This is a genomic window from Pseudoponticoccus marisrubri (assembly GCF_001482405.1).
GTDB lineage: Bacteria > Pseudomonadota > Alphaproteobacteria > Rhodobacterales > Rhodobacteraceae > Pseudoponticoccus > Pseudoponticoccus marisrubri.
Genome location: NZ_LPXO01000008.1, coordinates 1 through 110,912 on the forward strand (window position 1 = coordinate 1; position 110,912 = coordinate 110,912).

Annotated in this window: 106 protein-coding genes (1 of these 106 running past the window's edge); 47 read left to right on the forward strand and 59 right to left on the reverse strand. The window is 68.4% G+C overall.

Going from position 1 to position 110,912, the window contains the following annotated elements; translation table 11 throughout:
- Together AVJ23_RS22280 and AVJ23_RS13555 are read right to left on the reverse strand one after the other, a co-directional pair.
- Positions 1–160, reverse strand: a 160-nt coding sequence (locus tag AVJ23_RS22280) for a GTP-binding protein (protein WP_240484654.1), incomplete at its 3' end; no start/stop codon positions are given.
- A 108-nt stretch (positions 161–268) separates the two neighbouring features.
- Positions 269–874 (reverse strand): hypothetical protein, encoded by a 606-nt coding sequence (locus AVJ23_RS13555; RefSeq protein WP_058862890.1) that lies wholly within the window; start codon positions 872–874, stop codon positions 269–271.
- Between the two features lie 123 nt (positions 875–997).
- On the opposite strand from AVJ23_RS13555, the gene AVJ23_RS13560 reads away from it, so the two are divergent.
- Positions 998–2,359, forward strand: coding sequence for a cytochrome P450 (locus AVJ23_RS13560; RefSeq protein ID WP_058862746.1), 1,362 nt, complete (start codon positions 998–1,000; stop codon positions 2,357–2,359).
- Between the two features lie 181 nt (positions 2,360–2,540).
- Here the strand turns inward: AVJ23_RS13560 and AVJ23_RS13565 are convergent, their stop codons facing one another.
- The 4 genes from AVJ23_RS13565 to AVJ23_RS13580 form a co-directional block, all read right to left on the reverse strand.
- Positions 2,541–3,116: a cob(I)yrinic acid a,c-diamide adenosyltransferase gene (locus AVJ23_RS13565; protein WP_058862747.1), complete on the reverse strand. Its 576-nt coding sequence runs from the start codon at positions 3,114–3,116 to the stop codon at positions 2,541–2,543.
- A 2-nt stretch (positions 3,117–3,118) separates the two neighbouring features.
- Positions 3,119–3,322: a twin transmembrane helix small protein gene (locus AVJ23_RS13570; RefSeq protein ID WP_058862748.1), complete on the reverse strand. Its 204-nt coding sequence runs from the start codon at positions 3,320–3,322 to the stop codon at positions 3,119–3,121.
- 74 nt (positions 3,323–3,396) lie between these two features.
- Complete coding sequence (locus tag AVJ23_RS13575) at positions 3,397–4,233, reverse strand: SDR family NAD(P)-dependent oxidoreductase (protein WP_084794580.1); 837 nt, start codon at positions 4,231–4,233, stop codon at positions 3,397–3,399.
- A 94-nt stretch (positions 4,234–4,327) separates the two neighbouring features.
- Complete coding sequence (locus tag AVJ23_RS13580) at positions 4,328–4,879, reverse strand: SH3 domain-containing protein (protein WP_058862750.1); 552 nt, start codon at positions 4,877–4,879, stop codon at positions 4,328–4,330.
- Positions 4,880–5,044: 165 nt separating this feature from the next.
- Between AVJ23_RS13580 and AVJ23_RS13585 the strand changes: the two genes are divergently transcribed.
- The 5 genes from AVJ23_RS13585 to AVJ23_RS13605 all read left to right on the forward strand — a co-directional run bounded on the left by AVJ23_RS13585 (position 5,045) and on the right by AVJ23_RS13605 (position 11,785).
- Positions 5,045–7,462 carry a DNA topoisomerase IV subunit A gene (locus tag AVJ23_RS13585; protein ID WP_058862751.1) on the forward strand — a complete coding sequence of 806 codons (2,418 nt, stop codon included), beginning with the start codon at positions 5,045–5,047 and terminating at the stop codon, positions 7,460–7,462.
- A 178-nt stretch (positions 7,463–7,640) separates the two neighbouring features.
- Positions 7,641–8,831: a DUF898 family protein gene (locus AVJ23_RS13590; protein ID WP_058862752.1), complete on the forward strand. Its 1,191-nt coding sequence runs from the start codon at positions 7,641–7,643 to the stop codon at positions 8,829–8,831.
- Positions 8,831–9,949, forward strand: coding sequence for a M48 family metallopeptidase (locus AVJ23_RS13595; protein ID WP_058862753.1), 1,119 nt, complete (start codon positions 8,831–8,833; stop codon positions 9,947–9,949). The genes AVJ23_RS13590 and AVJ23_RS13595 overlap by 1 nt, the downstream gene beginning before the upstream one ends.
- Positions 9,950–10,100: 151 nt before the next feature.
- The gene (locus AVJ23_RS13600; RefSeq protein WP_058862754.1) at positions 10,101–10,859 is read left to right on the forward strand and encodes an electron transfer flavoprotein subunit beta/FixA family protein; all 759 of its coding nucleotides are present in this window, start codon (positions 10,101–10,103) and stop codon (positions 10,857–10,859) included.
- The gene (locus AVJ23_RS13605) at positions 10,859–11,785 is read left to right on the forward strand and encodes an electron transfer flavoprotein subunit alpha/FixB family protein (RefSeq protein WP_058862755.1); all 927 of its coding nucleotides are present in this window, start codon (positions 10,859–10,861) and stop codon (positions 11,783–11,785) included. Before AVJ23_RS13600 ends, AVJ23_RS13605 begins: the two co-directional genes overlap by 1 nt.
- A 48-nt stretch (positions 11,786–11,833) precedes the next feature.
- On the opposite strand, the gene AVJ23_RS13610 is transcribed toward AVJ23_RS13605, so the two are convergent.
- On the reverse strand, positions 11,834–12,676 hold the full coding sequence (locus AVJ23_RS13610; RefSeq protein ID WP_058862756.1) for a DUF6473 family protein: 843 nt from the start codon (positions 12,674–12,676) through the stop codon (positions 11,834–11,836).
- 183 nt (positions 12,677–12,859) lie between these two features.
- On the opposite strand from AVJ23_RS13610, the gene AVJ23_RS13615 reads away from it, so the two are divergent.
- On the forward strand, positions 12,860–13,735 hold the full coding sequence (locus AVJ23_RS13615) for a 3-hydroxybutyryl-CoA dehydrogenase (RefSeq protein WP_058862757.1): 876 nt from the start codon (positions 12,860–12,862) through the stop codon (positions 13,733–13,735).
- 7 nt (positions 13,736–13,742) lie between these two features.
- Here the strand turns inward: AVJ23_RS13615 and AVJ23_RS13620 are convergent, their stop codons facing one another.
- The 7 genes from AVJ23_RS13620 to AVJ23_RS13650 are packed head-to-tail and all read right to left on the reverse strand — an operon-like array spanning position 13,743 to position 19,169.
- Positions 13,743–14,621 (reverse strand): lysophospholipid acyltransferase family protein, encoded by an 879-nt coding sequence (locus AVJ23_RS13620; RefSeq protein ID WP_058862758.1) that lies wholly within the window; start codon positions 14,619–14,621, stop codon positions 13,743–13,745.
- A 43-nt stretch (positions 14,622–14,664) separates the two neighbouring features.
- The gene (locus tag AVJ23_RS13625) at positions 14,665–14,946 is read right to left on the reverse strand and encodes an HPr family phosphocarrier protein (RefSeq protein ID WP_058862759.1); all 282 of its coding nucleotides are present in this window, start codon (positions 14,944–14,946) and stop codon (positions 14,665–14,667) included.
- A 33-nt stretch (positions 14,947–14,979) separates the two neighbouring features.
- On the reverse strand, positions 14,980–15,378 hold the full coding sequence (locus AVJ23_RS13630; RefSeq protein ID WP_058862760.1) for a PTS sugar transporter subunit IIA: 399 nt from the start codon (positions 15,376–15,378) through the stop codon (positions 14,980–14,982).
- A complete protein-coding gene (gene rapZ / locus AVJ23_RS13635; RefSeq protein WP_058862761.1) occupies positions 15,375–16,304 on the reverse strand; it encodes an RNase adapter RapZ in 930 nt (309 codons plus the stop codon). Before rapZ ends, AVJ23_RS13630 begins: the two co-directional genes overlap by 4 nt.
- Complete coding sequence (locus tag AVJ23_RS13640) at positions 16,288–16,734, reverse strand: HPr kinase/phosphorylase (protein WP_058862762.1); 447 nt, start codon at positions 16,732–16,734, stop codon at positions 16,288–16,290. Before AVJ23_RS13640 ends, rapZ begins: the two co-directional genes overlap by 17 nt.
- A 5-nt stretch (positions 16,735–16,739) precedes the next feature.
- Positions 16,740–18,464 carry a sensor histidine kinase gene (locus AVJ23_RS13645; RefSeq protein WP_058862763.1) on the reverse strand — a complete coding sequence of 575 codons (1,725 nt, stop codon included), beginning with the start codon at positions 18,462–18,464 and terminating at the stop codon, positions 16,740–16,742.
- 3 nt (positions 18,465–18,467) lie between these two features.
- Positions 18,468–19,169 carry a response regulator transcription factor gene (locus AVJ23_RS13650; protein ID WP_058862764.1) on the reverse strand — a complete coding sequence of 234 codons (702 nt, stop codon included), beginning with the start codon at positions 19,167–19,169 and terminating at the stop codon, positions 18,468–18,470.
- 340 nt (positions 19,170–19,509) lie between these two features.
- Here AVJ23_RS13650 and AVJ23_RS13655 point away from each other — a divergent pair, with 340 nt between their 5' ends.
- Entirely contained in the window at positions 19,510–21,108 is a 1,599-nt protein-coding gene (locus AVJ23_RS13655) for a phosphoenolpyruvate carboxykinase (protein ID WP_058862765.1), read from the forward strand.
- Positions 21,109–21,259: 151 nt separating this feature from the next.
- Positions 21,260–21,793, forward strand: coding sequence for a DUF3859 domain-containing protein (locus AVJ23_RS13660; RefSeq protein WP_058862766.1), 534 nt, complete (start codon positions 21,260–21,262; stop codon positions 21,791–21,793).
- 42 nt (positions 21,794–21,835) lie between these two features.
- On the opposite strand, the gene AVJ23_RS13665 is transcribed toward AVJ23_RS13660, so the two are convergent.
- From AVJ23_RS13665 to pobA, 5 genes are all read right to left on the reverse strand, one after another.
- Complete coding sequence (locus AVJ23_RS13665) at positions 21,836–22,666, reverse strand: 3-oxoadipate:acetyl-CoA acetyltransferase (RefSeq protein ID WP_058862767.1); 831 nt, start codon at positions 22,664–22,666, stop codon at positions 21,836–21,838.
- Between the two features lie 86 nt (positions 22,667–22,752).
- Positions 22,753–23,373 carry a protocatechuate 3,4-dioxygenase subunit alpha gene (gene pcaG, locus AVJ23_RS13670; RefSeq protein WP_058862768.1) on the reverse strand — a complete coding sequence of 207 codons (621 nt, stop codon included), beginning with the start codon at positions 23,371–23,373 and terminating at the stop codon, positions 22,753–22,755.
- A 3-nt stretch (positions 23,374–23,376) separates the two neighbouring features.
- Complete coding sequence (gene pcaH, locus AVJ23_RS13675; RefSeq protein ID WP_058862769.1) at positions 23,377–24,105, reverse strand: protocatechuate 3,4-dioxygenase subunit beta; 729 nt, start codon at positions 24,103–24,105, stop codon at positions 23,377–23,379.
- A 31-nt stretch (positions 24,106–24,136) separates the two neighbouring features.
- On the reverse strand, positions 24,137–24,514 hold the full coding sequence (gene pcaC / locus AVJ23_RS13680; RefSeq protein WP_058862770.1) for a 4-carboxymuconolactone decarboxylase: 378 nt from the start codon (positions 24,512–24,514) through the stop codon (positions 24,137–24,139).
- Positions 24,515–24,537: 23 nt separating this feature from the next.
- A complete protein-coding gene (gene pobA / locus AVJ23_RS13685) occupies positions 24,538–25,716 on the reverse strand; it encodes a 4-hydroxybenzoate 3-monooxygenase (protein WP_058862771.1) in 1,179 nt (392 codons plus the stop codon).
- A gap of 79 nt (positions 25,717–25,795) precedes the next feature.
- On the opposite strand from pobA, the gene pcaQ reads away from it, so the two are divergent.
- From pcaQ to AVJ23_RS13705, 4 genes are all read left to right on the forward strand, one after another.
- On the forward strand, positions 25,796–26,731 hold the full coding sequence (gene pcaQ, locus AVJ23_RS13690) for a pca operon transcription factor PcaQ (protein WP_058862772.1): 936 nt from the start codon (positions 25,796–25,798) through the stop codon (positions 26,729–26,731).
- A gap of 188 nt (positions 26,732–26,919) precedes the next feature.
- The gene (locus AVJ23_RS13695; RefSeq protein ID WP_058862773.1) at positions 26,920–27,420 is read left to right on the forward strand and encodes a type III secretion system chaperone family protein; all 501 of its coding nucleotides are present in this window, start codon (positions 26,920–26,922) and stop codon (positions 27,418–27,420) included.
- Between the two features lie 144 nt (positions 27,421–27,564).
- Positions 27,565–28,380 carry a pyrroline-5-carboxylate reductase gene (gene proC / locus AVJ23_RS13700; RefSeq protein ID WP_058862774.1) on the forward strand — a complete coding sequence of 272 codons (816 nt, stop codon included), beginning with the start codon at positions 27,565–27,567 and terminating at the stop codon, positions 28,378–28,380.
- Complete coding sequence (locus tag AVJ23_RS13705) at positions 28,373–28,711, forward strand: tRNA-binding protein (protein WP_058862775.1); 339 nt, start codon at positions 28,373–28,375, stop codon at positions 28,709–28,711. The genes proC and AVJ23_RS13705 overlap by 8 nt, the downstream gene beginning before the upstream one ends.
- Positions 28,712–28,714: 3 nt before the next feature.
- Here AVJ23_RS13705 and AVJ23_RS13710 read toward each other — a convergent pair whose 3' ends face one another.
- Entirely contained in the window at positions 28,715–28,957 is a 243-nt protein-coding gene (locus tag AVJ23_RS13710) for a hypothetical protein (protein WP_058862776.1), read from the reverse strand.
- 100 nt (positions 28,958–29,057) lie between these two features.
- On the opposite strand from AVJ23_RS13710, the gene AVJ23_RS13715 reads away from it, so the two are divergent.
- Complete coding sequence (locus AVJ23_RS13715) at positions 29,058–30,176, forward strand: beta-ketoacyl-ACP synthase III (RefSeq protein ID WP_058862777.1); 1,119 nt, start codon at positions 29,058–29,060, stop codon at positions 30,174–30,176.
- A 91-nt stretch (positions 30,177–30,267) separates the two neighbouring features.
- On the opposite strand, the gene AVJ23_RS13720 is transcribed toward AVJ23_RS13715, so the two are convergent.
- Together AVJ23_RS13720 and AVJ23_RS13725 are read right to left on the reverse strand one after the other, a co-directional pair.
- Positions 30,268–31,488: a lytic murein transglycosylase gene (locus tag AVJ23_RS13720; protein WP_058862891.1), complete on the reverse strand. Its 1,221-nt coding sequence runs from the start codon at positions 31,486–31,488 to the stop codon at positions 30,268–30,270.
- Positions 31,489–31,587: 99 nt separating this feature from the next.
- Complete coding sequence (locus AVJ23_RS13725; protein WP_058862778.1) at positions 31,588–32,016, reverse strand: NUDIX domain-containing protein; 429 nt, start codon at positions 32,014–32,016, stop codon at positions 31,588–31,590.
- Between the two features lie 34 nt (positions 32,017–32,050).
- Here AVJ23_RS13725 and AVJ23_RS13730 point away from each other — a divergent pair, with 34 nt between their 5' ends.
- On the forward strand, positions 32,051–33,304 hold the full coding sequence (locus AVJ23_RS13730) for a DNA polymerase IV (protein WP_058862779.1): 1,254 nt from the start codon (positions 32,051–32,053) through the stop codon (positions 33,302–33,304).
- 6 nt (positions 33,305–33,310) lie between these two features.
- Here AVJ23_RS13730 and AVJ23_RS13735 read toward each other — a convergent pair whose 3' ends face one another.
- The 5 genes from AVJ23_RS13735 to AVJ23_RS13755 all read right to left on the reverse strand — a co-directional run bounded on the left by AVJ23_RS13735 (position 33,311) and on the right by AVJ23_RS13755 (position 37,110).
- Positions 33,311–33,640 carry a DUF3775 domain-containing protein gene (locus AVJ23_RS13735; protein ID WP_058862780.1) on the reverse strand — a complete coding sequence of 110 codons (330 nt, stop codon included), beginning with the start codon at positions 33,638–33,640 and terminating at the stop codon, positions 33,311–33,313.
- Positions 33,641–33,729: 89 nt separating this feature from the next.
- Positions 33,730–34,461 (reverse strand): SDR family NAD(P)-dependent oxidoreductase, encoded by a 732-nt coding sequence (locus AVJ23_RS13740; protein WP_058862781.1) that lies wholly within the window; start codon positions 34,459–34,461, stop codon positions 33,730–33,732.
- Positions 34,458–35,024: a DUF3833 family protein gene (locus AVJ23_RS13745; RefSeq protein WP_058862782.1), complete on the reverse strand. Its 567-nt coding sequence runs from the start codon at positions 35,022–35,024 to the stop codon at positions 34,458–34,460. Before AVJ23_RS13745 ends, AVJ23_RS13740 begins: the two co-directional genes overlap by 4 nt.
- The gene (locus tag AVJ23_RS13750; protein ID WP_058862783.1) at positions 35,024–35,818 is read right to left on the reverse strand and encodes a DUF1365 domain-containing protein; all 795 of its coding nucleotides are present in this window, start codon (positions 35,816–35,818) and stop codon (positions 35,024–35,026) included. Before AVJ23_RS13750 ends, AVJ23_RS13745 begins: the two co-directional genes overlap by 1 nt.
- Positions 35,815–37,110 (reverse strand): NAD(P)/FAD-dependent oxidoreductase, encoded by a 1,296-nt coding sequence (locus AVJ23_RS13755; RefSeq protein WP_058862784.1) that lies wholly within the window; start codon positions 37,108–37,110, stop codon positions 35,815–35,817. Before AVJ23_RS13755 ends, AVJ23_RS13750 begins: the two co-directional genes overlap by 4 nt.
- 235 nt (positions 37,111–37,345) lie before the next feature.
- Between AVJ23_RS13755 and AVJ23_RS13760 the strand changes: the two genes are divergently transcribed.
- Together AVJ23_RS13760 and AVJ23_RS13765 are read left to right on the forward strand one after the other, a co-directional pair.
- Entirely contained in the window at positions 37,346–37,882 is a 537-nt protein-coding gene (locus AVJ23_RS13760; protein ID WP_058862785.1) for a sigma-70 family RNA polymerase sigma factor, read from the forward strand.
- 5 nt (positions 37,883–37,887) lie between these two features.
- Positions 37,888–38,541: a ChrR family anti-sigma-E factor gene (locus tag AVJ23_RS13765; protein ID WP_058862786.1), complete on the forward strand. Its 654-nt coding sequence runs from the start codon at positions 37,888–37,890 to the stop codon at positions 38,539–38,541.
- Between the two features lie 171 nt (positions 38,542–38,712).
- Here the strand turns inward: AVJ23_RS13765 and lpdA are convergent, their stop codons facing one another.
- The 5 genes from lpdA to mutL all read right to left on the reverse strand — a co-directional run bounded on the left by lpdA (position 38,713) and on the right by mutL (position 47,691).
- Complete coding sequence (gene lpdA, locus AVJ23_RS13770) at positions 38,713–40,506, reverse strand: dihydrolipoyl dehydrogenase (protein ID WP_205626860.1); 1,794 nt, start codon at positions 40,504–40,506, stop codon at positions 38,713–38,715.
- Between the two features lie 10 nt (positions 40,507–40,516).
- Entirely contained in the window at positions 40,517–41,878 is a 1,362-nt protein-coding gene (gene aceF, locus AVJ23_RS13775; RefSeq protein WP_084794600.1) for a dihydrolipoyllysine-residue acetyltransferase, read from the reverse strand.
- Positions 41,814–44,471 (reverse strand): pyruvate dehydrogenase (acetyl-transferring), homodimeric type, encoded by a 2,658-nt coding sequence (aceE, locus tag AVJ23_RS13780; protein ID WP_058862789.1) that lies wholly within the window; start codon positions 44,469–44,471, stop codon positions 41,814–41,816. The genes aceF and aceE overlap by 65 nt, the downstream gene beginning before the upstream one ends.
- A gap of 215 nt (positions 44,472–44,686) precedes the next feature.
- Entirely contained in the window at positions 44,687–45,874 is a 1,188-nt protein-coding gene (locus AVJ23_RS13785) for a DNA recombination protein RmuC (RefSeq protein WP_058862790.1), read from the reverse strand.
- Positions 45,871–47,691: a DNA mismatch repair endonuclease MutL gene (gene mutL / locus AVJ23_RS13790; RefSeq protein WP_240484651.1), complete on the reverse strand. Its 1,821-nt coding sequence runs from the start codon at positions 47,689–47,691 to the stop codon at positions 45,871–45,873. Before mutL ends, AVJ23_RS13785 begins: the two co-directional genes overlap by 4 nt.
- A 541-nt stretch (positions 47,692–48,232) precedes the next feature.
- Between mutL and AVJ23_RS13795 the strand changes: the two genes are divergently transcribed.
- The 3 genes from AVJ23_RS13795 to AVJ23_RS13805 are packed head-to-tail and all read left to right on the forward strand — an operon-like array spanning position 48,233 to position 50,290.
- Positions 48,233–49,129 (forward strand): MBL fold metallo-hydrolase, encoded by an 897-nt coding sequence (locus AVJ23_RS13795; RefSeq protein ID WP_058862792.1) that lies wholly within the window; start codon positions 48,233–48,235, stop codon positions 49,127–49,129.
- Between the two features lie 10 nt (positions 49,130–49,139).
- Positions 49,140–49,514, forward strand: a complete 375-nt coding sequence (locus AVJ23_RS13800) for a rhodanese-like domain-containing protein (RefSeq protein ID WP_058862793.1) — start codon at positions 49,140–49,142, stop codon at positions 49,512–49,514.
- Positions 49,515–49,567: 53 nt separating this feature from the next.
- Positions 49,568–50,290, forward strand: a complete 723-nt coding sequence (locus AVJ23_RS13805) for a SpoIIAA family protein (protein ID WP_058862794.1) — start codon at positions 49,568–49,570, stop codon at positions 50,288–50,290.
- A 42-nt stretch (positions 50,291–50,332) separates the two neighbouring features.
- On the opposite strand, the gene AVJ23_RS13810 is transcribed toward AVJ23_RS13805, so the two are convergent.
- The gene (locus tag AVJ23_RS13810; protein WP_058862795.1) at positions 50,333–51,724 is read right to left on the reverse strand and encodes an aspartate aminotransferase family protein; all 1,392 of its coding nucleotides are present in this window, start codon (positions 51,722–51,724) and stop codon (positions 50,333–50,335) included.
- 138 nt (positions 51,725–51,862) lie between these two features.
- Complete coding sequence (locus AVJ23_RS13815) at positions 51,863–52,519, reverse strand: GntR family transcriptional regulator (protein WP_058862796.1); 657 nt, start codon at positions 52,517–52,519, stop codon at positions 51,863–51,865.
- Positions 52,520–52,669: 150 nt separating this feature from the next.
- Between AVJ23_RS13815 and AVJ23_RS13820 the strand changes: the two genes are divergently transcribed.
- The 5 genes from AVJ23_RS13820 (at position 52,670) to AVJ23_RS13840 (ending at position 58,260) form a co-directional block, all read left to right on the forward strand.
- On the forward strand, positions 52,670–53,755 hold the full coding sequence (locus tag AVJ23_RS13820; protein WP_058862892.1) for a polyamine ABC transporter substrate-binding protein: 1,086 nt from the start codon (positions 52,670–52,672) through the stop codon (positions 53,753–53,755).
- Between the two features lie 84 nt (positions 53,756–53,839).
- A complete protein-coding gene (locus AVJ23_RS13825; RefSeq protein WP_058862797.1) occupies positions 53,840–55,219 on the forward strand; it encodes an ABC transporter ATP-binding protein in 1,380 nt (459 codons plus the stop codon).
- Positions 55,220–55,241: 22 nt separating this feature from the next.
- Positions 55,242–56,132, forward strand: coding sequence for an ABC transporter permease subunit (locus AVJ23_RS13830; protein ID WP_058862798.1), 891 nt, complete (start codon positions 55,242–55,244; stop codon positions 56,130–56,132).
- Positions 56,129–56,947: an ABC transporter permease subunit gene (locus AVJ23_RS13835; protein WP_058862799.1), complete on the forward strand. Its 819-nt coding sequence runs from the start codon at positions 56,129–56,131 to the stop codon at positions 56,945–56,947. The genes AVJ23_RS13830 and AVJ23_RS13835 overlap by 4 nt, the downstream gene beginning before the upstream one ends.
- Positions 56,944–58,260, forward strand: a complete 1,317-nt coding sequence (locus AVJ23_RS13840; protein ID WP_058862800.1) for an NAD(P)/FAD-dependent oxidoreductase — start codon at positions 56,944–56,946, stop codon at positions 58,258–58,260. Before AVJ23_RS13835 ends, AVJ23_RS13840 begins: the two co-directional genes overlap by 4 nt.
- Here the strand turns inward: AVJ23_RS13840 and AVJ23_RS13845 are convergent.
- The 6 genes from AVJ23_RS13845 to mbfA form a co-directional block, all read right to left on the reverse strand.
- Complete coding sequence (locus tag AVJ23_RS13845) at positions 58,257–59,171, reverse strand: DMT family transporter (protein ID WP_058862801.1); 915 nt, start codon at positions 59,169–59,171, stop codon at positions 58,257–58,259. The two genes, AVJ23_RS13840 and AVJ23_RS13845, sit on opposite strands and share 4 nt — an antisense overlap.
- Positions 59,172–59,258: 87 nt before the next feature.
- A complete protein-coding gene (locus AVJ23_RS13850; RefSeq protein ID WP_058862802.1) occupies positions 59,259–59,636 on the reverse strand; it encodes a hypothetical protein in 378 nt (125 codons plus the stop codon).
- Positions 59,637–59,664: 28 nt separating this feature from the next.
- Positions 59,665–60,438, reverse strand: a complete 774-nt coding sequence (locus AVJ23_RS13855; RefSeq protein ID WP_058862803.1) for a DUF6478 family protein — start codon at positions 60,436–60,438, stop codon at positions 59,665–59,667.
- Between the two features lie 58 nt (positions 60,439–60,496).
- Positions 60,497–61,156 carry a dihydroxy-acid dehydratase gene (locus AVJ23_RS13860; RefSeq protein WP_099045517.1) on the reverse strand — a complete coding sequence of 220 codons (660 nt, stop codon included), beginning with the start codon at positions 61,154–61,156 and terminating at the stop codon, positions 60,497–60,499.
- A gap of 4 nt (positions 61,157–61,160) precedes the next feature.
- On the reverse strand, positions 61,161–62,894 hold the full coding sequence (gene ilvD / locus AVJ23_RS13865) for a dihydroxy-acid dehydratase (protein ID WP_058862804.1): 1,734 nt from the start codon (positions 62,892–62,894) through the stop codon (positions 61,161–61,163).
- Positions 62,895–63,184: 290 nt separating this feature from the next.
- Positions 63,185–64,159: an iron exporter MbfA gene (mbfA, locus tag AVJ23_RS13870; protein ID WP_058862805.1), complete on the reverse strand. Its 975-nt coding sequence runs from the start codon at positions 64,157–64,159 to the stop codon at positions 63,185–63,187.
- Between the two features lie 247 nt (positions 64,160–64,406).
- Between mbfA and AVJ23_RS13875 the strand changes: the two genes are divergently transcribed.
- Genes AVJ23_RS13875 through AVJ23_RS13900 form a run of 6 tightly spaced genes read left to right on the forward strand, consistent with a single transcriptional unit; the run spans position 64,407 to position 68,839 of the window.
- Positions 64,407–65,021, forward strand: coding sequence for a TetR/AcrR family transcriptional regulator (locus AVJ23_RS13875; protein WP_058862806.1), 615 nt, complete (start codon positions 64,407–64,409; stop codon positions 65,019–65,021).
- Between the two features lie 43 nt (positions 65,022–65,064).
- Entirely contained in the window at positions 65,065–65,895 is an 831-nt protein-coding gene (fghA, locus tag AVJ23_RS13880; RefSeq protein ID WP_058862807.1) for an S-formylglutathione hydrolase, read from the forward strand.
- Between the two features lie 43 nt (positions 65,896–65,938).
- A complete protein-coding gene (locus AVJ23_RS13885) occupies positions 65,939–66,397 on the forward strand; it encodes a YaiI/YqxD family protein (protein WP_058862893.1) in 459 nt (152 codons plus the stop codon).
- Positions 66,394–67,014, forward strand: coding sequence for an HAD family hydrolase (locus tag AVJ23_RS13890; protein ID WP_058862808.1), 621 nt, complete (start codon positions 66,394–66,396; stop codon positions 67,012–67,014). The genes AVJ23_RS13885 and AVJ23_RS13890 overlap by 4 nt, the downstream gene beginning before the upstream one ends.
- A complete protein-coding gene (locus AVJ23_RS13895) occupies positions 67,011–67,919 on the forward strand; it encodes an ornithine cyclodeaminase family protein (RefSeq protein ID WP_058862809.1) in 909 nt (302 codons plus the stop codon). Before AVJ23_RS13890 ends, AVJ23_RS13895 begins: the two co-directional genes overlap by 4 nt.
- Positions 67,916–68,839 carry an alpha/beta fold hydrolase gene (locus AVJ23_RS13900; protein WP_084794582.1) on the forward strand — a complete coding sequence of 308 codons (924 nt, stop codon included), beginning with the start codon at positions 67,916–67,918 and terminating at the stop codon, positions 68,837–68,839. The genes AVJ23_RS13895 and AVJ23_RS13900 overlap by 4 nt, the downstream gene beginning before the upstream one ends.
- A 15-nt stretch (positions 68,840–68,854) precedes the next feature.
- On the opposite strand, the gene AVJ23_RS13905 is transcribed toward AVJ23_RS13900, so the two are convergent.
- A complete protein-coding gene (locus AVJ23_RS13905) occupies positions 68,855–70,099 on the reverse strand; it encodes an MFS transporter (RefSeq protein WP_058862810.1) in 1,245 nt (414 codons plus the stop codon).
- A 156-nt stretch (positions 70,100–70,255) separates the two neighbouring features.
- On the opposite strand from AVJ23_RS13905, the gene zapE reads away from it, so the two are divergent.
- The gene (zapE, locus tag AVJ23_RS13910) at positions 70,256–71,311 is read left to right on the forward strand and encodes a cell division protein ZapE (RefSeq protein WP_058862811.1); all 1,056 of its coding nucleotides are present in this window, start codon (positions 70,256–70,258) and stop codon (positions 71,309–71,311) included.
- A gap of 116 nt (positions 71,312–71,427) precedes the next feature.
- On the opposite strand, the gene AVJ23_RS13915 is transcribed toward zapE, so the two are convergent.
- From AVJ23_RS13915 to AVJ23_RS13940, 6 genes are all read right to left on the reverse strand, one after another.
- Positions 71,428–72,348, reverse strand: a complete 921-nt coding sequence (locus AVJ23_RS13915) for a LysM peptidoglycan-binding domain-containing protein (protein ID WP_058862812.1) — start codon at positions 72,346–72,348, stop codon at positions 71,428–71,430.
- Positions 72,349–72,376: 28 nt separating this feature from the next.
- Positions 72,377–73,006, reverse strand: a complete 630-nt coding sequence (locus AVJ23_RS13920; protein ID WP_058862813.1) for a rhodanese-like domain-containing protein — start codon at positions 73,004–73,006, stop codon at positions 72,377–72,379.
- 197 nt (positions 73,007–73,203) lie between these two features.
- The gene (locus tag AVJ23_RS13925) at positions 73,204–74,478 is read right to left on the reverse strand and encodes a bifunctional folylpolyglutamate synthase/dihydrofolate synthase (RefSeq protein WP_058862814.1); all 1,275 of its coding nucleotides are present in this window, start codon (positions 74,476–74,478) and stop codon (positions 73,204–73,206) included.
- Complete coding sequence (gene accD / locus AVJ23_RS13930) at positions 74,475–75,413, reverse strand: acetyl-CoA carboxylase, carboxyltransferase subunit beta (RefSeq protein ID WP_058862815.1); 939 nt, start codon at positions 75,411–75,413, stop codon at positions 74,475–74,477. The genes AVJ23_RS13925 and accD overlap by 4 nt, the downstream gene beginning before the upstream one ends.
- A 73-nt stretch (positions 75,414–75,486) precedes the next feature.
- Complete coding sequence (locus tag AVJ23_RS13935; protein ID WP_058862816.1) at positions 75,487–76,377, reverse strand: CPBP family intramembrane glutamic endopeptidase; 891 nt, start codon at positions 76,375–76,377, stop codon at positions 75,487–75,489.
- On the reverse strand, positions 76,374–77,312 hold the full coding sequence (locus AVJ23_RS13940) for a fatty acid desaturase family protein (RefSeq protein ID WP_058862817.1): 939 nt from the start codon (positions 77,310–77,312) through the stop codon (positions 76,374–76,376). Before AVJ23_RS13940 ends, AVJ23_RS13935 begins: the two co-directional genes overlap by 4 nt.
- Before the next feature lie 112 nt (positions 77,313–77,424).
- On the opposite strand from AVJ23_RS13940, the gene AVJ23_RS13945 reads away from it, so the two are divergent.
- From AVJ23_RS13945 to AVJ23_RS13955, 3 genes are all read left to right on the forward strand, one after another.
- Positions 77,425–78,354 carry a restriction endonuclease gene (locus AVJ23_RS13945; protein WP_058862818.1) on the forward strand — a complete coding sequence of 310 codons (930 nt, stop codon included), beginning with the start codon at positions 77,425–77,427 and terminating at the stop codon, positions 78,352–78,354.
- A 50-nt stretch (positions 78,355–78,404) separates the two neighbouring features.
- The gene (locus tag AVJ23_RS13950) at positions 78,405–79,334 is read left to right on the forward strand and encodes an AEC family transporter (RefSeq protein ID WP_058862819.1); all 930 of its coding nucleotides are present in this window, start codon (positions 78,405–78,407) and stop codon (positions 79,332–79,334) included.
- Positions 79,335–79,505: 171 nt separating this feature from the next.
- Entirely contained in the window at positions 79,506–80,162 is a 657-nt protein-coding gene (locus tag AVJ23_RS13955) for a GntR family transcriptional regulator (RefSeq protein ID WP_058862820.1), read from the forward strand.
- A gap of 30 nt (positions 80,163–80,192) precedes the next feature.
- Here the strand turns inward: AVJ23_RS13955 and AVJ23_RS13960 are convergent, their stop codons facing one another.
- The 7 genes from AVJ23_RS13960 to AVJ23_RS13990 all read right to left on the reverse strand — a co-directional run bounded on the left by AVJ23_RS13960 (position 80,193) and on the right by AVJ23_RS13990 (position 89,071).
- The gene (locus tag AVJ23_RS13960) at positions 80,193–81,182 is read right to left on the reverse strand and encodes an ABC transporter ATP-binding protein (RefSeq protein ID WP_058862821.1); all 990 of its coding nucleotides are present in this window, start codon (positions 81,180–81,182) and stop codon (positions 80,193–80,195) included.
- The gene (locus AVJ23_RS13965; RefSeq protein ID WP_084794584.1) at positions 81,175–82,245 is read right to left on the reverse strand and encodes an ABC transporter ATP-binding protein; all 1,071 of its coding nucleotides are present in this window, start codon (positions 82,243–82,245) and stop codon (positions 81,175–81,177) included. The genes AVJ23_RS13960 and AVJ23_RS13965 overlap by 8 nt, the downstream gene beginning before the upstream one ends.
- The gene (locus AVJ23_RS13970) at positions 82,235–83,380 is read right to left on the reverse strand and encodes an ABC transporter permease (protein WP_058862822.1); all 1,146 of its coding nucleotides are present in this window, start codon (positions 83,378–83,380) and stop codon (positions 82,235–82,237) included. Before AVJ23_RS13970 ends, AVJ23_RS13965 begins: the two co-directional genes overlap by 11 nt.
- Complete coding sequence (locus AVJ23_RS13975; protein WP_058862823.1) at positions 83,377–84,360, reverse strand: ABC transporter permease; 984 nt, start codon at positions 84,358–84,360, stop codon at positions 83,377–83,379. The genes AVJ23_RS13970 and AVJ23_RS13975 overlap by 4 nt, the downstream gene beginning before the upstream one ends.
- 71 nt (positions 84,361–84,431) lie before the next feature.
- Complete coding sequence (locus AVJ23_RS13980; RefSeq protein WP_157772678.1) at positions 84,432–86,351, reverse strand: ABC transporter substrate-binding protein; 1,920 nt, start codon at positions 86,349–86,351, stop codon at positions 84,432–84,434.
- A gap of 31 nt (positions 86,352–86,382) precedes the next feature.
- The gene (locus AVJ23_RS13985) at positions 86,383–87,537 is read right to left on the reverse strand and encodes a mandelate racemase/muconate lactonizing enzyme family protein (RefSeq protein ID WP_058862825.1); all 1,155 of its coding nucleotides are present in this window, start codon (positions 87,535–87,537) and stop codon (positions 86,383–86,385) included.
- Between the two features lie 13 nt (positions 87,538–87,550).
- Complete coding sequence (locus tag AVJ23_RS13990; RefSeq protein ID WP_058862826.1) at positions 87,551–89,071, reverse strand: sulfatase family protein; 1,521 nt, start codon at positions 89,069–89,071, stop codon at positions 87,551–87,553.
- 188 nt (positions 89,072–89,259) lie between these two features.
- Here AVJ23_RS13990 and AVJ23_RS13995 point away from each other — a divergent pair, with 188 nt between their 5' ends.
- Positions 89,260–90,432 carry a mandelate racemase/muconate lactonizing enzyme family protein gene (locus AVJ23_RS13995; RefSeq protein WP_058862827.1) on the forward strand — a complete coding sequence of 391 codons (1,173 nt, stop codon included), beginning with the start codon at positions 89,260–89,262 and terminating at the stop codon, positions 90,430–90,432.
- On the opposite strand, the gene AVJ23_RS14000 is transcribed toward AVJ23_RS13995, so the two are convergent.
- Both AVJ23_RS14000 and xsc read right to left on the reverse strand, forming a co-directional pair.
- The gene (locus AVJ23_RS14000; protein WP_084794603.1) at positions 90,429–91,400 is read right to left on the reverse strand and encodes a YeiH family protein; all 972 of its coding nucleotides are present in this window, start codon (positions 91,398–91,400) and stop codon (positions 90,429–90,431) included. The genes AVJ23_RS13995 and AVJ23_RS14000 overlap by 4 nt on opposite strands.
- Positions 91,401–91,454: 54 nt before the next feature.
- Positions 91,455–93,230, reverse strand: a complete 1,776-nt coding sequence (gene xsc, locus AVJ23_RS14005) for a sulfoacetaldehyde acetyltransferase (protein ID WP_058862829.1) — start codon at positions 93,228–93,230, stop codon at positions 91,455–91,457.
- 195 nt (positions 93,231–93,425) lie between these two features.
- On the opposite strand from xsc, the gene AVJ23_RS14010 reads away from it, so the two are divergent.
- The gene (locus tag AVJ23_RS14010; RefSeq protein WP_058862830.1) at positions 93,426–95,321 is read left to right on the forward strand and encodes an alpha-amylase family protein; all 1,896 of its coding nucleotides are present in this window, start codon (positions 93,426–93,428) and stop codon (positions 95,319–95,321) included.
- Positions 95,322–95,324: 3 nt separating this feature from the next.
- Here the strand turns inward: AVJ23_RS14010 and AVJ23_RS14015 are convergent, their stop codons facing one another.
- The gene (locus AVJ23_RS14015) at positions 95,325–96,488 is read right to left on the reverse strand and encodes a glycosyltransferase family 4 protein (protein WP_058862831.1); all 1,164 of its coding nucleotides are present in this window, start codon (positions 96,486–96,488) and stop codon (positions 95,325–95,327) included.
- 260 nt (positions 96,489–96,748) lie between these two features.
- Between AVJ23_RS14015 and AVJ23_RS14020 the strand changes: the two genes are divergently transcribed.
- Together AVJ23_RS14020 and AVJ23_RS14025 are read left to right on the forward strand one after the other, a co-directional pair.
- Positions 96,749–98,152 carry a hypothetical protein gene (locus tag AVJ23_RS14020; protein ID WP_058862832.1) on the forward strand — a complete coding sequence of 468 codons (1,404 nt, stop codon included), beginning with the start codon at positions 96,749–96,751 and terminating at the stop codon, positions 98,150–98,152.
- Positions 98,134–99,420 carry a glycosyltransferase family 4 protein gene (locus tag AVJ23_RS14025; protein WP_058862833.1) on the forward strand — a complete coding sequence of 429 codons (1,287 nt, stop codon included), beginning with the start codon at positions 98,134–98,136 and terminating at the stop codon, positions 99,418–99,420. Before AVJ23_RS14020 ends, AVJ23_RS14025 begins: the two co-directional genes overlap by 19 nt.
- A gap of 13 nt (positions 99,421–99,433) precedes the next feature.
- Here AVJ23_RS14025 and AVJ23_RS14030 read toward each other — a convergent pair whose 3' ends face one another.
- Entirely contained in the window at positions 99,434–99,931 is a 498-nt protein-coding gene (locus AVJ23_RS14030) for a serine O-acetyltransferase (RefSeq protein ID WP_058862834.1), read from the reverse strand.
- A gap of 127 nt (positions 99,932–100,058) precedes the next feature.
- Between AVJ23_RS14030 and AVJ23_RS14035 the strand changes: the two genes are divergently transcribed.
- Genes AVJ23_RS14035 through AVJ23_RS14045 form a run of 3 tightly spaced genes read left to right on the forward strand, consistent with a single transcriptional unit; the run spans position 100,059 to position 104,442 of the window.
- Positions 100,059–102,110, forward strand: coding sequence for an acyltransferase family protein (locus tag AVJ23_RS14035; protein ID WP_058862835.1), 2,052 nt, complete (start codon positions 100,059–100,061; stop codon positions 102,108–102,110).
- On the forward strand, positions 102,107–103,672 hold the full coding sequence (locus AVJ23_RS14040) for a GMC oxidoreductase (RefSeq protein ID WP_058862836.1): 1,566 nt from the start codon (positions 102,107–102,109) through the stop codon (positions 103,670–103,672). Before AVJ23_RS14035 ends, AVJ23_RS14040 begins: the two co-directional genes overlap by 4 nt.
- Positions 103,669–104,442, forward strand: coding sequence for an SDR family oxidoreductase (locus tag AVJ23_RS14045; protein ID WP_058862837.1), 774 nt, complete (start codon positions 103,669–103,671; stop codon positions 104,440–104,442). Before AVJ23_RS14040 ends, AVJ23_RS14045 begins: the two co-directional genes overlap by 4 nt.
- Positions 104,443–104,603: 161 nt before the next feature.
- Here AVJ23_RS14045 and AVJ23_RS14050 read toward each other — a convergent pair whose 3' ends face one another.
- Positions 104,604–105,368: a WecB/TagA/CpsF family glycosyltransferase gene (locus tag AVJ23_RS14050; protein WP_058862838.1), complete on the reverse strand. Its 765-nt coding sequence runs from the start codon at positions 105,366–105,368 to the stop codon at positions 104,604–104,606.
- A 193-nt stretch (positions 105,369–105,561) separates the two neighbouring features.
- Here AVJ23_RS14050 and AVJ23_RS14055 point away from each other — a divergent pair, with 193 nt between their 5' ends.
- The 5 genes in view from AVJ23_RS14055 to AVJ23_RS14075 are tightly spaced (at most 7 nt apart) and all read left to right on the forward strand, a layout consistent with a single transcriptional unit that may run on beyond the window.
- Positions 105,562–106,719: a Gfo/Idh/MocA family protein gene (locus AVJ23_RS14055; RefSeq protein WP_276203214.1), complete on the forward strand. Its 1,158-nt coding sequence runs from the start codon at positions 105,562–105,564 to the stop codon at positions 106,717–106,719.
- Positions 106,707–107,705 carry an NAD-dependent epimerase/dehydratase family protein gene (locus AVJ23_RS14060; RefSeq protein ID WP_169795943.1) on the forward strand — a complete coding sequence of 333 codons (999 nt, stop codon included), beginning with the start codon at positions 106,707–106,709 and terminating at the stop codon, positions 107,703–107,705. Before AVJ23_RS14055 ends, AVJ23_RS14060 begins: the two co-directional genes overlap by 13 nt.
- Positions 107,702–108,919 (forward strand): glycosyltransferase, encoded by a 1,218-nt coding sequence (locus AVJ23_RS14065; protein WP_058862839.1) that lies wholly within the window; start codon positions 107,702–107,704, stop codon positions 108,917–108,919. Before AVJ23_RS14060 ends, AVJ23_RS14065 begins: the two co-directional genes overlap by 4 nt.
- Complete coding sequence (locus AVJ23_RS14070; protein ID WP_058862840.1) at positions 108,916–109,875, forward strand: glycosyltransferase family 2 protein; 960 nt, start codon at positions 108,916–108,918, stop codon at positions 109,873–109,875. The genes AVJ23_RS14065 and AVJ23_RS14070 overlap by 4 nt, the downstream gene beginning before the upstream one ends.
- 7 nt (positions 109,876–109,882) lie before the next feature.
- Positions 109,883–110,912, forward strand: the beginning of a protein-coding gene (locus AVJ23_RS14075) for an NAD-dependent epimerase/dehydratase family protein (protein ID WP_058862841.1). It continues 1,070 nt past the right edge of the window; the window shows 1,030 of its 2,100 coding nt (coding positions 1–1,030); it begins with the start codon at positions 109,883–109,885; its stop codon lies beyond the right edge, outside the window.

The window sequence follows — 110,912 nt, forward strand, 5'->3', positions numbered from 1 at the left end:
GGGCCTTCTCCTCGGGCGCGCCGTCGATCTGGTCATAGGCCCGGAAGTCGCCGAAATACTTCGTGATCGCCGCCGTCAGCGTCGTCTTGCCGTGGTCCACGTGACCGATCGTGCCGATGTTGCAATGCGGCTTGCCGCGCTCAAACTTTTCCTTTGCCATCTTCCAGACGCCTTACGGTTCGGGGGCCGTTGCCGGCCCGAGTTTGCATCGCGCGCCGTTTATTGGTTCGGGACGGCAAAATCAAGCGCTTGATGCCGCGCGACCGGCCTACTCTGCTGCCAGCTCGTCCGGCGCGATGGCGGGCTCTTCGGCCTCGGGGGCCGCGCTCTCGCTGACTTCAGGCGTCTCTGGTCCCGCATCGGGGCCGCCGAACCAGCCCTGCTCGGCCTGCTGCTCGCGCAGCCATTGCTCGATCTGCTGCGCCGCGGTCTCGGCAAGGCGGGTCATCTGCTCTTCCTTGCTCAGGCCCAGCCGCGATTCGAAGACCTGGATCACGTTGATCACGTGAGTCTCCTCGTTGAGCTTGGCCTCGGCCGCGTCGTCCCAGACGGTGACGCGCATGGCCACGGCGGACTTGCCGGGCACGACCGGGGGCGGCAGCGAGTAGGCCTCGACGCTGACGCCGAGATGATAGAACTTGCCCCCCTCAAAGCGACGGAACCGCTGTTCGAGCGCCGCGTCGGTGACCGCGATCCACTCCTCGGCGGTGGCCTCACGCGAGACCAGAAGCTGTTGCACGTTCGGCGCCACGACCGCCGCGTGGCCGAGCTTGAAGTCGCCCAGCGGCGCGACCGGGTCGGCCAGGTCGCGCGTGGCGTCGGTGCAGGCCGAAAGGCCCGTCGCGAGGGCCAGAACGGCCAGCAGTCGGTACATCGCAATCCCCCCGGAGAACATGTCCGGGCGCACATACATGAGCGCGCGCGCCCGCGCAATCGCGGCGCCTCTTTGCCGCGGCGCGGGACGGGCCTATCTGTGATCCATGCCGAGGATCGCGCCATGACCGCCCCGCTGACCCGCCCCGGTGCCCTGCCGGTGCAGGTACCGCTGGTCACCCGCCCGCTGGGGATCTGGGACAGCGTGCGGGCCTCGCGCCGCAACGTGCTGTCGATCATCCCCGAGATCGCCACGCATCAGCCCATCGTCTCGGGGCGCACCGGCAAGCGCTGGCACATGGTGACGGACCCCGGCGCGATCCGGCGCATCCTGCTGGAAAACATCGACAATTACCCGAAATCCGTGGTCACCAAAAACCTGCTGCGCCCGGCCATCGGCGAATCGCTGTTCATTGCCGAGGGCGCGCATTGGCGCTGGCAGCGGCGCACCGCGGCGCCGGCCTTCTCCCATCGCAACGTGATGAACCTGGCCCCGGTGATGTCGCGCGCCGCCGAACGCTCTGTCGCGCGGGTGGCCAGGGCCGGGCCGCGTGCGGTGGATTTCCTGCAGGAGATGATCACCGTGACCTTCGACGTGATCTCGGACGTGACCTTTTCGGGCGATGCGGCTTTCGACCGCGACGCGGTGCACGGGGCGATTGACGCCTATATTTCGGAGGCCGGCAAGATCTCGGTGCTGGATGTGCTGGGCCTGCCGGACTGGGTGCCGCGGCCGGGCCGCACCTTCCTGACCGGCGGCGTCGACGACATGAAGGCCATGGCCGACCGCGCGGTCGAGGCGCGCGCGGGTCGCGACGCAGCCGGCGTTCCGGACCTGCTGGACTTGCTCCTGGCCGGGGAAGATCCTGACACGAAACGGAAAATGAACACGGCAGAGCTGCGCGACAACCTCCTGACCTTCATCGTGGCCGGGCACGAGACAACGGCGCTGACACTGGCCTGGTCGCTCTACCTGATGGCGTTTGACCAGCAGGCGCAGGAGCGCGCCCGGGCCGAAGCGCAATCGGTGGTGACAGGTGTGGCGACCGGTGCGGACGTGGCCCGGCTGCCCTTTGTGCGGCAGGTTGTGGACGAGGCGCTGCGGCTCTACCCGCCCGCGGGCATGGTGTCGCGCACCGCGCAGACCGAGAACCATCTCTGCGGGCGCCGGATCCTGCCCGGCGACACGGTGATCGTGCCGATCTACGCGCTGCACCGGCACCACGCGCTGTGGGAAGCGCCGCATGCCTTCCGCCCCGAACGCTGGGAGGCGGGGCGCCCGGACCGCTACGCCTACCTGCCCTTCGGCGACGGGCCGCGGATCTGCATCGGGGCGAGCTTTGCACTACAAGAGGCGGCGATCGTTCTGGCGACGCTGCTGGCGCGGTTCCGCTTCACGCCGGTGCCGGGACGCGATCCCGACCCGGTGATGATTCTGACCCTGCGCCCCGAGGGCGGCGTCTGGCTGGAGGCCGAGGCGGTCTGAGACCTGCCCATTTCGTACGTTTCGGGCGGTGTTTTCGTCATTTCGGACAGGGTTGGCGGCCGCGCGGGTGCGCTACCGCGTGGCCGCCTGGCTTCCGGGCGCCGGGCCGTCCACTGGACGCCCCGCCGCTCGTCGCGGTTCGCCCTTCCGGTCGCGGAAACGTCCAATGGACGCCCCGCCGCTAGTCGCGATTCGCGCCCGGAATCCACAAGACGTCGGCGCGGCCCTGGTCATTGGCGTGGCGGGCGGCGACGAAGAACCAGTCGGAGAGGCGGTTGAGGTAGCGGACCGCCTCGGGGTTGATGGTCTCGAGCGTGGCGAGTTCGACCGACAGCCGCTCGGCCCGGCGCGAGACGGTGCGGCAATGGTGCAGATGCGCGGCAAGCGGGGTGCCGCCGGGCAGGATGAAGCTGCGCAGGGGTTCCAGCCCGGCATTCATCGCGTCGATCTCGGATTCGAGACGCGTGACCTGGGATGAGGCCATGCGCAGGGGCGGATACTCGGCCTCGGCATCCTTCTCCATCTCGGGACGGCAAAGATCGGCGCCCAGATCGAACAGGTCGTTCTGGATCCGCGCCAGCTGCGCGTCCAGGTCACCGTCGGCCTGCAGCCGGGCCAGCCCCACGACCGAGTTCAATTCGTCCACGGTGCCGTAAGCCTCGACCCGGTTGGCGAATTTCGCCACGCGGGTGCCGTTGCCCAGCGCCGTGTCCCCGGCATCGCCGGTGCGTGTGTAGATCTTGTTGATAACGACCATGGTCAGCCTCCGCGCCGCAGGTAGACAAAGAGCAGGATCAGCAGGACGGCGACGAACTGCGCCCCGATCCGCCAGCGCATCGCCTTGTTGGCGTATTTCTTGTTGAACGCGCCCCCTTTGGCGAAGGAGCCGATGCCGAACAGCAGGACACCGACCACGCCAAGCATGACGAGGGCGATCAGGATGAAGAGCGGGTCTTGGGTCATGGGGCCTCCCGGGCCGGTCCGTCGTGAGTGTGGTAGCACTTAGCGGCGGCCGCGACAAAGGCGACCCCGCCACATCAGCGATCCTGCGCGATCAGAGCCTCCAGCCAGCGGGTCGGCAGGCCACGGCGCAGCGCGTGCATCAGCACGGTGGCGCCGGTCACGTGATAGCGCGGCGCGGGGGTCGGCGCCTCGAGCGCGTGCAGCAGCTTCTCGGTCACAGCGACCGGGGGCAGCTGGAACGGATCGGCCTTGCCGGAGCTGTCATAGAGCCGCGGGATCAGCCGCTTGCGGTACTGCTCGGCCCGAGGCGAGGCCTTCCAGTCGACCCAGCGTTCGAAATGCGGGATCGAATTGGCCCGGATCCGCGTCGGGATCGGCCCGGTGTTCAGCGTGATGACGTGGATGGGCGTGTCGCGCATCTCGATCCGCAGGGTGGATGTCAGCGCCTCGATGGCGAACTTGGTGGCGTTGTAGGGCCCGCGCCACGGCGCCACGACCAGCCCCAGCACCGAGGAATGGTTGACGATGCGCCCATGGCCCTGGGCGCGCATCACCGGGATCACCCGGCGCGTCAGCTCGTGCCAGCCGAAGACCCCGGCCTCGAACACCTCGCGCAGGGCCTGGGTGGGAATGTCCTCGGTCGCGCCCGGCAGGGCATAGGCGCCGTTGTTGAACAGCGCGTCCAGCGTGCCGCCGGTGGCCTCCAGCACTTCGGAGAGGCCGGTGGCGATGCTGCCCGCGTCGGCATAGTCGATGCGCGGGGACGCAAAGCCCATCTCGCGCAGGCGGATGCAGTCGGCTTCCTGTCGGCAGGCGGCGAAAACGGTCCAGCCCTGCGCGCGCAGGGCGGTCGCCGCGGCGAAGCCGATGCCCGAGGAACAGCCGGTGATGAGGATGGTTCTGGCGCTCATAGGGCGCATCTACGCCACGGGCGCGGGTCTTGGAAACCCCGTTCCGCGTGGCGGGGCCACGGGGCGCGCGCGCAGGGCGCCCCGCCGGGCCCGCTCAGTTGGCGGCTTCGAGGAAGGCGTCCGACATCCAGCCGACATTGTCGCCATCCAGCGCGCGCAGCTTGACCCAGCCATCGCCGGTATCGTCCAGCACCTCGACCTCTTCGCCGCGCAAGAGCTGCGTGACGACGCCGTAACCGGTGCTGGGCCCGCCGCGCAGGTTCACGCGCGAGCCGGTAACAACGCGGTAGTCGATCGACACCGCCTCGGTCACCACGGGCTCGGGCGCGGCGTCGGTGCGCAGCGAGGCGTTCTGCAGCATGGCGACCTGCTCATTGCCCGGCTCGGCCCCCGGGCGGAAGGGCGGGCGCTGCGACGCGGTGTCGAGCAGCGGCATGCCGAGTGCGGCCACGTTGCTGAGCGAGACCGGGTTGGTCGCGGTGGTGCGCGCGACGCGTTCGGTAGGCTGCTGCGGCGCGGCCGGCTGCGTCTGTTCGGTCTCGACCTGTGCCAGCACCTGCACGCCGTTCTGGCCGGGCTCGAAATCCGTCCCGCCGGAGAGTTCGAACCATGCCCAGCCCAGAACGCCGAACGTCACGAGAATCATGCTTTTCATCACGAAGTACCCCCAGTATGTCCACGGACCCGGCGTGGACAGCCCCGACCCCAAAAGGTTAATACGCGATTCCCCTTGCTGTCCTAAGGGAAAAACCGGGATATTTTCCCAGCCTGTCGCTTTACGGTCTTGAGCGGCGCCAGTAACAGAGCTGTCATGGACGACGACGCAGACGACCCGAACCTCGATCCGACCCACATGGCCGAGCCGCTGCGCCGGGCCATCGGCGAGCGCTACCTGACCTATGCGCTGTCGACGATCATGCATCGCGCGCTGCCCGACGCCCGTGACGGGCTCAAACCCGTGCACCGTCGTATCCTTTATGCAATGCGCAGGCTGCGCCTGAGTTCCAATGGCGGCTTCCTGAAATCGGCCAAGATCAGCGGCGACACGATGGGGGATTTCCACCCGCATGGCGACGCGGCGATCTATGACGCCATGGCGCGGCTGGCACAGGATTTCACCATCCGCTACCCGCTGGTCGACGGGCAGGGCAATTTCGGCAATATCGACGGCGACAACCCGGCCGCCTCGCGCTACACCGAGGCGCGCATGACCGTCATGTCCGAGGCCCTGCTGGAGGGGCTGGACGAGAACGCGGTCGATTACCGCCCCAATTATGACGGACGGCTGATGGAGCCGGCGGTGCTGCCGGCCTCCTACCCCAACCTGCTGGCCAACGGATCGAGCGGGATCGCGGTGGGCATGGCGACCAACATCCCGCCGCACAATATCGGCGAGCTGATCAATGCCTGCCTGCACCTGATCAAGTCGCCGGGCGCGGTGGATGACACGCTGATGCAATACGTGCCGGGGCCGGATTTCCCGACCGGCGGCGTCATCGTCGAGCCGCCCGAGAACATCGCCGAGGCCTATCGCACCGGACGCGGGCAGATCCGCCTGCGCGCGCGCTGGCACCGCGAGGATCTGGGCCGCGGGCAGTGGCAGATCGTGGTCACAGAGATCCCCTACCAGGTGCAGAAATCCAAGCTGGTCGAGCGCATCGCCGAGCTGATCCAGACCAAGAAGGTGCCGATCCTCGCCGATATCCGCGACGAGAGCGCCGACGACATCCGCATGGTGCTGGAGCCGCGCACGCGCACGGTGGATCCCGACACGCTGATGAACCTGCTGTTCCGCAACTCGGACCTGGAACTGCGCTTCTCGCTGAACATGAACGTGCTGATCGACGGGGTGACGCCGCGGGTCTGCTCGCTCAAGGAGGTGCTGCGCGCCTTCCTCGACTTCCGCCGCGACGTGCTGATCCGCCGCTCGCGCCACCGGATGGCCAAGATCGACAACCGGCTGGAGGTGCTGGAAGGGCTGATGATCGCCTTCCTCAACCTCGACCGGGTGATCGACATCATCCGCTATGACGATGCGCCCAAACCCGCGCTGATGTACGAGGACTGGTCGCGCCCGCATCAGGACACGATCGTGCGCGCCACCGACGAGAGCGACTATGTCTCGCCGCTGCAGGGGGTCGAGCTGTCGTCGCTGGAGCTGCGCCCCGATGCCGAGGCCACGGTGCCCGACTGGCTGTCGGAGGAGGAGCAGAAGATCCCCCACCGCTATGCCGGCCGCGAAGAGGGGCTGTCGGACGTGCAGGCCGAGGCGATCCTCAACATGCGGCTGCGCAGCCTGCGCCGCCTCGAAGAGCTGGAGCTGCGCGGCGAGCGCGACCGGCTGATGGAGGAGCGCGCCGGGCTGGCCGACCTGCTGGACAGCGAGGATCTTCAATGGTCGCGCATCGCCGAGCAGCTGCGCGAGGTGCGCAAGGCCTTCGGCAAGGATTTCGCCCGCGGCCAGCGCCTGACCGGCTTTGCCGAGGCCGGCCCGGCCGAGGACGTGCCGCTGGAGGCGATGATCGACCGCGAACCGATCACCGTGGTCTGCAGCCAGATGGGCTGGATCCGCGCCATGACCGGCCATATCGCGCTGGACCGCGAGCTGAAGTTCAAGGATGGCGACGGGCCGCGCTTCATCTTCCACGCCGAGACGACCGACAAGCTGCTGGTCTTCGGCTCGAACGGGCGGTTCTACACGGTGCAGGCCGGCACGCTGCCCGGCGGGCGTGGCATGGGCGAGCCGCTGCGCCTGATGGCGGACCTGCCGAACGAGGCCGAGATCATCGACCTGTTCATCCACCGCCCCGGCGCCAAGCTGCTGGTGGCCTCCTCGGCGGGCGACGGCTTTGTCGTGCCCGAGGACGAGGTGGTGGCCCAGACCCGCACCGGGCGCCAGGTGCTGAACGTGCGCGCACCGGCGCGGGCCAAGGTGTGCCACCGGATCGCGGGCGATCACGTGGCGGTGGTGGGCGAGAACCGCAAGGTGCTGGTCTTCCCGATCGAGGAACTGCCCGAGATGACCCGCGGCAAGGGCGTGCGGCTGCAGAAATACAAGGATGGCGGGCTGTCCGACGCGCGCAGCTTCACCCTGGCCGACGGGCTGAGCTGGCACGACCCGGCCGGGCGCACCCGCACCCAGACCGAGCTTGACGAATGGATCGGCAAGCGCGCCGGCACCGGCCGCATGGCGCCGCGCGGCTTCCCCCGCGACAACCGCTTTACCTGAGCGCACGGCTGCGGCGGATCGGCGCCCCGGGGGTTGATTGCCCCCGGCGCCACCCGAGATCCTGCGCAGGGTCATCGCGACCGCGCCACCAAAGGGCCGTAATACCCGACTTTACAGGATGCAGAGCCGCGCCCAGTCTGGGGGCACATTCGCGCATTCACGGCAAAAGGTATTCGAGATGCACACAGATCAGGATCCCATGGGGATCAGCTATAACGGGGTACGGTCCGAGCTGTTCGGCCTAGCCTTTCGCACCGGGCTTCTGACCGTGGTCACGCTGGGCATCTACCGCTTCTGGCAGAAGACCCGCATCCGCAAGTATATCTGGTCCTCGGTCAATGCCGGTGGCGACACGTTCGAATATACCGGCACCGGGCTGGAGAAGCTGCTGGGCTTCCTTGTCGCCGTGGTCTTCCTGGCCGTCTACCTGGGCATCATCCAGATCGCGCTGTTCTATTTCGGGCTCAACATCATGGTCGATCCCGAAGAGGCCAGCCAGGCGCAGATCATCGGCCAGGTGGCGGCGATCTACATCTCGTTCTTCGCGGTGCTGCCCTTCCTGCTTTTCGCCGTCTACCGCGCGCGGCGCTACAAGATGGCCCGCACGCGCTTTCGCGGCATCCGCTGCGGCATGGAGAAGGGCGCCTGGGGCTACGTGCTGCGCGCGCTGGGCTACATGGCGTTGCAGGTGGTCACGCTGGGCGTGCTGACCCCGCTGCAGACCTTCCGGCTGGAGAAATACCAGGCCGATCGCAGCTTCTACGGCTCGCAGCGCATGGTGCAGACCGGAAAGTGGACCGATCTCTACCGCTACATGAAGCACATCTTCATCGGGCTGGGGCTGCTGGTGCTGGCCGCCGTCTCGGCCGTGATGGAGCTTTACGTGCTGGCCGGCGTCGCCGGTGCGGTGGGCTATGTCTGGGTCATCGTGGGCGCGGTGCATTACGGGGTGCAGAGCTTTGGCTACCTGATGCGCCACAAGACGCTGGGCGAGGTCGGCTTTACCGCCGAGCCCGCGACCGGGCAGGTCATCAAGACCTACATCCTGGGCGGGCTGCTGCTGGGCGTGCTGGCCTCGGTGATCTTCGGCATGGTGGGCGCGGTGGTCGCCGCCTTCGCGCCGATGCTGGTCGAGGGAGAGCTGCCCATCGCCTTCTTCGCGCTGCTGGGCGTCGCCTATATCGTGGCGCTGGTGATGATCCAGGCGCTGAGCCTGGTGCTGATCACGCAGCCGATCCTGGCGCATTACATCAGCACGATCCGCGTCACCAACCCGCAGGCGCTGAACCGCATCGCCCAGCGCGAGGCCGAGACCGGCGTCGATGCCGAGGGCTTTGCCGATGCGCTGGATATCGGGGGCGCCATCTGATGCAGGAGGCCGGGGCGCATTTCTACGATGGGCTCACCGCGGGGCGGCACGAGGTGCGTGTCGCCCTGTCCGGCGACCGGCAGGCGCTGCAGATCACCGGCGAGACCCTGCCCGAACCGCTGCGCTGGCCGCTGCAGGACCTGCGCGCCCTGACCGACACCTCGGATTCGGGCCGCCTGACCCTGACCCGGCTGGCCGAGACCGAGGACGAATCGCCCCGCGACCCGGCCCGGCTGGTGGTGCTCGACCCCGCGCTGATCGCCTGGCTCCGCCGCACCCGCCCGGCGCTGTTCCGCACCGACCTGCGCAAGGGCACGTTCCGGACCGTCGCCAAATATGCCGGCGGCGCGGTGGGCGCGGCGGCGCTGATGCTGTTCGTGATCCTGCCCGCGCTGGCCAACACCATGGCCGCGATCATCCCGGTCGAGCGCGAGGTCGCCTTCGGCAAGACCGTCACCGCGCAGATGGAACGCTTCCTCGGCGGCTCGCGGCTGGGTTCGCTGCGCTGCGACAACCCCGCCGGAGAGGCCGCGCTGGACGCCATGCTGCGGCGGCTGACCGCGGGGCGCGAGATGACCTACGAGGTCGAGCTGCAGGTCTTCGATCACCCGATGATCAATGCCTTCGCCGCGCCCGGCGGGCAGGTGGTCATCATCCGTGGGCTGCTGGACGCGGCCGAAGGGCCCGACCAGGTGGCCGGCGTTCTGGCGCACGAGATCGCCCATGTGGAATCGCGCGACGCCACGCGCCACGCGCTGCGCGCCGCGGGCTCGGCCGGGATCCTGACCATGCTGATCGGCGATTTCACCGGCGCCGCCGCCGTGGCGGTGATGGGCGAACAGGTCCTGTCTTCGGCCTATTCGCGCAAGGCCGAGGCCGCGGCCGATGTCTTTGCGCTGGAGATGCTGGCCGAGGCGCGGGTCAGCGCCGAGGGCTTTGCCGCCTTCTTCGACCATATCGACGATCTCGAACGGGTCGAGATCCCCGAATACCTGGCCAGCCACCCGGTCACCGCCGAGCGCGCCGCGGCCGCGCGCGACTTCGCCGCCGGGCAGGAGGCCACCCGCCCGGTGCTGAACGCGGCCGAGTGGCAGGCCCTGCAGCGGATCTGCGACTGACCGGGGCGGCGCCGGTTTTTCCCGGAACGCGGCGTAGGTTGGCGCTAACGCGACGATTTTGCCCTGTTTCCCTTGCGGCCAGCGCGCTAAACCGCTGGTGTGAAAGACCGTGCAGGGGGGCGCCCTGCCCTGACCAAGGAGAGACACGCCGATGAAGGTGCTCGTACCCGTCAAGCGCGTGATCGACTACAACGTGAAGGTCCGCGTGAAGGCGGATGGCAGCGGTGTCGATCTGGCGAACGTCAAGATGTCGATGAACCCGTTCGACGAGATCGCCGTGGAAGAGGCGATCCGCCTGAAGGAGGCCGGCAAGGCCGACGAGGTGATCGCCGTGTCGATCGGCGTCAAGCAGAGCCAGGAAACCCTGCGCACCGCGCTGGCCATGGGCGCCGACCGCGCGATCCTGGTCGTGGCTGCCGATGACGTGCACACCGATATCGAACCGCTCTCGGTCGCCAAGATCCTCGCCGCCATCGTCAAGGAAGAGGAGCCGGGCCTGGTGCTTTGCGGCAAGCAGGCGATCGACAACGACCTGGGCGCCACCGGCCAGATGCTGAGCGCGCTGCTGGGCTGGAGCCAGGCCATGTATGCCAACAAGGTCGATGTCGAGGGCGACCACGCGGTCGTCACCCGCGAGGTCGATGGCGGGCTGCAGACCGTCAAGGTCAAGATGCCCACGATCGTCTCGACCGACCTGCGGCTGAACGAGCCGCGCTATGCGAGCCTGCCCAACATCATGAAGGCCAAGAAGAAGCCGCTGGATGAGAAGACGCCCGCCGATTACGGCGTCGATGTCAGCCCGCGGCTGGAAATCGTGAAGACCGGCGAGCCGCCCGTGCGCGCCGCCGGCGAGATGGTCGGCTCGGTCGACGAGCTGGTGTCCAAGCTGAAAGAAAAGGGGATCGTGTGATGGCCGTGCTTCTGGTTGCCGAGATTACCGATGGCGCCCTGTCGATGGACGCCACCTCCAAGACCGTCACCGCGGCCAAGGCGCTGGGGGACGTGACCGTGCTGGCCTGCGGCGCCTCGGCCAAGGCCGCCGCCGAAGAGGCCGCCACGATCGAAGGCGTCTCCAAGGTGCTGCTGGCCGAGGATGAGCTCTACGGCCACCGCCTGGCCGAGCCGGTGGCGACGCTGATCGCCTCGCTCGCGGGGGAGTACAGCCACATTGTCGCCCCGGCCACCACGGATGCCAAGAACATCCTGCCGCGCGTCGCCGCGCTCTTGGACGTGATGGTGCTGACCGATGTGACCGAGGTCGTGGATGCCGACACCTTCGTGCGCCCGATCTATGCCGGCAACGCGATGCAGACGGTGAAATCCTCCGATGCGAAGAAGGTCATCACCTTCCGCACCTCGACCTTCGACGCCGCCGGCACGGGCGGGTCGGCCGCGGTCGAGGAGATTGCCGCCGCAGACAATCCCGGCCTGTCGGAATGGGTCGAGGACAAGGTGGCCGAGAGCGACCGCCCCGAGCTGACCTCGGCCGGGATCGTCGTGTCGGGCGGCCGCGGCGTCGGCTCGGAAGAGGATTTCGCGCTGATCGAGAAGCTGGCCGACAAGCTGGGCGCCGCCGTCGGCGCGTCGCGTGCGGCAGTCGATTCCGGCTTCGCGCCGAATGACTGGCAGGTCGGCCAGACCGGCAAGGTCGTGGCGCCGGATCTCTACCTGGCCGTCGGCATCTCGGGCGCGATCCAGCACCTGGCCGGCATGAAGGACAGCAAGGTCATCGTGGCCATCAACAAGGACGAAGAGGCCCCGATCTTCCAGGTCGCCGATTACGGCCTGGTCGCGGACCTGTTCACCGCCGTGCCCGAGCTGACCGAGAAGCTCTGAGCCCGACATGCGCGGGATGGGGGCCACCCCATCCCGTCATCCCCCCGCTCAGGCGCAGCGGGACCGGCCGGTCAGCCGCGTCAGGCTGTCGGCCAGCGCCTCGGCCGCCTCTTCATGGGCCAGCGGGCCCATCAGTTCCGCCGCCGCACACGCCTCGAAATCGCTGAACACCATGCCCGTCGTGCCCAGCGCCAGCGCGTGACGCGAGGCCGCGACCTCGACCAGGTCGGCCACCCGCGGGCGCAGCGCCTCGACCATCGCGCGGGTCACGAAGAGCGGGTCATGTGCCCGGTCGTCGCCACTGGTCTCCGGCACCGGGTGATCGGCGAACCACAGCAGCACCACCTGCCCGCGCAGCTGGGTCAGCAGGTGCTTCATCCGCGCCAGCCAGGCCATCTGCAACTCTTCCAGCACCGTGGCATAGCGCTCGGCCGAGACGGCGCGCAGCCGGCCCAGCATGTGACGCACGAAGTGGAACTCGGTGAAATCGACCTCGGGGTAGAGCGATTCCAGCCGTTCCGAGGCGCGCAGGAAACGGTCGTTGCGGCGCGGATGCACCGCGTAGAAGCGGTTCGACATGTTCTGCGCGCCCATGACCTGGACCACCTTGGCCTCGGCTTGGACGGCGAGGTCCAGCACCGACGGGTCGTGCAGGTACAGGTCGACGCCTGCATTCACCACGCCGAAATTCGCGCAGGCCAGCCCCAGCCGCCGCTCCAGCAATTCCGGGAACGGCGCCTCGATGAACCGGCCATAGGTCTCGGTCCCGCCAAGAAAGGCCAGGTACGGCCCGTCCAACGGGCGACGCGGCCCACGGAACAGCACGCGCGACCGGCCGTACCGGCACGGATAATACTCCAGGGCGCCCTGCGCCCCGCCATGAATCGACATGATCCCACCTCGAATGTCTCACCCGGACGGCAGTGTGCCGCCAACCCTTTGCCAAATCGCTAAACTTTCAATTCACGGCAGATTGCGTGCATTCCGCGCACCGCGCCCGGCAGGGCCTGAAAACCGGTTCCAACCGCCCCGAAAGCGAATTAGGGTTGCGCGGCAGCAGGAATGAGGGACGGCATGGAGATCAAGACGGTGGGCGTCGTGGGCGCCGGGCAGATGGGCAACGGAATCGCCCATGTCATGGCACTGGCGGGCTACGAGGTGCGCCTGAACGACATCAGCCAGGACGCGCTGGACGACGCCGTGGCGCGCATCACGCAGAATCTCGACCGGCAGGTCAGCCGCGAGCGCATCAGCGCCGAGACGCGCGATGCCGCGCTGGCCCGCATCCGCACGACCGGCCAGCTGAAGGAGATCGCCGGCACCGACCTGGTGATCGAGGCCGCGACCGAGCGCGAGGACATCAAGCACAAGATCTTCGAGACGCTGCTGCCCGATCTCGGCCCCGACACGATCCTGACCTCGAACACCTCGTCGATCTCGATCACCCGGCTGGCCAGCCGCACCGACCGGCCCGAGCGCTTCATGGGGTTCCACTTCATGAACCCGGTCCCGGTGATGCAGCTGGTCGAGCTGATCCGCGGCATCGCCACCAGCCAGGAGACCTACGAGGCCTGCCTGAAAGTGGTCGAGAACCTTGGCAAGACCGCCGCCAGCGCCGAGGATTTCCCCGCCTTCATCGTGAACCGCATCCTGATGCCGATGATCAACGAGGCGGTCTACACGCTGTATGAGGGTGTGGGCAACGTGAACTCGATCGACCAGTCGATGAAGCTGGGCGCGAACCACCCGATGGGGCCGCTGGAACTGGCCGATTTCATCGGGCTGGACACCTGCCTTGCTATCATGAACGTGCTGCACGAGGGGCTGGCCGATACCAAGTACCGCCCCTGCCCGCTGCTGACGAAATATGTCGAAGCCGGCTGGCTGGGCCGCAAGACGCAGCGCGGCTTCTACGACTATCGCGGCGAGACGCCGGTGCCGACACGCTGAGCCGCGCTCAGTCCTCGCGCAGGCTCAGCACCCGGTCGCGCAGCATCGAGACGAACTCGCGCTGCGTGCCGGTATAGGCCTTGACCTCTTCGGGGCTGAGCGGCTGTCCGACCACGGGTTTCTGCGGCCGGTTGCAGGCATGCACGACCTCGTGGATCAGCAGGCCCTGCCGCACCGTGGGCGACAGCTTGTTCGCGATCTGGTAGGCGCGGCTGTTCTGGCCGGGAAAGAAGATCGGCACCACCGTCGCGCCCGAGCGCTGGATCATCTTGGCGGTGAACGGGTTCCAGCCCGCCTCGATCGCCGGGCCGAACCAGGTCTCGGACGAGGCGACCACGCCCGAGGGGAACAGCACGATCACGCCGCCGGCCTTGAGATGGTCCATGGCGCGGGCGCGCATCTCGAGGCTCTGCTCGCGGGCATCGGCCTCGTGCGGGAAGGGCACCGGGATCATGAAGGGCTCGACCTCCCGCACGCCGGTCAGCAGCGAGCGGGTCAGGATCTTGTAGTCCGTGCGCACGCGCCCGATCAGGTCGGCCAGCACCATCCCGTCGACCAGCCCGTGCGGGTGGTTGGCGACGATGATGACCGGCCCCTCCTTGGGGATGCGCGCCACCTGGTCTGGCGGGGTGCGCAGGTCGATGCCCATGATGTCCAGCGCCTGGCGCCAGAAATCCTGCCCCTCGGCCGGGCCCATGCGTTCGAAGCGCCGCACCATGCGCAGCAGCGGGATCTTGCCCGTGAGCCATTCCAGCGTGCGGATCGTGTTGGCTTTCCACGGGTTGGTGAAGGTGTTGGCGTAGCTGACCTTGCGCTTGTCATAGGGCGCCTGCGCGGGCGCGGGGCGTGCGCGCTTCAGGGATGTCGACTGCGTACTCTCGACCATGCGCCTAGTATGTCCCGTTCCTGTCGCCGGCCCGCATGCGGGCCTAGCACGCCTCTCCGAACCGGTCCGCCACCAGCGCGGCCACCGCATCCGCCAGCGCCTCGGCATCCGGACCCGAGGTCTGGACCTCAATAGTGGTTCCTTTGGCGGCTGCCAACATCAAAAGCCCCATGATGCTGTCGCCGCTCGCGGACATGCCGTCGCGGGTGACCTCGGCGGTGGCGTCGAACCCCTCGACCACCTCGACGAACTTGGCCGAGGCACGCGCGTGCAGCCCCTTCTCGTTGACGATCTTCAACGCGCGGTGGGTAGGCGTATCACTCATGAGACAAGTCTTTCTTCGCAGCCCGAAGCCCGGTCAGGAGCTTTCCGGCGGTATGTTCTGGCTGTCAATGTATTTCCGCCCCGCCTCCATGGCCGAGCGGACCGCATCGGGCACCGCCAGCTGGCGGCTCTTGGCCAGCTTGATCAGCATCGGCAGGTTGGCGCCGTAGAGGATGCGCCGCCCCTCGGGCCGGCAGGCATCCAGCGACAGGTTCGAGGGCGAGCCGCCGAACATGTCGGTGACCACCACCACGCCCTGCCCGGTATCCACCGCATCCGCCGCGGCGGCGATCTCGGCCTTCTTGCGGCCGCGGTCGCAATCCGCCTCGATCGAGATCGCGGTCATGCCGGGCTGCACGCCCACGACATGTTCCACGGCCGCGAGGTATTCCCGTGCCAGGCCGCCATGCGCCACAATCACGATTCCGATCACGCAACTGTCCTTCCAGAGGCGGAGGTCGCGACGGGGCCCGTCGGGCCGCCGATCCGCTCCAGTTCCCGATGCCTAATTGACACCCGCCACCCCTCCTGTGCAAGGGCACCGGCGATGATTTGCGCAAGGGCAACCGAGCGGTGCTTGCCCCCCGTACAGCCGAAGCCGATCGAGAAATGCGCCTTGCCCTCCTCGATGCAGCCGGGCAGCACGAAGAGGATCAGCTCCTGCACCCGCTCCTTGAAGCCGGGATAGCGCGGATCCTCCGAGATGTGCCGCGCCACGCGCGGGTCCAGCCCGGTGAGCGGGCGCAGCTCGGGCTGCCAATGCGGGTTGCGCAGGAAGCGGCAGTCGAAGGCCATGTCCAGACCCTGCGGCAGGCCGCGCTTGTAGGAAAAGGAGTGTATCGAGATCGCCATGCCCTGCCCGGTCGAGGAGGCGAACCAGCCCTCGACCTCGGCACGCAGCTCGTGCACCGTCAGCGCGCTGGTGTCGATCAGGATGTCGGCGCTGTGGCGCACGTCCTCGAGCAGGGCAAGCTCGCGCGCGATCCCGTCGGCCGGGGTCTCGTCGGGCGCCAGCGGGTGGCGCCGGCGGGTTTCCGAGTAGCGCCGCGCCAGCACGTCCGGATCGCAATCGAGATAGAGCAGGTCCACGCTGAGCGAGCCCCGCTCGATCAGCATGGCGCGCAGTTCCAGAAGCCCCTCGGCGCTGAAATCGCGGTTGCGCACGTCGATCCCCAGCGCCAGCGGCCGGCCGGGCCGGTCGCCGCCCTCGGCCAGGCGCGGGATCAGCGTCAGCGGGATGTTGTCGATTGCCTCGTAGCCCAGGTCTTCCAGCGTGTTGATCGCAGTGGAGCGCCCGGCCCCCGAAGGGCCGGTGACAAGCACGACACGTTGGCTGGACCGCTCAGGCTGGGTCGTCATCTCCGTCTCTCCGGTCGTATGTCAGATAATGGACGAGGCTTGCGGGAAAATAGGGAGACGCGGAGTTGTGAAGCAAGGGGAAGTCCAGCCCCAGCACCCGATCGCTGCGCCGCCGTGGCAGCCGTGCCGCCTCCTCCCGGTCGAGGTCGAGGATCGCAACCAGCCGGGCCGGGCTGGCCACCGGCGCGTGCAGCAGGCCGAGGCCGCGCGCCTCGATGAGCCCGCGGATCGCCGGCGGCACGTCCAGCCAGACGGTGTTGGCCTTGCGGGTCAGAATTGTCCGGTCATCGGCCACCAGCGACGCGCCGCGGCACATCATCTCCAGCGCCAGCCCTGATTTTCCGCGCCCCGAGGCGCCGCGGATCAGCAGCGCGCGGCCGCCAACGGCGACCGAGGTCGCGTGCACGATCAGCGGCCCGGACGGCGGCACCGGGTTCAGATCGGCAGGCCGACGACGAAGCGGGCGCCCAGCGGCTCGGAGGTGACATCGGCCTCGGTCGGGCGGATGTTCTCGGCCCAGATCACGCCGCCATGCGCCTCGACGATCTGCTTGGAGATGGCCAGCCCCAGCCCGGAATTGTTGCCGAAATCCGATTGCGGGCGCGAGGTGTAGAAGCGCTTGAAGATCTTGGTCAGCGCCTCTTCGGGGATGCCGGGGCCGGTATCCTCGACCACGACCAGCACGCGGTTCTCGCGCCGGCGCGCCCAGACCCGGATCGCGTCGCCATCCTCGCAGAACGAGATCGCGTTCGAGATCAGGTTGACGAAGACCTGCGCCAGCCGCGGCTCCAGCCCGTGAATGGTGATCGGGCGCTTGGGCAGGTCGGTGATGAACTCGATCCCCTTCTGCCGCGCGTCCTGGCCCAGAAACTCGCCAAGGTTCCCGATCATCTCGAGCAGATCGAATTCCTGCTCCTCTTCCTTGACCAGCTCGGAATCCAGCCGCGAGGCGTTCGAGATGTCGCTGACCAGCCGGTCCAGCCGGCGCACGTCATGGTCGATCACGTCCAAGAGCTTCTGCCGGTGCTCGTCCTTCTTGACCATGCGCAGGCTGCCCACGGCCGAGCGCAGGCTGGCCAGCGGGTTCTTGATCTCGTGCGCGACATCGGCGGCGAACTGTTCGTTGGAATCGATCCGGTCATAGAGCGCGCCCACCATGCCGCGCAGCGCGCCGGACAATCGGCCGATCTCGTCGGGGCGCGCGGTCAGGTCGGGGATGCGGATCCGGCCCGGCGTGCGGGTGCGACGGTTGCGGTCGCGCCCGATCTCGGCCGCGTCGGCCAGGTCCGAGATCGGGTTGGAAATGGTCGAGGCCAGCACGAGGCTGAGCCCTATCGAGACCAGCGTGGCGATGACGAACATCTGCAGCACGCGCTCACGCTCGGCGGCGACGGCGGCGTCGATCTCGGTCGCGGTCGAGACCAGCGCCACGGTGCCGAGGATCAGCTCGCCCTGACGGATCGGCGAGAGCGCGTGAAACAGCGTCTCGCCCGCGGGGCCGGTGCCCGCCTCGACGCGGGTCACGGCCGGGTCGCCCGCCTCGATCATGCGGCGCAGGCGATCCTCGAGCAGCAGCTCGGGCGTGTCGTCGAAATAGGTGAACAGCCCCGCGACCCCGCGCCAGACCGTGTTCAGGAAATCCGAGATCAGCGTGGGCTGGCCGTCCTGCGGCTCCACCGGGATGGCGGGGGGCACGCGGCCCGCGGCCTCGCCCACGAGAAAGCCGCCATTGTCGTAGATCAGCAGCTGGCTGCCGCTGCGCAGCTCGAGCCCGGCCAATGTGCCGGGCAGGTCCAGCCCGTCCGAGGTCCCGAGGCTGACCGGCGCGCCCTGCGGCAGCTGCGCCTCGAACACGTCGGCGATCAGCTCGACCTCGGCCTGCATGGCGTTGACGCGCTGGATGGCCAGCGTGTCGCGCGACGAGTTCAACCAGAGAATGCCCGCCACGAGCACGTTGAGCGCGATCAGGTTGAAGGTGATGATCTTGCGGGTCAGCGGCGAACGGTTCAGCGAGAACAGACCACGCCGGGCGCGGCTGTCGCGCAGCTCCTTCTCCACGGTGCTGTCCGGGGCGACCCAGTCGTCGCCCAGGACCACGTCCGCGTCACGGCGATCACCGTCGCCGCCCTGCTGCGTGCCAATCCGTTCGGCCAAGGCCATCGATCACTCTTCGTTGTAGCGGTACCCGATGCCATACAGCGTCTCGATCGCCGAGAACTCGGGATCGACGCCGCGCATCTTCTTGCGCAGCCGCTTGATGTGGCTGTCGATGGTGCGGTCGTCGACATAGACCTGGTCGTCATAGGCCACGTCCATCAGCTGGTCGCGCGACTTGACGAAGCCGGGGCGCTGCGCCAGCGCCTGCAGCAGCAGGAATTCCGTCACGGTCAGGGACACATCGCGGCCCTTCCAGCTGACGGCATGGCGCAGCGGGTCCATCGTCAGGCTGCCGCGGGTCATCAGCTTGGTCTCTTCGGTATCGCCCACGATGTCACCGGCCACCGCCTCCTGCCGGCGCAGCAGCGCGCGGATGCGTTCGACCAGCAGGCGCTGGCTGAAGGGCTTCTTGACGTAATCGTCGGCGCCCATGCGCAGGCCCAGCACCTCGTCGATCTCGTCATCCTTGGAGGTCAGGAAGATCACCGGCATCTTGGATTTCTGGCGCACGCGCTGCAGCAGGTCCATGCCGTCCATGCGGGGCATCTTGATGTCGAACACGGCCATGTCCGGCATCTTCTTGTTGAAGGCGTCGAGGGCGGATTGCCCGTCATTATACGTCTCGACCTCGAACCCCTCTGCCTCAAGGGTCATCGACACGGATGTCAGGATATTCCTGTCATCGTCCACAAGGGCGATTTTCGACATGGGTGGATTCCTTGTTCTGCTCTGGTTGCCTGTTTTTTTCCACAGTATGGAAGATTTTACCCTTTACAACAATGCCAAACTGCGAATCAGGCCACCATCCGGGGCTCATCACAGGCGAATTTGGCAAAGGAATGGCTAAAAAGCCGCAGTCCGGTCGAATGATTTACATTTCGCATCGGCGGGGCTCTGCCTTGGTATCGCTAACCGGAACTTTGTAGCGCTAACTGTGCCGATGCGTCCTGTTCACTCCGGAAAGCCGCGTGTTAAACAAACTTTCATCGGCGGCGCGTTCGCCGCACGATACTTACACGACCAGGCGCGAGCGACAGGAGCACGGCAGATGGCATTCGGACGGGTGAACCCGCAATTCCGGCTTGAAGATCAGGGGATCGAAGGGCTGGGCAATGTCTATTACAACCTCATGGAGCCGGCCCTGATCGAGGCCGCCCTGAAACGGGGCGAGGGCACGCTGGGCAAGGGTGGATCCTTCCTCGTGACCACCGGCACCTATACGGGCCGGTCGCCCAAGGACAAGTTCGTGGTGCGCACCCCCTCGGTCGAGGAGTCGATCTGGTGGGAGAACAACCAGCCGATGGAGCCCGACGCCTTCGACCGGCTGCATGCCGACATGCTGGAGCACATGAAGGGCGGCGACTACTACGTGCAGGACCTTGTCGGCGGCGCCGACCCGGCCAACGCGATCGACGTGCGCGTGATCTCGGAACTGGCCTGGCACAACCTGTTCATCCGCCACATGCTGCGCCGTCCCGATCGCGAGGACCTGGACAGCTTCACCGCCGATTACACGATCATCAACTGCCCGACCTTCAAGGCCGACCCGGCGCGCCACGGCTGCCGGACCGAGACGGTGATCGCGCTGAATTTCGACAAGAAGCTGATCCTGATCGGCAACACGGAATACGCGGGCGAGAACAAGAAATCGGTCTTCACCCTGCTGAACTACATCCTGCCCGGCAAGGGCATCATGGCGATGCATTGCTCGGCCAATCACGCGCCGGGCAACCCGGTGGACACGGCCGTCTTCTTCGGCCTGTCGGGCACCGGCAAGACCACGCTCTCGGCCGATCCCGAGCGCGTGCTGATCGGCGATGACGAACATGGCTGGTCGGATCGCGGCACCTTCAACTTCGAGGGCGGCTGCTATGCCAAGACCATCAAGCTGTCCCCCGAGGCCGAGCCCGAGATCTATGCCACGACCGAGAAGTTCGGCACGGTGATCGAGAACATGGTCTACGACCCCGAGACCTTCGATCTGGATTTCGAGGATGACAGCCTGACCGCCAACATGCGCTGCGCCTACCCGCTGCATTATATCTCGAACGCGTCGCGCACGGCGCTGGGCGGGCATCCCAAGAACATCATCATGCTGACCTGCGACGCCTTCGGCGTGCTGCCCCCGATCGCGCGGCTGACGCCGGCGCAGGCCATGTACCACTTCCTGTCGGGCTTCACCGCCAAGGTCGCCGGGACCGAGCGCGGCGTGACCGAGCCCGAGCCCACCTTCTCGACCTGTTTCGGCGCCCCCTTCATGCCGCGCCGCCCCGAGGTCTACGGCAACCTGCTGCGCGACAAGATCGCCAAGCACGGCGCGACCTGCTGGCTGGTCAATACCGGCTGGACCGGCGGCGCCTACGGCACCGGCTCGCGCATGCCGATCAAGGCGACCCGGGCGCTGCTGCATGCAGCACTCGACGGTGCGCTGGCCGATGCCGAGTTCCGCAAGGATCCGAATTTCGGCTTCGAGGTTCCGGTCCGGGTCGAGGGCGTGCCCGACATGCTGCTGGACCCGCGCAAGACATGGGACGACAAGGCAGCCTATGACGCGCAGGCCGACAAGCTGGTGCAGATGTTCGCCGACAATTTCGCGCAATACGTCCCCTATATCGACGAGGACGTGAAGGCCGCCGCCATCGGCTGAGCCTTCCTCGCGTGACGGCATCGCCCCGTCGCCCCCTTGTCGGGGCGGCGGGGTCTTGCTGTCGGGGCCCCGGGGTAGGGGAAACCGGGCTCAAACCGGCGCGTCGGCTGTGCTAGGGCTGGGGCCGTCCCAGATTGCAGGAGACCTGTCGATGATCCGTTGCAGCCTTGCCGCCCTCTGCCTTGCCGGCACCGCCCAGGCCGAAGGCGCATCCTTTGCCGAGCCGCCGATGATCCTGCTGGATCACGGCGTGATCTGCGAGATCGAACTGGACGGCCATCGCGAGGCGCCGGGCACCGAATCCGGCCGGCTGAACATCGTGGACCAGGACCAGGCGCTGGACCTGACCACCGCCGCGGTGCCCGCGCAGATCGGGCTGAGCTTCGGCATCCGCGCCACGCTGGAAGACGGGGTCGACCCGGGCGATGTCGAGGTGGTGGTCACCCACCCGCCCATGGGTCCGCGCAACATCACCGAAGAACGCTGGGATGCCGAGATGACGCCCGGCGACATCGCGCTGAACCTGTTCACCTTCGAATACGATTACGAGCTGGTGCAGGGCCCGTGGAGCTTCCAGCTGCGCCGGGATGACCGGACGCTGCTGCGGCAGGACTTCGTGGTGGGCCCGCGCGACAGCGTGCCGGTGGTGCAGGACACGTGCTTTACCGCGCTGATCATGTCCTGAACGGGACGCACCGGGGCCCATGCCCCGGCGCGACCCGAAGGCTCACGCGGCGCGCAGGCCCAGGATCTGGCGCGCCTGTTCGGGTGTGGCGACGGGGCGGTCATATTTCTCGCAGAGCGTCACCGCCCGCGCGACCAGCGCGGCATTCGAGGGCGCCAGCGTGTCGCGATCCAGCCGGACATTGTCCTCGAGCCCCGTGCGCGTGTGCCCGCCCTCGGCGATGCACCACTCGTTGACCTCGACCTGGTGGCGCCCGATGCCGGCGGCGCACCATTCCGCGTCCGGCGCCAGCCGCTGCACCGTCTTGATGTAATAGTCGAACACGTCGCGGTCACAGGGCATGGCGTTCTTCACGCCCATCACGAACTGCACGTAGAGCTGGCCGGGAATGCGCCCGTCGCGGTTCATCTCGGCCGCCTTGAAGATATGGCTGAGATCGAAGGCCTCGATCTCGGGCTTGACCTGGTAGGTGCGCATCTCGCTGGCCAGCCAGTCGACGAGGTCGGGCGGGTTCTCGTAGACGCGGGTGGGAAAGTTGTTCGACCCGACCGAGAGCGAGGCCATGTCGGGCGCCAGCGACAGCATCCCGCCGCGCGCCTGCCCCGCGCCCGATCGCCCGCCGGTGGAGAGCTGGATGATCATGCCCGGGCAGTGCTTTTCCAACCCTTCCTTCAGCCGCGCGAAGCGCTCGGGATCCGAGGTCGGCGTCTCGTCATCGTTGCGCACGTGGCAATGCGCGATGGACGCGCCGGCCTCGAAGGCGGCCTGGGTGCTTTCCACCTGTTCCTCGATGCTGATCGGCACGGCCGGGTTGTCGGCCTTTCGCGGGACCGACCCGGTGATGGCCACGCAGATGATGCAGGGTTTCGTCATTCCCGTTCTCCTTTTCTTGCGCGCGAAACTGGCGCGACGGGGCGGCGGGCGCAAGTCCCCGCGGCCGCCCGCCCCCGGCACGCACATTACACGTCGAAGAACACCGTCTCGTCATCGCCCTGCAGGCGGATGTCGAAGCGATAGACCCCTTGGCCGTCGCGTTCGCTGCGCCGCGCCAGCAGCGTGGCGCGCCGACGCTCCCATTCGATGAGGTTGAGCACCGGGTCGGCCGCGTTGGCCGCGCTCTCGTCCTCGAAATAGAGCCGCGTGTTCAGCCCGATATTGATGCCGCGCGACACGATCCACAGGCTGATATGCGGCGCCTGCGGGCCGATATTGCGCCCTGGGGTGGGCCCCGGCTTGACCGTGTCGAAGCCCCATTCGCCGGTCTCGAAATCGCAGATCACCCGGCCCCAGCCGCGGAACCCTTCCTCGACCGGGCCGCCGCCCTCGGGATGGGCGTAGTACCCGTCTGCATTGGCCTGCCAGGCCTCGATCAGCACGTCCTTGACCGGGCTGCCGGTGCCGTCGATCACCACGCCCTCGATGCGGATCCGCTCGCCCCGCGCGTTCGGACCGGCAATGTCGTGGCCGAGCTCCTGCGCGTAGATGCTGAACCCCGCCGCGCCGGGGGCCAGGCCGATATGCACGTAAGGCCCCGCCGTCTGCGACGGGGTTTCCCTGAGATAGTCGAGTTTCTGCGCCATGGCTCAGTTCCCCTCCAGGCGGTTCTCGAACAGGGTCGAGCGGCGGCCGCGCAGCACGATGTCGAACCTGTAGGCGATGGTGTCGAGCGGGATCGTCGCGTTCATGTCCAGCACGGCGACAAGGCTGTCGATCGCGTCCGGGTCGGGGATCGTCTGCACGATCGGGCATCTGGCGATCAGCGGATCCCCCTCGAAATAGCATTGCGTGATCAGCCGCTGCGCAAAGCCGGTGCCGAAGATCGACAGGTGGATATGCGCCGGGCGCCAGTTGTTCACCGTGTTGCGCCACGGGTAGGCGCCGGGCTTCACCGTGCGGAAAAAGTAGTACCCGTGCTCATCGGTCAGCGTGCGGCCGCAACCGCCGAAATTCGGGTCGATCGGCGCAAGGTAGGTGTCCTTCTTGTGGCGATAGCGCCCGCCCGCATTGGCCTGCCACGCCTCGACCAGCGTGTGGGGCACCGGGCGGGCATTCTCGTCCAGCACCCGGCCGTGCAGGATGATCCGCTCGCCGATGGCGCTCTCGCCCGGCCGGGCGTAGTTGTAGATCATGTCGCGATCCAGCGGATCCACATCACCATGCCCGAAGACCGGGCCGGTGATCTCCGAGACCGAGCTCTGCAGGCTGATCAGCGGGTAGCGCGGCGAACGCGCGACGGATGTCTTGTAATCGGGCGTCAGGGCCGGCGGGTGCCGCCCCCGGTCGCGCTGGTAGAATTCGCCGTCCTTGGGCATGGCTGTCTCCCTCGTCTTGCCCCGCAAGGGGTCACGTCTCGTCCATCTCGGCATAGGTGGCCTTGGCCAGCTTCAGCGCGTGGTTGGCGCGCGGCACGCCGGCATAGATCGCCACATGCTGGAACGCCTCCAGCACGTCGGTCTTCGAGGCCCCGGTGCGCGCCGTGGCGCGAATATGCATGGGGATCTCGTCGAAATTGCCCAGCGCGGCCAGCAGCGCCAGCGTGATCATCGAGCGTTCGCGGTCGGTGATCCCGTCCGAGGCCCAGACCGTGCCCCAGGCCCCCTCGGTGATCAGCCTCTGGAAGGCGTCGTCGAAGGGGCTGCGCGCGGCCTCGGCGCGGTCCACATGGGCATCGCCCAGCACGTGGCGCCGCACCTGCATGCCGGTCTCGTACTTGTCTGTCATCCGATCTCCTCCGGCCGGTCCGCTCAGTAGGGCAGGCCCACGTAATTGGTCGCCAGCATGGCCTGCGCAGAGTCGATGCTGGCCAGGTGTTCGATCTCGGCGCGCTGGATGCGCAGCTCGTAATCGTCGGTATCGGGGAACCGGTGCAGCAGCTTGGTCATCCACCAGCTGAAACGCTGGGTCTTCCACACCCGCCGCAGCGCGGTTTCCGAATAGGTTGCCATCGCCGCGGGATCGCGGTCGAGATAGCAGGCCTTGAGCGCCTCATAGAGGTAATGCACGTCCGAGGCGGCGGTGTTCAGCCCCTTGGCCCCGGTCGGCGGCACGATATGTGCCGCGTCGCCCACCAGGAACAGCCGGCCATACTGCATCGGCTCGCAGACGAAGGAGCGCAGCGGCGCCATGCTCTTCTCGATCGAGGGGCCGGTGACCAGCGTCTCGGCAAAGCGTTCTGGGATGCGGCGCTTGAGCTCGGCCCAGAAGGCCGCGTCCGACCAGTCCTGCGGATCGTCGGCCATCGGGGCCTGCACGTAGTAGCGGCTGAGCGTCTCGTTGCGCATCGAACACAGCGCGAAGCCGCGCGTGGAATTGGCGTAGATCAGCTCGTGATGCACGGGCGGCGTCTCGGACAGGATGCCCAGCCAGCCGAACGGGTAGAGCTTTTCGAACTCGTGGCGCTTGTCGGCCGGGATCGCCTGCCGCGACGGGCCGTGAAAGCCGTCGCAGCCCGCCACGTAGTCACAGCGGATTTCCTTGCGCTGGCCCTCATGGGTGACGCTGACGGTGCAGCCGCCCGCCTCGTCCAGCCCGGCATTGACGATCTCGACATCCGCGACCTCGTGCAGCGTGGGGGCGCCGACCTTCTCGCGCGCCTCGTAGAGATCGCGCGTCACCTCGGTCTGGCCATAGACCATGACCGAGCTGCCGGTATGCTGGCGGAAATCGATGCGCGTCTCGAAATTCTCGAAGCTGATCAGCGTGCCGTCATGCGGGTAGCCCAGCCGGTCCATCCGCGTCTCGACACCGGCCTCGTCGAGCAGCCGCAGGAAACCCTGCTCCAGCACACCGGCACGGATCCGGCCCAGCACGTGGTCGCGCGTGCGCCGCTCCAGCACGACCGCGTCGATGCCAGCCTTGTGGCACAGCTGGCCCAGCAGAAGGCCTGACGGGCCGCCGCCGATGATGCAAACCTGTGTTTTCATGCTGTCTCTCCCTTTGGCCACGTTATAGTGAACCAAACAGACGCGTAAATTGACATCTCGTGCGATTTGGTTGACCAGAATGGAAAGCAATCGGCAGCTCGCCCGGATCAAGACCCGGCACCTGGAGGGCTTCGCGGCCATCGCGCGGCATGGCAGCCTCAAGGCGGCCTGCGCCTCGCTGCATCTCAGCCCGCCGGCCCTGTCCAAGACCCTGAAAGAGCTCGAGGAGATCCTCGGCGTCACGCTGATGTCGCGCGACCGCGGCGGTGTGCGGCTGACCCCGGAGGGCGAGGTCTTTCTCGAATTCGCCGGTCAGAGCCTTGCCGCGCTGCGCCGCGGGGTCGAGGGGGTGGCCAGCCTGCGCCGCGGCGGGGCCGAGCTGTTACGCGTGGGCACCTTGCCCAGCGTCGCCGCGCGGCTGATGCCGCCCGCCGTGGCCCGCTTTGCCGAGCTGTCACCCACGACGCGGGTGGTTCTGCGTGACGGGGCCCATGGCGCGCTGACCGACGAGCTGCGCGCCGGGGCGCTGGACATGGTGATCGGCCGGATGGCCGGGCCCGAGGCGATGCAGGGGTTGTCCTTCACGCAGCTCTACCTTGAACGGGTGGTCTGCGTGGCCCGTCCCGGCCATCCCCTTGTCAGCGCCGCGGGGCTGAACCCGGCCGACCTGTCGGGCTGGCCGGTGATCTACCCGCCCGAACGCGCGGCGATCCGTCCGCTGGTCGACCGCTGGTGCCTCGCCGAGGGGGTGACCGGGCTGGTGCGGGTGGTGGACTCGGTCTCGGGCGCGTTCGGGCGCAGCTTTCTGCGCGAGTGCGATGCTCTGTGGTTCATCTCGGAAGGGGTGGTCGCGCGCGACGTGGCCGATGGCCGGTTGACCGTGCTGCCGCTGGAGATGGGCCTGACGGCGGGGCCGGTGGGGCTGATGACGCGCCCCGACAGCCTTGCCTCGCGCAGCCGCGACCTGTTCGCGCGCGCCCTGCGCGACGTGGCGGCCCGGATAGGCGATTCCTGACCGAAACGTGGCAGTGATCCACAGGTTTGTCGAGTTGTCACCAATTATTTGCTTTACACCCGACTCACCCGTCAGGCACCATATCTTGTAAGGGCGCGGGCAAAGCCCCGCAGACCCTAGAGCAGGCAGCTAGCGCTGGGGGCGACACGGTCTCCCATCCAGACGGCTATAACAAACGAGGTGGCGGCATGGCCCTGTCCGAGCAATTCCTGAGCGAAGAACTGCACCCCATCGACATCGTCGAGCATATCGCCGAGCACAATGACTGGGATTTCGACCGCGTGGGCGACGACCAGATCGCCATGGCGGTGCAGGGCCAGTGGCGCACCTATTCCATCACCTTGGCCTGGTCGGGAATGGACGAGACGCTGCGCATGATCTGCACCTTCGAGATGGAGCCGCCCGACGACAAGTTGCCGGTGCTCTACGAGGGGCTGAACGCGGTGAACGACCAATGCTGGGCCGGTGCCTTCAGCTACTGGGGCGAGCACCAGCTGATGGTCTACAAATACGGGCTGGCGCTGGCCGGGGGCAATATCGCCTCGGCGGCGCAGATCGACACGATGATCAGCGCCGCGGTGCTGTCCTCGGAACGCTACTACCCGGCCTTCCAGTTGATGGTCTGGACCGACAAGACCGCGCGCGAAGCGCTGCAGATCGCCATCGCCGAGGCCTATGGCCGCGCCTGAGTGATGCGGGGCGCGCCACGGGCCCGCCCGGCGCGCGGTTGGGCAGCAGGGGATGTGAGTATTTGAAAAGAGAAGAAGACAGGGGCGTCGGGATTGCGGCGCCCCTTTGCTTTGCGTAGCCCTGTCACGGAAAGGGAGAGTGCGATGCAGGATAGCGAGATCGCCCGTCGCGGGCTGGTGCTGCTGGGATGCGGCAAGATGGGATCGGCCATGCTGGAGGGCTGGCTGGCGCGCGGCCTGCCCGCGGCCTCGGTCTGGGTGAAGGATCCCGACCCCTCGGACTGGCTGGCCGCACAGGGCGTGCACCTGAATGCCGACCTGCCGCAGGATCCGGCGGTGGTGCTGGTCGCGGTCAAGCCGCAGGTCATGGCGCAGGCCCTGCCGGTGCTGGCGCCCTTGGGCGGGGGGCGGACGCTGTTCCTGTCGGTGGCCGCGGGCATCCCGATCTCGGCCTTCGAGACGCAGCTGGGCAGCGACACGCCGGTGATCCGCGCCATGCCCAACACGCCCGCCGCCATCGGGCGCGGCATCACCGCGATCATCGGCAATGACAGCACGCGCGAGGTGCAGCTGCAGATGGCCGAGGCGCTGCTGTCGGCCGTGGGCGAGGTCGTGCGGCTGGAGGAGGAGGGCCAGATGGACGCGGTGACGGGGGTCAGCGGCTCGGGCCCGGCCTATGTCTTCCACATGATCGAGTGCCTGGCCGCGGCGGGCGCGGTCGAGGGGCTGGACCCCGTGCTGGCTCTGCGGCTGGCCCGCGCGACCGTGGCCGGGGCCGGGGCACTGGCGCAGGAGACCGGAACGGAGCCGGCGCAGCTGCGCCGCAACGTGACCTCGCCCAATGGCACGACGCAGGCCGGGCTGGACGTGCTGATGAACGCGGAGCGCGGCCTGCCGCCCTTGATGCGCGCCACGGTGGCGGCGGCGGCAGCGCGGTCGCGGGAGCTGGCCGATGGCTGAGATCGGCTTCGAGGACTTCCTGAAGGTGGATATCCGGGTGGGCACGGTCACGCGGGCCGAGCCCTTTCCCGAGGCGCGCAAACCGGCCATCAAGCTCTGGATCGATTTCGGGGAAGAGCTGGGCGAGAAGAAGAGCTCGGCCCAGATCACGGCGCATTACGCGCCCGAGGCGCTGGTCGGGCGGCAGGTCATGGCGGTGGTGAATTTCCCGCCGCGCCAGATCGGGCCGATGCGGTCCGAGGTGCTGGTGCTGGGGCTGAGCGACCCTGACGGGTCCATCGTGCTGATCGGCCCCGACCGGGCGGTGCCGGACGGGGCGCGGATGCATTGAGTGTCACACTTCGGGCGCCTTGGGATCGGGCACCCAGCCCGGATCGCGGTCGGGGAAGGACGGGTCCTGTTTCTTGATGCGGCGCGAGATCAGCCGTGCCACGGGCCAGGCGGCCAGAAAGCCGATGCCGGCGGCCCAGGCGATGGCCTGCCAGGCGTACCAGCCGCTGGCGAAGAAGATGATCGTCAGGGCCCCGGTGATGACGCTGCCGGTCATCAGGGTGAGAAAGAGCGATAGGCGGTCCATGAGTTCCTCCTTTCGTGGGGGAACGCAAACCTGGGCGCCGGGGTTCCAAGCTTGACGCCAAGGGCGTCTCTTGTATCGCTGAGCGCAGAAGGAGACGCGCATGACCCAGCCCTGCATCAGCGGCCACGGGGTGTTCACCCCGGCCCAGTCCATCACGAATGACGAGCTCGTGACCGCGTTCAACGCCTATGCCGAGCGCTGGAACGCGTCCCATGCCGGGGAGATCGCCGCCGGCACGGTGGCGGCGATGGCGCCCTCGAGCGCCGGGTTCATCCATTCCGCCTCGGGGATCGAGCGGCGTTTCGTGCTGGACAAGGACGGCGTGCTGGATCCCGACCGAATGTATCCGAAACTGCGCGCGCGGGCCGATGACGAGCCCGGCGCCATGGCCGAGATGGCGCTGGCGGCCTGCCGCACGGCGCTGGAGCGCGCCGAGCGGCGCGGCGAGGAGATCGACCTGGTGATCTGCGCCGCCTCGAACCACGAGCGCGCCTACCCGGCCGTGGCGATCGAGATCCAGCAACTGCTGGACGCGGGCGGCTTTGCCTTCGACATGAACGTGGCCTGTTCCTCGGCCACTTTCGGCATCCAGGCGGCGGCGGACATGATCCGCGCCGGCTCGGCCCGCCGCGCGCTGGTGGTCAATCCCGAGATCTGCTCGGCGCATCTGGAATGGCGCGACCGCGACTGCCATTTCATCTTCGGCGATGTCTGCACCGCCGTGGTGGTCGAGCCGGCCGCGGAGGCGCGGGGGGCGCGGTTCGACATCGTCTCGACACGCTGCGCGACGCAATTCTCGAACAATATCCGCAACAATGACGGCTTCCTGCGGCGCACACGGGACCAGATGGAGGACCGGCGCGACATGCAGTTCATGCAGAACGGCCGCAAGGTGTTCAAGGAGGTGCTGCCGCTGGTCTCGTCGCATATCCTGGGCCACCTGGAGGCGGAAGGCTGGGAGGCGGACGCGCTGCGCCGGCTCTGGCTGCACCAGGCCAACAAGTCGATGAACGATTTCATCGGCCGCAAGGTGCTGGGCCGGGTGCCCGACGCGCATGAGCAGCCCAACATCCTGCAGGATTACGCCAATACCTCCTCGGCCGGGTCGATCATCGCCTTCTCGCAGCATTCCGACGACCTTGTCCCCGGCGACCGGGGGGTGATCTGTTCCTTCGGGGCGGGCTACTCGGTGGGCTCGGTTCTGGTCACGCGGGCCTGATCTCGACGCGGCTGACGCCGCGCCGACCCGCCGGGGGCTGCGCCCCCGGACCCCCCGCGAGTATTTGTGGAAAGATGAAAGGGGCGGGCTGCTATCGCAGGGTCGCTTTCATGGCGGCGCGCGGGAAGCAGGTGGCGCGCTGGCCGGTCGCTTCCTGCCAGCGGCCGATGGAGCGGCGCGTCTTGAAGCCGGGCAGCCCGTCGGCGCCGCCCACGTCATGGCCCATGCCTTCCAGCGCGCGCTGCATGGCGGCCACGTCGGAGCGGTAGAGCCCGCCCACATCGCCCCAGGGCACGCTGAAATCGCCCATGCCGTACTGGATGCGGTCTCCCACATGGCCCACGAAGAGGGCGTAGAGATCGGACATGTTGTAGTCCTTCAGCACGTAGAAATTGGGCGTGACGATGAAGGCGGGCCCGTGGCGGCCGGCGGGCATCAGCAGGAAGCCCTGCCCGCGCGCCTCGTGCTCGGGGAAGGGGCGGCCCGAGACACGGGTGATGCCCATGGCGGCCCAGTCGCGGATCGGGCGGCCTTGGTCGGGGCCCTCGAGCGTGCAGGAGACGCTGTCGGGCACGGACACCTCGAAGCCCCAGTCGCGCCCGGCCTGCCAGCCATGGCGGTCGAGGTAATTGGCGATGGAGGCGATCGTATCGGCCTCGGAGCGCCAGATATCGGCGCGCCCGTCGCCATCGCCATCGGCGGCATGGTCGAGAAAGCTGCTGGGCATGAATTGCGGCTGGCCGAGCGCACCGGCCCAGCTGGAAGTCATCGCCTTGCCGGGGGCGTGGCCGGCCTGCGCGATCTGCAGCGCGGCGACGAGCTCATCGGTGAAATAGGCGGCGCGGGTGGACATGAACCCCTTGGTGCCCAGCACGCGGAACACGTCGTGGCGGATCGGCACGCGGCCATAGCCCGATTCGCGGCCCCAGATGCCCAGCACGATGCGGCCCGGCACGCCGGTGGCGCGCTCCACCGCGGCCAGCGTGGCGGCATGGGTGCGGGCCATCTCGCGCCCGGTGCGGGTGGCGGCGACCACGTTGCCGGGTTTGAAATACCGTGCGGGCTGGCCGAACTCGGCCTGGCGCTGGCGTTTGGGGGTCCGCGCCCGCGTGCCCGGCGGCACGAGATCGGGCAGGTCCCAGTCGAGCGTGACGCCCTCGAAGGCGGAGCGGAAGGTCTCGCGCGAGACGCCCTTGCGCCGGGCCTGCGGCCAGACCGTGTCGGAGAGCCAGCTTCGGAACTGCGCCTCGATCGCGGCGCGGTCCTGCGCGGCGGCCGGGCCGCCCAACACCCCCGCCAGTAGCACCACCATGCACAGGCGCCATGCGGCGCCGCCCCGGAACTCTTTCATCTCTCTGCCCCTTGCCTGCTCGGGATTTGCGGGCAGCCTAGCATGGCCGCTGCACCCGCGTCAGCCACCGGAGGCGGACAGGGCTAGGTAGCTGCGCAGGATGTCGCGGAAATGCGGGATCGCGTCGTCGCGCGCCACGTAATCGCCCGGGGCCATGACTTGCCAGCCCGAGCCCTCGTCGCCCATGCGGATCTCGGAGAGGCGCGCGGCGGGCAGGTGCGCGGCAAAGAAATGATGCGCGCCGGCATCGGTGTCGCGGATATGGGCCAGGCGCAGGTCATCCGCCTGCAGCCGGATGCCCAGCTCTTCCTCGGTCTCGCGCAGGGCGCAGGCCTCGGGGCTCTCGCCCGGCTCGCGCCCGCCGCCGGGGAAGTCGAGATAGCCGGGCCAGACAATGCCGGGGATGCGGTCGCGGCGCAGCACCACCAGCGCCCCGCCGAGGAACAGCATCACCTTGGCGCCTTTCACGTGGTCGTGCGGATCGCTCATGGTGTCCCCCTGCGCATGCCGGTATGATGACGTCATGCCAGCCCTGTGTCGCGATTGCATGACGGTCTTCGAAGACGGCAGCCGTTGTCCGGGCTGCGGTCGCCCGCGGATTGTGCGCCATGCCGAACTTTTTGACCTGTCCATAGCGCATATGGATTGCGACGCCTTCTATGCAAGCGTCGAGAAGCGCGACACTCCCGAGCTGGCCGACAAGCCCGTCATCATCGGCGGCGGGCGGCGCGGCGTGGTGTCGACCGCCTGTTACGTGGCGCGCATCCGCGGCGTGCGCTCGGCCATGCCGATGTTCAAGGCGCTGCAGCTCTGCCCCGACGCGGTGGTCGTCAAGCCGCGCATGGAGGTCTACGTGCAGGTCAGCCGCGCCATTCGCGCCATGATGGAGGAGCTGACCCCCGCGATCGAGCCGCTCTCGCTGGACGAGGCCTTCATCGACCTGACCGGCACGGCGCGGCTGCACGGAGCGCCGCCGGCGGTGATGCTGGCGCGGCTGACCCGGCGCATGCAGGACGAGCTGGGCGTGACCGGCTCCATCGGGCTGTCGCACAACAAGTTCCTGGCCAAGATCGCCTCGGATCTCGACAAGCCGCGCGGCTTTGCCGTGATCGGCAAGGGCGAGACCGAGGCGTTCCTGCGGCCGAAACCGGTGCGGCTGATCTGGGGCGTGGGCGCCGCCGGACAGGAGGCGCTGGAGCGTGCCGGCATCCGTACCTTTGACGACCTGCGCCGCTGGGAGAGGCGCGACCTCGCCCACCGGTTCGGCAGCATGGGCGACCGGCTCTGGCACCTGGCCCGGGGCGAGGATCACCGGCGGGTGACGCGCAACGCGCCGGTCAAGTCGATCTCGAACGAGACCACGTTTCACGAGGATACCGGCGATGCCGACATCCTTGACGGACACCTCTGGCGGCTGGCCGAGAAGGTCGCGGACCGCGCCAAGGCCAAAGGCAAGGCGGGCCGGATCGTCACGTTGAAACTGCGGCGCGCGGATTTCCGCATCGTGACGCGCCGCGCCACGCTGCCCGATGCCACGCAGATCGCCGACCGGATCTATCGCAGCGCGCGGGCGCTGTTCGACCAGCTGGGCGCGCCCGGGCCCTTCCGGCTGATCGGGGTGGGTATATCCGAACTGGTGCCGGCCGAGCAGGCCGACCGCGCCGGCGACCTGCTGGACCCCGGGGCCGAGGCGCGCGCCCGGGCCGAGCGCGCGACGGATGCGATCCGCGCGCGCTTTGGCGAGAACGCGATCCTGAAGGGCCGCGCCTTGCGCTGACGGCGCTCAGGCGCCGCGGGTCAGCAGCGCGTCTTCCTCTTCGGAGCTGTCATAGCCCAGCGCCTCGAGCCCGTTCTCGAGGTTGTCGGACAGGTGCGGCGTCCCGATCAGGTAATCGGCCGTGGGGGTCGAGGCCTCGGCCACCGCGGTTGCATAAGCCTCGTCCCATTCCTCGGGCTCGAAGGCGCCGCGGCCGATCCACATCAAGGCCACCAGCGCGGCCTGTTCCTCTTCGTTCATCCGGTCGATGAAGCCCCGCAATTCGCCCTCGGCACGGGCGAGTTCGCGCGCCATCACGATGACGGCGGCGACCTTGCGGACACTGATCTGTTCCATGGCGCGTCTCCCTTTCTGTCGGACCGGCACAGCATGTCGCCGGGCCGCCTGCCGAGTTGTCCCGCAAACGGCCCGGGGACGCCTTGATCTTACGCAAAGATCGGGTAGTAGAGCCAGTCCGGCAGGAATTGCGAGCCACGGAAGACAAGGCTGAAGCCCCGCGGGAAGGACCGCTTGAAGGCATCGCCGCTCATGTGTTCGTAGATGTGGCGCGCGCCTTCCTCGGGCTCCATGATGAAAGGCATCTTGAAATCGTTCTTGTCGGTCAGCCGGGTCTTGACGAAGCCCGGGTTGACCAGCTGCACCTGCACGCCCGTCTTGCGCAGATCGGCATGCAGCGATTCCGCCAGCGTCATCACGCCCGCCTTGGAGGACACGTAAGGCGCCGCACCGGGCAGGCCGCGGAAGCCCGAGAGCGAGCCGGTCAGCACGATATGCCCGCGGTCCCGCTCGACGAAGCGGGGCACCACGGCCCCCATCAGGTTCATCGCGCCGACAAAGTTGACCGTGGCCATGGTCGTGGCCTGCTCGGCGTTCCAGTCCTTGGCACCGAAGGGCCAGTAGACACCGGCCAGTTGCACCACGCCGTCGATCTCGCCGATCTTGGCCATGGCCTCGTCAAGGTTCTGCGGGTCGGTCACGTCGACCGGCAGCGCCTCGGCGCGGCCGGGCAGATCCTCGGCGAGGTCCCGCAGCTTGTCCTCGGATCGCGCCGACAGCACGAGCGAGACACCCGCCTTGCTCAGCTGGCGGGCCAGTGCCTCGCCCAGCCCTTCGCTTGCTCCGACGATCCAGTACCGTTTTCCGTTCCAGTCTTTCACACAATCTCCTTCCGGCGCATCACCGCCACCAGTTCGGCTACCTTGAAACCAAACTTCCGAAACTGGCTTCGGTTCACGATCGTGCCGTTCGGGGCTAGATACATCCAGTCGGTGGTGTCCAGAACATGGCCGCCGGCATCCTCGGGCAGGCGCAGCTTGTAGCGCAGGCAGACGGTCGGGCCGGACTGGTCGCCGTTGCCCTCGCCCTCGACATCCGCCGCCAGCGCGCGGATGCGGCCGTCATTGCCCAGGCTCAGCTGCCACTCGCGGGTCTGCTCGGCGCCGCTGTCATAGGTGAAATGCTCGGCCAGCCGGCCGGAATTGCCCTGCCACTCACCCCGGAAATTGCCGACGAAACGCGAGGCGACGCGCCCGGTGGGTCCGTAGATCACCCCCTCGCAGACGATGTCGCCGTTCAGGTGGTGGCGCAGGTCGAAGCGCGGCCCGCCAGCATCGGAATAGTCGGGGGACCGCTGCGCGAGAAAGCCCAGCTTGCGGGAGCGCAGCCATGCCAGGCCGAGCATCAGCGCGGCGCCCAGCACCACGTAGAGAAACGCCTCCATCACGTAACCTCCTTGAGCATGTGGCCGTCCTCGCCCCCCTGCGAGGCCGTGACGGCACGGGCCGGTGGCGCGGGACGGTCGCGGTAGCGCGCGCCCTTCCACCAGAGTTTCAGAGCCTGCCAGTGGATCAGCGCCAGCACCCGGCGCGCCCCGAAGGGCCGGCGCAAGGCCGAGCGGATCACCCCGGCATTGGTCAACGGGCGCCGCGGGCCCACAAGCGTGGCGATCAACCCGCCTTCGGCGCGGTCATAGTCGATCCAGATGCCGACCCGGTCGGGGCGGATGTCGAAGCGGAAGGTATAGCCCCCCTCCTGCGGCTGAAAGGGCGAGACATGCAGAATCTTCCTCGCCACGATGCGGTCCTCGGGCGTGATCGGCGCCCCATCCTCGCGCCGGCAGAGATAGGAATGGCGGTCACCGAACGTGTTGGTCACCTCGGCGATCACCGCGCGCAGCGCGCCCTGACCGTCCCATGCCAGCCAGAACGAGACCGGGTTGAAGACATGGCCCAGCAGCCGCGGCTGGGCCAGCAGCTCCAATCGTGCTGCGTCGACGTCCGCGCCCTCCAGTACCTCGCGCGCCCAGGCGGCGCCACGGCCCTGCCCGGGCGGGCCGCCATGGTCGCGGTCGCGCAGGCAGGCGAGGTTCGCGCGGTTGCGCGAGAACAGCGCCGGGCCCGCCGGTGTCGCCTCGGGCTCCAGCATCACGAAATCCACCGAGTAGCGGAACGCGTTCCCGACCGCGCCCTTGCGGCCGTGGAAGGTATGCGCCGCGACCAGCTCGACCCCTGTCATGCCGCCGCCACCTCTGCCGTGCGGGCGCGGATCGCCTCGGCCACGTCGGCGGCGCTGGCCAGCCCGTCCTCGTGGAAGCCGTTCTTCATCCACGCGCCACAGAACCAGGTGCGATGCGCCCCGTTGCCCAGCGCCAGCGCCTTCTGCGCGGCCAGCGCGTCAAGGTCGAAGACCGGGTGATGCATCTCGACCGTGTCGTAGATCAGCGCCTCGTCGATGGGCCGCGTGCTGTTCAGCGTCACGAAAAGCGGATCCTCTTCCGGGATCGGCTGCAGGCAGTTCATCCAGTAGGTCAGGTCGATGCGGTTCATCGTCTTCTGCGGCGCCTCGGTATAGTTCCACGAGGCCCAGCAGGCGCGGCGCTTCGGCATCAGCGAGGTATCGGCATGCAGCACGACGGTGTTGGGCTGGTAGCGCACCGCCGCCAGCCCGGCCTGTTCCTCGGGGCGCGGATCGGCCAGCAGGCGCAGCGTCACGTCGGAATGGGTGGCAAAGATCACCTCGTCGAACCGCTCCCACGTGTCGCCGTGGGACGTGATCTCGACCCCGGTCGCATCGCGGCGCACCGCCTGCACGGGCGTGCCGATGCGCAGGTCCGCACCCTGCCGGCGCAGCGCGGCCTCCAGCCGGCGGACATATTCGATCGAGCCGCCGCGCACCGTGTACCACTGGTGCTGGCCGGTGTGGCTGAGCAAAGCGTGGTTCTCGAAGAAACGCACCAGCGCCTGCGCCGGGAAGTCGAGGATCTGCTCGGTCGGGGTGGACCAGATCGCGCCCGAGAGCGGCAGCAGGTAGTAGTCGCGGAACCATGCGCCCATGCCCATGCGGTCGAGGAACGTGCCCAGCGGCAGGTCGGGATCGTTCGCCTCGTCCAGTGCACGTGCGTTGAAGCGCAGGATGTCCCGAATCATGCCGATGAAGCGCGGGTCCAGCAGGTTGGTCGGCTGGGCGGCCACGGCGCGCAGGTTCTTCAGCCCGTATTCCATCGCGCCGCCACGCAGGCTGGCCGAGAAGGACATGTCCGAGCGCGCCACCGGCACGTCCAGCCGGTCGAACAGCTCGGTCAGCATCGGGTAATTGGCGTAGTTGAACACGATGAAGCCGGTATCCACCGCGCGGTCGCCATTGCGCCCGGCCAGCTTGGTGCGGGCATGGCCGCCCAGCCGCGGCTCGGCCTCGAACAGGGTGACATGGTGGACATCCCCCAACATGTGCGCGGCCCCCATGCCTGAGATGCCGCCGCCGATAACGGCGATGCGGCGGGCGGGGCTGGGGCGGGCTTCGAAGGGCATGGGCAGATGTGTCCTGTGATGTAGTGTCGGAAGGTTTACGGCCCGGGCCGCGAACCGGATGACAATCGGGGGCAAAAATAATTCTGATCCAAACCGCCCTGCCCCGCGTAACCTCTCCATGTTCGAAAGCACAGCGCCCCTCGAGACCCGCGACTCTACGTCCATTGCGACGCCCCTGTCGGCGCGCCATGTCTTGCAGGACAGGCCGAATGATCAGAGTGCCCAGAACAGCGACATGAACGAGACTTGGATCGGATGCATGATCCGCATCCGCGACGAACAGGACGAACAGGCCTTTGCCGAGGTGTTCCAGTATTTCGCACCGCGGGTGAAGGCCTTCCTGATGCGCTCCGGAACGGATGCCGCACTGGCCGAGGAATGCGTGCAGGAAGTGATGACCACGGTCTGGCAGAAGTCGGCCATGTTCGATCCTGCCCGCGCCTCGGTTGCGACGTGGATCTTCACGATCGCGCGGAACCGCAAGATCGACATCCTGCGGCGCCAGAAGCGCCCGGAACCGGAAGACATATATTGGGGCCCCGAAGAAGAGCCCGATCAGGCCGAGAGCATCGGCCTGCAACAGGAGAGCGAGAAACTGGGCGCCGCGATTGCGGAGCTCCCCGACAAACAGAGGGAATTGATCGAGAAGGCCTATTTCGGCGACCTCACCCATCGAGAGATCGCCGACATGACCGGGCTGCCGCTCGGAACGATCAAATCCCGCATACGCCTGGCGCTGGACCGCCTGCGCCATGCGATGGACCGGAAGTGAAGAGAATGACGCCGAACATCAAACATCACCTGACCGAAGAGCTGCTGCTGGGCTATTCCACCGGCAGCCTGCCCGAAGCCGTGAACATCGCCGTGGCGACGCATATCTCGATGTGCGACGAATGCCGCGCGGCCGCCGAGGCCTATGACAGCGTCGGTGGCGCCGTGCTGGACCAGGCCGAGACGGTCTCGGTCTCCGAAAGCTGCTTTGCCTCGGTGATGGAGTCGATCCGCACCGCCCCCGCGACCGATCGCAGGCTGGCGCGGCGCCCGGCCGATCCGGTCCTGCCGGCCCCGCTGCGGGACTACGTGGGCGGGTCGCTCGACAAGGTGAACTGGCGTCCCGCCGGGATGGGCGTGCGGCAGGCGATCCTGCCCACCTCGGGCGAGGCGACGGCGCGACTGCTCTACATCCCCGCCGGCACGGCCGTGCCCGATCACAGCCATGGCGGCATGGAGCTGACGCTGGTGCTGCAGGGTGCGTTCCGGGACGAGGATGGCCATTTCGGTCGCGGCGATATCGAGGTGGCCGACAGCGAGGTCGAGCACACGCCCATCGCCGATATCGGCGAGGACTGTATCTGCCTTGCGGTCACCGACGCGCCGCTGCGGTTCAAGGGCCTGCTTCCGCGTCTGGCACAGCCCTTCCTGCGGATCTGACCACCGGCCACATAGTTTCCCCATGCAAGCCGCGCCCCGACCGGGCGCGGCTTTGTCATGTCTGGCGGGATCGGCGCCCGAAACGTCCGAAACGTACAAAACCGGCACGCATGAAAAAGGCGCGCGGGACGATCCTGCCCCGCGCGCCCCATGCCTGACCCGGATCCGGGCCTAGTGCTTTTTCTTCTTCTTCGGCGGCATCAGGTCGGTGATCGTGCCCTCGAACATCTCGGCCGCGAAGTTCACCGTCTCCGACAGGGTCGGGTGCGGGTGGATCGTGTGGCCCAGGTCCACCGCATCCGCGCCCATCTCGATGGCCAGCGCGGCTTCCGAGATCAGGTCGCCGGCATTGGTGCCCACGATGCAGGCGCCGATCACGCGGTCATCCTCGGGGTCGAAGAGCAGTTTGGTCATGCCCTCGCTGCGCCCGTTGGACAGCGACCGCCCCGACGCCGCCCAGGGGAAGACGCCCTTCTCGTACTTGACGCCCTGCGCCTTGGCCTCGGTCTCGGTCAGGCCGCACCACGCCACCTCGGGGTCGGTATAGGCGACCGAGGGGATCAGCTTGGCGTCGAAGAAGCGCTTCTCGCCCGCGCAGACCTCGGCCGCGACCTTGCCCTCGTGCACCGCCTTGTGCGCCAGCATGGGCTGGCCCACCACGTCGCCGATGGCGAAGATATGCGGCACGCCGGTGCGCTGCTGGTTGTCCACGGCGATGAAGCCGCGTTCATCCACCGCGACCCCGGCCTTCTCGGCATCGATCAGCTTGCCGTTGGGCTTGCGCCCGACCGCCACCAGCACCTTGTCGAACGTGTCGGTGAAGCTTTCGCCCTTGTCATCCTCGAAGGTGACCTTGAGCCCCTTCTTCAGCGCCTCGACCGAGGTGACCTTGGTCTTGAGGAAGATGTTCTCGTACCGGCCCTTGATGCGGGTCATCAGCGGCTTGACGAGATCCTTGTCGGCGCCCGGGATGATCTGGTCCATCAGCTCGACCACGGTGATCTTGGAGCCGAGCGCATCGTAGACGCAGGCCATCTCCAGCCCGATGATCCCGCCGCCCAGCACCAGCATCCGCTTGGGGATGTCCTTGAGCTCGAGCGCGCCGGTGCTGTCGATCACCCGCTCGTCCTCATGCGGGATGAAGGGCAGCTCCACCGGCTCCGAGCCGGCGGCGATGATGCACTGATCGAAGCTGACGGTGGTCTTGCCGTCGTCACCCTCGACCTCGATCATGTTCGGCCCGGCAAACTTGCCGTAGCCGCGCACGACCTGCACCTTGCGCCCCTTGGACAGCCCGTCCAGACCGCCGGTCAGCTGGCCGACCACGTCGTTCTTGAACTTGCGCAGCTCGTCGAGGTCGATCTTGGGCTTGGAGAAGCTGATCCCGTGGGACCCCATCTCCTCGGCCTCGGTGATGACCTTGGCCACGTGCAAGAGCGCCTTGGACGGGATGCAGCCCACGTTCAGGCAAACCCCGCCCAGCGAGGGGTAGCGCTCGATCAGGACGGTCTTCTTGCCCAGGTCCGCGGCGCGGAAGGCCGCGGTATAGCCGCCCGGGCCCGAGCCCAGCACGACCACCTCGGCATGCACGTCGCCCTTGCCCGTGGCCGAGCCCGTGGCCTCGACCGCCTTGGGCGCGTCATCGGCGGGGGGCGATCCGCGGCCACCATAGCCGCCTTTGACTTCACCACCCTGGCCGACCGCGTCCTTGGCCTTGGCCGCGCCGTCACCGGCATCGGCGCCTTCCAGCACGATGATGACCGATCCCTCGGACACGCGGTCGCCTTCGGACACCTTGATCTCGGTGATCTTGCCGGACGCGGGCGAGGGCACTTCCATCGTCGCCTTGTCGGATTCCAGCTCGATCAGCGGGTCTTCCTCGCTGACCGTGTCACCCACGCTGACGAGTATGGCGACCACCGGAACATCCGTGAAATCGCCGATATCGGGTACTTTGACATCCATTCTGGTCACCTCACCACATCAGCTTGCGCATGTCGCCCAGCAGCGTCTTCAGCGTGACGCAGAAACGCGCGGCCAGGGCGCCGTCGACGGCGCGATGGTCATAGGACAGCGACAGCGGCTGGATCAGGCGCGGCACGAATTCCTCGCCATTCCAGACCGGCTGCATCTTGGACCGGGTCAGGCCCAGGATCGCCACCTCGGGCGCGTTGACGATGGGCGTGAAGGACGTGCCCCCGATGCCGCCCAGCGACGAGATGGTGAAGGTCGCGCCCTGCATGTCGGGGCCCTTCAGCTCGCCCTTGCGGGCCTTGGAGGACAGCTCCATCAGGTCCTTGGAGATCTCGACCAGCCCCTTGCGGTCGGCATCCTTGATCACGGGAACCACCAGCCCGTTGGGCGTGTCAGCGGCAAAGCCGATATTGTAGAAGTTCTTCTTGATCAGCTTGTCGCCATCGGGATGCAGCGAGCTGTTGAACTCCCAATGCTGTTTCAGCGCCGAGACGCTGGCCTTGATGACGAAAGAGAGCAACGTGACGCGATAGCCCTCTTCCTTGGCCATCGTGTCCATCTCCTTGCGGTACTTGTCCAGCTCGGTGATGTCGGCCTCGTCGTTATGGGTGACATGCGGGATGTTCAGCCACGACCGGTGCAGCGCGGGGCCCGAGATCTTCTTGATCCGGGACATCTCGACATCCTCGACAGGGCCGAATTTCGAGAAATCCACGGCCGGGATTGGCGGGATGCCCATGCCGCCCTGCGCGCCGCCAGAAGCCGCCGCCGCCGGGGCGACCTGCGTCTTGAGCGCCTTCTCCACATCCTCGCGCAGGATGCGGCCCTTGCGGCCCGATCCGTTGACCTTGGTCAGGTCGACCTCGACCCGGCGGGCATAGGCGCGCACCGACGGCGAGGCATGGACCTTGGAGAAACCCGCATCGGTCACCGGGGCGGGCGCGGGCGCCGCGGCCGGGGCGGAGGCCGGGGCCTCGGCCTTGGGTGCCTCGGATTTGGGCGCCTCGGATTTGGGTTCTTCCGCCGGGGCGGCACCGGCGCCGTCACCCTCGACGATCAGCACCACGCTGCCCTCCGAGACCGTGTCGCCCTCGGAGACCTTGATCTCCTTCACCGTGCCGGCGGCGGAGGACGGGACCTCCATCGTCGCCTTGTCCGATTCAAGCTCGATGATCGGATCTTCCTCGGCGATCGTGTCGCCCACGCTCACCAGGATCGTGACGACGGGCACATCGGTGAAATCGCCGATATCCGGCACTTTGACTTCGGTTGTCATGTCTTCTGTCCTCCAGTCCCGCTCAGGCCAGGCGCGGGTTCGGCTTGCCGCCGTCGATGTCGTATTTCTTGAGCGCCGCTTCGAGATCCTTGTTCGAAACGGCCCCCTCGCGCCACAGGTCCACCATCGCCGCGGCGGCGATGTGGTTGGCATCCACCTCGAAGAAGCGCCGCAGGTTCACCCGGCTGTCCGAGCGCCCGAACCCGTCGGTGCCCAGCACCGTGAAGCGGTTCGGGACCGCGCCGCGGATCTGCTCGGCAAAGTTCTTCATGTAGTCGGTGGCCACCACGATCGGCCCCTGCGCGCTGGCAAGGGTCTGGGTCGCGTAGGGCACCCGCTCCTCGGCGAAGGGGTTGAGGCGGTTGTGCCGCATGCAGTCCTGGTAGTCGCGCGCCAACTCGTTGAACGAGGTAGCCGACCAGATGTCCGAGGTGACGCCGAAATCCTCTTCCAGCATCTCGGCCGCCTTGATCGCCTGCACCAGGATCGTGCCCGACCCCATCAGGTTGACATGCTTCTTGGCGGGCTTGGCCGTCTTCTTCATCCGGTAGAGGCCCTTGATGATCCCCTCTTCCGAGCCCATCGGCATGTCCGGGTGGCTGTAGTTCTCGTTCATCAGCGTCAGGTAGAAGAACACGTCTTCCTGATCGACGAACATGCGCTGAAGCCCGTGCTGCACGATCACCGCGACCTCGTAGCTGAAGGTCGGGTCATAGCTGATGCAGTTGGGGATGGTCGACGCCAGGATGTGGCTGTGCCCGTCCTCGTGCTGCAGCCCTTCGCCGTTCAGCGTGGTCCGTCCGGCCGTGCCGCCCAGCATGAAGCCGCGCGCGCGGCTGTCGCCGGCCGCCCAGGCCAGGTCGCCGATCCGCTGGAACCCGAACATCGAGTAGTAGATGTAGAACGGGATCATCGGGACGCCGTGGTTGGAATAGGCGGTCGCCGCGGCGATCCAGTCGGCCATGGCGCCGGCCTCGTTGATGCCCTCCTGCAGCACCTGACCGTCGGCGCTTTCCTTGTAGTACATCATCTGGTCGCGGTCTTCGGGCGTGTAGGTCTGGCCCTTGGGATTGTAGATCCCGACCGAGCGGAACAGCCCCTCCATCCCGAAGGTGCGGGATTCGTCCGGCACGATCGGCACGACCTGCTTGCCCACCTGCTTGTCGCGCAGCAGCGTGGTCAGGATGCGCACGAAGGCCATGGTGGTCGAGATCTCGCGGTCGCCCGTGGATTCGAGCTGCCCCTTGAACTTCTCCAGCCCGGGAATTTCCAGCTTGGGCGCCTCGGTGTTGCGCTTGGGGAAGGCCCCGCCCAGCTCCTTGCGGCGCTCGGCCATGTAGGCCTTCTGCGCGTTGTTGAGCGACACGAAGGGGATGTCCTTCTCCAGCTCTTCATCCGTGACCGGGATCTTGAAGCGGTCGCGCATGGCCTTGAGCTGGTCCAGCTGCATCTTCTTCTGCTGGTGGGTGGTGTTCTGCCCCTCGCCCGCGGTGCCCATGCCGTAGCCCTTGACCGTCTTGACGAGGATCACGGTGGGCTGGCTCTCGGCCTCGGTGGCGCGCTTGAAGGCGTTGTAGACCTTCTTGGGATCATGCCCGCCGCGGCGCAGCGCCCAGATCTGGTCGTCGGTCCAGTCCTTCACCAGCTCGGCCGTCTCGGGGTACTTGCCGAAGAAGTGCTCGCGGATATAGGCGCCGTCCTTGGACTTGAAGGTCTGGTAGTCGCCGTCGATCGTCTCGTCCATCAGCTGGCGCAGCTTGCCGCTGGTGTCCTGTTCCAGCAGCTCGTCCCAGCCGCGGCCCCAAAGCAGCTTGATCACGTCCCAGCCGGAACCGCGGAACTCGCCCTCGAGCTCCTGCACGATCTTGGAGTTGCCGCGCACCGGGCCGTCCAGCCGCTGAAGGTTGCAGTTGACCACGAAGATCAGGTTGTCGAGCCCCTCGCGCGCAGCCAGGTGGATGGCGCCCAGGCTCTCGGGCTCGTCCATCTCGCCATCGCCGAGGAAGGCCCAGACCTTGCGGTCCTGCCTCTCGATCAACCCGCGGTTCTCGAGGTATTTCATGAAGCGCGCCTGGTAGATCGCCATCAGCGGGCCAAGGCCCATGCTGACCGTCGGGAACTGCCAGTACTCGGGCATCAGCCACGGGTGCGGGTAGGAGGACAGCCCCTCGCCCGCGACCTCGGAGCGGAAGTTCTTCAGCTGCTCCTCGCTGATGCGGCCTTCCATGAAGCTGCGCGCGTAGATGCCGGGGATCACGTGACCCTGGAAGAACACCAGGTCGCCGCCATGGATCGCCGATTTCGAGCGCCAGAAATGGTTCAGGCCAATGTCGTAGAGCGCGGCGGACGAGGCGAAGGAGGCGATGTGACCGCCATATTCGCTGCTTTCCTTGTTGCGCTTGACCACCGTCGCCATCGCGTTCCAGCGATTGATGGTGCGGATGCGCCATTCCATGTCCATGTCGCCGGGGATGTCGACCTCGTCATCCGGCGAAATGGTGTTCTGGTAGGGGGTCGTCGCCGAAAAGGGCAGCCTGGCGCCCGCGGCGCGGGCGCTCTGCACCGCCTTGTCCAGCAGGAAATGGGCGCGATCGGCGCCATCGCGTTCGATGACGTCCTCGATCGCCTCCTGCCATTCCTGGGATTCGACTGGGTCGATATCTTGGGGGGTATCTTTCATGAGCCCTCTTCCCTAACGCGCGCCGGATCGGCGCAATTTGGTTTAGTGCTAAACCACTTCTCTCCCTGGCCCGGACGCTGCCGCGGCATGGGATCAGCCTAGCATTGCCGTGCCGTCTGGCAACAGCCCCTACCAATTCGGGGGGTTATGGGGGAGATATGCGGGTGCATACCGTCCTTGCGGCCAATGCATGGGTATAGTTCAGGCTTAAACAATCACGAGGGCGATTCGTTTCGCCGTCTCAGGACCAATGGTCGCGGCGCCGGATCGGGGGCCTCCGGCATCTCCTCGAAGTCGAAATTGTCCAGCCGACGCGCGCGTTTGCCCGCCTTGTCGGCGCTGATCTTGATGTCCTCGATATCCTTGGCGGCCTGCCCGAAATGCCGGTCGAGATTGCCGACCCGCGCGCCCAGCCGCTCCACGTCGGCATGCAGCAGCGCCAGTTCGCGGCGGATCGCCCCGGCCTGTTCGCGCATCCGGGCATCCTTGAGAATGGCGCGCATCGTGTTCAGCGTTGCCATGCAGGTGGTCGGCGAGACGATCCAGACCCGCGCCGCGAACCCCTCGCGCACCACTTCGGGGAAATTGGCGTGCAGCTCGGCATAGACCGCTTCGGAGGGCAGGAACATCAGCGCGCCGTCGGCGGTCTCGCCTTCGAGGATGTAGCGCTCGGCGATGTCGCGGATATGCTTGCGCAGCGACAGGCGCAGCGCCTGCGCAGCGCGGGTCCGCTCGATCTGGGTGTCGGCGCGGCGCAGCGCCTCGTAGCCCTCCAGCGGGAACTTGGCGTCGATGGCGATGGGGCCGGGCGGCTGCGGCAGGTGGATCAGGCAATCGGCGCGCCGGCCGTTCGACAGGGTCGCCTGCAGCGTGAAACTGTCCGAGGGCAGCGCCTTGGACACGATGTCGGTCAACTGGATCTCGCCGAAGGCGCCGCGCGTCTGCTTGTTGGCCAGAATGTCCTGCAGGCTGAGCACGTCGCCCGACAGCTTTGTGATGTTCTCCTGCGCGCTGTCGATCACCTTCAGCCGCTCCTGCAACTCGCCCAGCGAGCGTGCGGTGCGCCGGGCCGAGCCGTGCAGGTTCTCGTTCATCTTCTCCTGCACCTCGGCCAGGCGCTGCTCCATCAGCTGCAACATGGCGCTTTGCGACTGGCTCTGCGCCTCGGAGACATGGCTCAGCCCGCCGGCCAGCCGCTCCTGCCCGTCGGACAGACCCTGCACCCGCTGGCCCAGGTGCTGCATCTGCACGGCCAGCGGCGCCACCGCCCGCGCCGACCGGCCCGCCGCGCGCGCCGCCGAGATCAGCAGCAACAGCACGACCAGCAGCAGCCCGGCCCCGGCCAGCGCGGCAAGGGTTGCGGGATCGTCCAGCGCGTAGGTGGTCTCGCCGATCCGGATCATGCCCGCCCGAACAGGCGCTCGATATCGGAGAGTTTCAGCTCCACATAGGTGGGGCGGCCATGGTTGCACTGGCCCGAATGCGGCGTCGCCTCCATCTCGCGCAGCAGCGCGTTCATCTCCTCGGCGCGCATCACCCGGCCCGAACGGATCGAGCCGTGGCAGGCCACGCGGCTGAGGATCGCGTCCAGCCGCTCCTGCACAAGGTGGCTTTCGCCCATGTCCGACAGCTCGTCCAGCAGGTCGTGGACCAACGCCTTGGCGTTCACCTCGCCCAGCAGGGCCGGGGTTTCGCGTACGGCAATGGCGCCCGGCCCGAAGGGCTCGATCGCGAGCCCCATGCGGAACAGATCATCGGCCACGCCGAGCAGGCGCGCGGCGTCATCGGCGGACAGCTCGACAATCTCGGGGATCAGCAACGCCTGCGCCGCGACCCCGTTTTCGGCCATCTGCCGCTTGAGCTTCTCGTAGACCAGCCGCTCATGCGCGGCGTGCTGGTCGACGATCACCACACCGTCATCGGTCTGGGCGATGATGTAATTCTCGTGCACCTGCCCGCGCGCGGCGCCCAAGGGCAGCGCGGCGGTCTCCGGCTCGGGCTGCGGAGCAGATTCGGCCGGCGCGGGTGTCTCGACGGTGCGGCCCGACCACGCGTCCGCCATCTCGGAGAAGCCCGGGCTCTGCGCCTGATAGGCGGCCTGCCGGGCCGCGGCCGACGGGCGGTCCATCTGGTAGATGCGCGGCGTGTCAGGCTGGGGTCGCATGGCGCCCAGCGTCTCGCCCGCGATGGTGCTCGAGGCGCGGTGCCCGGCCTCGGCCAGCGCGTGGCGCAGCGCCGAGACGATCAGCCCGCGCACCAGCCCGGGATCGCGGAAGCGCACCTCGGACTTGGCGGGATGCACGTTCACGTCGACCTTGTGCGGGTCGCAATCGATGAACAGCGCCACCGCCGGGTGCCGGTCGCGCGACAGGAAATCCTGGTAGGCGCCGCGCAGCGCGCCGATCAGCATCCGGTCGCGCACGGGACGGCCATTGACGAACAGGTACTGCGCCACGGCCGAGCCGCGCGAATAGGTGGGCAGCGCGGCATAGCCGGTCAGGCGAAAGCCCTCGCGCGTGGCGTCGATGGGCAGCGCGTTCTCGACGAACTCGGCCCCCATGATCCGCGACAGCCGCCCGCGCAGCGCGTCGAACAGGTCGCCCGCCTCGGGATCGGTGCGGAAGGTCACGCGGTCCTGCCCGCCCGACACGTCGCGCAGCGTCACGCCGACCGAGGGCTCGGCCATGGCCAGACGGCGCACCACGTCGGTGATCGCCTGCGTCTCGGCCCGGTCGCTGCGCAGGAATTTTAGCCGCGCCGGCGTGGCATAGAACAGGTCGCGCAGCGTGACGACCGTGCCGCCGTTCAGCGCGCAGGGCTTGCAGGGCCCGGCCACCCCGCCCGAAACCGACAGTTCGGCCGCGGCATGGCCGGGCGCGCGGCTCTGCACGGTCAGCCGCGCCACGGCGCCGAGGCTGGGCAGCGCCTCGCCGCGAAAGCCGAAGGAGTGGATCGCCAGCAGATCGCTGCCGTCGATCTTGGAGGTCGCGTGCCGGGCCAGCGCCAGCGGCAGCTCGTCCTCGGTCATGCCGCAGCCGTCATCGGTGACACGGATCAGCGTTTTTCCGCCATCCGCAATCTCGATCCCGATACGCCGCGCCCCGGCATCCACGGCGTTCTCAACCAGTTCCTTGACCGCCGAGGCCGGGCGCTCGACCACTTCGCCGGCCGCGATTCGATTGATCGCGGCCTCGTCCAACTGGCGAATATGGGGGCGCATCTGGGGGGCATGGGTGTTCATACCACTAGACCTAGCAGAGCCGCACCGGCCCTGCAAAGACGGAAATCACCCCGTCCTCCCGTGCGTGACCGGCGCGCATCGGGGTTGGAAACAAAAAGTAGCAAGATTTGAACAAAACTGGCATGTTACGCGTATCTTTGTTGCACTATGCTTTCTGAAACAGCAGCAGACAAAAAGGACACCGACATGCTTGTGCCCCTGATCACCTTCGAGACGATCTCGGCGGTTTACGGCGAGTGCTTCGCCCGGACCTTCTTCCGGCCGTTCTCGCCCATCCGCAAGACGCAGTAAGCCCATACGCCGCCGCGACCCGACACGGGATCGCGGCGCGTCTGATACCGGGCCGCGCCCCGGTATGCCCTTACCCTCCCCCGAAAACCTACCGATTGCCCGTGCCGCAACGCCGTCGCCCGTCCGGCAGGTGCTGCGAAATTTCTTCCCGTGTCCTGCGGTTTTCGTGGAACCCTTGTTCTCCTGAAACATTCCATTACCTGAATGCAAGGAAGCAAGGGGAGCAGAGATGTTCACACGCACAAGCCCGTCCAGCGGCGCCACCTCGCCCGAAGTGACCGGGTTCTACGACAAGGACACCGGATCGATCATGTATGTGGCCGTCGACCCGGCCACGAAGAAGGCCGCGCTGATCGACGTGGTGCTCGATTTCGATCCGCAGGCCGCCCGCACCCGCACGGACAGCGCGCAGGAGGTGCTGGATTTCGTCCGCGCCGAGGGTCTGGAGGTGGAATGGGTGCTGGACACCCATCCCCATGCCGACCACCTGATGGCCTCGGCCTGGCTGAAGGAGCAGACCGGCGCGCCCAACGCAATCGGCGAGAAGGTGCGCGAGATCGCGGGGCTCTGGCGCGACATCTACAACCTGCCCGACGCCTTCGACCCAGCGGCGGATTTCGACCGGCTCTTTGCCGATGGCGACACATTCAAGCTAGGCGAGCTGGAGGTGCGCGTGATGCTGTCACCCGGGCACACGCTGGGCTCGATCACCTATGTCATGGGCGATGCCGCCTTCGTGCACGACACCTTCATGCACGTGGATTCCGGGACGACCCGCGCCGATTTCCCCGGCGGCTCTTCGGCCGAGCTCTATGCCTCGTTGATGGCGATCCTGGACCTGCCCGGGGACACGCGGCTCTTTGTCGGGCATGACTACCCGCCGGTGGGCGAGCGTACCGAGCCTGCATGGGAGGCGACGGTGGCCGAGCACAAGGCCCACAACAAGCATCTCGGCGGTGGTGTTTCGGAGGCGGCGTACCGCAAGATCCGCGACGAGCGCGACGCCACGCTGGGCCTGCCCGACCGGATGCTGCACGCGCTGCAGGTCAATCTGCGCGGCGGACGGCTTGCGCCGGCCGAAAGTGACGGCCACCATTACTTCAAGATTCCCGCCAACAAGTTCTGAGGAGACGGCGATGAAGACCGAGGAAGTGGGCCAGGCGATCTTCGAGACATGGACGGTCGACGAGGTCGAAGAGGCGTTCAAGGCCGGAAAGATCGTGCTGATCGACGTGCGCACGCCGCAGGAGTACATGTTCGAGCATATCGAGGGCGCGCTGCTGATGCCGCTGGCCTTCTTCAAGGCCGACGCGCTGCCGGGCCAGAGCGACAAGCAGATCGTCTTCCATTGCGGCTCGGGCGCGCGCTCCGAGAAGGTCTCGCGCGCCGCGATCGAGGCCGGCATGGCGCATGTGGCGCATATGGAAGGCGGGTTCGGCGCGTGGAAGGGCGCCAAGAAGCCCTATATCGGCACCAACATGGCCAACGGCGCGCCGCACCGCGTCAACTGAGCGTTTCCCATGGCGCCCGGCCTTGCCCGGGCGCGCAAGGACGGAGGTCGACCATGATCGAGATTTCCCCGATGCCCGCGCCAAGCAGCTACGAGGTGCGCCTGTCCGGCCGGATCCGCGAGGATGACTACGAGGATGTGCTGATCCCGGCGCTGGACCGCGCCATCGAAGAGCACGAGCATATCCGCGTGCTGGTTATCCTGGCTGACGACGCCGAGTTCAGCGTCGGCGCGATGCTCGACGATGCCGAGTTCGGGCTGCGGCACTGGCGCGGCTTCGACCGGGCCGCGGTGGTGGGCCGGAACGGCTGGATGATGCGGCTGGTGCGCGGCTTTGCGCCGCTGATGCCCTGCCCCGTACAGACCTTCGGCCCCGATCAGGCCGACGAGGCGCGGCGCTGGCTGGGCCAGTCGCTGGGCACGATCCACCAGACCGACCTTGGCGGCGGCGTGCTGCACGTGCAGCTGCGCGGCAAGCTGGACCCTGCACGCATGGAAGAGGAAGAGCGCGACCTCGACGCCTTCATCCGCCGCAACGACCGCTTTCGCCTGCTGCTGGACCTGCGCGAGTTCGACGGCTGGCAGGGGCTGGCGGCCATCGGCCAGCACCTGCGCATGGTGCGCGCCCATTACGACCGGCTCGACCGGGCCGCCATCGTGGGCGATGCTGGCTGGCAGCGCATGGGCCAGCGGTTGCTGGACACGTTCAGCGCCGCCGAGACCCGCTATTTCGAGGCAGACCGGTTCGACGCCGCCAAGAGCTGGATCGCCGCCTGATACCTGCCCGTTTCGGACGAAACGGGCAGGATTTTCGTCATGTCACGCAGTCAGCAGGCCCTGGGCCGCCAGCTCGGCCTGCGCCTCGTCGAGGCTTTGCCATGCGCGCTCGATCAGCGTGTCGATCTCGCCCTGCGAGATCACCAGCGGCGGCGAGACGATCATGCGGTCGCCCACGTGGCGCATCACCAGGTTGTTGGCAAAGCAGCGCTCGCGCGTGATCAGCCCGGCAGTGCCGGCCTCGGCGGCGAAGGGCGCGCGGCGCGCCTTGTCCGGGGTCAGCGCGATGGAGCCCATCATGCCCACGATCCGGGCCTCGCCCACCAGCGGATGCGCGGTCAGGCTTTCGAAGCGCTCCTTGAGATAGGGGGCGGTGCGGGTGCGCACGGTCTCGACGATCTGTTCCTCCTCGAGGATGCGCAGGTTCTCCAGCGCCACGGCCGAGGCGACGGGATGGCCGGAATAGGTATAGCCGTGGTTGAACTCGGTGCCGTTGATCACCGCGGCGATCTCGTCCGAGACGATCGAGCCGCCAATCGGCTGGTAGCCCGAGGACAGCCCCTTGGCGATGGTCATGATGTCGGGACGGATGTCCATGGTCTGGCTGCCGAACCAGTTGCCCGTCCGCCCGAAGCCGCAGATCACCTCGTCCGCGATCAGCAGGATGCCGTATTCGTCCACGATGCGGCGGATCTCGGGCCAATAGGTTTCGGGCGGCACGATCACACCGCCGGCGCCCTGCACCGGCTCGGCGATGAAGGCGGCCGCCTTCTCGGGGCCGATCTCGCGGATCTTCTCCTCCAGCTGGCGGGCCCGGGCGCGGCCGAATTCCTCGGGCGTCATCTCGCCGCCCTCGCCCCACCAGTCGGGCTGATCGATATGGGCGATGCCGGGGATCGGCAGGCCGCCCTGCGCATGCATGCCCTTCATGCCACCCAGGCTGCCCGAGCCCACGGAGGAGCCGTGATAGCCGTTCCAGCGCGAGATGATGACCTGCCGCTCGGGCTGGCCCTTCTCGGCCCAATAGGTGCGCACGAGCCGCAGGTTGGTGTCATTGGCCTCGGAGCCGGAGGAGGCGAAAAAGACATGGTTCAGATCGCCCGGCGCCAGCTCGGCCAGCTTGGCAGCCAGGTTCAGCGCCGGCACATGGGTGGTCTGGAAGAAGGTGTTGTAGAAGGGCAGTTCCATCATCTGGCGCGCCGCCACGTCGGCCAGTTCGCGCCGGCCATAGCCCAGGTTGACGCACCACAGCCCGGCCATGGCGTCGAGGATGCGGTTGCCCTCGCTGTCGGTCAGCCAGACGCCCTCGGCCCGGGTGATGACGCGCGCGCCCTTGTCGCGCAGCCCCTGGCCATGGGTGAACGGGTGCATGTGATGCGCGGCGTCCAGCGCCTGCAGCTCGGCGGTGGGCGAATTCGGGGTAAGCAGGGTCAAAGCGGCGCCTCCTGAAGGGTTGGCCGCGAGAATATGATCAAATTCCGCCATGTCAATCGAATCGCCCCGCTGCGTGCCTTGCGCCCGCGGGACGGTGGGCGGGGCGAGCTGCGCAGCAGGAGCGCCGTCCCGTCCCGCTCAGAGCGCCGCGGCGATCATCTCCATCCCCTGCGCCACGTCGCGCGCCATGGCCGCCGCGGCGGCCTCGGGATCATGCGCCTCGAGCGCGTCCAGCAGCGCCTTGTGCTGGTCGGGCAGGTTGCGCGTGCCGACCTGTCCGCAGACGATGCGCAGCGAGGGGCCGAAGCGCAGCCAGAGCCCCTGTGTGATCGCGCTCAGGATCGGCGCGCGGGCCATCGCGTTCAGCGCCATGTGAAAGGCGTGGTTCTCGCGCAGGTAGCCTGGCACGTCGCCCCGCGCGATGGCCCGGTCCAGCCGGGCGTCGATGGCGCGCAGCTCGGCGATGCGGTCAGGCGTGGCGCCCAGCGCGGCGCGCGCCGCCAGCCGCGGCTCCAGCGCCTGTCGCGCCTCGGTCAGCTCGGCCACGGCGGGCGCATCCAGCACCGGCACCACGATGCGCCGGTTGCCCTGCGCCAGCAGCGCGCCCTCGGCGGTCAGCCGGCGCAGCCCCTCGCGCACCGGTGTCATGCCCGCGCCCAGCCGCTCGGTCAGGCCCTGGATGGTCACCGTCTCGCCGGGTGCCAGCGCGCCGAACAGCACGAGGTCGCGCAATTGCCGATAGACATGCTCATGCGCCGGAAGCCCCGCGCCGCCCGGCTCTGCCGCATTGTTCATCGCCGCCTCCCGCGTGCCCCCTCCGGCCACGCCGCGCGCCCTTGCACCGCTCGCGTGGCCGTGGAAACATCGCGCAAGTTGCCGGGCTTGGCAACTTATGATCAAATCCGGGCACGGGGCGGAAGACCCCGCGACCAACGGGAGCACATGATGACCAAACGACTTGCGAGTTTCACCGCAACCTTGGCGCTGGCCGGCGGACTGGCCCAGGCGCAGGAGGTCCGCGTCTACAACTGGTCCGACTATATCGACGAGAGCCTGCTGGAGCAGTTCGAGCAGGAGACCGGGCTGGAGCTGGTCTACGACGTGTTCGACAGCAACGAGCTGCTCGAGACCAAGATGCTGGCCGGCGGCTCGGGCTATGACGTGGTGGTGCCCACCGGCACCTTCCTGCAGCGCCAGATCAGCGCCGGCGCCTTCCAGGAGCTGGACAAGGACAAGCTGCCCAATCTCGACAACATGTGGGACGTGATCTCGGACCGGACCGAGAAATACGACCCCGGCAACGCCTACGCGATCAACTACATGTGGGGCACCACCGGGCTGGGCGTGAACCTGCCCAAGGTGCGCGAACTGCTGGGCGAGGACGCCCCGGTGGACAGCTGGGACCTGATCTTCGATCCCGCCAACATGGAAAAGCTGGCCGAGTGCGGCGTGCACGTGCTGGACGCCCCGGCCGAGATGATCCCCGCGGCGCTGAACTATATCGGCGAGGATCCCGACAGCAAGGATCCCGACGTGATCGCCAAGGTCGAAGAGGTCTTCGCCCCGGTCCGCCCCTACATCCAGAAGTTCCACAGCTCGGAATACATCAACGCGCTGGCGAATGGCGACATCTGCGTGGCCGTGGGCTGGTCGGGCGACGTGCTGCAGGCGCGTGACCGTGCCGCCGAGGCCGATAACGGCGTCGAGATCGGCTATTTCGCCCCCAAGGAGGGCGCTCAGATGTGGTTCGACATGATGGCCATCCCGGTCGACGCGCCGAACCCCGAGGGCGCGCATGCCTTCCTGAATTTCATCATGGATGCCGAGAACATGGCCAAGGCGTCGAACTACGTCTACTACGCCAACGGCAACCTCGCCTCGCAGGAGTTCCTGAACGAGGACGTGATCGGCGACCCGGCGATCTACCCCGATGCCGATGCGCTGGACAACACCTACACGACCACGCCCTACGATCCGCGCGTGCAGCGGGTGGTCACCCGGCTCTGGACCAAGATCAAGTCCGGCACCTGAGCCCTTTCGCCCCGGCCCGGCCCCGCGCCGGCCGGGGGTTTCACGGGGCGGCCGCCCCCGGCCCCCCGACAGCACGGCAGGACCATGGTCAACGAAAAGAGCTTTGCCCCCTGGGACGATCCCGATGCCCGCCCGCTGATCCGCTTCGAGCGCGTGACCAAGCGGTTCGGCGACTTCACCGCCATCGACGACCTGACGCTGGACATCTACGAGCGTGAATTCTTCGCGCTGCTGGGCCCGTCGGGCTGCGGCAAGACGACGATGATGCGCATGCTCGCCGGGTTCGAGGAGCCGAGCGAGGGGCAGATCCTGCTCTCGGGGCGCGACATCGCCCATGTGCCGCCGAACAAGCGCGCGGTGAACATGATGTTCCAGAGCTACGCGCTGTTCCCGCACCTGTCGGTTTGGGACAACATCGCCTTCGGGCTGCGCCGCGAGGGCAAGCCGAAGGAGCAGATCGAGGCCCGGGTGCAGGAGATGCTGCGCCTGACCCGGCTGGAGAAATTCGCCCGCCGCAAGCCGCACCAGATCTCGGGCGGGCAGCGGCAGCGCGTGGCGCTGGCCCGCAGCCTGGCCAAGGCGCCCAAGCTTCTGCTGCTGGACGAGCCGCTGGGCGCGCTCGACCGCAAGCTGCGCGAAGAGACGCAGTTCGAGCTGATGGACATCCAGGAGAAGACCGGCACCACCTTCGTGATCGTCACCCATGACCAGGAAGAGGCGATGACCGTCGCCAGCCGCGTCGCGGTGATGGACGAGGGGCGCATCGTGCAGGTCGCCACGCCGGACGTGATCTACGAGGCGCCCACCTCGGTCTACGTGGCCGATTTCATCGGCGACGTGAACCTGATCCGCGGCACGGCCCGTGCGCGCGACGCAGGACCCGCGCCCGAGCCCGACGCTGCCGCGCCCGAGGCGGTCGACCCGGTGCCCGGCGCCGCAGCCCCCCTGCCGCAGCCCGAGGGGCGCCGCCCGCAGCCCAACGCCATGGGCAAGTGGCTGCATGACCGCGTGCTCTACCGCATCCTCGGCCGCCGCCCCGACGAGCCCAGACAGCTGCCCCCGCCCGAGCCCGCCCGCGCCCCCGCGCAGCCCGCCCCTGCTCCGGCAGCGACCCCCGAGATCCCGCCCGGCGGGATCGAGATCCGCTGGTCCGAGGACACGCCGCCCCTGATCGCCGCCAATGGCGACCCGGCGCTGGACGGCAAGCCGGTCGTGCTGGCGCTGCGCCCCGAGAAGCTGGGCATCGCGCGCGAGCGGCCCGCCGCGGCCAACCTGCTGCAGGGCAAGGTCATCGATATCGGCTATCTCGGCAACATCTCGACCTACCATGTCGAGCTGCCCGACGGCACCATGGTCAAGGCGCAGATCACCAACACGCGCCGCGTGTCCCGCCGCGACATCACCTGGGAGGACGAGGTCTGGCTCAGCTTCTCGCCCACCGCCGGCGTGGTGCTGGAAGAATGATCGCCCCTGCGGAGCACATGGCATGAGACGCGCGGTCCTGATCGTCATCCCCTACCTGTGGCTGCTGGCGCTGTTCCTCATCCCCTTCGTGATCGTGCTCAAGATCTCGTTGTCGGACGTGGCGCTGGCGCGCCCGCCCTACATGCCGCAGCTGGACCTGTCCGAGGGCTGGGCCGGGATCCGCGACTTCTTTGCCGCGCTGGATTTCGAGAATTTCGTCTTCCTGACCACCGATGACCTCTATTTCAAGGCCTATCTCAGTTCGCTCCGGATCGCGGTGACGGCCACGCTGATCACGTTGGTGGTGGGCTATCCCATCGCCTACGGCATGGCGCGCGCGGCGCCGGAATGGCGCCCGACCCTGCTGATGCTGGTGATCCTGCCCTTCTGGACCTCGTTCCTGATCCGGGTCTATTCGTGGATGGGCATCCTGTCGAACGAAGGCGTGCTGAACCAGTTCCTGATCGGGCTGGGCGTCATCGGCGAGCCGCTGCAGATCCTCAACACCAACACCGCCGTCTATATCGGAATCGTCTACACCTACCTGCCCTTCATGATCCTGCCGATCTACGCAGCGCTCGAGAAGATGGATGAAAGCCTGCTGGAGGCGGCCGAGGACCTGGGCGCCTCGCGGCTCTCGGCCTTCTGGCTGGTCACCGTGCCCCTGTCGCGCAGCGGCATCGTGGCGGGCTGCTTCCTGGTGCTGATCCCGTCCATCGGCGAATTCGTGATCCCCTCGCTTCTGGGCGGGTCGGACACGCTGATGATCGGCAAGGTCCTGTGGGAGGAGTTCTTCTCGAACCGCGACTGGCCGGTGGCCAGCGCCGTGGCGGTGATCCTGCTGCTGATCCTGATCATCCCCATCGTGCTGTTCCAGCGCAGCGAGGACAAGGCGCGGGAGGCCGGCAAATGACGCGGTTCTCATGGTTCAACGTCACCTCGCTGACGCTCGGCTTTGCCTTCCTCTACCTGCCGATGGTGATCCTCGTCATCTACAGCTTCAACGCCAGCCAGCTGGTCACGGTCTGGGCCGGCTTCTCGACGCGCTGGTATGGCGAGCTGTTCCGCAACGAGGAATTCCTCGACGCGGCCTGGGTGACGGTGCAGGTGGCCTTCTATTCCTCGACCATCGCCACGGTGCTGGGCACCATGGCAGCGCATGTCATGGTGCGCGGCGGGCGCTTTCGCGGGCGCACGCTGTTTTCCGGCATGATCTACGCGCCGCTTGTGATGCCCGAGGTGATCACCGGCCTGTCGCTGCTGCTGCTGTTCATCGGCATCGGCATGGATCGCGGCGTGGTCACCGTGGTGCTGGCGCATACGACCTTTTCCATGTGCTATGTCTCGGTCGTGGTGTCCTCGCGGCTGGTGGCCTTCGACCGCTCGCTGGAAGAGGCGGCGCTGGACCTTGGCGCCTCGCCCTTCGACGCGTTCCGCCTGGTCACCCTGCCGATCATCGCCCCGGCGGTGATCTCGGGCTGGCTGCTGGCCTTCACCCTGTCGCTGGACGACCTCGTGATTGCCAGCTTCACCACCGGGCCGGGCGCCACCACGTTGCCGATCAAGATCTTCTCGGCCGTGCGGCTGGGCGTCAGCCCCGAGATCAACGCGCTGTCGACCCTGCTGATCGGCATCGTGACGGTGGGGGTGGTGACGACCTCGCTGGTCACCAAGCGCGCCGCCGTGCAGCGCGCGCGCGAGGAACAGGCCGCCCAGCGCGCCACATGAGACGCCTCTACGAGCCGGCCGCCTATGCCCCGCAGGCGGCCTGTTTCTGGGCCGATACGGTCGCGCCCGAAGACTGGCCCGCGCTGGAGCGGGACGGGGTCGCGGATGTCGTCATCATCGGCGGAGGTTTCACCGGGCTGAACGCGGCGCTGGCGCTGGCCCGGGCGGGGCGCGACGTGGCGGTGCTGGAGGCCGGGACGCCGGGTTTCGGCGCGTCGGGACGAAATGGCGGGTTCTGCTGCCTTGGCGGGGCCAAGGCGCCCGACGCGCTGCTGCGCCGGCAGTTCGGGGACGAAGCCCCGCAGCACTGGGCCGAGGCCGAGCGCGCGGCGGTGGCGTTCGTGGACAGGCTGAGCGCGGGGTGGGAGATCGACCGGCATTCGCAGGGCGAGACCCTGCTGGCCCATACCGCGCGCCACTGGCAGGCGCTGCAACGCGAGGCGGCCGGGCTGGAGACGCGCTACGGCGTGGCGCCCGAGCTGATGGCGCCGGACGCGCTGCGGCAGGCCGGGTTGGGCGGGCCGTGGCATGGCGGGATGACCCTGCCGCTGGGCTTTGCGCTGAACCCGCGGAAATACCATGCCGGGCTGGCCGGGGCGGCGCGGGAGGCGGGCGCAAGGCTCTTTGCCCACACACAAGCACGCGGCCTGCGGCGCGACGGCGATGGCTGGCAGGTGGACACCGGCCACGCCCGCCTGCGCGCGCGTCAGGTGCTGATCGCCACCAATGGCTATTCCTCCGAGGACCTGCCCGGCTGGCTGGCGGCGCGCACCCTGCCGGCGCTGTCCAGCGTCATCGTCACCCGGCCCCTGACGGCGGAAGAACAGGCCGCGGCGGGCTGGTGGTCGGCACAGATGGCCTATGACACGCGCCTCCTGCTGCATTACTTCCGGCTGTTGCCGGACGGGCGCTTCCTGTTCGGGATGCGCGGGGGGCTGTCCGCCGCGCCGCGCGCGCAGGCCGCGATCTCGCGCCGGATTCGCAGTGATTTCGCGCGGCTCTTCCCGGCGTGGCAGGGTGTGGAGATCACGCATGAATGGTCCGGGCTCGTCTGCCTGCTGCGCGCGCTGGTGCCCTTTGCAGGGTCGGTCCCGGGGCATCCGGGCCTGTTCGCCGCGCTGGGCTATCACGGCAACGGCGTGGCCATGGGCAGCTATGCCGGCGCGCAGATCGCCACGCAGATGGCGGGCACCGACCGCCCGGGCCCCTTTCCCGACTGGCTGGCAACGCCACCGCGGCGCTTTCCGCTGGGCCGGTTCCGGCGGTCCCTGCTGCGCCCCGCCTACCTGCTGGGCGAGGCCTTCGACCTCTAGCCGTAGGGCGTCATCTTGCTGCGCGCGCGACCGCGTTGCAGGCCGAGCTGCCGTTCGCGCCAGACGATCAGGATGCCCGCCACCATCACGACGCCCGAGCCCACCAGCACCATCGGCGTCGGCGCCTCGTCGAAAAAGGCGATGCCGAACAGGATGGCGAAGAGAATCGAGGCATAGTCGAAGGGCGCCAGCATCGCGGCGCCCGCGAACTTGTAGGCCGAGGTCAGCAGGATCTGCGCCACGCCGCCGATCAGCCCGGCGCTGACCAGCATGGCCAGCCCCGTCCAGCCGGGCCATGTCCAGCCGAAGGGCGCCGTCAGCAGGGCAAAGCAGGTGGCGGTGAGCGAGAAGTAGAACACGATGGCCGAGGTCTCCTCGACCGCGACCATGCGGCGGATCTGGATCTGGGCCAGCGCACGGAACAGCGCCGAGGTCAGGATCAGCGCGACCCCCAGTGTCGCCCCGTCGGCCAGGTCGTCGATGGTCAGGCGCGGCCAGAGCACGATGGTCACCCCCACCAGCCCCAGCGCCACGGCGGACATGCGGAACAGGCGCAACCGCTCGCCCAGCAGCAGCGCGGCCAGCAGCACGGTCATCAGGGGCGCGGCATAGCCCAGCGCCGTCACCTCGGGCAGGGGCAGCAAGCCCAGCGCGGCAAAGCCGCAGCCCATGGCCGTGACCCCGATCACGCCCCGCCCGACATGCGCCCAGGGGTTCGAGATCTTCAGCCCGGTCGACAAGTCGCCGCGCATGGCCAGCCAGGCGACGATCACCGGCATGGCAAAGAAGGAGCGGAAGAAGACGGCCTCGCCCGTGGGGACCAGCGCGGTGCTGGCCTTGATCAGCGACGCCATGATGGTGAACAGGAAAACAGAGATCAATTTCAGCGCAATGCCGCGCAACGGGGACATGTGGTGTCCTTCACTGTGGGAATGCGCGCAGATTGGACCCGCCGGCGGGGAAGGTCAATCGGCCATGGGGCGGAATGTCGCGGCCCGTCAGGTCGTCTCGAGGCAGTGGCGACGGAAGGCGCGCTTGAGCATGTCGAGCTCGGCGCGCAGCAGGTCGACCTCGGCGCGCAGATCCTCGCCCTGCACCTCGCCCGCGATCAGGGTGAAACTGTCCAGCACCACGTCCGCCTGTGCGTCCGAGATCAGGAAGGTCTGCACCCCGTCGCCCACCGCCTCGGGCGGGACGGGCACCTCGAGCAGGTAGATCCCGGTCTTCTGCGTCTCGGTCACGGTGACGCCGCGCACCGGGCGGTCGCGCAGCGTGACGGCGATCTGCGGCGCGGGCGCATCCTGCTGGCGGGTGCTCAGCAGCCCCTCCCAGATACCTTCGCGGAACCGGGTCTTGGTCAGGGTATAGGCGCTCATCGTGACATCCCTCGTATCTGCGCCGCGCCTAGAGCTCGGCCCGCTTGCGGCGGCTGAAGGTCAGGTCGCGCAGCGTCACCTGGTTCATCTGCGGCCCCTCGAAGATCAGGTCGAGCCACATCTTCTCGACCCGCTTCTCGTTCATCTTGGTATAGGCCAGATCGAACTCGATCATGATCTCGGGCGCGTCCAGCGGCAGCTCGCGCACGATCTGCTCGGTATTGGGGCCATGCTTGATGTTGAGCCGGGCAAAGATCTCCAGCGGCTTTTCCATCTCGACGATGGTCTCGACCCGGATCAGGTGCTTGCGGCGCAGGTTGCGGCTGGCCGCCTCGGGCAGGTCGATGGCCAGCGACAGGTAGGAGCCGTCAAAGCGGAACACGTCCAGCCGCAGCCCATAGGCGGCCAGGTCGGCCTCGCGCATGTTGCGCAGCTGGCGCAGCGTCAGCTCGGACTGGGCGCAGTCGTGGAACAGCGTCACCTCGCCGCCCAGCATCGACTTGGACGGCACCGAGGACAGCCCGGCCACCGGCAGCGGACCGCACCACAGGTCGGGCCGCCACGCCCAGTCGGAATCGGGCGGGCGCGGAAAGGCCTGGTTGCCGATCATCGGCAGGGCCAGCCGTTCCTCGGCCACGTGGATCACCCGGTCGACATGGGCCTTGAGCTTGCGGGCGCGGGCGCGCTGGCGGCGCAGCTCGGGCAGCTCGGTCCGCGGGGCCATGGCGGCCCGGCGTGCCCAGCGGCGCAGGCTGGCGGCCTCGAGTGTCCGGTCGAGCCATCCGCGCGTCTCGCTTGCCATGCCTGCCTGGTCCCTCTTGTCCTGCCCGTCCGGCCGATTGTTTCGGTTCTGGGAACTATTATGGCAAATCCTGAGGATTGAATAAACGCCCGAATAGCCCGGGGCGGCGCGGTGCGGCCTCGGCCACCTCGCCCGGCGCGGCGGGTTCGGGGCTGAGCGCCCTGATCCGGTCGCGCACCCGCGCCAGAAGGGCGCCGCCGTCCCGGTCGGCCAGCGCGCTGTCCTCGGGCGCGTAGAGCCCCAGCACCACGATATGCGTGCCCTGGAAGAAGGCGGCGCGCCAGTGCCGGGCATCGCCCCCCTCCAGCAGCGTGTCGCCGCCGCTGCCCAGATGGGCGGTGACAAAGCCTTCGCGGCGCTCGCCGCCGATCAGCTGCGCACCGGCCTCCTCGGCCAGGGTTTGCGGGCTGGGCAGCGCGTCGCCGCCTTGGTTGGGCCCGACCGCGACCGAGACCAGCAGCGGGTCCACCGGGGTGCCGCGTTTGCCCCCCGACAGGATGTGGCACGAAGCGATCATGGCAAAGCCGCGCTGCGCCCGCGATTCCAGCGTCTTGCGGTCGATGCAGTAGCCCGGCGGCCCGGCGACGACCACGTCGCCACCGACCAACCGGACCTGTTCCGGCGGGGGGCCGCTGCCGATGCCGCGGCCGAGCGTCGCGCAACCCGCCAGCAGCGTCAGCCCGGCCAGTCCCGTCAGCGCGGCGACACGGCCCCGCATGACCTCAGAGATCCGCGTAGGAGTGCTTTTCCTTGGCGCCGCCCGGATGGGTCACCGCCCCCTTGTAGGTCTCGCCCACCAGCTGGGAGTATTTCCACAGCGCACCCGAGGCATAGATCGTCTCGCGCGGGCCGGCCCAGGCCGCCTTGCGCTCGGCCAGCGTCGCCTCGTCCAGCGCGACCGACAGCTCGCCCTTGACCGCATCGATGGTGATGACGTCGCCATCCTGCACCAGCGCGATGGGCCCGCAGGCCGCCGCCTCGGGGCCGACATGTCCCACGCAGAAGCCGCGCGTCGCGCCCGAGAAGCGGCCATCGGTGATCAGCGCCACCTTCTTGCCCATGCCCTGGCCGGACAGTGCTGCGGTGGTGGCCAGCATCTCGCGCATGCCGGGGCCGCCGGCGGGGCCCTCGTTGCGGATCACCAGCACCTCGCCCTCCTTGTAGGAGCGCGCCTTGACCGCCTCGAAGGCATCTTCCTCGCATTCGAAGACCCGCGCCGGGCCCGAGAAGACCTGCTCCTCGGCGCTCATGCCAGCGACCTTCACGATGGCGCCCTCGGGGGCGAGATTGCCCTTCAACCCGACCACGCCGCCGGTCTTGGTGATCGGCGTCTCGATCGGGTAGATCACCTTGCCATCGGCCTCGCGGTCGATCCGGTCGAGCTCCTCGCCGATGGACCGGCCGCTGGCGGTCATGCAATCCTCGTGGATCAGGCCCGCCTTGCGCAGCTCCTTCATCACCACGGGCAGGCCGCCCACCTCGTAGAGATCCTTGGCGACGTATTGCCCACCGGGCTTGAGATCGACGAAATAGGGCGTGTCCTTGAAGATCTCGCAGACATCGTCGAGGTAGAATTCCAGCCCCGCCTCATGCGCGATGGCCGGCAGGTGCAGCCCCGCATTGGTCGAGCCGCCGGTGCAGGCGACGACGCGCGCGGCATTCTCCAGCGATTTCAGCGTGACCACGTCACGCGCGCGGATGTTTTTCTCCAGCAGCTCCATCACCGCAAGCCCCGAGGCCGTGGCGTACTGGTCGCGGCTCTCGTAGGGCGCCGGCGCACCGGCCGAGTTCATCAGCGCCAGCCCGATCGCCTCCGAGACGCAGGCCATGGTGTTGGCGGTGAACTGCCCGCCGCAGGCGCCGGCCGAGGGGCAGGCGACCTTCTCCAGCGCGGTCAGCTCCTCGTCGGAATTCTGCCCGGCCTGGTGGCGGCCGACCGCCTCGAACACGTCCTGCACGGTCACGTCACGGCCCTTGTAGCGCCCCGGCATGATCGAGCCGCCATAGATGAAGACCGAGGGCACGTTCAGCCGCACCATGGCCATCATCATGCCCGGCAGCGACTTGTCGCAGCCCGCCAGCCCGACGATCGCGTCATAGCAATGCCCGCGCATGGTCAGCTCGACCGTGTCGGCGATCGCCTCGCGCGAGGCGAGGCTCGAGCGCATGCCCTCGTGGCCCATGGCGATGCCGTCGGTCACGGTGATCGTGGTGAACTCGCGCGGCGTCCCCGAGCCCTCCTTGACGCCCAGCTTGACCGCCTGCGCCTGCCGGTTCAGCGCGATATTGCACGGCGCCGCCTCGTTCCAGCAGGTGGCGACCCCGATCAGCGGCTGGTGGATCTCGTCCTCGGACATGCCCATCGCGTAATAGTAGGAGCGATGCGGCGCACGGGCCGGGCCCTCGGTGACATGGCGGCTGGGCAGTCTGGATTTGTCGAACGGACGCTTGAGCATCGCTTACCTCCCGGATGGTGTTGATTTCGGGATAGCGAAGCGCTGCCGGAGGGGCAAGATGCAAGCGCCCGCTTCCCTGCCCGGCGGGTCCACGCGCGGCCCCGTCGGAATGAGTATTTTCGGAAAGATGAAAGTGGGGCGCGCGCCTGGCTTTCACCTTTCCGGCAAATACTCGATCGCGACAGGCGCCGCCCCGCGCAAGACTTCGGCGCGAGGCGCCTTGCGGGACGGTGGGCGGGGCGATGTGCGCATGCACGAGCGTCCGGCCGAAGGCCGGCCCGCCCGCCGGATCAGCCCGAGCCGATCAGGGCGCCGGCGGCGAAGACAAGCGCGCCGCCCAAGACGACCTGGAAGGTGGCGCGCAGGAAGGGCGTGTCCATGAATCGGTTCTGGATCCAGACGATGGCCCAGAGTTCGATGAACACCACCACCAGCGCCACGGTGGTCGCGGTCCAGAAATGCGGGATCAGGTAGGGCAGCGCATGGCCCAGCCCGCCCAGCGTCGTCATCACGCCCGCGGCGATGCCGCGCTTGACCGGCGAGCCGCGCCCCGAGAGCTCGCCGTCATCGGACGCGGCCTCGGTGAAGCCCATCGAGATGCCCGCGCCCACCGAGGCGGCCAGCCCGACCAGGAAGGTCGTCCAGGTGTCCTGCGTGGCGAAGGCGGTGGCGAAGATCGGCGCCAGCGTCGAGACCGAGCCGTCCATCAGCCCGGCCAGGCCCGGCTGCACCCAGGTCAGCACAAACTTGCGGCGCGCGGTCTCGTCCTCGCCGGCGCGGGCATCCCCGCCCAGCGCCTCGGTTTCCAGCCGCTGCGCCGAATGCTGGTGCCCGGCCTCGGCGGCGGCGAGATCGCCCAGCAGCTTGCGCGTGGCGGCATCCTGCGCGCGCTGCGCAGCCTTGAGGTAGAAGCGCTCGGCCTCCTGTTCCATGGCGGTGGCCTCGGCGCGGATCCGGTCGAGCGACAGCGTCTCGATCAGCCAGACCGGGCGGCGGGCATAGTAGCCCGCCACGTGTTCGCGCCGGATCAGCGGGATCACCTCGCCGAAGCGGCTCCGGTGCAAGTCGATCAGCCGCTGGCGGTGGCTGTCTTCCTCTTGCGCCATGCCGTCGAAGATGCGGGCGGTGTCGGGATAGTCGTCGCGCAGGCGCTCGGCATAGCTGCGGTAGATGCGCGCGTCATCCTCCTCGGAGGAGATGGCGAGCGCCAGGATCTCCTGTTCGCTGAGGTCATCGAAGCGGCGGCGTTGGGGCAGGAAGCGCATCGGGGCAGGCTCCAGTTTGGAATGATTCTAAAATACGCATGGCCACGGCGGCCGCAAGGGCGCCTGTGTCGCACCCTGTCGCGAGGTCAGGCCGCTTGCCCCGATTGCGCGCCGCACCCCGGCACAATATGTACCGAACGGTTCAGTCCATTGCCGGCCCCTAGGGGCCGGCAGGCGCCAGGATGCCTTTTCTTGCCGGGGCCGGACGGGACCGTATATGATCCACCAGGGACGCGAAGGGGCCGCAATGACCGCAGAGACGCTCGTCCGCAAGGGGCGCAAATTCGACCAGGTGCTGGACGGCGCGCAGGCGGTGTTCCTGCGCGACGGGTTCGAGGGGGCCAGCGTCGACGATATCGCGCGCGAGGCCGGGGTCTCCAAGGCAACGCTTTACAGCTATTTCCCCGACAAGCGGCTGCTCTTCATGGAGGTGGCCTCGGCCCAGTGCCGCCGGCAGGCGGACGAGGCGACGGTGGCGATGGATTCCTCGCTGCCGCCGCGCGCGGTGCTGCGGCAGGTGGCCGAGCGGTTCCTGGCCTTCATCACCTCGGAGATGGGGCAGCGCATCTTCCGCATCTGCGTGGCCGAGGCGGACCGCTTTCCCGATCTCGGCCGGCAGTTCTACCAGAGCGGCCCGATGACCATGCGCCGGGCGCTGGTCGACTACCTGCACACCGCGCAGGCCCGCGGCGAGATCGCGGCCGAGGATCTTGACCTCGCCGCCGACCAGTTCGCCGAGATGTGCAAGGCCGATCTCTGGCCCAAGCTGGTCTTCGGCGTGCAGACCAGCTTTTCCGAAGCCGAGATCGCCCGGATTGTGGATGGCGCCATCGAGACCTTCATGGCACGGTACGGCGCATGATCCGGGCCCGCGGGGCCCAATGCGACGACCAAGAGGACTTCAGATGCAGACCCTATCGGAGAACCGCGCCTTCGGCGGCGTGCAGGGTGTCCATGCGCATCGCTCGGAAAGCTGCGATTGCGAAATGACCTTCGGCCTGTTCCTGCCCGAGGATGCGGCCCATGTCCGCGTGCCGGTGCTGTGGTACCTCTCGGGGCTGACCTGCACGCATGAAAATGCCATGACCAAGGCCGCGGCGCAGGGCTGGGCGGCCGAGGCCGGGATCGCGCTGGTCTTTCCCGACACCTCGCCGCGCGGCGCCGGCGTGGCCGATGACGACGCTTTCGACCTGGGACAGGGCGCCGGGTTCTACGTGAACGCCACGCAGGATCCGTGGGCCGCGCATTTCCGCATGTGGGAGTACGTGGCCGAGGAACTGCCGGCGCTGCTGGCCGCCGAGTTTCCGCTGGACATGGAGCGGCAGGCAATTTGCGGCCATTCCATGGGCGGGCATGGCGCGCTGACGCTGGCCATGGGGCTGCCGGGGCGCTACCGCTCGGTCTCGGCCTTCGCGCCCATCGCCCACCCGACGCAAAGCGACTGGGGCCGCAAGCAGCTGGGCGCCTATCTGGGCGCGGACGAGGCCACCTGGGCCGGCCATGACGCGACGCTGATGATGCGCGAGACCGGGTTCGACGGGCCGGTGCTGATCGATCAGGGGGGCGCGGACCAGTTCCTTGAGTTGCTGCAGCCCGAGGCGCTGGCCGGCGCCATGGCCGCCCGCCGGCAGGAGGGCGTGTTTCGCATGCAGAAGGGCTATGACCATTCCTATTTCTTCGTCTCGAGCTTCATGGAGGATCACGTGAGCTTCCATGCCGAGGCGCTGGTCGGGTGAGCCCGATGCGCAACCCGACAGGCACAAGCGGGGCGCGGCGGGCATGACGCTTTTCGTCGATGCCGATGCCTGCCCCGTCAAAGCCGAGGCCGAGCGCGTCGCCACGCGGCACCGCGTTCCGGTGAACATGGTCAGCAATGGCGGCATCCGCCCCTCGCCCAATCCGCTGGTCGAGAGCGTGATCGTCCCCGAAGGCCCCGACGAGGCGGACCGCTGGATCGCCGAGCGCGCCGGGCGCGGCGACGTGGTCATCACCAGCGACGTGCCGCTGGCCGCGAAATGCGTGGCCGCGGGGGCGCAGGTGCTGCGGCCCGACGGCTCGGCCCTGACCGAGGCCAATATCGGCCAGCAACTGGCCATGCGCGATCTTATGGCGGATCTGCGCGCGGCCGACCCGTTCCGGCAGGGCGGCGGCAAGAGTTTCGGCAAGGCCGAGCGCAGCCGCTTTCTCGACGCGCTGGACCGGGCCCTCAGACAGGCTGCGAAGGAGGCCGGGGCATGAGCGTGGACGCGGTGGTGTTCGATATCGGCAGGGTCCTGATCGAATGGTCGCCCGAGCGGTTCTACGACCGGGTCATCGGCCCCGAGCGGCGGCAGGCGCTGTTCGCCGAGGTCGACCTGATGGAGATGAACGACGCGATCGACCGCGGCGCCGATTTCCGCGAGACGGTCTATCGCTGCGCCGACCGCCACGCCCACTGGCGCGACGAGATCCGCATGTGGCATGACAACTGGCTCGAGATGGCCTCGCCCGAGATCCCGCACTCGGTCCGCCTGCTCCGCGCGCTGCGGGCGCGTGGCGTGCCGGTCTTCGCGCTGACCAATTTCGGCGTCGGCACCTTCGCCGTGGCTTCGGCCGCCTACCCGTTCTTCGCCGAGTTCGACCGGGCCTTCGTCTCGGGGCACCTGGAGGTCATGAAGCCCGAGCCGCGGATCTACGAGATCCTCGAGCAGGAGACCGGGCTGGCCCCCGACCGGTTGATCTTTACCGACGACAAGGAAGAGAATGTCGCCATGGCCCGGGCGCGCGGCTGGAAGACCCACCTGTTCACCGGGCCGCAGGGCTGGGCCGACACGCTGGTGGCGGCCGGCCTTCTGACCGAGAAGGAGGCGACATGACACAGATCATCCCCTTTGCCGAGGGCGAGGCGCGGCTGGACTGGCACGGGCTGGTGGCGGCGTTCGAGGCCGGCCACCGCATGGCGCGGGCCGAGATCGCGGACGTCTTCCTCTATCGCGGCAAGGACACGCTGCTGAACCGCTCGGCCTGGATCGACGGGCTTGGGCTGGCGGTCAAGGCGGCGACGGTCTTTCCGGGCAACCCCGGGAATGGCAAGCCGATGATCCATGGCGCGGTGAACCTCTTTGGCGATGCCGATGGCGCGCTCGAGGCGCTGGTCGATTTCCACCTTGTCACCAAGTGGAAGACCGCGGGCGACAGTCTGGCCGGGGCGCTGAAGCTGGCCCGGCCCGACAGCCGCCGCATCCTGATCGTGGGCGCCGGCACGGTGGGGCGGTCGCTGCATGCGGCCTATTCCGCGGGCTTCCCGGGGGCCGAGTTCAGCGTCTGGAACCGGACCGAGGCGTCGGGGCGCAAGATGGCCGAGGAGCTGGGCATCACCTTCGCCCCCGACCTGGCCGAGGCGGTGGCCGGGGCGGATATCGTCACCTGCGCCACCATGTCGACCGAGCCGGTGCTGCGCGGCGAGTGGCTGTCGCCCGGCACCCATGTGGACCTGATCGGCGCCTACCGCCCCGACATGCGCGAGGCCGACGATACCGCGCTGGCCCGCGCGCGGGTCTTCGTGGACAGCCGCGACACCACGCTGGACCATATCGGCGAGCTGAAGATCCCGCTGGCCTCGGGCGTGCTGTCGCGCGACGCCGTGCTGGCCGATTTTTACGAGCCCGACGCCATGCGCCGCGACAGCGATGACGAGATCACTTTGTTCAAGAATGGCGGCGGCGCGCATCTGGACCTGATGACCGCGCGCTACATCCTGTCGCGCTGGAGCGCCGAGTGATCATCCCCGGCCTTGGCGCGACGCTCGCCGGGGCCGGGCTGGCCGCCCTGCCCGGTTTGCGCGAATGGCGCCGTATCCCGGTGGACGCGCGGCTGAGGGCGCAGGCGCCGGGCCGCTTTGCCGAGCTGCCGGGTGGGCTGACCCATTACGACTGGCTGGGCCCCGAACGGGGGCCGGTGGCGGTCTGCGTGCACGGGCTGACCACGCCCTCCTTCGTCTGGCTGGCATTGGCGCGGCGGCTGGTCGCAATGGGTTACCGGCTGCTGATCTACGACCTCTATGGGCGCGGCTACTCGGGCCGGCCGCGCGGGCCGCAGGGGCCGCGCTTCTTCACCGACCAGCTGCGCGCGCTGCTGGCGCATGAGGGGCTGGACGCGGATATCACCCTGATCGGCTATTCCATGGGCGGCGCCATCGCCACCGCCTTTGCCGCCGAGGAGGCACACCGGCTGCGCCGGCTGGTCCTGCTGGCCCCTGCGGGCATGACACATGACCCCGGCCGCCTCACCGCCTGGGCGGTGGAATGGCCGCTGGCCGGCGACTGGCTGTTCCACATGGGCTTTCCCGCCGCGACACGCCGCGCCGTCGCGCGCGAGGCTGGCGCCGAGACTGACGGCATCGGCACGCGACAGCTGGCCGAGCTGAACCGGCGCGGCTTTGTCCGCTCGGTCCTGGCGGCGCTGCGCGGCACGCTGCGCCACCCGATGGAGGCGCAGCACCGTGCCGTGGCCCAGACCGGCCTGCCGGTGGCCGCGATCTGGGGGCGCGAGGATCGCGTGATCCCGCTGCGCGCCATGGGGATGCTGACCCAGTGGAACCGCCATGCGCGCCACAGGGTGATCGACGGCGCGGGCCACGGGCTGCCCTATACCCATGCCGCCGAGATCGCGGCCGCCCTGCGCGACTTGCAGGCCGGCTGAGGCGCAGGCTCGGGCTCAGGCCGCGACGGCGGGCGGTGCCGTGGGGCGCGTCTCGCGGATGGGCAGGTGGACCAGCACGCTCAGCAGGCCGACGGCCACGCCGATCCACCAGACCAGCGTATAGTTGCCGTAGATGTCGTAGAACCGCCCGCCCAGCCAGACACCCAGGAAGCTGCCCAGCTGGTGCGAGAAGAAGACGATGCCGTAGAGCGTGCCCATGTAGCGCAGCCCGTAGAGATGCGCGACCAGCCCCGAGGTCAGCGGCACGGTGGCCAGCCACAGCGTGCCCATCACCGCCGAGAAGACCAAGACCGAGCCCGGCGTGATCGGCAGCAGGATGAAGACCGCGGCCGTCACGGTGCGCGCGGCGTAGATCCCTGCCAGCACGTGCTTGCGCGGCAGCCGGTTGCCCAGCCAGCCGGCGCCCAGCGTGCCGGCGATGTTGAACACCCCGATCACCGCCAGCGCCGCGGCCCCCAGCGCCGAGGTGGTGGTGATCCCCATGCCGTGCAGCATCCCGCCGGCCATGATCGGCCCGCACATCTCGGTCACGAAGGCCGGGAAATGCGCCGTGACAAAGCCCAGCTGGTAGCCGCAGGAGAAAAAGCCGATGAAGATCAGCGAGAAGGACGGGTCGCGCGCGGCGCGGCCGACGATCCGGCCCATGCTCTCTTCCAGTTCGACCGTGGGCGCGGCCGGCGCGCGCATCAGCGGCAGCAGCAGCAGCACCGCCACGATCGCCGCCGCGAAGAGCAGGAAGACCTGGCTCCAGGCCATCATGCCCAGCAGCCACTCGGCAACCGGCGGGCCGAAGATCTGCCCGCCACTGCCCGCCGCCGCCACGATGGCGAGGCTCATCGAGCGATGCTCGTCCGAGGCCGCCCGCCCGACCACGGCAAGGATCACGCCAAAGCCGGTGCCCGCGATGCCGAAGCCGACCAGAACCTCGTAGAGCTGGTGCGCCTCGGGCGAGACGGCAAAGCTCGACAGCACGAGCCCCGCGGCATAGGTCAGCGCCCCCAGCACGATGGCGCGGCGGTCACCGATCTTTTCGGCCAGCGCGCCGAAGATCGGCTGGCCGATCCCCCAGGCCAGGTTCTGCACCGCGATGGCCATGCTGAACTCGGCGCGCAGCCAGCCGAACTGCTCGGCAATGGGGATCTGGAAGACGCCGAAGCTTGCCCGGATCGAGAAGGAGACGATCAGGACGGCACAGCCGACCAGCAGGACAGGGGTCAGAAGCGGGGTGCGGGCGGACATCGGGGCCTCTCGGAGTTTCAAGCCTCCCGTTTGGCCCGGCGCGCGCGGGGCGTCAATTTCGAAGTGCTGATGCGTCGGATCAGCAGGGCTTATGCGCGCCCCTGCTCCGCCCGGCCGGGCCTACACAAGCGCGGCGCGACGGGATAAGGGAAGCGCATGACCACCGTGCAAGACCTCTATGATGCCCGCGTCGCCGCGGGCGCGCTCAAGCCCGACGACGCGCAGATCGCGGCCCTGCCGGCGCTGGAACGCATCCGCGCCGCGCTGGCCGAGCCGCCGCGCCGCGGGCTCTTTCGCAAGGCCCCCGAGCCGCCCAAGGGGCTGTATCTCTGGGGCGGCGTGGGGCGCGGCAAGTCGATGCTGATGGACCTCTTCGTCGAGACGCTGAGCGTGCCGGCGCGGCGGGTGCATTTCCACGGCTTCATGCAGGAGGTCCATGCCGAGATGCACCGGCTGCGCAAGGACGGTGTCGAGGATCCGATCAAGCCGGTGGCCAAGGCGGTCAGCGACGATGTGCGGGTGCTGGCCTTCGACGAGATGCAGATCACCGACATCACCGACGCGATGATCGTGGGCCGGCTGTTCGAACGGCTGTTTGCGGCAGGCTGCGTGGTGGTGACCACCTCGAACCGGGTGCCGGACGACCTGTACAAGGACGGGCTGAACCGGCAGCTCTTTCTGCCCTTCATCGAGCTGATAGAGGAGCGGCTTGAGGTGCGCGAGCTGGCCTCGGACCGCGATCACCGGCAGGACCGGCTGCAGGGCACGCAGGTCTATTTCACCCCCTCGGGCCCCGAGGCCCGCGCGAAGATCGACGCCCTGTGGGAGGAGCTGAGCCACGGGCAGGAGGAAGAGCTGGTCCTGCACGTGAAGGGCCGGCAGGTCGAGCTGCCGCGCTTTCATAACGGGGTGGCGCGGGCCAGCTTCTACGATCTCTGCGCGCGGCCGCTGGGGCCGGCGGATTACCTCAAGATCGCCGAGGTACTGCGGGTGCTGATCCTCGAGGACATCCCGCAGATGGGCAGCCACAATTTCAACGAGGCCAAGCGCTTCGTCACGCTGATCGACGCGCTTTACGAGGCTCGCGTGGCGCTGGTGGCCAGCGCCGCGGCCGCGCCGGAGATGCTCTATGTCGAAGGGGCGGGCAGTTTCGAGTTCGAGCGCACCGCCAGCCGCCTGCGCGAGATGCAGGCCGCCGACTGGGGCGGCTGAGCGGGGTCAGTTCAACTCATCGGGCGACAAAGGAAGGGGTCGGAAAACCGACCCCCAAGTGTTGTTGTTATGCTCGATTGTCTGTCTGCCTGCGTGAAGTCTCGGGGTCGGCCGTTTCAGAGTGCCGGGATGGTCAGGGTCTGGCCGATGCGGATACGGTCGGGCGCCGCGACCCGGTCGCGGTTGGCCTCGAAGATGCGGGTGTGCAGCGCCGTCTCGCCGTAGAAGCGGTAGGCGATGGCGGCGAGGCTGTCGCCGGGCTGCACGACATAGCTTTGCGGGCGGGTGACGGCGGGCGGGCGTGTCGCCTCGGCGGTCAGGCCCGCGGTCAGCGCGGGATCGGCCGCGTCGCCGGCCCCGGCCGCGACCGAGCGCTGAACCAGCGTGGCCAGCAGCGTCTGCGTATCGACCCGCCCCTCGGAGGTGATCAGCGCCTCGGGCACCGCGATGCGCCCGTCGGTGCGCGCCTCGTTCAGCAGCGCATCCAGGTAGGCGTCGGACTGCCCCTCGCGCAGCGCCTGCACGACCAGCGTGTCCAGCCCTTGCGATTTCGGCTTGAGCGCGCCCAGCCCGGCCAGCACGTCCTGCGTCATGTCCTGCAGCGCAAGATCCTGACCGGTGGCGGCCTCGGGCCCCAGCTCGGCCAGAAGGCTCTGGGTGGTGCGCGCCAGCTGGTCATCCTGCGCCCGCGACTGCGCCAGCGCATCGGCCAGCGCCGCCATGCGGTCAGCGCCCGACCCGGCCGAAGGGGGCGCGGCCGGGTCGGGCAGGTCTGTCCCGGCGGCGAGCGCTGCCAGCACGCCGCGGGACAGGTCGTCGGCCGCGGGTGCGGTGGACGGCTCCGCCGGCCGGACCGTCGCAGGGGCCGGGGCGGGATCGGTGATCGGGTCCCCGATCGCGGTCAGGTCCGAGGCGGCGCGGGTCACCCCGGTGACCGTGCCCGGCTCGTCACGTTGCGCGGACAGGCCCGGCTGAAAGATCAGCAGCGCGGCGGTGATGCCGACAAAGGCCGTTCCCAGCAGAATGAGGCGGATCATCGCGCGTCTCCTCTTGCCCGTCGGCCGGTCAGGCCGGGCTCTGGACGGTCAGGCCCAGCAGCATCCACAATTGCATGCCGCCGCGGTAGTAATGCAGCTTGGACGGCGGATAGCCCGTCGCGGTGAGGTTGCGGATGGCGCGCGGGCTCTGATCGCACCACGGGCCGTTACAGAACAGCATCAGCTCCATCGCGCCCGAGAAATCCCAGCCCGCGCCCTGCTTGCGCGCGCCCAGCGCCTGCAGGATCTCGTCGCGATAGGGGTTGGTGGGCTCCAGCGTGACGAAGGGCACGTTGACCGCGCCCGGGATCGTGCCCTTGGCGTGCCATTCCGGCACCCGGCTGTCGATCAGCAGCCCCGTGCCGGCAGCCACCTTCTGGTCGAGAAAGTCGATCACCTCGATCTCGCCCACGGTGGCCACGCCCTCGGCCGCGGCGATCGGGTGGATGCAGAAGGGCGGGCAGGGCCGCGAAGTCTTGGTGAATTCCGGGGTCAGCCGATGCGCCGTGTCCTGGATCCGCTCGATCACGATGGTCCGGCCGTTCACATCGATCGCGCGGGAGGCCTGATCCGGCGTGATCCGGACATCCTGCGCCGGCAGGGCCGTGGCAACAAGACAGATGGCCAGCGCCAAGGCGCTGCGCATATGGCGCATCATCGTAGAAGTCCCCCAAGATCCGGTGAGTCCCGACACGGCAGAGTGTAATTCGGGCTCTTTTGCACTAAATATTGGAGGTTTTTGACGAATCAGTCAAGAAAAAGTGATTCGTTTCGTCGGAAAAGACAATCCGGTTCGCATTCATTTCAAAATTGCGAGTCTTTTTCGCGACTTGCCCGGTGGCGGCCGGCCCGTGTTCAGCCGTTCTCGCGCAGGATGGCCCCGGCCAGGTAGAGCGAACCGCAGATCAGGATGCGCGCCTGCGGCTCCTCGGCCACGATCCGGCGGATGGCGCCGGCCACGTCAGGGGCGGTCTGCGTGTCGTGCCCGACCTCGGCCGCAAGGCGCGCGGTCTCGTCGGCGGGCAGCGTCGCCGTCTCTCCCGGGATCGAGACGGCGGTCAGGCTGCGGGCCTGCCCGGCCAGCGGGCGCAGGAAGCCGCGCGCATCCTTGGTGTTCAGCATGCCGCACACCAGATGCGTGGGCCGCTCGGGCAGCCGCGCCAGATGCGCCGCCAGCGCCTGCCCGGCGGCCGGGTTGTGCCCGCCATCCAGCCAGAGCTCGGCCTCGGGCGCGGCGGCGACCAGCGGGCCCTCGCGCAGGCGCTGCATCCGCGCGGGCCAATCGGCGCGTGTCACCGCGGCCTCGAAGGCCGCCTCGCCCTGCCCCAGCGCGCGCAGCGCCGCCAGCGCGGTGCCGGCATTCTGCACCTGGTGCGCGCCGGGCAGGTTGGGCAGCGGCAGGTCCAGCAGGCCGCTTTCGTCCTGGTAGACCATGCGCCCGCGTTCCTCGGCCACGTGCCAGTGCTGGCCATGCACCATGAGCGGTGCGCCCAGCCGGGCGGCCCGGTCCTCGATCACCTCCAGCGCGGCATCGGGCTGGGGGGCGACCACGCAGGGCACGCCGCGTTTCAGGATGCCGGCCTTCTCGCCGGCGATCAGGGCCAGCGTGTCGCCAAGGTATTGTTCGTGATCCATCGAGATCGGCGTGATGACGGTCAGCGCGGGCCGGGCCACCACGTTGGTCGCGTCCAGACGGCCGCCCAGCCCGGTCTCCAGCAGCGTGAACTCGGCCGGCACGCGTGACATGGCCAGCAGCGCGGCGCAGGTGGTGATCTCGAAATAGGTGATCTGCGCACCGCCATTGGCCGCGGCGCATTCGTCCAGCACCTCTGTAAGCGCAGGCTCCGAGATCAGCGTGCCGGCCAGCCGGATGCGTTCGTGGAACCGCGCGAGATGCGGCGAGGTATAAGCATGCACGCGGTGCCCCGCCCCCTCCAGCCCGGCGCGCAGCATGGCCTGCGTGCTGCCCTTGCCATTGGTGCCGGCCAGATGGATCACGGGCGGCAGCGCGTCCTGAGGGTTGTCCAGCGCGTCCAGCAGCCGCCAGACCCGGTCCAGCACGAGATCCATCACCTTGGGATGCAGCGACATCATCCGTTGCAGGATGACATCCGAGCCGGCTGCGCTCATTCGGGCTTGGCCGCGTCTTGACCGTTGGCACTGTCCTGCGCGCCCTCCTCGGGGCCCGGCGGCGGCAGGTCGCCCCATGTGGCGGGCGGCATCTGCATCAGCATCCGCGTCATCACGATCAGTTCCTCGCGCAGCTTGCGGCGGTCGGTCACGCGGTCCAACATGCCATGCTCCAGCAGGTACTCGGCGCGCTGGAACCCCTCGGGCAGCTTCTCGCGGATGGTCTGCTCGATCACGCGCGGGCCGGCAAAGCAGATCAGCGCCCCCGGCTCGGCGATCTGCACGTCTCCCAGCATCGCGTAGGAGGCGGTGACCCCGCCGGTCGTGGGATGGGTCAGCACCACGATATAGGGCAGGCCCTTTTCCTTGAGCATCTGGATTGCCACGGTCGAGCGCGGCATCTGCATCAGGCTGAGAATGCCCTCCTGCATGCGCGCGCCGCCGGCGGCCGAGAACAGCACCAGCGGACGGCCCAGCCGCACCGCCTCTTCGGCGGCGGCGATGATCGCGTTGCCGACATACATGCCCATGGAGCCGCCCATGAAGCTGAAATCCTGCGCCGCGGCGACGATGGGCGTGCGCCCGATCTCGCCCGTGGCGACCAGCATCGCCTCCTTCTCGCCGCTGGATTTCTGCGCCGCGCGCATCCGGTCGGGATAGCGCTTCTGGTCACGGAAATGCAGCGGGTCGGCGACCGGGTCGGGCACCGCCACCTCGGAGAAAACGCCGCCGTCGAAGAGCGACAGGAAACGGTCGCGCGGCGTGATATTCATGTGGTGGCCGCAATTGGTGCACACGCTGAGATTGTCGCTGATCTCGCGGTGGAAGAGCATCGTGCCGCAATCGTCGCATTTCGACCAGAGGTTCTCGGGCAGTTCGCGGCGCGAAAAGATCGAGTTGATGCGGGGGCGGACGTAGTTGGTGATCCAGTTCATGCGGGACCTGCTGTTGCGACGCGTGCGCGAGACATATGGAAGCGGCCGGGGAAATGCAATCGGGGGCGGCGCCTCAGCGCCGCAGCGCCACCCGTGCAGCCAGCCAGGACAGCCCGATCATGGCCAGGTCCGCGGGCAGCAGCGCCGCCACGGCCGCGGCATCCTCGGGCCCGAAGGCAAAGCGGTAGAGCGCCAGCCCCGACATGTCGCCCTGCAACGAGACCAGCGCCATGGCGATGAAATTGTTGACCATGTGCAGCGCCACGGCCGGGCCCAGCGTGCCCGCGCGCGCCGTCAGGTCGGCAGCGGCGACGCCGAAGCCAAAGCTCCAGGCCGCGATGGTCAGCGCGTTGTCGCCATAGGTGCCCGGCGCGTAGTGGCCCAGCGCGAAGGCCGCCGAGGGCAGGCCGATCCACACCGCCGGATGCGCCACCCGCGCGGCCAGCTGGGATTGCAGGTAGCCGCGGAACAGAAGCTCTTCCGAGCCGGTCTGGATGGCCAGCCCCAGCAGGGTCAGCGGCAGCAGTGCCAGCCACAGCCGCGGGTCGAGCCCCGGCTCGGTCGCCTGCGACAGCGGCCAGGGCGGCAGCAGCGCCACCGCACCGTTGAGCAGCAGCAGGGCCAGCGCCACGCGGGCGAACTGGCGCAGGGCAAGGCCCGGCGGGCCGATCAGGCTGGCCGCACTGCGCTTGTGGATCATCTCGGCCGCGACCACCGTGCCTGCCCCCATGGCCCCCATCAGGACCAGCAGCCCCAACAGGCCCAGCGGCGTGTCGGCGCGGTCCAGCTGGGCCACGATCTCGAGATAGCGGTCGGGGTCGAGCAGCGTGCGCAGCATGGCCACGATGCCGCGTGCCAGCCCGAACATCACCGCCAGCGCCACGATCAACCCCAGCCCCAGCCGCCAGAGCTCGGCCGAGGGGCGCGCCGGATCGGTCATCAGGGCGTGGCGGTCATAGCTCATGCGGTCCGGGCCGAAGCCTGCCGCAGCACCTGGCCATAGCCGCGCGCCACGGTCATCCGGGCGCCCAGCCCCTTGGCCTGCAGCAGCGCGTGCAGCCGCGGCAGGCGATAGGCGGGCACATGCATCACCAGGTGATGTTCGAGATGGTAGTTGACCCAGTAGGGCGCCAGGAACAGCCGCTCCAGCGGGCCGGCCAGCGTGGTGCGCGTGTTCTTGAGCGGATCGTCCGAGAAGGCCACCGCGCCGTGTTCGGCGATATTGCGGATGCGCAGCACCATCTGGAACCATGTCAGCAGCGGCAGCAACCACAAGGCGAACCACGTCCACCACGCGCCCACGGCCCAGAACAGCGCAAACAGCACCACGTTGGCCAGCACGGCGCGCAGCAGCACCGGCCCGGCAAAGGCCTGCGCAAGATCCTGGCTGGTGGCACCCTCGGTGTCGCCGGCCATCTTGAAGGCGAACATGACCTGCGCGGCGCGCAGCTTCAGCCCGGTCTGCCCCGTGATGTCGCGGACCAGCTTGCGCCGCAGCGAGGCGCGTGTGGTCGGAAACGGCTTCGACAGGACAAGGTCGGGGTCGCGCTCGGTCTGGGTGTAGCGGTGGTGGCGCAGGTGGTAATGGCGGTACTCCGGCAGATCGGCGATGATCGGCCGCCCGCAAAGCCACTCGCCCGCCCATGCATTGAGCCACGGCGTGCGAAACAGCGCGTTATGCGCCGCCTCGTGCATCAGGATCGCCAGGCCCAGCTGACGCGAGCCCACGACCATGACCGCCAGCAGGAAACTCAGCGGGTTGGGCCAGAGATGGAACAGCGCCACCGCCCCGAAGATCAGCCCCCAGCAATGCAGCAGCAGGCCCACGCCCCACAGGTCCGACCGGCCCGACAGGGCGCGAATCTCCTCGCTGGACAGGTATGCCTTGCCCGGTGTCATGCGCCCATTCTTCGGGACGCACCCGTGAGCTGTCAACGCGGATGGCGGCTTTGCAAATCCGGCAGCGCCCTCTTACCGTCGGCGCATCGACATGGACGACCGGACAGGCTGCATGATCCCAGATTACCAGACCCTGATGCGCCCGGTGCTGGAAAGCGCCCGGCCCGGCCCCCGCAAGATCGGTGATGTCGTGGACGAGATCACCGACCGGCTCGGCCTTGATGCGGAAGACCGGCAGCGGCGCCTGCCCAGCGGCAAGCAGACCGTGATCGCCAACCGGGTCCACTGGGCGCGCACCTATCTCAAGCAGGCGGGCCTTGTGCGGAACACCAAGCGCGGCTGGTTCGAACTGACCGAGCTGGGACGGCAGGCGCTGGAAAGCGATGCCCGCATCGACACTGCCTACCTGTCGCAATTCGACGCGTTCAACGCCTTCAAGACCCGCAGCCGCAGTGACACAGTTGACGGGACACCGCCCGAGGGTCCGGCCGCGCCCGAAGCAGACAGCGATGACACGCCGGACGAGTCGCTGCTGGCCGCCCATGCCCGGCTGGAAGAGACGTTGAGCGCGGCATTGCTGGAGAACGTGCGGCAGGCCTCGCCGGCCTTCTTCGAGCAGCTGATCGTCGATCTGCTGCTCGCGATGGGTTATGGCGGCAGCACCGAGGATGCCGGCCGCGCACTGGGGCGAACAGGAGATAACGGCGTCGATGGCGTGATCGACCAGGACCCGCTGGGCGTCGACCAGATCTACCTGCAGGCCAAGCGCTATGGCCCCGGCAACGCCGTGGGCGCCGGCGAGATCCGCGATTTCTTCGGCGCGCTGAACATCCGCAAGGCCACCAAGGGGATCTTCGTGACCACCTCGGATTTCACCGCTTGGGCGCGGCAGACCACGCGGGATCTGGGCTCTCGCATCGTGCTGATCGACGGCGCCCAGTTGGCCCGCCTGATGATCGCGCATGACGTGGGCTGCCGCGACCGGACCGTGCTGCATATCAAGCAGATCGACGAGGCCTATTTCGACGAAGGGCTTGCCTGACGGAGGCGGGCTGCGATTGACGCCACCCGCGCCCGTGCTAAGCAGCGGTCATGCTCGAGATCTTCCTCAAGACCCTGCCCTTTTTCGGCCTGATCGGGCTGGGTTACGGGGCCGCGAAGACGCGGTTCTTCCCCGAGGAGGCCGCGGCGCACCTGACGAAATTCGTCTTCTACTTCGCGCTGTCGGCCATGCTGTTCCGCTTTTCGGCCACGCTGCGCTTCGAGGAGATCTTCGAGCTCCGCCTTGCCATGGCCTATCTCTGGGGCACCGCCTTCACCTGGGGTCTGGGCATGTTCGTGGCCTTCCTGCGCGGGCTGGACCTGCCCACCGCCTCGATCGAGGCGCAATGCGCCGCCATCGGCAATACCGGCTTTCTCGGCGTGCCGATGCTGGCGGTGCTGCTGGGACAGGAGGCGGTGGGCCCGATCATCCTGATCCTGTCCATCGACCTGATCGTCTTCTCCTCGCTGCTGACCATGCTCGTGACCGGCGCGCGCGAGCACAAGGGCGGCATCGCGGTGCTGGGCACCGCGGCGCTGGGGCTGGTCAAGAACCCGATGATCGTCTCGATCGCGCTGGGGCTGGGCGTCTCGGCCAGCGGGCTGGGCGTGCCGGCCGTGGCCGACAGCTTCCTGACCACGCTGGGGGCGGCGGCCACGCCGGGGGCGCTCTTCGCGATCGGCGCCTCGCTGGCGTCGAAATCGGCCGAGCGGGTGCAGATCGCGGCCTGGCTCAGCTTTGCCAAGCTGGTGCTGCACCCGTTCTTCGTGGCGCTGGCGGTCTACGTCTTCTTCCCCGTCGACGCCTACCGCGCCTCGGTGGCGATCTCGGCGGCGGCGCTGCCGGTGGCGGGCAATGTCTTCATCCTCGCCCAGCATTACGGCATCGCCCCGCACCGCGTCTCCGCCTCGATCCTGATCTCGACCGTGGCCAGCATCCTGACCGTCAGCGCCGTGATCGCCACGGTCACCCAGTTCTGAGGGCGGTCGGCGCCTTTCGGAGCTGTTTTGAGCGCCGGTCAATTTGCGCCATCAAAAATAATCGATAATCGAGCCGAATTGGTCGCCGAAACGCACATATTGAGCGATAGCTGCTTGGCCTGTCGGGGCGGAGCGGGTAGGATCGGGCATCCGTAGGCAGGGAGGGCGCCCGTGCAGCTTCAGGACCAGGAACCGCAATCGGAATCGCTTTACGAGGCGATCCTCGACGATATCTCGCGCGGAAAGCTGGTCGGCGGGCAGCGGCTCAAGATCTCGGAGCTGGCGGCGCGGTTCGGGGTCAGTGCCAGCCCGGTGCGCGAGGCGCTGCGCCAGATGCAGGGCGAGGGCTTTGTCGACATCCACCAGAACCGCGGCGCGACGGTGCGGCGGGCCAATGCCAGCACAATCCAGAACACCTTCGAGGTGCTGCAGCTGCTGTCTCCCTATTTCGTCAGCTGGTTCGCCGAGAATGCCGACCCGGCGGTGATCGAGGAACTGGCCGCCGTGCAGGATCAGATCCGCGTCCTCGACAATTCCGACGCCTACACGTTCCGCAAGCTCGACGGGCAGTTCCACGCCATCATCAGCAATTTCCATTACAACGACGTGGCCGCCGACACGTGGAACAAGCTGCGCATCGCGCTGTCGGTGCATACCGCGCAGCTGCCGATCAGCCGGGCGCGCCTGAAGAACATCGTGGCCGAACATGATGCGCTGATCGCCGCCTTCCGCGCCGGCGACCCGGTCGAAGCCGACCGGGTAATCCGCCTGCACGTGCAGGGCTCGTATACGCAGATCTCGCAGCATATCCGCGCACTGGGCGGCTGACCGGGCCCGTCCGGCCCGGCCGGTTGGCGATCAGATCTCGCCCGCGTAGTGGCAGAGCACGTCGGCACCCTCCACCCTGCGGGCCGGCGGCCGTGTCTGGCGGCAGAGGTCGGTCGCATGCGGGCAGCGCGGACTGAACCGGCAGCCCTGCGGCGTGGCGCCCGTATCCACCGGCTCGCCCGCCGTGCCGGCCCCGCGGCGGCGCTTGCGCGGATCGGCCACCGGCACGGCCTCGAGCAGGGCGCGGGTATAGGGGTGGCGCGGCGTGCGGAACAGCGTGTCGGTGTCGGCCACCTCGACGAACTGGCCGCGATACATGACCGCGACCCGGTCGCAGATATGCTCGACCACGGCGAGGTCATGCGCGATGAACAGGTAGGTCAGCGCGAACTCCTCCTGCAGGTCCTGCAGCAGGTTCAGCGTCTGCGCCTGGATCGAGACGTCCAGCGCCGAGACCGCCTCGTCGGCGACCACCAGCTCGGGATTGGTGGCCAGCGCACGGGCGATACCCAGCCGCTGCCGCTGCCCGCCCGAGAAGGCGTTGGGATAGCGCTGCATGAATTCCGGGCGCAGGCCCACCGCCTCGAGCAGCCCGCCCACGCGGTCGGCCAGCGCCTTGCCCTTCAGCCCCTCGGATTTCTGCAGCGACTGGCCCACCACGTCGATCACGCGCAGCCGCGGGTTGAGCGAGGCCTGCGGGTCCTGGAAGACCATGCGCAGCTTGCGCCAGACCGACCGAAGCTGCGGCGGCGGCGCGTCGGCCAGCTCGACCGGGTCGCCCTCGCGCGGCTGGAAGCGGATGCTGCCGCCCGAGGGGTCGAGCACGCGCATGATGCAGCGCCCCAGCGTCGTCTTGCCCGAGCCGCTTTCGCCCACGATGCCGAAGGTCTCGCCCCGGCGCACGTCGAACGAGACGGTATCGACCGCGACGAAGCCCGGCGCGGGTTTGCTCAGCAGACCGCCGGCCGAGGCGCCGAAGGTCATGGTCAGGTCGCGCACCTGCAGGATGGCATCAGGCATCGGCGCTCTCCGTGTCCTGCCCGGGGCGGGCGGCGTTGCGTTTTGCGGGATGGCGCACCTCGTCGTCATGCAGGAAGCAGGCGACCTCTCCCGCGCCCTGAGGTTTCAGGCGCGGCTCGCGCTGGTCGCAGAGCCCGGCCATGGCGTGGTCGCAACGGGTGCGGAAGGTACAGCCCGAGGGCCGCGCCAGCGGGTGCGGAACCATGCCGCGGATCGCCGGCAGCCGGCCGCGCCCGATCTGGCCGATGCGCGGCACCGATTCCAGAAGCGCGCGGGTATAGGGGTGCTTGGGCGCCTCGAAGAGCCCGTAGACATCTGATTTCTCGACGATCTTGCCCATGTACATCACCGCCACGTCATCCGCGGTCTCGGCCACCACGCCCAGGTCATGGGTGATCAGCAACACCGCCATGCGGAACTCCTCGCGCAGCTCGGCGATCAGGTCGAGGATCTGCGCCTGCGTGGTCACGTCCAGCGCCGTGGTCGGCTCGTCGGCGATCAGCAGGCGCGGCTGGCAGGACAGCGCCATGGCGATCATGGCGCGCTGGCGCATCCCGCCCGAAAGCTCGAACGGGTAGGCCTCGAACCGCTCGGCGGGGCGCGGGATGCCCACGCGGGCCAGCATGTCGATCGCCTCCTCGCGCGCCTCGGCCTTGGAGACGTCGCGATGCAGGCGGATCGTCTCGGTGATCTGGCGGCCGATCTTCTGGATAGGCCCGAGCGAGCTCATCGGTTCCTGGAAGATCATCGCGATGTCGCCGCCGCGGATCTCGCGCAGCTCGCGCGAGCCGGGCCGCGCCCGGGCAAGGTCCACCATGCGCCCGTCGGCGGCGCGGTAGAGGATGCTGCCGCCGGTGATCCGGCCCGGCGCATCGACGATGCGCAGGATGGAACGGGCCAGGATCGACTTGCCGCAGCCCGACTCGCCCAGCAGGCAGAGGGTGCGGTCGGGATGGATGTCCAGATCGACCCCCTCGACCGCCTTGACCAGCCCGTCATCGGTGAAAAAATGCGTCTTGAGACCGCGGATCTCGATCATCGGGGTGTTGGGATCAGTTTGCATAGGGGTCTGCGGCATCGCGAAGGCCGTCTCCGAGGAAGTTGAGGGCGAGGACAGCGACCACGATGGTAATGCCCGGGGCGATCAGCAGCCAGGGCGCCTCGATGATGGTGCGGATGTTCTGCGCCTCCTTCAGCAGCGTGCCCCAGGACACGATGGGCGGCTGCAACCCGATCCCTAGGAAGGACAGCGAGGTCTCGGCCAGGATCATCAGCGGCACGGCCAGCGTGAGCGAGGCGATGATGTGGCTGGCAAAGCTGGGCACCAGGTGCTTGCGGATGATCTCCCAGTCCGACAGCCCGTCGAGCCGCGCGGCGATCACGAAATCCTCGCGCCGGAGCGACAGGAACTTGCCGCGCACCTCGCGCGCCAGCGTCGTCCAGCCGATCATCGACACGATCAGCGTGACGACGAAATAGGTGCGCAGCGGCGGCCAGTCGAGCGGGATCGCCGCGGCCAGTCCCATCCAGAGCGGGATGGTCGGGATGGAGCGCAGGAATTCGATCAGGCGCTGGATCAGCGTGTCGATCCAGCCGCCGTAATAGCCCGACATGCCGCCCAGCGCGATGCCCACCACCAGCGACACGGCCACGCCGACAAGGCCGATCGACATCGAGATGCGCGTGCCCATGATGATGCGGCTGAGAATGTCGCGCCCCAGCCGGTCGGCGCCCCAGAAATAGACGGTCTGGTCCGGATCCTTCGGGCCGAAGAAATGCCGGTCCGTCGGGATCAGCCAGAGCAGCCGGTACTCGTGGCCCTTCACGAAGAAGCCCAGCGGAATGATCTTCTCGGGGTCCTCGACGAAATGGCGGCGCATCGCCTCGCGGTCGATCTCCATCTTCAGCCCGTAGGCGTGCAGCTGGAACTGCCGGCCGCCCTCCTCGTCCTCGGTGAAGAGATGGATGCCCTGCGGCGGTGCGAAGGGCGCACGGGTGTTGGTTTCGAGGTGGTCGGCCGGGGCCAGGAACTCGCCGAACAGGGCGACGAAATAGATGAAGCCGACGAGATAGAGGCTGACATAGGCCACCTTGTGGCGACGGAACTGGCGCCACATCAGGGCCCAGGGGCCCAGCAGGGCCGGCGTGTTCGGGGCCTCGGCCACCTGGACCTCGGCTGCGGAATCGATGGCGGTCATTGGTAGCGTATCCTCGGGTCGATCCAGGCAAGCAGGACGTCCGACAGCAGCGTGCCGATCACGGTCAGCAGGCTGACGATCAGGATGAGCGAGCCGGCCAGGTACATGTCCTGCACCAGAAGCGCGCGCAGCAGCAGCGGCCCGGTCGTGGGCAGGTTCATCACCACGGCGACGATGATCTCGCCTGACACAAGCGTCGGCAGGATCCAACCGATGGTCGAGATGAACGGGTTCAGCGCCACGCGCACGGGATAGCGCATCAGCAGCTGGAATTCCGACATGCCCTTGGCACGGGCGGTGACGACATAGGGGCGGTAGAGCTCGTCCAGCAGGTTGGCGCGCATGATGCGGATCAGCGCCGCCGCGCCCGAGGTGCCCACCACGAAGACCGGCATCCAGATATGTTTCAGCAGGTCGACGAACTTGGCCCAGCTCCACGGCGCGTTCAGGTATTCGGGGCTGACGAGCCCGCCGACCGACTGGCCGAAATACTTGAAGGCCACGTACATCATCAGCAGCGCCAGCAGGAAGTTCGGCACGGCCAGCCCGACAAAGCCGAAGAAGGTCGCCACGTAGTCGCCCACCGAGTACTTGCGCACGGCCGAGTAGATGCCGATGGGCAGCGCGACGATCCAGATGAACAGCAGTGTCAGGATCGAGATCGCGAAGGTCCAGCCCAGCCGGTCCCAGATCACGTCAGTGACGGGCAGGTTCTTCTCGAAGGAGATGCCGAAATCGCCCTCGAACAGGATGCCGGTCATCCATTTCCAGTATTGCAGGTACATGGGCTGACCCAGCCCGTACTGCTCGCGCAGCTGTTCGATCACGGCGGTGTTGTCGACACCCGCCTCGCCCATCTCGGCGGCCAGCGCATCCAGGTAGTCGCCCGGCGGCAGCTGGATGATGATGAAGGTCACGATGGAGACCAGGAAGACGGTCGGGATCATGTAGAGAACCCGCCGCAGGATGAAGGCACCCATGACTGCTCCGTTTCTGTCAGGTCGGGGCGCCCGCCGGGAGGACAAGCGGGCGCCCGCAAGGGTACTTCGGATCAGGGCAGGTTTTCACCACCCTCGAAGTACATCTGCGCGGTGTAGGGGGCCGGGAACCAGAGCTGGCCGCTGATCGGTAGCGGGTCCGGCACGTTGCGCACGTTGTTGCGCGCGATCCCGAACACCGGGTCGGTATGGATCATCCCCACGGTGAAGAACTGCTCGGCCTGCATGTCCAGCATCTCGAACATCAGCTCTTCCTGCCGCTCCGGCGTCGCGGCAGCGCGGATCTCCTTGTACTTGTCGAAGATGTCCTTGACGGCCTGCGGCGGTTCTTCGCCCGTGGTCGGGTCGAGGTTCCAGGCCGCCCATTCCCGCGCCCAGCTGACCGAGTTCGAGATCATCGGCATGTAGCACATGGGCGAGGTGTAGATGTCGGCCTGGCCACCCGAACAGTTCCACAGGTAGGCGTCGAAATTGTTCGAGGTGTGCAGCTCGATCAGGCGCGACCGGTCGGTGGCGCGGATCTGGAAGTCGAGACCCACGTCGCGGGCATAGCCCTGGATCAGCTCCATCGCGTCGGGATACTGCATGCCGAACACGTCCGCGACCAGGAAGATCAGCGTGAACCGCTCGCCGTCCGGTCCCAGGCGATAGCCCTCGTCATCCTTCTCGGGCAACACCTTGTCGAGATACTCGTTGGCCAGCTCCGGGTCGTACTCGGTATACTGCTTCTGGTACTCCTCGCGGTAGAAGGTGCTGCTGCGGCGTGGCGAGACCTGCGCCGGCTCGCCCGCCCCGAAATAGAGCAGGTCGATGATTTCCTGCCGGTTCATGGCGTGGCTGACACCGATGCGGAAATCCTTGTTCTGGATCACCTCGCGCTTCACCGGGTCGGTGTGGTTGAGGTTCATCATCGGGATCATGCTGTTGCCCGGCAGGTCGCCCACGTCGAAGAAGCGGTACTTGCCGCGCTCCATGTTGTCGGTCAGCGCCGCCTTGTTGGACGGCCGGCCGATATGGCGCAGCATGTAGTCGATCTCGCCGTTGAAGGCCTTGAGCAGGATGGTCTCGACATCTTCGACCTGGTCATAGGTGATGCGGTCGATATAGGGGAGTTGCTGTCCCTCGCTGTCCACCTTGTAGTAGTAGGGGTTGCGTACCGCCTCGACCCGGTCGGTGGCGCCATAGGCATTGGTCAGGTGCCAGGCATGCAGCGTCGGGCGGTCGGGGTTCTGCCAGAACAGTGGCGTGTCCATCGGCCCGGCCTTGAGGTTGAACAGCTGGATCCAGTCGCCCGCCGCCGGCTCTTCCTCGACCAGCGCCTGCACATCGTCATTGTACTTGGGCATGAACTGGCTGAGGTAATGCTTGGGATAGGCCGTGGCGTGATAGCCGAACCCGTAGGCCAGCCCCTGCAGGAACAGCCCGTTGGGCGCGCCGAAATCGAACTCGACCGTATAGTCGTCGATCTTGGTGACGGTGACCGGGCCGGCCGGGCCGACGAAGGTCGCGTCCTTGTTGGGCGTCAGGTCGGGATTGGTGAAGATGTCCTCGTACCAGAACAGGATGTCGTCGGCGCTGAACGGCGCGCCGTCCGACCATTTCATGCCCTCGCGCAGGTGGAAGGTGAAGGTCGAGGCATCCTCGGACACCTCCCACGACTTGGCGATGTTGGGACGGACCTCGGTCCAGTCCGGGGACCAGCGCACGATGTTGTCGCTGCCGATGGTGCGTACCATGTTGTGCTGGTCGCCACCGCCGAGGATGGCGCGGCGCAACGTGCCGCCATATTCCCCCGGCCCCTCGATCGTGTCCATGACCAGCGGCTCGGCCGGCAGGCGCTCCTCGACCGGGGGCAGCTCGCCCGCGGCGACCTGCTCGGCCAGTTGCGGGCCCTCCTCGAAGGCGTGGGCCTGGGCGGCCACCGCCATCGCGATGGCACTGGCCATCGTCGTCCATTTCCTCGTCAACAGCATAAGTCTCCTCCTCCTTGCTGAGTGATTGGGCTCACCAGTTGGTGACCGACCCGTCGGGGCGCCACAGGTGGGGCGGCTCGACATGTTCGGGCGTCGTGGCGCGGATCTTCTCCTCGTCGACCTCGACGCCAAGGCCGGGACGGTCGGGCACCTTGTAGGTGATGCCCTCGAGCTCGACCTGGACCGGGAACAGTTCGGGATCGTGGAAGCCCAGGGTCTCCACCGGGCTCTGCCGGGTCTCGGCCCAGCTGAAATTCGGCACCGCGGCAGCCATGTGGATCGTAGCGGCGGTGCAGACCGGCCCCAGCGGGTTGTGGGGCATCAGGTCGACGTAGTGCCGCTCGCACCAGCCCGCGACCTTCATCGCCTCGGTGAAGCCGCCGATATTGCAGATGTCCAGCCGCATGTACTGCGTCAGGCCCTGCTCGATATAGGGTGCGGCCTGCCATTTCGACGCGAACTCCTCGCCCACGGCGAAGGGGATGTTGGTCATGGCGCGCAGGGTACGATAGGCCTCGGGCGTCTCGCAGCGGATCGGCTCTTCAAGGAAGTCCAGCGTGCCGGCGGGCAGACGGTTGCAGAAATCCGCAGTCTCGGCGATCGACAGGCGGTGATGCAGGTCGATGCCAAGGCAGAGGTCCGGCCCGAACTCCTCGCGCAGGGCGATCAGCTCTTTGGTGGCCTGGTTGAGGTTGCGGCGCGGGTCGAAGACACCGTTGCCGTTGAACTCGCCGGTATAGATGCGCAGGCAGTCCCAGCCGGCATCGACCAGCACCCGCGCCTTTGAGATCAGCTCGTCCAGATCGGTCGATTGCGCGCTGGGAAAGGTCGGGATCTCGTCGCGCTGCTTGCCGCCCAGCAGCTGGTAGACCGGCACGCCCAGCCGCTTGCCCAGGATGTCATAGAGCGCGATGTCGATGGCCGACATGGCCGCGGTCAGCACGCGCCCGCCCTCGAAATACTGGCTGCGATAGCTTTCCTGCCAGATGCGGCCGATCTGGTTGCTGTCCTTGCCCACAAGGAAGTCCGCGAAATGGTGGATCGTTGCGGCGACGGCGTCCTCGCGCGCCGACAGGCCGGATTCGCCCCAGCCGACCCGCCCGTCATCGGTGCTCACCTTGACCAGCAGCTGGTTGCGGATGCCGACCCGCGCCAGCAGCGGTTCGATTGCGGTGATCTTGGACATGTCTTTCCCTTCTTCAGTGCCAGCCCACGCGCGGCGCGGCCGGTATCATTCCCGGACGGGTCTCGGCGATCTCGGCGCAGAGCGCGTCGCGCGTCGGTGCCGCCGCGGCATCGTCCCAGAGGTTGGTCATCTCGTGCGGGTCGGCGGCGAGGTCATAGAGCTCGCCCGCGCCGCTCTTCAGGTCGACCGACAGCCGGTGCGTGGCCGAGCGCACGGTGCGCAGGTCAAGGTCGACGCCGCTGCGGGTCGCATCGACCTCCCATTCGTCATGGGCCACGTGGCGCGCGGCCCCCTGCATCACATCAGTGAGCGATGCCCCGTCATCGGGCGCAGCGTCCAGCCCGCAGAGTTCGGCCAGCGTGGCGCGCAGGTCCAGCGTCGAGACCGGCTGGTCGTACCGGCCCGGCGCGATCCCCGGCCCCGACATGACCAGCGGCACGCGCAGCAGCCCGTCATAGAGCATCGGCCCCTTCAGCAGCAGCCCGTGATCGCCCAGCCACTCGCCATGGTCCGAGGTGAAGATCACGATGGTGGTCTCCAGCCGCCCCGCCGCCTCGAGCCGATCGAGGATGCGGCCCAGCTGAAAGTCGATGGCGGCGATCATGCCGTAATAGACCGCGATGATGTCACGCAGCGCGTCATCCTCGGGCGCGCCGTCATAGCCCCAGAAGGGCTGGTCATCGGCATGCACGCGTTTCTGGTTGCGTCGCACGGGGCTTTCGAGAAAGGCCCGGTGCCACCAGGGCCGGCGGTCCAGATCCGGCACCCGGTGCGGCGGCAGGTCGACCTCGGCCGGATCATACAGCGTCGACCACGGCGCCGCGGCCAGGAAGGGCGGGTGCGGATCGGGGAAGGAGACCCAGGCCATCAGCGGCGCCTCGCGGTCCTCGTCCAGCATCTCGACCGTGCGGTCACCGACCCAGGCGGTCGACATCCATTCGTCCCCCAGCGCCGAGCGCCAGACCTGCTTGTCGGTCGTCAGCGGCGCCACGGCCTGCTTGGCCTGCGCCCAACGCGCCCCGCCCTGCCCGTCCCGGTCGAGGAAATTCTCGTAATGCAGCGTGTAGGGACGATCCTTCCAGCCGCAATGGTGGTGTGGGCGCAGGGTCAGCGCGACCTTGTCGAACCCCATATAGGGGCCGTCCCACGTGTCCGGGTAATCGGCCACCGAGCCATAGCATTCCGGCTGCCCGGTCGGGGCAAAGGTCTCATGCGTGGACAGGTGCGCCTTGCCGATGAAGCGCGTGTCATAGCCCGCCCGGCCGAACAGCCCGCCCAGCCCGTCCTCGGCCAGCGCGGGGTCGAGGTTGCGACCATTGTCGCGCACACCGTGGCTGTAGGGCAGCTTGCCCGTCAGGATCGAGGCCCGCGCCGCCTGGCACATGGGATGCGGCGTGATGCAGGTGTCGAAGCGCGCGCCGCGATCGGCAATGCGCTGGACATTGGGCGTACGGATGCGCCGCCCGGCGCCGCCGATGCAGTCGCCGCGATGCTGGTCGGTGGTGATCAGCAGGATGTCGGGAGGAAGGGTCATGCGGGCGCTGTCGCCCGGATCTGCGGCCGATTGCCTGTCATGTCATCCTCCCTGATTCGTGCCCTCTCCTGTCATCTGGATATCTGGTCATACCAAAATCGTCGACGATTTTTTTCTTGTGATCGACTTTTTCTTGGTTTTACCCTGTCGAAACCGGGGCGAAGCCGCCCGAAACACGGGGGAAGGGGATGCAGGATCCCGACATCAGGCCATTGGCCCGGATCGAGGCGCAGGTCTTTCGCGTCCCGCTCGACCGCGCGGTCGAGACCTCCTTCGGCGCTATGCGCGACCGGCCCGCCGTCTTTGTCCGGCTGGAGGATGACGAGGGCGCCTTCGGCTGGGGCGAGGTCTTTGCCAACTGGCCCGCCGCCGGGGCCGAGCATCGCGCGCGGCTGCTGGTGCTGGACCTCGCCGACCTGCTGATCGGCCAGCGCTTTGCTGATCGCCACGCGCCGTTCCACGACCTCACCGCCCGCACCCGCATCCGCGCGCTGCAAGGCCGTGAATGGGGCCCGTTCGACCAAGTGATCGCCGGGCTGGACATCGCCTTTCACGACCTGCTGGCGCGGCGCGCAGGGCTGGGCCTCGCGCGCTTCCTGAACCCTGATGCCCCGGACAGCGTACCGACCTATGCCAGCGGCATCCATGTGCGCGGTGCGGCGGACACGATCGCGGCCTGCCGCGCGGCCGGGCATGATGCGTTCAAGATCAAGGTCGGGTTCGACCTGCCCGCCGATATCCGCGCCACGCTGAGCCTTGTCGACGGGCTGGCCGCGGGCGAGCGGCTCTTTACCGATGCCAACCAGGGTTGGGACGTGCCGCAGGCGATCCGCTTTGCCGAGGCCGTGGGCGAAGCGCCCCCGGGCTGGATCGAGGAGCCGATCCCCGCCGATGCCCCGCCCGGGGACTGGGCCCGTGTCGCCGCAGCCTCGCGCGCGCCGCTGGCCGGGGGCGAGAACATCGCCGGCAGAGACGGGTTCGACGCGGCCATCGCCTCGGGCCTGTTCGGCGTGCTGCAGCCGGATATCGTGAAATGGGGCGGGCTGACCGGCTGTGGGCCGGTGGCCCGCGCGGCGCTGGACCGGGGCCTGACCTATTGCCCGCATTACCTTGGCGGCGGGATCGGGCTCCTGGCCTCGGCCGCACTTCTGGCCGCCACGGGCGGGCCCGGCCTGCTGGAGGTGGATGTGAACCCCAACCCGCTGCGCGTGGCCTTCGACCCGTTTCCTGACGGCACGGCACAGAACAGGCTGATCCTGCCCGATCGCCCCGGCCTTGGGATCACGGAACTGCCCGAAAGCCTTGCCCCGCACCGGACCCTGCAGGCCAGCGCGACCCACAAGGGCGTGCAGATGGGCTAGCCGGCGATGCCCAGCACGTAGAGCCCGCCCAGCACCAGCGCGGCAAGAAACAGCGTCTCGCCCACGATCAGCGCGATGGCGCCGCCGCCCACCTGCAGCACCTTGCGCAGGTCGGTCTTCATGCCCACCGCGGCGATGGCGGCCAGCAGCGCCCAGCCCGAGGCGCGCGCCAGCACCGCGCCCAGCCAGTCGGGGATGAGCCCGGCCGAGTTGAGCCCCGCGAAGACCAGGAAACCGACGAGGAAACCGGGGATCGCCGGGGGCGCGTCGCCGCGATCCCCGGTCGCCGTGTTGCGCCAGGCCAGGGTGATCAGCACCACGACCGGGCCCAGCAGCGACACCCGGATCAGCTTGACGAGGGTCGAGGTCTCTCCCGCCTCCTCGGAGATGGAAAAGCCCGCGCCGACCACCTGCGCCACGTCATGCACCGTGGCCCCGATGAAGATCCCCGCCACCCGGTCGTCGAAGCCCAGCGCGTTGGTCAGGATCGGGTAGAGGATCATCGCGATGGTCGACAGCAGCGTGACGCCCAGCACGGTGAACAGCAGGTTGCGCTCCGACCGGTCGTCGCGGGGCAGCACGGCGGCAATGGCCATGGCGGCCGAGGCGCCGCAGATCGCCACCGCGCCGGCGGTCAGCACGGCAAAGCGCGGCCCGCGCCCGAAGACCCGGGCGAAGGCCAGCCCGAAGAGGATCGTCGCCGCGGTGCCGAAGACCAGCAGCGCGATCAGCCCCCAGCCCAGCGACAGGAAGAGATCGACGCTGATCCGCGCGCCCAGCATGGCCACGCCGATGCGCAGCACGGTGCGCGCGGTGAAGGCGATGCCGTCCACGGTGGGGCCCGGCTCGCTGAGGAAGTTCAGCGCGATCCCGAAGAGCAGCGCCATCAGCATGGCCGGCGCGGCATAGTGCTCGGCCACGAACTGCGCGGCCAGGGCCACCAGCACCGAGACCAGCACCCCGGGCATCAGCGCCCGGGCGCGCGCGCCGTACGCCTTCAGCTCTTCGGTCCGCAGCACGCGTCAGGCCGTCTGCGGGCGCATGTCAGCGGGGTCGATCCCGGCCACCACGTTGGGCTTCTTCATGGCGTCGCGGCGGAAGGGCTCGCCCAACTCCTGATTGATCAGCGCCTCGATCAGCGTGGTGGTGCCGGACATCTGGTCCTTGATCGCCTGGTCCAGTGCCTGGCTCAGCTCGTCCATGGTCCGCGCGACGACGCCCTTCAGGCCGCAGGCCTGCGCGATGGCCGCATAGCTGACCTGCTCGTCCAGCTCGGTGCCGACGAAATTGTCATCATACCACAGGGTGGAGTTCCGCTTCTCGGCGCCCCACTGGTAGTTGCGGAAGACGATCTGGGTGATCGCGGGCCATTCAGGGCGGCCGATGGCAGTCAGCTCGGTCACCGCGATGCCGAAGGCGCCGTCGCCGGCAAAGCCCACCACGGGCACGTCCGGGCAGCCGATCTTGGCGCCGATGATCGCCGGCAGGCCATAGCCGCAGGGTCCGAACAGGCCCGGCGCCAGGTATTTGCGCCCTGCTTCGAACGAGGGGTAGGCGTTGCCGATGGCGCAGTTGTTGCCGATATCGCTGCTGATGATCGCCTCGCGCGGGAGCGCCTGCTGGATCGCGCGCCACGCCATGCGCGGGCTCATCCAGTCGGGCTTGTCGGCGCGGGCGCGTTCGTTCCAGGTGGTGCCCGGGTCGTCGTCCTCGTGGTCCATCGAGGTCAGCGCCTGCGCCCAGCGCGACTTGGTCTCGGCGATCTTCGCGCGCCGAGCGTCGCGGCCGGCATCGCCCGCCTCCTCCGACAGCTGCCCGAGGATGCCATGCGCCACCTTGGCCGCGTCACCCACGATCCCGACCGAGATCTTCTTGGTCAGCCCGATCCGGTCGGGATTGATGTCGACCTGGATCACCTTGGCGTCGGACGGCCAGTATTCCATGCCATAGCCCGGCAGGGTCGAGAACGGGTTCAGCCGCGTGCCCAGCGCCAGCACCACGTCCGCATCGCGGATCAGCTCCATCGCCGCCTTGGAACCATTGTAGCCCAGCGGCCCGGCAAAGAGCGGATGCGAGCCCGGGAAGGCGTCATTGTGCTGGTAGCCGACGCAGACCGGCGCCTCCAGCCGCTCGGCCAGCGCCATCGACGCGGCGATGCCGCCCTCGGCCAGCACCACGCCCGCCCCGTTCAGGATGACCGGCGATTTCGCTTCGGAGAGCAGGCGCGCGGCCTTTGCCACCGAGCCCTCGCCGCCCGGGGAGCGTTCGAACTCGATCGGCTCGGGGATCTCGACATCGATCACCTGGGTCCAGAAATCGCGCGGCATGTTGATCTGCGCCGGTCCGCTGGCCTGCTTGGCCTTGGCGATCACGCGGGTCAGCACCTCGGGGATGCGCGAGGGGTCGCGCACCTCTTCCTGGTAGGCCACCATGTCGCGGAACAGCGCCATCTGCTCGACCTCCTGGAAGCCACCCTGCCCGATGGTCTTGTTGGCCGCCTGCGGCGTGACCAGCAGCAGCGGGGTGTGGTTCCAGTAAGCGGTCTTCACCGCGGTGACGAAATTGGTGATGCCGGGGCCGTTCTGGGCGATCATCATGCTCATCCTGCCGCTGGCGCGGGTGTAGCCATCGGCCATCATCCCGCCCGAGCCCTCGTGCGCGCAGTCCCAGAAGGTGATGCCGGCGCGGGGGAACAGGTCCGAGATCGGCATGAAGGCCGAGCCGATGATGCCGAAGGCATGCTCGATCCCGTGGCGCTGCAACACTTTCACAAAGGCTTCTTCGGTGGTCATTTTCATGGCTGGTCTCCAAGCGGCGGCTCCGGCCCCGCGGCCGGCGTTGCGCGGCAACCTATCCGCTGGCCGCGGGGGCCGATAGGGCCAGTTCTACCGCCAAGTTAGGTCCAGATTCCACATCCCGATTGCGCGCTGCCGGACCATGCCGCAGGGTGGATGCCACTTCTGACCGGACCATCGAAAGCACGTGCCGCGCCCATGCCCAAATCCGCCCCCGCCGCCCTGACCGACGACCAGATCTTCGACATGCGCCACGCGCGCAGCCACGCCGACCTGTGGGACATGCTTGAGGCGCTCTATGGCGGCCATCCGGGCTATGGCGATTTCTGCAAGGCGCTGGAAAAGGCGATGCGCAAGGCCTGGCGCGAGCGCGATCCCGAGCTCAAGGCGCTGGACATGCGCCGCGACCTCGAACCCGACTGGTTCCAGCGCGCCGACATGAACGGCTATGCCTTCTATATCGACCGCTTCGCCGGAGACCTGAAGGGGGTGCAGGACAAGCTGCCCTATCTCAAGGACCTCGGCATTTCCTACGTGCATTTCATGCCCTGCCTGAAGCCGCGCAAGGGCGACAATGACGGCGGCTACTCGGTGATGGATTACCGCGCCATCAATCCCGATTTCGGCACGATGGAGGATTTCCTCGCCACCACCCGCGCCTGTCGCGCGGCGGGCATCAGCGTCTGCATCGACTTCGTGCTGAACCACACCGCCAAGGAACATGCCTGGGCCAGGAAGGCGCGCAAGGGCGATGCAAAGCACCGCGACATGTATCTCGTCTTCGACGACGACACCTTGCCGAAACAGTACGAAGAGACGCTGGTCGAGATCTTCCCCGACAACGCGCCGGGCAATTTCACCTGGTACGAGGACATGCAGGCCTGGGTCTGGACCACGTTCAACGAACACCAGTGGGACCTGAACTGGGCCAACCCGCAGGTTTTCCTCGAGATGGCCAAGGTGATGCTGTTCCTCGCCAATACCGGGGTCGAGGTGCTGCGGCTGGACGCGGTGGCCTTCATGTGGAAGCGCATGGGCACGCGCTGCCAGTCCGAGCCGGAATGCCACATGATCCTGCAGGCCCTGCGCGCCGCCTGCCGCATCGTCGCGCCCGCAGTGATCCATCTCGAGGAGGCGATCGTCGGCCCCGAGGAGATGCTGCCCTATCTGGGCCGCGGCCGGCATGACGGGAAAGAGGGCAACCTTGCCTATCACAACTCGCTCATGGTGCAGATCTGGTCGGCGCTGGCCTCGCGCGACACCCAGCTGATGACCCATGTGATGGGCACCCATTTCCCCGCCACGCTGACCAACGCCACCTATGCCACCTACCTGCGCTGCCATGACGATATCGGCTGGGCGGTGACCGACGAGGATGCCGCGGCGGTGGGCATGTCCGGAGCCCTGCATCGCGGCTTCCTGTCGGATTTCTACGAGGGGATCTTCCCCGGCTCCTTCTCGCGCGGGCAGCTGTTCCAGTACAATCCCGAGACGGGCGACAAGCGCATCAGCGGCACCTGCGCCTCGCTGGCGGGACTGGAACGCGCATTGGACGAGGCCAGCGACGAGCGCGTCGACCGCGCCATCGACCGGCTGCTGATGGGCCATGCGCTGATCGCCAGCTATGGTGGCATCCCGCTGGTCTACATGGGCGACGAGATCGCCATGCTGAACGATTACGGCTATGTCGACTACCCGCCGCACGCACATGACAGCCGCTGGCTGCACCGCCCGATCATGGACTGGGACCGCGCCGCCGAGGCCGAGGCCCAGCCGGTCAGCCCGCAGGGCCGCGTCTTGGCGGGGCTGCGCCACATCCTGCACCGCCGTGCGGCGACCCCCGCCTTGCATGGCGCCAACCCGACCGAAGTGCTGCGCAGCGGCAGCCCGGCGCTGTTCACCTTTGCCCGGCGCACGCCCACGGGCAGCCTTGTCTGCGTGTTCAACTTCACCGAGACATGGACTGCCCTGCCCGCGGCCTGGGCCCTGCAGCAGGGCGCGGTCGAGTTGCACGACATCCTGTCCGACCAGCCGGTGCGCACCAGCGACGGCGCGATCGCGCTGCCGCCCTATGCCCGGGTCTGGCTGCGCTAGCGCTCAAACCGCGCGGCGCCGCTCGGCCACCAGTTCGGCCACGCGGCGGCCCCAGGCGTCCCAGTTGAGCCGCGCCTCGTAGAGATCCCGCGCCGACCGGCAGAGCGCGACATAGCGCGCGGGGTCGTCGATATAGCTGCGGATCAGCCGGGCGAAGGCGGCCGCATCGCTGCCCAGCGGCAGGGCATGGCCGTTCTGCCCGTCCCAGACCGGAACGCCGCCCACTTCGAGGCAGAGCGACGGCAGGCCATGGGCCGAGGCCTCGCAAAAGGCGAAACCGTAGGATTCCACCGAGGGCTGGACGAGGAAATGCGCCCGGGCCAGCGCCGCCTCGAAGGTGGCCAGCTCTTCGGGCACGGATTTGTTCAGTTGCGGATGCACCGTCACCTGCGCCGAGCGGTGGAACTCCGGCGGCACGCAGCCGATGACCGTCAGCCGCGCATCCAGCCCCGCGGCGCGCAGCTGCTGCATCGTGTCGAAGGCGACCGGCCCGCCCTTGGCGAACCAGTCCCGCCCGATCACCAGCAGCTCGATTGGCGCACCGGGTGACACGGCGCGCGGCGCCGGGGGCGGCGGCATGGGGATGTTCGCGCCCCAGGGCACCAGGTGGCAGCGGTCAGGATCCAGGTCATAGCGTGTCTGCGTCTCGTGCCACAGCCAGCGCGAGGGCCAGAGCAGCAGGTCCACCGAGCGGAAGGCCGCGCGTTCCTGCCGCTCGACCCAGTCGTCCAGCAGCCGGCCAAGCGGAAAGACCCGGCGATAGGCCTGCCCGATCTCGGACAGGCGGTAGACCGTGGGCGTCGCATCCGAGGTGAAGGCCGTAATCATGCCCGGCGGCACGCGCAGCCCGGCCAGCGTGTGAAACGCATAGGCGCCAAAGAGCATGTCCGCCGGATTGGCGCGCAGTTCGCGCTCGATCCCGCTTGCGATGACCCTGCGCAGTGCCAGATGCGCGCGCCAGCGCAGCCGCATCGTCACGCGGTCCGGCGCGGCCATGATCAGCCGGCGTAGCGGCTCGGCCGCGGACCAGCCCTGCGACAGGATGGTCACGTCGCCCACATGTTCCTGCAGCGCGTCGTGGATCCGGGCATTGCCGCCGGAATACATGTTGCGGTCCAACGGCGAGTGGTCGCACAGATAGGCGATCCTGAGCCGGGGCAATGTCACGGTCGCATCCTTTCGGGTCGCGGAATCGGGCCAGCCCGGGTCTGTCCCCGGCCACGCCCGGACTATAGGGCAGATGCGGCGGCTTTGGGGCGCTTTGTGGGATCTCGCGCGACGATCCATCCCGGGCCCCGGGGCCCGACGCCTTCACGGTTTTGCTGCATTGCGGTCGCGACTTTGCCCGATGCCGCTGCTATCAGATGCGCACGGGTTCCCCTGCCACCGGACAGGCGGGCCCGCCTGTTCTGGCTGACCCGGGGACCATGCCCAATCCGATCGCCTTTCTCGCGCTGGCCATCTGGCCGATCGTCATCGTGGCGCTGTTCGGGCGGCTGCGGGCGGATCGCGCGCTGATCTGGGGGCTGATGCTGGGCTATCTCTTCCTGCCCGAAAGCCCCGCGGTCTTCGACCTGCCGCTGATGCCGCCGCTGAACAAGCACAATATCCCCGCGCTGGCGGCCTTCATGGTGACGCTGTGGAAATTCGGCGACCAGGGCGGATCCTACCTGCCGCAATCGCTGGCCGGGCGGGTGCTGCTGGCGACCTTCATCCTGTCGCCCGCCCTGACCGTGCTGAACAACGAGGAGCCCGTCTTCTACGGGCAGGTCGGCCTGCCCGGCCTGACGATCAAGGACGCGGTGGCGCTGGTGCTGGGGCAGTTCCTGCTGGTTCTGCCCTTCCTTCTGGCCCGCAAGCACCTGGCCAGCGGCGGGGCCCAGCGCGAGATCCTCTTCGCGCTGATGGTGGGCGGGCTGGTCTACTCGCTGCTGATGCTGATCGAGATGCGCCTGTCGCCGCAGCTGAACCTGTGGGTCTACGGCTATTACCAGCACCTGTTCGGCCAGTCGATCCGCGGCGGCGGCTACCGCCCGGTCGTGTTCCTCTATCACGGGCTCTGGACGGCCTTCTTCGCCATGACGGCGCTGGTCTCGGCCTGGGCGCTGTGGCGCGAGCGGCTGGATGACGGCCGCTTCAAGCTACTCTTGGCGGGGCTCTACCTGGGCGCCATCGTGGTGCTGTCCAACTCGCTGGGCGCGCTGCTATTCGCGGTGCTGCTGGTGCCCATGGTGATCTTCCTCGGCACGCGGATGCAGGTGCGCATCGCCATGGTGATCGGCCTTCTGGCGCTGGCCTACCCGGTGCTCAAGGGCGCCGACCTTGTGCCCGAGCAGCGCCTGCTGAACCAGGCCGCCAGCATCGACCCGCAGCGCGCCGCCAGCCTCGAATTCCGCTTCGACAACGAGAACACGCTGCTGGAGCGCGCCTATCTCAAGCCGGTCTTCGGCTGGGGCAGTTGGGGGCGCAACCACATCCTCGACCCGGTCTCGGGCAATATCCTGACGGTGACCGACGGGCGCTGGATCATCGTGATCGGTGTCTATGGCTGGGTCGGTTTCGTGGCCGAGTTCGGGCTGCTGATCCTGCCGCTGCTGCTGATCGGGCGCGAGGTCATGGCCAGCGAGCGCGGCCGTGTCTCGCCACTGGTCGGGCCGCTCTGCCTGATGCTGGCGATCAACGTCACCGACATGATCCCCAACGCCACGCTGACGCCGCTGACATGGCTGATCGTGGGCGCATTGACGGGCTATGCCGAGAAGCTGCGCGCCGAAAGGCTGCGCCTGCGCAGCGCACGGCTAGAAGGGTTGCAATGGAAATCGATCATGTAAGCCGCCCGCGCGTGCTGGCGATCGCCGAGGCCGCCAATCCCGAATGGGTCAGCGTGCCGCTGGTCGGCTGGTCGCTGGCCACTGCCCTGCGCGAGGTGGCAGAGGTCCATATCGTCACGCAGGTGCGCAACCGCGACGCCTTCCTGCGCGCCGGCATGGTCGAGGGGCAGGATTTCACCGCCATCGATTCCGAGCGGCTGGCTCGGCCCATGTGGAAGCTGGCCGAGCGCCTGCGCATGGGCGAGGGCAAGGGCTGGACCATGGTGCAGGCGGTCAATGCGCTCAGCTATCCCTGGTTCGAGCGGCTGGTCTGGCGCATTTTCGGCCCGCGCATCCGGGATTTCGACATCGTGCACCGGATCACGCCGCTCTCGCCGACGATCTCGTCGCTGCTGGCGGCGCGCTGTGCGCGGGCCGGCGTGCCCTTCATCCTCGGGCCACTGAATGGCGGCGTGCCCTGGCCCGCGGGCTTCGAGGCCGAGCGCCGGGCCGAGAAGGAATGGCTGAGCCATGTGCGCGCGGCCTACAAGCTCTTGCCCGGGCGCGGGGCCACGCTGCGGCAGGCCGCGGCGATCCTCGCCGGCTCGCGCCACACCGCTTCCGAGATGCCGCGCGCCGTGCAGGACAAGGTGGTCTGGCTGCCCGAGAACGGCATCGACCCCGCGCGGTTCAACCGGGTCGCCACGCCCGGCGCGGGACTGCGCGCCGCCTTTGTCGGGCGGCTGGTGCCCTACAAGGGGCCCGACATGCTGCTGGAGGCCGCCGCGCCGCTGCTGGCCGACGGGCGCCTGACGCTCGACATCATCGGTGACGGGCCCATGCGCCCGCAGCTCGAGGCGCAGGCGGCCGGGCTGCCCGGCGTCACTTTCCACGGCTGGCAGGCACACGAGGCGGTGCAGGATGTGCTGGCGCGCTGCCACCTGCTCTCCTTCCCCTCGATCCGGGAATTCGGCGGCGGTGTCGTGCTCGAGGCGATGGCGCTGGGCGTGGTGCCGCTGATCGTCGATTATGCCGGGCCGGGCGAGCTGGTGACCGCGGAGACCGGGCTCAAGGTGCCCTGCGGCCCGCGGGAGGAGATCATCGCGGGCTTCCGTTCGGCGCTGGAGAAACTGGTCGCGGATCCGACGCACCTGCCCGGCATGGCCGCCGCAGCGCGGGACAGGGTGCAGCGCCATTTCACGTGGCAGCGCAAGGCGCGGCAGGTGGCGCAGGTCTACGCCGCGGTGCAGGCGGGACGGCCGCTGACGGGGCTCGACCTCTTCGCGTAAGCCAGCGCCCCAGTCAGACCGTGCGGCGTGAGATCACCCGGGCCGGCACGCCTGCCATGGTTGCCCCGGCCGGCACATCCTGCGTGACCACCGCATTGGCCCCGATCACCGCGTGATCGCCCACCTTCAGCGGGCCGATCAGCTTGGCGCCCGCGCCGATATCGACATGGCCGCCCAGCACCACCGGCCCGGCCAGGGTCACCTGGTGGAAGATCATGCAGTTCACGCCGATCACCGCCTCGGGGTGGATGATGATCCCGGTGGGATGGGTCAGCCGCAGCCCGCCGCCGATCTTCGTGGTCAGGTGCAGCTCGCTCTGGCAGATCGTCGACCACCACAGGTGGTTGAGCACCCAGTAGCGCGCGGCCAGCCGGCCGAACATCCCGCCCCGGGCCCGCGCCGCCTGGTAGCGGCGCACGGCGCGGATCATCTTCTTGCCCGGATCCCAGAAGCGCTCGATCCGCTCGCGCGACCAGTCCGGCACCTCGGCGGAAATTCCGATTTCGTCCACCTGTCCCGCCCCCGGCCCGCAAATCGCCACAGTCGCGCCCTGAAATGCGCCATCGCGACGCCTATGGCAACAGGGACGTGCCGTGTAGAAACAAGGCGTGCCGCCGCGCCCTGCCAGAAGGACACAGATGACCGCGCTTCCCGCCCTGCCCTACCGCCCCGAGATCGACGGGCTGCGCGCCGTCGCCGTGCTGGCGGTGGTGCTGTACCATTTCGGCCTGCCGCTGCAGGGCGGCTTCGTGGGCGTGGACGTGTTCTTCGTCCTGTCGGGCTACCTGATCGGCGGCATCCTCTGGCGCGAATACCGCGAGACCGGGCGCATCTGGCTGGCCAATTTCTACGTCCGAAGGTTCCGGCGGCTGGCGCCCGCCTTCTTCGCGATGATCGCGGTGACGGCGCTGCTGGGCTGGGCGCTGCTGCTTCCCTTCGAATACCGCGAGTTCGGCAAGACGGTGATCGCCTCGACCGTCTACCTGTCCAACATCCTGTTCTATCGGCAGGCGGGCTATTTCGACAGCGCCTCCGAGGACAAGCCGCTGCTGCATACCTGGTCGCTGGCCGTCGAGGAGCAGTTCTACATCGTCCTGCCACTGCTGTTGCTGGCGCTGTCGCGGCTGCGCCGCCCCTGGGGGCCGGTGGTGGTGCTGGGCGCGCTCTGGGCGCTGTCGCTCGCCGCCTGCGTCGCGCTGACCCCGACCCAGCCGCAGGCGGCCTTCTACCTGTTTCCCTTCCGCGCGTGGGAGCTGTTGTCCGGCGTGCTGCTGGCGATCTGGGGGGCCGAGACGCGGGCCAGCTGGCGCGGCCACCCTGCCCTGTCATGGGTCGGGCTGGGGCTGATCCTGCTGTCCATCCTCGTGATCCCGGCCGGGCCGGGCTTTCCGGGGCTCCTGGCGCTGCTGCCGGTGCTGGGCACCGTGCTGGTCCTGTCCAGCGGCGCGGATGACAACCCGGTCAACCGGCTGCTCTGCCACCCGGTGGCGCGGTTCTTCGGGTTGATCTCCTATTCGCTCTACCTCTGGCACTGGCCGATCTTCACCTTCTCCGACTACCTGCGCGACGGCTATGGCCTGATCGAGGCGCCGGTCTGGATCGCCCTGTCGATCGGGCTGGGCTGGCTGTCCTGGCGCTTTGTCGAGACGCCGGTGCGGCAGGCCCGCGCCCTGCCGGGCGGGGTGGTGCTGGGCGGCACGGCGCTGGCTTCGGTCGCGGCGCTGGCGCTGGGGGGCTGGCTGTTCCTGCGCGACGGGCTGCCCGACCGGTTCGGCCCCGCGGCCCGCCCCCACATCGCCGCGACGGGTGATTTCCTGCAGGACTGGAGCCGCTGCCACATTGCCGACACCCTGCCGCTGCAGGGGCTCGAGGTCTGCCCGATCGGCCCCGAGGGCGCGCCCAAGGTGCTGGTCTGGGGCGACAGCCATGTGCGCGCCGTGCGCGAGGGGCTGGACGCCGCCGCGCACGAGGCCGGCGTGCCCGGCCTGATCCTGTGGCGCGCCGGCTGTCCGCCGCTGGTCGGGTTGCGCAAGGTCGAAAGCGCGGCGAGCCCAGCGCAGGACACGCTGTGCACCCAGGCCAACCTGCAGATCCGGCAGGGGTTGGGCCGGCTGGACAGTGTCGACACGGTGCTGCTGATCGGGCGGTGGAGCTATTATGCCAGCGGCACGGGCACCGGGCTGGATGCCGCAAACCGGATCGACCTCTACCCCACGACGCGGCCACCCAGCGCGCAGGACACCAATGCACGGCTGCTGGTGCGCGCGGCGCAGGACACGGTCGCAGTGCTACAGGATTGGGTCGACGAAATCTTCGTGCTGCGCCAACCCCCCGAGATCCCCGCCTATGACAGCCGCGAAGCCGCGCGCGAAGCCGCCCATGCCGGCTGGCCGCTGGCCGCCGCACCGCGTGTCGCGGCCTCGGTCCCGCGCGAGGCGCTGGCGCTGCGCGCCGCACTGGCCGATGCGCCCTGGCAGGACCTGGCCGAGACGGGCGCGATCACGCTGCTCGACCCCTGGCCGCGCTTCTGCAACGCGACGGCGTGCCACGCGGTGCGCGACGGGGTGGGCCAGTATTTCGACAACAACCACCTGACCAATGCCGCCGCCCTGCGGGTGCGCGACCTCTTCGCGCCGGTCTTTGCGCGCACCACGCGGCAGACCGCCCTGACCGGGCCCGCGACGCGATGAGCCACCCGGCCGCGCAAACCCGTTGGGACGCCATCGTGATCGGCACCGGGATCGGCGGCGGCACGATCGGGCGCGCGCTGGCCGAGGCGGGGCAGAAGGTGCTCTTCCTCGAACGCGGGTCCGCCGGGTTCCGGCGCGAAGAGAACGGCCTGTCCGAGATCTTCGTCCCCGAGGCACGGCAGGCCCGCGGGCTCTGGCCCGACCCGGTCCATGTCACGTTGAACGGGCGCGAAGAAAGCCTCTACGCCCCGCTGGGCGCGGGGCCGGGCGGGTCCTCGGTCTTCTACGCGGCGACGCTGGAGCGCCCCGAGCGCCACGACCTGGACGATCGTCCCGACCGGCCTCACCCGACCGGCGGCTGGCCGGTGGGGTTCGACGCCTTCGCGCCGTGGTTCGACGCGGCCGCCCGGCTCTACGAGGTGCATGGCGCGCCCGACCCGGCCGCGACCGAGGCGCCGCTGCCGCTGCGCGCGCCGCCGCCACTGACCGAGACCGAGGCCTCGCTGATGCAGAGCCTGTCGGCCGCCGGGCTGCACCCCTACCACGCGCCCACGGCGCTGCGCCGCATCGACGGCTGTCGGATGTGCCTTGGCCACAAATGCCCCGAGAGCTGCAAGATGGACGGCCGCTCGGCCGGGGTGGAGCCGGCGCTGGCCACGGGCAACGCCACGCTGCTCTGCGACGCGCAGGTCACGCGGCTGACCAGCGAAGGTGACCGCGTGACCGGGGTCGAGGCACGCATCGGGGTCACGCCGGTCCGGTTCACCGCCGAGCGCTACATCCTGGCCGCCGGGGCACTGAACTCGCCCCGCCTGCTGCTGGCCTCGGCCTGCGAGAGGTTCCCGCAGGGGCTTGCCAATCGCTCGGGCCTTGTGGGGCGCAACCTGATGTTCCACCTCAACGAGCTCTTCGCGCTCTGGCCCAAGGGGGGCGCTTCCGGGGATGGCGCGACCAAGGCGATCGCCCTGCGCGATCTCTATTTCCACGACGGCCAGCGCTTCGGCACGGTGCAATCCATGGGGATCCGCGCCTCCTATGGCGAGATCGTGCATTACCTCAACCAGATGCTGGACCGTTCTCCGCTTGCCGGGGTGGCGGGGCTGCGCCAGATGACCCGCCTTCCGGCAGCGCTGGCCCACCGGCTCTTCGGCAGTGCGCAGATCTTCGTGGGCCTGCTCGAGGATCTGCCCGTCCCCGAGAACCGCGTCACCTACGACCCGGACAGGCCCGAGCGGCTGTCGCTGGTCTACACCGTGGATGACGCACTGCGCGCGCGGCGCAAGGCGTTCCGGCGGGCCATCGGCCACGCCTTTCGCGGGCATCGGCGCCTGTTCCTGGGCCACGCGCCCGAGCCGAATTTCGGCCATCCCTGCGGCACGCTGCGCTTCGGCACCGATCCCGCGCACTCCGTCCTACGCCCCGATTGCCGCAGCCATGACCTGGCCAATCTCTGGGTCGCCGACGCCTCGGTCTTTCCGACCTCGATGGGGGTCAATCCCAGCCTGACCATCGCCGCCAACGCGCTGCGCGTGGCCGCCCACCTGACGGAGCCCACCCCATGACCCGCGTGACCCCCGACGACGGATTGGCCATCGTGACCGGCGCGGGCTCGGGGCTGGGCCGGGCACTTGCGCAAGAACTCTGCCGCCGCGGCTTCACCGTGGCCGGCACCGGTCGGCGCGCCGCAGCGCTGGAGGAGACGGGTGCCACCTGCACCGGCGGCACCTTCCTGCCCGTGCCGCTGGACGTCTCCGACGGCGATGCCGTTGCCACCACCTTTGCCGGGCTGCGCACGCGCCACGGCCCCCTTGCCCTTCTGATCAACAATGCCGCGATCTACCCGCGGCAGGATTTCCTGTCCGGCACGCCGCAGGGCTTCATGGACACGGTGGCGACCAATCTCGGCGGTCCGGTCCATTGCAGCCATGCCGCACTGCGCGACATGGCCGAGCAGGGCAAGGGACGGATCCTCAATGTCGCGACCTTTGCCGATATCGCGCCGCTGCCCGCCGCCTCGGCCTACTCGGTCTCGAAAGGGGCGGCGCGCATCCTGACCCGCGCCCTGGTCGCCGACCTGGGCGACCGCTTCCCGGGCATCGTGATCGGCGACTGGATGCCCGGCATGCTGAAGACCGGCATGGGCATACCCGACGGGCTGGACCCTGCCGTGGCCGCGCGCTGGGGGGCCGAACTGGCCTGCCGCCGCGATTCCGCACTGACGGGCGCCGTGTTCGAAATGGACCACGAGGTCCTGCCGCCACGCGGGCTGAAGGGCAAGCTCAAGGACCTGGTGCTGATGCGCCGCCGCAGGCCGCGCCGACTGGAGGGTTGAGACCCCGCGCGCCCTGCGACAGCCCCCTCCCGGCGGCCGATCCGAACCGGATTGGCGGGCATTAGGGGAATATTCTGCGACTCACCTTAGGGTGAAGGGCGGTAGGGAGGGGGAATGCTGATATTTCGTCACCGCGCCGCGCGGCCCCCTGCCCCCTGCCCTCAGGCATCGCTTGAGCGCAGGCGCGAGACCAGCGCGCGCAGCATCTGCCCGGGCAGGATCGCCATGCATTTCAGGTAGCGCGGGCCCAGCCGCTTGGGATCGCCCGCCATGCGCCAGAGCCATTCCAGCGACAGGCGCCGCGCCCAGCCCGGGGCGCGCTTCTGCGTGCCGGCAAAGAAATCCAGCCCCGCCCCGATCGAGGCAAAGCCCACCGCGGGCGCGATGCGCCGGCCGCGCGCCGCGAGGATCTCCTGCTTGGGCGCGCCCATGGCGATGAAACACAGCCGCGCGCCCGAGGCCGCCACCCGCTCCAGCGCGCGATCCGCGGCCGGGCCGGTGACATCGAACCCCATGGGCGGGGCCAGGCAACAGACGACCTGCAGGTCGCGCACCTCGCGTTCGAGATATTCCTTCGCCGCGGCCAGCACCGGGTCGCTGGCCCCCAGAAGCGCCACCTTCACACCGTGGCGCGCCGCGACATGGCAGAGCGGCAGGATCGCCTCGGAGCCCGGGATCAGCGCCACCGGCCGCCCGGCCAGCCGGGCCATCCAGACGATCGGGTTGCCATCGGCCACCACGAAATCCTGCGCCGCATAGGCCGCGCGGAACGGCGCGGACTGGCGCAGCTTGACCAGGTGGTCGAGATTGAGGGTCGCAAGCGCAAAGCCCTTGCGTTGCGCAAAGCGCTCCACGATGCGGGCTTCCAGCACGGCCCAGCTTGGCACGTTGACCTCGACCTCGTGGTCGCCGATCCGAAAAATCATTGCAGCACCCTGCTCCCCCGCGCCTGCTTAGCGCGGTTTCCCGCGCAAGTAAGTGCCGTTTCCGCAACAGGCCATGCAAAAATCCCCGACCTGATGCCGCGCTGCCGCAACCGGGCCTGCGATCCGGGGCATTTGCCGAATTATGGCCATGTTTCCCTGTTTCAGACGCGCAGGGCAAAGGACAGGAGCACGCGTGACGGACGGGTCCAGCAGCAAGGCGCATCAGGCGACCGGGCAGGTGGCGCTGCTGGGCTGCGGCTTCGTGGCCGATCTCTACATGCGCTCGCTGAAATCCATGCCGGGGATCGAGGTGGCCGGTGTGTTCGACATCAACGCCGCGCGGCTGGCGCAGTTCTGCGCCTTCTGGGGCGTGCCGGCGCGGTCCTCCCTCCAAGAGCTTCTGGACGCGGCGCCCGAGGCGCTGGTGCTGAACCTCACCAACCCGCACGCCCATTTCGAGACCACGCGCGCCTGCCTGATGGCCGGCCGCCATGTCTATTCCGAAAAGCCGCTGGCCACCGACGCAGACGAGGCCAAGGCGCTGCACGCGCTGGCCGCCGAACGCGGGCTGATGCTGGGCTCGGCCCCCTGTTCGGTGCTCGGCGAGGCCGCGCAGACGCTGGGTCACGCGCTGCGTCACGGCATCGCCGGCACGCCGCGCGCCATCTATGCTGAACTCGATGACGGGTTCATCCCGCAGGCGGCTTTCGACAAGTGGATCTCGGACAGCGGCGCGCCCTGGCCTGCGGGGGACGAGTTTCGCGTGGGCTGCACGCTGGAACATGCCGGCTACTACCTGACCTGGCTGATCGCCTGGTTCGGATCGGTGCGCACGGTCGTCGCCGCCTCGGCCGAGACGATCCCCGACAAGGCGGGCGACGGTCCTTTCGCGCCGGACCTGTCGGTCGCCACGCTGTTCTTCGAGAACGGGCCGGTCACGCGGCTGACCTGTTCCATCGTCGCACCGCATGACCATTCCATCCGCATCGTCGGTGACAAGGGCGTGTTGTCCTGCAAGGCGGCGTGGGACAACGGCGCCAAGGTGCGATTTGCCCGCCGTCTCACGCTCCGTCGCCGGCTGATGGAACATCCCTGGCCCCTGCGCATCCGCCTGCCCGGGCCGACCCATCCCAAGGTGGCGCGTTGGGGCGCGGCGGCGATGAATTTCATGCTGGGCCCGGCCGAGATGCTGGAGGCAGGGGCACAGGGACGCCCCTGCCGACTGTCGAACGATTTCGCCCTGCACCTGACCGAGGTCACGCTGGCCATCCAGAATGCCGGCGAGGACACGGGCGCGCAGCGCATGACCACAGGCTGCGCCCCGATGGAGCCGATGCCATGGGCACGATGAGACTGATCGTCGTCACCGGCGCCGGCGGGTATCTGGGCCGGGCCTGCGTCGCCGAGGCCCGGCGGCAGGGGCTGTTCGTGCTGGCGCTCCATCGCAGCCGGCCCGATCCGGCCTGGTCCGGCGATGCGCGCGTGCAGGCCCTGCAGGGCGACCTGACGGATCCCGAGATCCATGTCGCCCTGCAGGAGCTGCCCAACGACACCGCCTTCATCCACGCGGCCGGGCATATGGGCGACGATCCCAAGGCGCTGGCGCTGGACACCATCAGCGCCACGGCCTTCCTGCCGATCCGTCAGACGCAACGGCTGGTCCTCATCTCGTCCCTTGCCGTCTATGACACCGACCGGCTGTCGCCCGGCGACACGCTGAACGAGGCTAGCCCGCTTCTGCCGGTGCCCGTCGATTGGGAGATGGCCCCGACCGAGACCATCCGTAGCGCAAGCAGCCCCTATGCCATGGCCAAGCGGTTGCAGGAAACCGTTCATGGCCCGCAGGCCGCGCTGCGCGCCTGCTGGGTCCTGCGTCCCGGCGCCATCTGGGGACCGGGACGCTCATGGCACGCGCTGCAGGGCTTCTGGGCCGGCAAGCTGCACGTCACCATCGGATCGGACGGCGCCTTGCCGCTGGCCCATCTGGACAACGTGGCGCAGGCCGCGGTCACGGCAGCCCTGCGCGACAGCGACGGTTGCGAGGCGATCAACGTCTTCGACGATGACTGCCCGACCCGCGCCCGCTTCCTTCAGGCGCATCGCGCGGCATATGGCTGGCCCCGGTTGAACGTCACGATCCCCTACACGGCCTGGGCCGCGGCGATCCGGCCCTGTCGCCCGTTTGCCCACCGCCTGCCGGGGCTGTTTCGCGAAACCACGCTGCGCGCCCGCATGATGCCGATCCGCTGCCCCAATACCCGACTGCGCCAGCGTCTTGGCGGCGGGCAGCCCGGCTTCGAGACGCTGCTGGCCGATGCGCGGAGGGCCGAATCATGAGCCTGCCCAAGCTCGCCTACCTGACCGGGGAATACCCGCGCGCCTCGGACACGTTCATCCAGCGCGAGATCGCGGCGCTGCGCGCGCTGGGCCACGAGGTGCTGTCCTGTTCGATCCGCACCACCGGGGCCGAGCATCTTGTCGGACCGGAGCAGCGCGCCGAACATGCCCGCACCTTCAAGGTGCTGGACGCCTGCAAATCCCCGCTGCGGCTGGCGCGCGCGCATCTGCGCTGGATGGCGCGGCCCGGGCGCTACCTGCGGACGCTGCGGCTGGCCTGGTCCACCGCGCCGCGGGGCGCCCGGGGCCGGCTCTACAACCTGATCTATTTCGCCGAGGCGGGCGTGCTGGCCGACGAGCTGGCACGGCAGGGGGTCGATCACCTGCACAACCACATCGCCAAGGCCTCCTGCACGGTGGCGATGCTGGCCTCGGAGCTGTCGGGCATCCCCTACAGCTTCACCATCCATGGCCCCGACATCTTCTTCGAGCCGCATCACTGGCGCATCGATGCCAAGGCCGCGCGGGCGCGTTTCGTCGCCTGCATCAGCGATTTCTGCCGCTCGCAGCTGATGTGCTTTGCCGAGCAGCGCCACTGGGATCGGTTCCACATCGTGCATTGCGCGGTGAACCCCGACCGCTATGCCGCTGCGGATCACGCGGGCCGGCACATCGTCTTTGTCGGCCGGCTGGCCGGGGTGAAGGGCGTGCCCGTCCTGCTGGAGGCGCTGCGGGCGCTCGACCCGGACGGCCTGCGTCTCACCGTGATCGGCGACGGGCCGGACCGGGCCACGCTGGAAGCGCAGGCCGCGGGGCTGCCGGTCGACTTCCTGGGCTATCGCAGCCAGTCTGAGGTGGCCGAGATACTGGCCACGGCGGATCTCTTCGTGCTGCCCAGCTTTGCCGAGGGCGTGCCCGTAGTGCTGATGGAGGCCATGGCCGCGCAGGTGCCGGTGGTGACCACGCGGATCGCCGGCATTCCGGAACTGGTCGAACATGACGTATCGGGCCTGCTGGTCCCGCCCGGCCATGCCACGGCGCTGGCCGAGGCGTTGGACGCGCTGCTGGCCGATCCCGAGCGCCGCCGCCGCATGGGCGCGGCCGGCCGGGCCAAGGTGCAGGCCGATTTCAACCTCTCGCAGGAACCGGCCAAGCTGAGCGCGCTGTTCTGCGGCTATCACGCGGGCACCCCGCCCCGGGGCACGCGGCCATGACGCCGGTGGATGTCGTCCTGATTGGCCGGAACGAGGGCGCGCGGCTGATCGCCTGTCTCGACTCGGTCACCGGGCAGGCGCGGCAGGTGGTCTATGTCGATTCCGGCTCCACCGATGGCAGCGTCGATGCCGCCCGCGCCCGCGGCGCGACGGTGGTGGAGCTGGACATGTCGGTGCCCTTCACCGCGGCGCGCGCCCGCAATGCCGGGTTCGACGCGCTGGAGGGGCCCGAGCTGGTTCAGTTCATCGATGGCGACTGCGCGCTGGTGCCGGGTTTCCTCGACGCCGCGCGGGCACACCTTGAGGCCAGCCCGGATCTCGGCATGGTCACAGGCTGGCGGGCCGAGATCCACCCCGAGGCCAGCCTCTACAACCAGCTCTGCCACTGGGAATGGCGCCGCCCGGCCGGCCCGATCCGTGCCTGTGGCGGCGACATGATGGTGCGCGCGGCGCTCTGGCGCGCCGTCGGCGGCATGGACCCGCAAGTGATCGCCGCCGAGGATGACGAGATCTGCTGCCGCTTCCGCAAGGCGGGCTGGCAGCTGGAGCGGATCCCGCACGAGATGACGCGCCATGACGCGGCCATGTTGCGCTTCGGCCAGTGGTGGCGGCGTGCGGTGCGCACCGGGCACGGCTTTGCGCAGGTCCACCACCTGCATCCCGACTATTTCACGACCGAGGTCCGGCGCGTGCTGGTCTACGGGCTGGCCCTGCCGCTCATCTTCCTGCTGGGGCTGGTCACATGGCCGCTGCTGTCGCTGGCGGTGCTGCTCGCCTACGGGCTGAACTATCTCCGCACCGCCCGGGGTCTGATCGCCGAGGGGCTGCCGCGCGGGCAGGCCTGGCGGCATTCGGTCCTGCTGACACTGTCGAAACTTCCCAACATGATCGGGCTGGCGCAGTTCCATCTGCGTCGGTGGCGCGGCGCCCAGATGCGCATCATCGAATACAAGTGAGGTTCCCATGTCCCCCATCCGTGTCGGTCTGATCGGCGCCGGCTATATCGCCACGTGGCATGCCGACGCGCTGAAGGCGACGCCCGGCGTCACGCTCTCGGCGGTCTGTGACATCAGCGAATCGGCTGCGCAGGGCCTGGCCGAAGCGCATGGGGCACAAGCCTTTTGTGACGTGGACGCGCTGATTGCGGCGGGGTGTTGCGATGCTGTGCATATCCTCACCCCGCCGCATCTTCACGAGGCATTGGCCCTGCAATGCATGTCTGCAGGGTTGCATGTGCTTGTGGAAAAACCTGTGGCCGAATCTGCCGCGGCCACCCTGCGCATGGCCGAGGCCGCGCAGGCCGCGAGCGTGCGGTTCCACCCCGGGCACAACTTCCTGGGCCTGCCGTCGTACCAGCGCCTCAAGGCCGAGATGGCAACTGGCAGCTATGGCCGGATCTCGGGATGCGAGATCACCTGGGCGCTGCCGCTGGCCCCGCTGCGCTCAGGGCCCTACAACCTGTGGCTGCTGCGCGAACCCCGCAACCTGCTGCTGGAGCTTGGCCCGCATCTCGTGGCCTTTGCCCATGACCTGTTCGGCCCGGTCGAGATCACCCATGCCGAGGCCTCGAAACCTGCGTTGCTGCCCGGCGACGATCCGCGCCCGCAATATATCCGCGCCTTCGGGCGCGCGGGCACGGCCGAGATCACCTTCACCCTCGCGCTGGTCGAGACGGTGGATGACCGGTCCGTCACGCTGCGCGGCTCCTCCGCCCGGGCACGGCTGGACTTCGCGCAGGACGTGCTGGTGACCGAGCGCGAGAACCCGTCGGACCTCGTGGTGAACCCGCTGCGGCGCCAGCTGGACCTGTCGCGCCAACACCTGGGCCAGGGCCTGCGCAACGCGTGGATCCAGGCCCGCTCGCTCAACACCCGCAACCCCTACGGGCAGAGCTTTCGCGGCATGAACGCCGCCATCTACGGCGCGCTTGCCAAGGGCGCCCCGGTGGATCGCCGGTTCTCGGCCGACAGCGCCGTGGCCGTGATGCAAAGCG

What these genes read in the sequence shown, in the direction of transcription:
- rapZ (WP_058862761.1), bottom strand. Translation starts at nt 16,304, where the DNA reads ATGACGACCCAGCCTGAGCGGTCCAGCCAACGTGTCGTGCTTGTCACC.
- AVJ23_RS13935 (WP_058862816.1), bottom strand. Translation starts at nt 76,377, where the DNA reads ATGAGCTATGACCGCCACGCCCTGATGACCGATCCGGCGCGCCCCTCG.
- AVJ23_RS13985 (WP_058862825.1), bottom strand. Translation starts at nt 87,537, where the DNA reads ATGTCCAAGATCACCGCAATCGAACCGCTGCTGGCGCGGGTCGGCATC.
- AVJ23_RS13765 (WP_058862786.1), top strand. Translation starts at nt 37,888, where the DNA reads ATGACGCCGAACATCAAACATCACCTGACCGAAGAGCTGCTGCTGGGC.
- AVJ23_RS13750 (WP_058862783.1), bottom strand. Translation starts at nt 35,818, where the DNA reads ATGACAGGGGTCGAGCTGGTCGCGGCGCATACCTTCCACGGCCGCAAG.
- AVJ23_RS13565 (WP_058862747.1), bottom strand. Translation starts at nt 3,116, where the DNA reads ATGGTCGTTATCAACAAGATCTACACACGCACCGGCGATGCCGGGGAC.
- AVJ23_RS13605 (WP_058862755.1), top strand. Translation starts at nt 10,859, where the DNA reads ATGGCCGTGCTTCTGGTTGCCGAGATTACCGATGGCGCCCTGTCGATG.
- fghA (WP_058862807.1), top strand. Translation starts at nt 65,065, where the DNA reads ATGCAGACCCTATCGGAGAACCGCGCCTTCGGCGGCGTGCAGGGTGTC.
- AVJ23_RS13855 (WP_058862803.1), bottom strand. Translation starts at nt 60,438, where the DNA reads ATGGCAAGCGAGACGCGCGGATGGCTCGACCGGACACTCGAGGCCGCC.
- AVJ23_RS14025 (WP_058862833.1), top strand. Translation starts at nt 98,134, where the DNA reads ATGGAAATCGATCATGTAAGCCGCCCGCGCGTGCTGGCGATCGCCGAG.
- zapE (WP_058862811.1), top strand. Translation starts at nt 70,256, where the DNA reads ATGACCACCGTGCAAGACCTCTATGATGCCCGCGTCGCCGCGGGCGCG.
- AVJ23_RS13735 (WP_058862780.1), bottom strand. Translation starts at nt 33,640, where the DNA reads ATGGAACAGATCAGTGTCCGCAAGGTCGCCGCCGTCATCGTGATGGCG.
- AVJ23_RS13755 (WP_058862784.1), bottom strand. Translation starts at nt 37,110, where the DNA reads ATGCCCTTCGAAGCCCGCCCCAGCCCCGCCCGCCGCATCGCCGTTATC.
- AVJ23_RS13950 (WP_058862819.1), top strand. Translation starts at nt 78,405, where the DNA reads ATGCTCGAGATCTTCCTCAAGACCCTGCCCTTTTTCGGCCTGATCGGG.
- AVJ23_RS13600 (WP_058862754.1), top strand. Translation starts at nt 10,101, where the DNA reads ATGAAGGTGCTCGTACCCGTCAAGCGCGTGATCGACTACAACGTGAAG.
- AVJ23_RS13710 (WP_058862776.1), bottom strand. Translation starts at nt 28,957, where the DNA reads ATGGACCGCCTATCGCTCTTTCTCACCCTGATGACCGGCAGCGTCATC.
- AVJ23_RS14045 (WP_058862837.1), top strand. Translation starts at nt 103,669, where the DNA reads ATGACCCGCGTGACCCCCGACGACGGATTGGCCATCGTGACCGGCGCG.
- AVJ23_RS13905 (WP_058862810.1), bottom strand. Translation starts at nt 70,099, where the DNA reads ATGTCCGCCCGCACCCCGCTTCTGACCCCTGTCCTGCTGGTCGGCTGT.
- AVJ23_RS13650 (WP_058862764.1), bottom strand. Translation starts at nt 19,169, where the DNA reads ATGTCGAAAATCGCCCTTGTGGACGATGACAGGAATATCCTGACATCC.
- AVJ23_RS13590 (WP_058862752.1), top strand. Translation starts at nt 7,641, where the DNA reads ATGCACACAGATCAGGATCCCATGGGGATCAGCTATAACGGGGTACGG.
- AVJ23_RS13610 (WP_058862756.1), bottom strand. Translation starts at nt 12,676, where the DNA reads ATGTCGATTCATGGCGGGGCGCAGGGCGCCCTGGAGTATTATCCGTGC.
- AVJ23_RS13995 (WP_058862827.1), top strand. Translation starts at nt 89,260, where the DNA reads ATGCAGGATCCCGACATCAGGCCATTGGCCCGGATCGAGGCGCAGGTC.
- AVJ23_RS14060 (WP_169795943.1), top strand. Translation starts at nt 106,707, where the DNA reads ATGGGCACGATGAGACTGATCGTCGTCACCGGCGCCGGCGGGTATCTG.
- AVJ23_RS13570 (WP_058862748.1), bottom strand. Translation starts at nt 3,322, where the DNA reads ATGACCCAAGACCCGCTCTTCATCCTGATCGCCCTCGTCATGCTTGGC.
- AVJ23_RS13800 (WP_058862793.1), top strand. Translation starts at nt 49,140, where the DNA reads ATGAAGACCGAGGAAGTGGGCCAGGCGATCTTCGAGACATGGACGGTC.
- AVJ23_RS13620 (WP_058862758.1), bottom strand. Translation starts at nt 14,621, where the DNA reads ATGGTCGAGAGTACGCAGTCGACATCCCTGAAGCGCGCACGCCCCGCG.
- AVJ23_RS14035 (WP_058862835.1), top strand. Translation starts at nt 100,059, where the DNA reads ATGACCGCGCTTCCCGCCCTGCCCTACCGCCCCGAGATCGACGGGCTG.
- AVJ23_RS13915 (WP_058862812.1), bottom strand. Translation starts at nt 72,348, where the DNA reads ATGATCCGCCTCATTCTGCTGGGAACGGCCTTTGTCGGCATCACCGCC.
- AVJ23_RS13845 (WP_058862801.1), bottom strand. Translation starts at nt 59,171, where the DNA reads ATGTCCCCGTTGCGCGGCATTGCGCTGAAATTGATCTCTGTTTTCCTG.
- AVJ23_RS14065 (WP_058862839.1), top strand. Translation starts at nt 107,702, where the DNA reads ATGAGCCTGCCCAAGCTCGCCTACCTGACCGGGGAATACCCGCGCGCC.
- AVJ23_RS13850 (WP_058862802.1), bottom strand. Translation starts at nt 59,636, where the DNA reads ATGAGCGCCTATACCCTGACCAAGACCCGGTTCCGCGAAGGTATCTGG.
- AVJ23_RS13645 (WP_058862763.1), bottom strand. Translation starts at nt 18,464, where the DNA reads ATGGCCTTGGCCGAACGGATTGGCACGCAGCAGGGCGGCGACGGTGAT.
- AVJ23_RS13660 (WP_058862766.1), top strand. Translation starts at nt 21,260, where the DNA reads ATGATCCGTTGCAGCCTTGCCGCCCTCTGCCTTGCCGGCACCGCCCAG.
- AVJ23_RS13695 (WP_058862773.1), top strand. Translation starts at nt 26,920, where the DNA reads ATGGCCCTGTCCGAGCAATTCCTGAGCGAAGAACTGCACCCCATCGAC.
- AVJ23_RS13980 (WP_157772678.1), bottom strand. Translation starts at nt 86,351, where the DNA reads ATGCTGTTGACGAGGAAATGGACGACGATGGCCAGTGCCATCGCGATG.
- xsc (WP_058862829.1), bottom strand. Translation starts at nt 93,230, where the DNA reads ATGAAAATGACCACCGAAGAAGCCTTTGTGAAAGTGTTGCAGCGCCAC.
- AVJ23_RS13885 (WP_058862893.1), top strand. Translation starts at nt 65,939, where the DNA reads ATGACGCTTTTCGTCGATGCCGATGCCTGCCCCGTCAAAGCCGAGGCC.
- AVJ23_RS13725 (WP_058862778.1), bottom strand. Translation starts at nt 32,016, where the DNA reads ATGAGCGATCCGCACGACCACGTGAAAGGCGCCAAGGTGATGCTGTTC.
- lpdA (WP_205626860.1), bottom strand. Translation starts at nt 40,506, where the DNA reads ATGGATGTCAAAGTACCCGATATCGGCGATTTCACGGATGTTCCGGTG.
- AVJ23_RS13960 (WP_058862821.1), bottom strand. Translation starts at nt 81,182, where the DNA reads ATGCCTGATGCCATCCTGCAGGTGCGCGACCTGACCATGACCTTCGGC.
- AVJ23_RS13785 (WP_058862790.1), bottom strand. Translation starts at nt 45,874, where the DNA reads ATGATCCGGATCGGCGAGACCACCTACGCGCTGGACGATCCCGCAACC.
- AVJ23_RS13890 (WP_058862808.1), top strand. Translation starts at nt 66,394, where the DNA reads ATGAGCGTGGACGCGGTGGTGTTCGATATCGGCAGGGTCCTGATCGAA.
- AVJ23_RS13835 (WP_058862799.1), top strand. Translation starts at nt 56,129, where the DNA reads ATGACGCGGTTCTCATGGTTCAACGTCACCTCGCTGACGCTCGGCTTT.
- AVJ23_RS13575 (WP_084794580.1), bottom strand. Translation starts at nt 4,233, where the DNA reads ATGAGCGCCAGAACCATCCTCATCACCGGCTGTTCCTCGGGCATCGGC.
- AVJ23_RS13580 (WP_058862750.1), bottom strand. Translation starts at nt 4,879, where the DNA reads ATGATTCTCGTGACGTTCGGCGTTCTGGGCTGGGCATGGTTCGAACTC.
- AVJ23_RS13825 (WP_058862797.1), top strand. Translation starts at nt 53,840, where the DNA reads ATGGTCAACGAAAAGAGCTTTGCCCCCTGGGACGATCCCGATGCCCGC.
- ilvD (WP_058862804.1), bottom strand. Translation starts at nt 62,894, where the DNA reads ATGCTCAAGCGTCCGTTCGACAAATCCAGACTGCCCAGCCGCCATGTC.
- AVJ23_RS14050 (WP_058862838.1), bottom strand. Translation starts at nt 105,368, where the DNA reads ATGATTTTTCGGATCGGCGACCACGAGGTCGAGGTCAACGTGCCAAGC.
- AVJ23_RS13975 (WP_058862823.1), bottom strand. Translation starts at nt 84,360, where the DNA reads ATGGGTGCCTTCATCCTGCGGCGGGTTCTCTACATGATCCCGACCGTC.
- AVJ23_RS13945 (WP_058862818.1), top strand. Translation starts at nt 77,425, where the DNA reads ATGATCCCAGATTACCAGACCCTGATGCGCCCGGTGCTGGAAAGCGCC.
- accD (WP_058862815.1), bottom strand. Translation starts at nt 75,413, where the DNA reads ATGAACTGGATCACCAACTACGTCCGCCCCCGCATCAACTCGATCTTT.
- AVJ23_RS13805 (WP_058862794.1), top strand. Translation starts at nt 49,568, where the DNA reads ATGATCGAGATTTCCCCGATGCCCGCGCCAAGCAGCTACGAGGTGCGC.
- AVJ23_RS13860 (WP_099045517.1), bottom strand. Translation starts at nt 61,156, where the DNA reads ATGCGGGGCCGTGTCGCCGCGCTGACGGGACTGGCCGGGCTGACGCTG.
- AVJ23_RS13745 (WP_058862782.1), bottom strand. Translation starts at nt 35,024, where the DNA reads ATGGAGGCGTTTCTCTACGTGGTGCTGGGCGCCGCGCTGATGCTCGGC.
- mbfA (WP_058862805.1), bottom strand. Translation starts at nt 64,159, where the DNA reads ATGCGCTTCCTGCCCCAACGCCGCCGCTTCGATGACCTCAGCGAACAG.
- AVJ23_RS13555 (WP_058862890.1), bottom strand. Translation starts at nt 874, where the DNA reads ATGTACCGACTGCTGGCCGTTCTGGCCCTCGCGACGGGCCTTTCGGCC.
- proC (WP_058862774.1), top strand. Translation starts at nt 27,565, where the DNA reads ATGCAGGATAGCGAGATCGCCCGTCGCGGGCTGGTGCTGCTGGGATGC.
- pcaQ (WP_058862772.1), top strand. Translation starts at nt 25,796, where the DNA reads ATGGAAAGCAATCGGCAGCTCGCCCGGATCAAGACCCGGCACCTGGAG.
- AVJ23_RS13730 (WP_058862779.1), top strand. Translation starts at nt 32,051, where the DNA reads ATGCCAGCCCTGTGTCGCGATTGCATGACGGTCTTCGAAGACGGCAGC.
- aceE (WP_058862789.1), bottom strand. Translation starts at nt 44,471, where the DNA reads ATGAAAGATACCCCCCAAGATATCGACCCAGTCGAATCCCAGGAATGG.
- pcaG (WP_058862768.1), bottom strand. Translation starts at nt 23,373, where the DNA reads ATGGCGCAGAAACTCGACTATCTCAGGGAAACCCCGTCGCAGACGGCG.
- AVJ23_RS14000 (WP_084794603.1), bottom strand. Translation starts at nt 91,400, where the DNA reads ATGCCCGGGGTGCTGGTCTCGGTGCTGGTGGCCCTGGCCGCGCAGTTC.
- AVJ23_RS13595 (WP_058862753.1), top strand. Translation starts at nt 8,831, where the DNA reads ATGCAGGAGGCCGGGGCGCATTTCTACGATGGGCTCACCGCGGGGCGG.
- AVJ23_RS13715 (WP_058862777.1), top strand. Translation starts at nt 29,058, where the DNA reads ATGACCCAGCCCTGCATCAGCGGCCACGGGGTGTTCACCCCGGCCCAG.
- AVJ23_RS13615 (WP_058862757.1), top strand. Translation starts at nt 12,860, where the DNA reads ATGGAGATCAAGACGGTGGGCGTCGTGGGCGCCGGGCAGATGGGCAAC.
- AVJ23_RS13875 (WP_058862806.1), top strand. Translation starts at nt 64,407, where the DNA reads ATGACCGCAGAGACGCTCGTCCGCAAGGGGCGCAAATTCGACCAGGTG.
- AVJ23_RS13990 (WP_058862826.1), bottom strand. Translation starts at nt 89,071, where the DNA reads ATGACCCTTCCTCCCGACATCCTGCTGATCACCACCGACCAGCATCGC.
- AVJ23_RS13925 (WP_058862814.1), bottom strand. Translation starts at nt 74,478, where the DNA reads ATGAGCGCAGCCGGCTCGGATGTCATCCTGCAACGGATGATGTCGCTG.
- AVJ23_RS13720 (WP_058862891.1), bottom strand. Translation starts at nt 31,488, where the DNA reads ATGGTGGTGCTACTGGCGGGGGTGTTGGGCGGCCCGGCCGCCGCGCAG.
- AVJ23_RS13965 (WP_084794584.1), bottom strand. Translation starts at nt 82,245, where the DNA reads ATGCAAACTGATCCCAACACCCCGATGATCGAGATCCGCGGTCTCAAG.
- AVJ23_RS13665 (WP_058862767.1), bottom strand. Translation starts at nt 22,666, where the DNA reads ATGACGAAACCCTGCATCATCTGCGTGGCCATCACCGGGTCGGTCCCG.
- pcaH (WP_058862769.1), bottom strand. Translation starts at nt 24,105, where the DNA reads ATGCCCAAGGACGGCGAATTCTACCAGCGCGACCGGGGGCGGCACCCG.
- AVJ23_RS13560 (WP_058862746.1), top strand. Translation starts at nt 998, where the DNA reads ATGACCGCCCCGCTGACCCGCCCCGGTGCCCTGCCGGTGCAGGTACCG.
- AVJ23_RS13705 (WP_058862775.1), top strand. Translation starts at nt 28,373, where the DNA reads ATGGCTGAGATCGGCTTCGAGGACTTCCTGAAGGTGGATATCCGGGTG.
- AVJ23_RS13920 (WP_058862813.1), bottom strand. Translation starts at nt 73,006, where the DNA reads ATGATGCGCCATATGCGCAGCGCCTTGGCGCTGGCCATCTGTCTTGTT.
- AVJ23_RS13815 (WP_058862796.1), bottom strand. Translation starts at nt 52,519, where the DNA reads ATGAACAATGCGGCAGAGCCGGGCGGCGCGGGGCTTCCGGCGCATGAG.
- AVJ23_RS13940 (WP_058862817.1), bottom strand. Translation starts at nt 77,312, where the DNA reads ATGACACCGGGCAAGGCATACCTGTCCAGCGAGGAGATTCGCGCCCTG.
- AVJ23_RS14020 (WP_058862832.1), top strand. Translation starts at nt 96,749, where the DNA reads ATGCCCAATCCGATCGCCTTTCTCGCGCTGGCCATCTGGCCGATCGTC.
- AVJ23_RS13760 (WP_058862785.1), top strand. Translation starts at nt 37,346, where the DNA reads ATGAACGAGACTTGGATCGGATGCATGATCCGCATCCGCGACGAACAG.
- AVJ23_RS13970 (WP_058862822.1), bottom strand. Translation starts at nt 83,380, where the DNA reads ATGACCGCCATCGATTCCGCAGCCGAGGTCCAGGTGGCCGAGGCCCCG.
- AVJ23_RS13655 (WP_058862765.1), top strand. Translation starts at nt 19,510, where the DNA reads ATGGCATTCGGACGGGTGAACCCGCAATTCCGGCTTGAAGATCAGGGG.
- AVJ23_RS14010 (WP_058862830.1), top strand. Translation starts at nt 93,426, where the DNA reads ATGCCCAAATCCGCCCCCGCCGCCCTGACCGACGACCAGATCTTCGAC.
- AVJ23_RS13795 (WP_058862792.1), top strand. Translation starts at nt 48,233, where the DNA reads ATGTTCACACGCACAAGCCCGTCCAGCGGCGCCACCTCGCCCGAAGTG.
- AVJ23_RS13585 (WP_058862751.1), top strand. Translation starts at nt 5,045, where the DNA reads ATGGACGACGACGCAGACGACCCGAACCTCGATCCGACCCACATGGCC.
- AVJ23_RS13895 (WP_058862809.1), top strand. Translation starts at nt 67,011, where the DNA reads ATGACACAGATCATCCCCTTTGCCGAGGGCGAGGCGCGGCTGGACTGG.
- AVJ23_RS14040 (WP_058862836.1), top strand. Translation starts at nt 102,107, where the DNA reads ATGAGCCACCCGGCCGCGCAAACCCGTTGGGACGCCATCGTGATCGGC.
- mutL (WP_240484651.1), bottom strand. Translation starts at nt 47,691, where the DNA reads ATGCGCCCCCATATTCGCCAGTTGGACGAGGCCGCGATCAATCGAATC.
- AVJ23_RS13820 (WP_058862892.1), top strand. Translation starts at nt 52,670, where the DNA reads ATGACCAAACGACTTGCGAGTTTCACCGCAACCTTGGCGCTGGCCGGC.
- AVJ23_RS14070 (WP_058862840.1), top strand. Translation starts at nt 108,916, where the DNA reads ATGACGCCGGTGGATGTCGTCCTGATTGGCCGGAACGAGGGCGCGCGG.
- pcaC (WP_058862770.1), bottom strand. Translation starts at nt 24,514, where the DNA reads ATGACAGACAAGTACGAGACCGGCATGCAGGTGCGGCGCCACGTGCTG.
- AVJ23_RS13830 (WP_058862798.1), top strand. Translation starts at nt 55,242, where the DNA reads ATGAGACGCGCGGTCCTGATCGTCATCCCCTACCTGTGGCTGCTGGCG.
- AVJ23_RS13625 (WP_058862759.1), bottom strand. Translation starts at nt 14,946, where the DNA reads ATGAGTGATACGCCTACCCACCGCGCGTTGAAGATCGTCAACGAGAAG.
- pobA (WP_058862771.1), bottom strand. Translation starts at nt 25,716, where the DNA reads ATGAAAACACAGGTTTGCATCATCGGCGGCGGCCCGTCAGGCCTTCTG.
- AVJ23_RS13840 (WP_058862800.1), top strand. Translation starts at nt 56,944, where the DNA reads ATGAGACGCCTCTACGAGCCGGCCGCCTATGCCCCGCAGGCGGCCTGT.